Origin of the sequence: Mesorhizobium sp. CU3 (assembly GCF_006442965.1) — a bacterium.
Classification (GTDB): domain Bacteria; phylum Pseudomonadota; class Alphaproteobacteria; order Rhizobiales; family Rhizobiaceae; genus Mesorhizobium.
In genome coordinates this window covers 1-115,343 of record NZ_VFWX01000015.1, presented here as the reverse complement: position 1 = coordinate 115,343, position 115,343 = coordinate 1, and the positions used below count along the sequence as shown (strand labels likewise).

88 protein-coding genes, 1 tRNA gene and 1 pseudogene (1 of these 90 running past the window's edge) are annotated in these 115,343 nt (G+C 64.2%); 36 read left to right on the top strand and 54 right to left on the bottom strand.

What is annotated here, in order from left to right; translation table 11 throughout:
* The 4 genes from FJ988_RS22275 to FJ988_RS22260 all read left to right on the top strand — a co-directional run.
* Window positions 1-665 carry the 3' portion of a polyamine ABC transporter substrate-binding protein gene (locus FJ988_RS22275; protein WP_140820502.1) on the top strand. 433 nt of this gene lie to the left of the window's left edge, so 665 of the gene's 1,098 nt are visible here — the last part of the coding sequence; its start codon lies off the left edge, out of view; its stop codon occupies window positions 663-665.
* Window positions 666-746: 81 nt separating this feature from the next.
* On the top strand, window positions 747-1,886 hold the full coding sequence (locus FJ988_RS22270; protein WP_140820501.1) for an ABC transporter ATP-binding protein: 1,140 nt from the start codon (window positions 747-749) through the stop codon (window positions 1,884-1,886).
* A 9-nt stretch (window positions 1,887-1,895) separates the two neighbouring features.
* Entirely contained in the window at window positions 1,896-2,858 is a 963-nt protein-coding gene (locus tag FJ988_RS22265; RefSeq protein ID WP_140820500.1) for an ABC transporter permease subunit, read from the top strand.
* On the top strand, window positions 2,855-3,673 hold the full coding sequence (locus FJ988_RS22260) for an ABC transporter permease (RefSeq protein WP_140820499.1): 819 nt from the start codon (window positions 2,855-2,857) through the stop codon (window positions 3,671-3,673). Before FJ988_RS22265 ends, FJ988_RS22260 begins: the two co-directional genes overlap by 4 nt.
* Before the next feature lie 58 nt (window positions 3,674-3,731).
* Here FJ988_RS22260 and FJ988_RS22255 read toward each other — a convergent pair whose 3' ends face one another.
* Entirely contained in the window at window positions 3,732-5,624 is a 1,893-nt protein-coding gene (locus tag FJ988_RS22255) for an AsmA family protein (protein WP_140820498.1), read from the bottom strand.
* Between the two features lie 266 nt (window positions 5,625-5,890).
* Here FJ988_RS22255 and FJ988_RS22250 point away from each other — a divergent pair, with 266 nt between their 5' ends.
* Entirely contained in the window at window positions 5,891-7,849 is a 1,959-nt protein-coding gene (locus FJ988_RS22250; RefSeq protein WP_140820497.1) for an acetoacetate--CoA ligase, read from the top strand.
* Window positions 7,850-8,110: 261 nt separating this feature from the next.
* Here FJ988_RS22250 and FJ988_RS22245 read toward each other — a convergent pair whose 3' ends face one another.
* The gene (locus tag FJ988_RS22245; protein WP_140820496.1) at window positions 8,111-12,025 is read right to left on the bottom strand and encodes a PAS domain S-box protein; all 3,915 of its coding nucleotides are present in this window, start codon (window positions 12,023-12,025) and stop codon (window positions 8,111-8,113) included.
* Window positions 12,026-12,270: 245 nt separating this feature from the next.
* Between FJ988_RS22245 and FJ988_RS22240 the strand changes: the two genes are divergently transcribed.
* Together FJ988_RS22240 and FJ988_RS22235 are read left to right on the top strand one after the other, a co-directional pair.
* Window positions 12,271-12,735 (top strand): phasin, encoded by a 465-nt coding sequence (locus FJ988_RS22240; protein ID WP_140820495.1) that lies wholly within the window; start codon window positions 12,271-12,273, stop codon window positions 12,733-12,735.
* Window positions 12,736-13,078: 343 nt separating this feature from the next.
* Window positions 13,079-13,155: transfer RNA gene (locus tag FJ988_RS22235), tRNA-His, on the top strand.
* 319 nt (window positions 13,156-13,474) lie between these two features.
* Here the strand turns inward: FJ988_RS22235 and FJ988_RS22230 are convergent.
* From FJ988_RS22230 to FJ988_RS22100, 27 genes are all read right to left on the bottom strand, one after another.
* Window positions 13,475-14,521: an LLM class flavin-dependent oxidoreductase gene (locus FJ988_RS22230; RefSeq protein WP_140820494.1), complete on the bottom strand. Its 1,047-nt coding sequence runs from the start codon at window positions 14,519-14,521 to the stop codon at window positions 13,475-13,477.
* 84 nt (window positions 14,522-14,605) lie between these two features.
* Window positions 14,606-15,547, bottom strand: a complete 942-nt coding sequence (locus FJ988_RS22225) for an ABC transporter substrate-binding protein (RefSeq protein ID WP_140820493.1) — start codon at window positions 15,545-15,547, stop codon at window positions 14,606-14,608.
* 111 nt (window positions 15,548-15,658) lie between these two features.
* A complete protein-coding gene (locus FJ988_RS31430) occupies window positions 15,659-17,461 on the bottom strand; it encodes an amino acid ABC transporter permease/ATP-binding protein (RefSeq protein WP_140820492.1) in 1,803 nt (600 codons plus the stop codon).
* Between the two features lie 188 nt (window positions 17,462-17,649).
* Window positions 17,650-18,174: a GNAT family N-acetyltransferase gene (locus FJ988_RS22215; RefSeq protein ID WP_140820491.1), complete on the bottom strand. Its 525-nt coding sequence runs from the start codon at window positions 18,172-18,174 to the stop codon at window positions 17,650-17,652.
* Window positions 18,171-19,400 (bottom strand): M20 aminoacylase family protein, encoded by a 1,230-nt coding sequence (locus FJ988_RS22210; protein WP_140820490.1) that lies wholly within the window; start codon window positions 19,398-19,400, stop codon window positions 18,171-18,173. Before FJ988_RS22210 ends, FJ988_RS22215 begins: the two co-directional genes overlap by 4 nt.
* Complete coding sequence (locus FJ988_RS22205; protein WP_140820489.1) at window positions 19,400-20,749, bottom strand: LLM class flavin-dependent oxidoreductase; 1,350 nt, start codon at window positions 20,747-20,749, stop codon at window positions 19,400-19,402. The genes FJ988_RS22210 and FJ988_RS22205 overlap by 1 nt, the downstream gene beginning before the upstream one ends.
* A gap of 24 nt (window positions 20,750-20,773) precedes the next feature.
* Window positions 20,774-21,760 (bottom strand): MsnO8 family LLM class oxidoreductase, encoded by a 987-nt coding sequence (locus FJ988_RS22200; RefSeq protein ID WP_140820488.1) that lies wholly within the window; start codon window positions 21,758-21,760, stop codon window positions 20,774-20,776.
* Between the two features lie 178 nt (window positions 21,761-21,938).
* Window positions 21,939-22,295 carry a DUF3088 domain-containing protein gene (locus tag FJ988_RS22195; RefSeq protein WP_140820487.1) on the bottom strand — a complete coding sequence of 119 codons (357 nt, stop codon included), beginning with the start codon at window positions 22,293-22,295 and terminating at the stop codon, window positions 21,939-21,941.
* A gap of 29 nt (window positions 22,296-22,324) precedes the next feature.
* Window positions 22,325-23,104 (bottom strand): carbon-nitrogen hydrolase family protein, encoded by a 780-nt coding sequence (locus FJ988_RS22190; RefSeq protein WP_140820486.1) that lies wholly within the window; start codon window positions 23,102-23,104, stop codon window positions 22,325-22,327.
* Between the two features lie 436 nt (window positions 23,105-23,540).
* A complete protein-coding gene (locus FJ988_RS22185; RefSeq protein WP_140820485.1) occupies window positions 23,541-24,353 on the bottom strand; it encodes an NAD(P)-dependent oxidoreductase in 813 nt (270 codons plus the stop codon).
* A 3-nt stretch (window positions 24,354-24,356) separates the two neighbouring features.
* On the bottom strand, window positions 24,357-25,559 hold the full coding sequence (locus FJ988_RS22180) for a pyridoxal phosphate-dependent aminotransferase (RefSeq protein WP_140820484.1): 1,203 nt from the start codon (window positions 25,557-25,559) through the stop codon (window positions 24,357-24,359).
* On the bottom strand, window positions 25,559-27,175 hold the full coding sequence (locus FJ988_RS22175; RefSeq protein ID WP_140820483.1) for a hydantoinase B/oxoprolinase family protein: 1,617 nt from the start codon (window positions 27,173-27,175) through the stop codon (window positions 25,559-25,561). Before FJ988_RS22175 ends, FJ988_RS22180 begins: the two co-directional genes overlap by 1 nt.
* Window positions 27,172-29,268 (bottom strand): hydantoinase/oxoprolinase family protein, encoded by a 2,097-nt coding sequence (locus FJ988_RS22170; RefSeq protein ID WP_140820482.1) that lies wholly within the window; start codon window positions 29,266-29,268, stop codon window positions 27,172-27,174. Before FJ988_RS22170 ends, FJ988_RS22175 begins: the two co-directional genes overlap by 4 nt.
* Window positions 29,265-30,935 (bottom strand): thiamine pyrophosphate-binding protein, encoded by a 1,671-nt coding sequence (locus FJ988_RS22165; RefSeq protein WP_140820481.1) that lies wholly within the window; start codon window positions 30,933-30,935, stop codon window positions 29,265-29,267. Before FJ988_RS22165 ends, FJ988_RS22170 begins: the two co-directional genes overlap by 4 nt.
* A gap of 118 nt (window positions 30,936-31,053) precedes the next feature.
* On the bottom strand, window positions 31,054-32,460 hold the full coding sequence (locus tag FJ988_RS22160; RefSeq protein ID WP_140820480.1) for an FAD-binding oxidoreductase: 1,407 nt from the start codon (window positions 32,458-32,460) through the stop codon (window positions 31,054-31,056).
* Between the two features lie 53 nt (window positions 32,461-32,513).
* On the bottom strand, window positions 32,514-33,275 hold the full coding sequence (locus FJ988_RS22155; RefSeq protein ID WP_140820479.1) for an amino acid ABC transporter ATP-binding protein: 762 nt from the start codon (window positions 33,273-33,275) through the stop codon (window positions 32,514-32,516).
* A gap of 9 nt (window positions 33,276-33,284) precedes the next feature.
* A complete protein-coding gene (locus FJ988_RS22150; RefSeq protein WP_246688636.1) occupies window positions 33,285-34,358 on the bottom strand; it encodes an amino acid ABC transporter permease in 1,074 nt (357 codons plus the stop codon).
* 9 nt (window positions 34,359-34,367) lie between these two features.
* On the bottom strand, window positions 34,368-35,531 hold the full coding sequence (locus tag FJ988_RS22145) for an ABC transporter permease subunit (protein WP_140820477.1): 1,164 nt from the start codon (window positions 35,529-35,531) through the stop codon (window positions 34,368-34,370).
* A gap of 118 nt (window positions 35,532-35,649) precedes the next feature.
* Entirely contained in the window at window positions 35,650-36,684 is a 1,035-nt protein-coding gene (locus FJ988_RS22140) for an amino acid ABC transporter substrate-binding protein (RefSeq protein WP_140820476.1), read from the bottom strand.
* An 89-nt stretch (window positions 36,685-36,773) separates the two neighbouring features.
* A complete protein-coding gene (locus FJ988_RS22135) occupies window positions 36,774-37,721 on the bottom strand; it encodes a LysR substrate-binding domain-containing protein (RefSeq protein WP_140820475.1) in 948 nt (315 codons plus the stop codon).
* Window positions 37,722-37,805: 84 nt separating this feature from the next.
* Window positions 37,806-38,555 carry an SDR family NAD(P)-dependent oxidoreductase gene (locus FJ988_RS22130; RefSeq protein WP_140820474.1) on the bottom strand — a complete coding sequence of 250 codons (750 nt, stop codon included), beginning with the start codon at window positions 38,553-38,555 and terminating at the stop codon, window positions 37,806-37,808.
* Between the two features lies 1 nt (window position 38,556).
* The gene (locus FJ988_RS22125) at window positions 38,557-39,276 is read right to left on the bottom strand and encodes an SDR family oxidoreductase (RefSeq protein ID WP_140820473.1); all 720 of its coding nucleotides are present in this window, start codon (window positions 39,274-39,276) and stop codon (window positions 38,557-38,559) included.
* A 280-nt stretch (window positions 39,277-39,556) separates the two neighbouring features.
* Window positions 39,557-40,345 carry a FadR/GntR family transcriptional regulator gene (locus FJ988_RS22120; protein ID WP_140820472.1) on the bottom strand — a complete coding sequence of 263 codons (789 nt, stop codon included), beginning with the start codon at window positions 40,343-40,345 and terminating at the stop codon, window positions 39,557-39,559.
* Window positions 40,346-40,401: 56 nt separating this feature from the next.
* Window positions 40,402-40,749 (bottom strand): RidA family protein, encoded by a 348-nt coding sequence (locus tag FJ988_RS22115; RefSeq protein ID WP_140820471.1) that lies wholly within the window; start codon window positions 40,747-40,749, stop codon window positions 40,402-40,404.
* A 12-nt stretch (window positions 40,750-40,761) separates the two neighbouring features.
* Complete coding sequence (locus FJ988_RS22110; RefSeq protein ID WP_140820470.1) at window positions 40,762-41,568, bottom strand: SDR family NAD(P)-dependent oxidoreductase; 807 nt, start codon at window positions 41,566-41,568, stop codon at window positions 40,762-40,764.
* Window positions 41,561-42,373: a shikimate dehydrogenase gene (locus FJ988_RS22105; RefSeq protein ID WP_140820469.1), complete on the bottom strand. Its 813-nt coding sequence runs from the start codon at window positions 42,371-42,373 to the stop codon at window positions 41,561-41,563. The genes FJ988_RS22110 and FJ988_RS22105 overlap by 8 nt, the downstream gene beginning before the upstream one ends.
* 4 nt (window positions 42,374-42,377) lie before the next feature.
* On the bottom strand, window positions 42,378-43,268 hold the full coding sequence (locus FJ988_RS22100; protein ID WP_140820468.1) for a 2-hydroxy-3-oxopropionate reductase: 891 nt from the start codon (window positions 43,266-43,268) through the stop codon (window positions 42,378-42,380).
* 101 nt (window positions 43,269-43,369) lie between these two features.
* Here FJ988_RS22100 and FJ988_RS22095 point away from each other — a divergent pair, with 101 nt between their 5' ends.
* Window positions 43,370-44,134: an HpcH/HpaI aldolase/citrate lyase family protein gene (locus FJ988_RS22095; protein WP_140820467.1), complete on the top strand. Its 765-nt coding sequence runs from the start codon at window positions 43,370-43,372 to the stop codon at window positions 44,132-44,134.
* A 9-nt stretch (window positions 44,135-44,143) separates the two neighbouring features.
* Complete coding sequence (locus FJ988_RS22090; RefSeq protein WP_140820466.1) at window positions 44,144-45,361, top strand: FAD-binding oxidoreductase; 1,218 nt, start codon at window positions 44,144-44,146, stop codon at window positions 45,359-45,361.
* A gap of 46 nt (window positions 45,362-45,407) precedes the next feature.
* Here FJ988_RS22090 and FJ988_RS22085 read toward each other — a convergent pair whose 3' ends face one another.
* On the bottom strand, window positions 45,408-47,300 hold the full coding sequence (locus FJ988_RS22085; RefSeq protein ID WP_140820465.1) for an ABC transporter ATP-binding protein: 1,893 nt from the start codon (window positions 47,298-47,300) through the stop codon (window positions 45,408-45,410).
* Window positions 47,300-49,060, bottom strand: a complete 1,761-nt coding sequence (locus FJ988_RS22080) for an ABC transporter ATP-binding protein (protein ID WP_407067730.1) — start codon at window positions 49,058-49,060, stop codon at window positions 47,300-47,302. The genes FJ988_RS22085 and FJ988_RS22080 overlap by 1 nt, the downstream gene beginning before the upstream one ends.
* 664 nt (window positions 49,061-49,724) lie before the next feature.
* Here FJ988_RS22080 and FJ988_RS22075 point away from each other — a divergent pair.
* Window positions 49,725-49,979, top strand: coding sequence for a DUF768 domain-containing protein (locus tag FJ988_RS22075; protein ID WP_140820463.1), 255 nt, complete (start codon window positions 49,725-49,727; stop codon window positions 49,977-49,979).
* 51 nt (window positions 49,980-50,030) lie between these two features.
* Here the strand turns inward: FJ988_RS22075 and FJ988_RS22070 are convergent, their stop codons facing one another.
* Both FJ988_RS22070 and xseA read right to left on the bottom strand, forming a co-directional pair.
* The gene (locus tag FJ988_RS22070; RefSeq protein ID WP_140820462.1) at window positions 50,031-51,149 is read right to left on the bottom strand and encodes a P1 family peptidase; all 1,119 of its coding nucleotides are present in this window, start codon (window positions 51,147-51,149) and stop codon (window positions 50,031-50,033) included.
* Window position 51,150: 1 nt separating this feature from the next.
* A complete protein-coding gene (gene xseA, locus FJ988_RS22065) occupies window positions 51,151-52,716 on the bottom strand; it encodes an exodeoxyribonuclease VII large subunit (RefSeq protein ID WP_140820461.1) in 1,566 nt (521 codons plus the stop codon).
* Between the two features lie 119 nt (window positions 52,717-52,835).
* Between xseA and FJ988_RS22060 the strand changes: the two genes are divergently transcribed.
* Window positions 52,836-55,046: an EAL domain-containing protein gene (locus tag FJ988_RS22060; protein ID WP_140820460.1), complete on the top strand. Its 2,211-nt coding sequence runs from the start codon at window positions 52,836-52,838 to the stop codon at window positions 55,044-55,046.
* 3 nt (window positions 55,047-55,049) lie between these two features.
* On the opposite strand, the gene FJ988_RS22055 is transcribed toward FJ988_RS22060, so the two are convergent.
* Entirely contained in the window at window positions 55,050-56,006 is a 957-nt protein-coding gene (locus FJ988_RS22055) for a LysR substrate-binding domain-containing protein (protein WP_140820459.1), read from the bottom strand.
* A 180-nt stretch (window positions 56,007-56,186) separates the two neighbouring features.
* Between FJ988_RS22055 and FJ988_RS22050 the strand changes: the two genes are divergently transcribed.
* Window positions 56,187-56,474, top strand: coding sequence for a DUF1127 domain-containing protein (locus FJ988_RS22050; RefSeq protein ID WP_140820458.1), 288 nt, complete (start codon window positions 56,187-56,189; stop codon window positions 56,472-56,474).
* 354 nt (window positions 56,475-56,828) lie between these two features.
* Here FJ988_RS22050 and FJ988_RS22045 read toward each other — a convergent pair whose 3' ends face one another.
* From FJ988_RS22045 to FJ988_RS22030, 4 genes are all read right to left on the bottom strand, one after another.
* Window positions 56,829-57,842: a DUF937 domain-containing protein gene (locus FJ988_RS22045; protein ID WP_140820457.1), complete on the bottom strand. Its 1,014-nt coding sequence runs from the start codon at window positions 57,840-57,842 to the stop codon at window positions 56,829-56,831.
* 99 nt (window positions 57,843-57,941) lie between these two features.
* Window positions 57,942-59,315 carry a glutamate--cysteine ligase gene (locus FJ988_RS22040; RefSeq protein ID WP_140820456.1) on the bottom strand — a complete coding sequence of 458 codons (1,374 nt, stop codon included), beginning with the start codon at window positions 59,313-59,315 and terminating at the stop codon, window positions 57,942-57,944.
* 203 nt (window positions 59,316-59,518) lie between these two features.
* Entirely contained in the window at window positions 59,519-60,253 is a 735-nt protein-coding gene (locus FJ988_RS22035) for a 16S rRNA (uracil(1498)-N(3))-methyltransferase (protein WP_140820455.1), read from the bottom strand.
* Between the two features lie 132 nt (window positions 60,254-60,385).
* Complete coding sequence (locus FJ988_RS22030) at window positions 60,386-61,033, bottom strand: hypothetical protein (protein WP_140820534.1); 648 nt, start codon at window positions 61,031-61,033, stop codon at window positions 60,386-60,388.
* A 75-nt stretch (window positions 61,034-61,108) separates the two neighbouring features.
* On the opposite strand from FJ988_RS22030, the gene FJ988_RS22025 reads away from it, so the two are divergent.
* Together FJ988_RS22025 and FJ988_RS31425 are read left to right on the top strand one after the other, a co-directional pair.
* Window positions 61,109-61,807: a type 1 glutamine amidotransferase gene (locus FJ988_RS22025; RefSeq protein ID WP_140820454.1), complete on the top strand. Its 699-nt coding sequence runs from the start codon at window positions 61,109-61,111 to the stop codon at window positions 61,805-61,807.
* Window positions 61,808-62,101: 294 nt separating this feature from the next.
* Window positions 62,102-62,233, top strand: a complete 132-nt coding sequence (locus tag FJ988_RS31425; RefSeq protein ID WP_281407755.1) for a hypothetical protein — start codon at window positions 62,102-62,104, stop codon at window positions 62,231-62,233.
* Window positions 62,234-62,413: 180 nt separating this feature from the next.
* Here FJ988_RS31425 and FJ988_RS22015 read toward each other — a convergent pair whose 3' ends face one another.
* From FJ988_RS22015 to FJ988_RS22005, 3 genes are all read right to left on the bottom strand, one after another.
* Window positions 62,414-63,184: a metallophosphoesterase family protein gene (locus FJ988_RS22015; RefSeq protein ID WP_140820533.1), complete on the bottom strand. Its 771-nt coding sequence runs from the start codon at window positions 63,182-63,184 to the stop codon at window positions 62,414-62,416.
* A gap of 128 nt (window positions 63,185-63,312) precedes the next feature.
* Window positions 63,313-64,449: an alpha-hydroxy acid oxidase gene (locus FJ988_RS22010; RefSeq protein WP_140820452.1), complete on the bottom strand. Its 1,137-nt coding sequence runs from the start codon at window positions 64,447-64,449 to the stop codon at window positions 63,313-63,315.
* A 23-nt stretch (window positions 64,450-64,472) separates the two neighbouring features.
* Complete coding sequence (locus FJ988_RS22005; protein WP_140820451.1) at window positions 64,473-65,276, bottom strand: FCD domain-containing protein; 804 nt, start codon at window positions 65,274-65,276, stop codon at window positions 64,473-64,475.
* Between the two features lie 207 nt (window positions 65,277-65,483).
* Here FJ988_RS22005 and FJ988_RS22000 point away from each other — a divergent pair, with 207 nt between their 5' ends.
* The 4 genes from FJ988_RS22000 to glcF all read left to right on the top strand — a co-directional run bounded on the left by FJ988_RS22000 (window position 65,484) and on the right by glcF (window position 71,240).
* Window positions 65,484-66,806 carry a DUF3422 family protein gene (locus FJ988_RS22000; RefSeq protein ID WP_140820450.1) on the top strand — a complete coding sequence of 441 codons (1,323 nt, stop codon included), beginning with the start codon at window positions 65,484-65,486 and terminating at the stop codon, window positions 66,804-66,806.
* A gap of 161 nt (window positions 66,807-66,967) precedes the next feature.
* Window positions 66,968-68,464 carry an FAD-linked oxidase C-terminal domain-containing protein gene (locus FJ988_RS21995; protein ID WP_140820449.1) on the top strand — a complete coding sequence of 499 codons (1,497 nt, stop codon included), beginning with the start codon at window positions 66,968-66,970 and terminating at the stop codon, window positions 68,462-68,464.
* A gap of 235 nt (window positions 68,465-68,699) precedes the next feature.
* Complete coding sequence (locus FJ988_RS21985; RefSeq protein ID WP_140820448.1) at window positions 68,700-69,905, top strand: FAD-binding protein; 1,206 nt, start codon at window positions 68,700-68,702, stop codon at window positions 69,903-69,905.
* Window positions 69,906-69,914: 9 nt separating this feature from the next.
* The gene (gene glcF / locus FJ988_RS21980) at window positions 69,915-71,240 is read left to right on the top strand and encodes a glycolate oxidase subunit GlcF (protein WP_140820447.1); all 1,326 of its coding nucleotides are present in this window, start codon (window positions 69,915-69,917) and stop codon (window positions 71,238-71,240) included.
* Window positions 71,241-71,247: 7 nt separating this feature from the next.
* Here glcF and FJ988_RS21975 read toward each other — a convergent pair whose 3' ends face one another.
* Together FJ988_RS21975 and FJ988_RS21970 are read right to left on the bottom strand one after the other, a co-directional pair.
* The gene (locus tag FJ988_RS21975) at window positions 71,248-72,168 is read right to left on the bottom strand and encodes a bifunctional 5,10-methylenetetrahydrofolate dehydrogenase/5,10-methenyltetrahydrofolate cyclohydrolase (RefSeq protein WP_140820446.1); all 921 of its coding nucleotides are present in this window, start codon (window positions 72,166-72,168) and stop codon (window positions 71,248-71,250) included.
* Window positions 72,169-72,515: 347 nt separating this feature from the next.
* Window positions 72,516-73,256 (bottom strand): L,D-transpeptidase, encoded by a 741-nt coding sequence (locus tag FJ988_RS21970; RefSeq protein WP_140820445.1) that lies wholly within the window; start codon window positions 73,254-73,256, stop codon window positions 72,516-72,518.
* Between the two features lie 215 nt (window positions 73,257-73,471).
* On the opposite strand from FJ988_RS21970, the gene FJ988_RS21965 reads away from it, so the two are divergent.
* Window positions 73,472-74,110 (top strand): DNA-3-methyladenine glycosylase I, encoded by a 639-nt coding sequence (locus FJ988_RS21965; RefSeq protein ID WP_140820444.1) that lies wholly within the window; start codon window positions 73,472-73,474, stop codon window positions 74,108-74,110.
* A 343-nt stretch (window positions 74,111-74,453) separates the two neighbouring features.
* On the opposite strand, the gene FJ988_RS21960 is transcribed toward FJ988_RS21965, so the two are convergent.
* Entirely contained in the window at window positions 74,454-74,684 is a 231-nt protein-coding gene (locus FJ988_RS21960; RefSeq protein ID WP_140820443.1) for a hypothetical protein, read from the bottom strand.
* A gap of 175 nt (window positions 74,685-74,859) precedes the next feature.
* On the opposite strand from FJ988_RS21960, the gene hisS reads away from it, so the two are divergent.
* The 5 genes from hisS to FJ988_RS21935 all read left to right on the top strand — a co-directional run bounded on the left by hisS (window position 74,860) and on the right by FJ988_RS21935 (window position 81,049).
* Complete coding sequence (gene hisS, locus FJ988_RS21955) at window positions 74,860-76,362, top strand: histidine--tRNA ligase (protein ID WP_140820442.1); 1,503 nt, start codon at window positions 74,860-74,862, stop codon at window positions 76,360-76,362.
* Window positions 76,363-76,536: 174 nt separating this feature from the next.
* Window positions 76,537-77,652, top strand: a complete 1,116-nt coding sequence (locus FJ988_RS21950; RefSeq protein WP_140820441.1) for an ATP phosphoribosyltransferase regulatory subunit — start codon at window positions 76,537-76,539, stop codon at window positions 77,650-77,652.
* Window positions 77,652-78,350 (top strand): ATP phosphoribosyltransferase, encoded by a 699-nt coding sequence (gene hisG, locus FJ988_RS21945; protein WP_140820440.1) that lies wholly within the window; start codon window positions 77,652-77,654, stop codon window positions 78,348-78,350. Before FJ988_RS21950 ends, hisG begins: the two co-directional genes overlap by 1 nt.
* A 132-nt stretch (window positions 78,351-78,482) precedes the next feature.
* The gene (locus tag FJ988_RS21940; protein WP_140820439.1) at window positions 78,483-80,243 is read left to right on the top strand and encodes an AMP-binding protein; all 1,761 of its coding nucleotides are present in this window, start codon (window positions 78,483-78,485) and stop codon (window positions 80,241-80,243) included.
* A gap of 182 nt (window positions 80,244-80,425) precedes the next feature.
* On the top strand, window positions 80,426-81,049 hold the full coding sequence (locus tag FJ988_RS21935; RefSeq protein ID WP_181183630.1) for a poly-gamma-glutamate hydrolase family protein: 624 nt from the start codon (window positions 80,426-80,428) through the stop codon (window positions 81,047-81,049).
* 33 nt (window positions 81,050-81,082) lie between these two features.
* Here FJ988_RS21935 and FJ988_RS21930 read toward each other — a convergent pair whose 3' ends face one another.
* Both FJ988_RS21930 and FJ988_RS21925 read right to left on the bottom strand, forming a co-directional pair.
* Window positions 81,083-84,223, bottom strand: a complete 3,141-nt coding sequence (locus tag FJ988_RS21930; RefSeq protein WP_140820438.1) for an efflux RND transporter permease subunit — start codon at window positions 84,221-84,223, stop codon at window positions 81,083-81,085.
* Complete coding sequence (locus FJ988_RS21925; protein ID WP_140820437.1) at window positions 84,220-85,389, bottom strand: efflux RND transporter periplasmic adaptor subunit; 1,170 nt, start codon at window positions 85,387-85,389, stop codon at window positions 84,220-84,222. The genes FJ988_RS21930 and FJ988_RS21925 overlap by 4 nt, the downstream gene beginning before the upstream one ends.
* Window positions 85,390-85,469: 80 nt before the next feature.
* On the opposite strand from FJ988_RS21925, the gene FJ988_RS21920 reads away from it, so the two are divergent.
* From FJ988_RS21920 to FJ988_RS21910, 3 genes are all read left to right on the top strand, one after another.
* Window positions 85,470-85,691, top strand: a complete 222-nt coding sequence (locus FJ988_RS21920) for a cysteine rich repeat-containing protein (RefSeq protein WP_140820436.1) — start codon at window positions 85,470-85,472, stop codon at window positions 85,689-85,691.
* Window positions 85,692-85,930: 239 nt separating this feature from the next.
* Window positions 85,931-86,995: a calcium:proton antiporter gene (locus FJ988_RS21915; RefSeq protein WP_246688635.1), complete on the top strand. Its 1,065-nt coding sequence runs from the start codon at window positions 85,931-85,933 to the stop codon at window positions 86,993-86,995.
* Window positions 86,996-87,150: 155 nt separating this feature from the next.
* Window positions 87,151-87,414 carry a hypothetical protein gene (locus FJ988_RS21910; protein ID WP_140820434.1) on the top strand — a complete coding sequence of 88 codons (264 nt, stop codon included), beginning with the start codon at window positions 87,151-87,153 and terminating at the stop codon, window positions 87,412-87,414.
* Between the two features lie 101 nt (window positions 87,415-87,515).
* On the opposite strand, the gene FJ988_RS21905 is transcribed toward FJ988_RS21910, so the two are convergent.
* Window positions 87,516-88,421, bottom strand: a complete 906-nt coding sequence (locus FJ988_RS21905; protein WP_140820433.1) for a hydrogen peroxide-inducible genes activator — start codon at window positions 88,419-88,421, stop codon at window positions 87,516-87,518.
* Window positions 88,422-88,583: 162 nt separating this feature from the next.
* On the opposite strand from FJ988_RS21905, the gene katG reads away from it, so the two are divergent.
* Window positions 88,584-90,794 carry a catalase/peroxidase HPI gene (katG, locus tag FJ988_RS21900; RefSeq protein ID WP_140820432.1) on the top strand — a complete coding sequence of 737 codons (2,211 nt, stop codon included), beginning with the start codon at window positions 88,584-88,586 and terminating at the stop codon, window positions 90,792-90,794.
* Window positions 90,795-90,866: 72 nt separating this feature from the next.
* On the opposite strand, the gene FJ988_RS21895 is transcribed toward katG, so the two are convergent.
* Window positions 90,867-91,544 (bottom strand): MIP family channel protein, encoded by a 678-nt coding sequence (locus tag FJ988_RS21895; protein ID WP_140820431.1) that lies wholly within the window; start codon window positions 91,542-91,544, stop codon window positions 90,867-90,869.
* A gap of 340 nt (window positions 91,545-91,884) precedes the next feature.
* On the opposite strand from FJ988_RS21895, the gene FJ988_RS21890 reads away from it, so the two are divergent.
* The 5 genes from FJ988_RS21890 to guaA all read left to right on the top strand — a co-directional run bounded on the left by FJ988_RS21890 (window position 91,885) and on the right by guaA (window position 96,522).
* A complete protein-coding gene (locus FJ988_RS21890; RefSeq protein WP_140820430.1) occupies window positions 91,885-93,174 on the top strand; it encodes an RsmB/NOP family class I SAM-dependent RNA methyltransferase in 1,290 nt (429 codons plus the stop codon).
* Window positions 93,175-93,238: 64 nt separating this feature from the next.
* Window positions 93,239-93,691: a TspO/MBR family protein gene (locus FJ988_RS21885; protein ID WP_140820429.1), complete on the top strand. Its 453-nt coding sequence runs from the start codon at window positions 93,239-93,241 to the stop codon at window positions 93,689-93,691.
* A gap of 88 nt (window positions 93,692-93,779) precedes the next feature.
* On the top strand, window positions 93,780-94,241 hold the full coding sequence (locus FJ988_RS21880; protein ID WP_140820428.1) for a PaaI family thioesterase: 462 nt from the start codon (window positions 93,780-93,782) through the stop codon (window positions 94,239-94,241).
* A gap of 3 nt (window positions 94,242-94,244) precedes the next feature.
* The gene (locus tag FJ988_RS21875) at window positions 94,245-94,883 is read left to right on the top strand and encodes a 5'-methylthioadenosine/S-adenosylhomocysteine nucleosidase (protein ID WP_140820427.1); all 639 of its coding nucleotides are present in this window, start codon (window positions 94,245-94,247) and stop codon (window positions 94,881-94,883) included.
* 73 nt (window positions 94,884-94,956) lie between these two features.
* Window positions 94,957-96,522: a glutamine-hydrolyzing GMP synthase gene (guaA, locus tag FJ988_RS21870; RefSeq protein WP_140820426.1), complete on the top strand. Its 1,566-nt coding sequence runs from the start codon at window positions 94,957-94,959 to the stop codon at window positions 96,520-96,522.
* Window positions 96,523-96,717: 195 nt separating this feature from the next.
* On the opposite strand, the gene FJ988_RS21865 is transcribed toward guaA, so the two are convergent.
* Entirely contained in the window at window positions 96,718-97,641 is a 924-nt protein-coding gene (locus FJ988_RS21865; protein ID WP_246688634.1) for a hypothetical protein, read from the bottom strand.
* 329 nt (window positions 97,642-97,970) lie between these two features.
* On the opposite strand from FJ988_RS21865, the gene FJ988_RS21860 reads away from it, so the two are divergent.
* Entirely contained in the window at window positions 97,971-99,074 is a 1,104-nt protein-coding gene (locus FJ988_RS21860) for an FkbM family methyltransferase (RefSeq protein WP_140820425.1), read from the top strand.
* A 209-nt stretch (window positions 99,075-99,283) separates the two neighbouring features.
* Here FJ988_RS21860 and FJ988_RS21855 read toward each other — a convergent pair whose 3' ends face one another.
* The 3 genes from FJ988_RS21855 to FJ988_RS21845 are packed head-to-tail and all read right to left on the bottom strand — an operon-like array spanning window position 99,284 to window position 106,602.
* On the bottom strand, window positions 99,284-101,791 hold the full coding sequence (locus FJ988_RS21855) for a glycosyltransferase (RefSeq protein WP_140820424.1): 2,508 nt from the start codon (window positions 101,789-101,791) through the stop codon (window positions 99,284-99,286).
* Window positions 101,788-102,870 (bottom strand): glycosyl transferase family 2, encoded by a 1,083-nt coding sequence (locus FJ988_RS21850; RefSeq protein WP_140820423.1) that lies wholly within the window; start codon window positions 102,868-102,870, stop codon window positions 101,788-101,790. The genes FJ988_RS21855 and FJ988_RS21850 overlap by 4 nt, the downstream gene beginning before the upstream one ends.
* 27 nt (window positions 102,871-102,897) lie before the next feature.
* Window positions 102,898-106,602, bottom strand: a complete 3,705-nt coding sequence (locus tag FJ988_RS21845) for a glycosyltransferase (protein ID WP_407067848.1) — start codon at window positions 106,600-106,602, stop codon at window positions 102,898-102,900.
* An 854-nt stretch (window positions 106,603-107,456) separates the two neighbouring features.
* On the opposite strand from FJ988_RS21845, the gene FJ988_RS21840 reads away from it, so the two are divergent.
* Entirely contained in the window at window positions 107,457-108,368 is a 912-nt protein-coding gene (locus FJ988_RS21840; RefSeq protein WP_140820421.1) for a DUF4347 domain-containing protein, read from the top strand.
* A gap of 94 nt (window positions 108,369-108,462) precedes the next feature.
* Window positions 108,463-108,939 (top strand): annotated as a pseudogene (locus FJ988_RS31255) (DUF4347 domain-containing protein); the annotation flags it as partial.
* A gap of 335 nt (window positions 108,940-109,274) precedes the next feature.
* Here the strand turns inward: FJ988_RS31255 and FJ988_RS31250 are convergent.
* On the bottom strand, window positions 109,275-109,604 hold the full coding sequence (locus tag FJ988_RS31250) for a hypothetical protein (RefSeq protein WP_246688640.1): 330 nt from the start codon (window positions 109,602-109,604) through the stop codon (window positions 109,275-109,277).
* A gap of 4,629 nt (window positions 109,605-114,233) precedes the next feature.
* Window positions 114,234-115,343 (bottom strand): hypothetical protein (locus tag FJ988_RS31040; protein WP_210242783.1); only part of this gene is annotated, 1,110 nt, incomplete at its 5' end.

The window sequence follows — 115,343 nt, the reverse complement described above, 5'->3', positions numbered from 1 at the left end:
AGGCTGCCCTTGGCACCGACAGGATCGACAGCTGGGACACGTTCTTCAATCCGGACAAGCTGGCCAAGCTGAAGGACTGCGGCGTCTATGTGCTGGATTCTCCCGCCGACATCATTCCGGCGGCGCTCAAATATCTCGGCCTCGATCCGAACAGCACTTCGCCTGACGACATCGCCAAGGCCCAGGACGCCTTGCTCAAGGTCCGGCCCTATATCCGCAAGTTCCATTCGTCGGAATACATCAACGCTCTGGCCAATGGCGATATCTGCCTGGCGGTCGGCTGGTCGGGTGACGTCTTCCAGGCGCGCAACCGCGCCGAGGAAGCCAAGCAGGGCGTCGAGATCGGCTATTCGGTGCCGAAGGAAGGCGCCCAGATGTGGTTCGATCAGATGGCGATCCCGGCGGATGCGCCGCATGTCGCCGACGCGCTCGAATTCATCAACTACATGATGACGCCCGAAGTCATCGCCAAGTCGTCGAACTACGTGCTCTACGCCAACGGCAACAAGGCTTCGCAGCAATTCATCGATAAGGCGATCCTGAACGATCCTTCGGTCTATCCGGACGAGGAGACGACCAAGAAGCTCTATACCGTCGCGCCCTACGATCCGAAGACCCAGCGCGTCATCACGCGCACCTGGACAAAGATCGTCACTGGCCAATAAGCATTGCGAGACGACCCCGGCAGCCAACTGCCGGGGTCGCTCTCTTTTCCGGGGAATTTCCAAAAGAACGGAGTGGGGATCATGAAATCGCTTGGCAGCATCCGCAGGGATTTCGCGCCATGGAACGACCCGAATGCCAAGCCATACATCCAGTTCGACAAGGTCACCAAGAAGTTCGGCGAGTTCACCGCGGTCAACAATCTGTCGCTGACCATCTTCGAGCGCGAGTTCTTCGCCCTACTTGGCGCCTCGGGTTGCGGCAAGTCGACCCTGCTCAGGATGCTCGCCGGCTTCGAGGAGCCGACGGCGGGCCGCATCCTGCTCGACGGGCAGGACCTGCGCGGCATTCCGCCCTACAAGCGGCCGGTCAACATGATGTTCCAGTCCTATGCGCTGTTCCCGCATATGACGGTGGAGAAGAACATCGCCTTCGGCTTGAAGCAGGAGGGCATGCCGGCGCCCGACATCGCAAAGCGCGTCGCCGAGATGCTGAAGCTGGTCAAGCTCGAGCAGTTCGCCAAGCGCAAGCCGCATCAGCTTTCCGGCGGCCAGCGCCAGCGCGTGGCGCTTGCCCGCTCGGTCGCCAAGCGCCCGAAGGTTCTCCTTCTCGACGAGCCGCTCGGCGCGCTCGACAAGAAGCTGCGCGAGGAGACGCAGTTCGAGCTGATGGACCTGCAGCAGGAGCTTGGCCTCACCTTCGTTGTCGTCACCCACGACCAGGAAGAGGCCATGACCATGGCCGACCGCATCGCCATCATGGACAAAGGCGAGGTCATGCAGGTGGCCACACCCGCCGAGATCTACGAGGCGCCGACCTCGCGCTTCGTCGCGCATTTCGTCGGCAATGTGAACATGTTCGAGGGCAAGGTCGCCGAGCGAGGTGCGGAAACGACGCGCATCACCGGCGCCACCGGCGCACAGATCGTCGTCGACAATGGCGGCAACGCCGCTGCCGGCTCGGACATCGTCTTCGCCATCCGGCCGGAGAAGATCAAGGTGTCGTCGAAGAAGCCCGCCGATGCCGTCAACGCGCTCGAAGGCGAGGTCTACGACGTCGCCTATCTCGGCGACATGACCGTCTATCATATCAAGCTCGATGACGGGCAGATCGTGCGGGCAAGCGCGCTGAACGCCTCGCGCGTCACCGAGGACCCGCTCACCTGGAACGACCGCGCCTGGGTCTCCTTCCGGCCTGACGCCGGCGTCGTGCTGACGCGGTAGGAGGCGAAGATGACAAACATCGCAGCGACCGCCGCCGCGCCGGCCGAAACCGCCGCCTTGCCGACAAGGCTGGCGAAAGGCTTCGTCGACCGCCTGGTCATCATCGTTCCCTATCTCTGGCTGCTGTTCTTTTTCCTCGTTCCCTTCATCATCGTCTTCAAGATTTCGCTGTCACAGACGGCGATCTCGATGCCGCCCTATACGCCCGTGCTTGACTTCAGCGACGGCATTTCGGGATTCTTCGCCGGCTTCCGCGAGCTCAACTTCGACAACTACGCCTGGCTCACCCAGGACGCGCTCTACTTCAATGCCTATGTGACGAGCCTGATCATCGCGGGCATCTCGACCATCCTGACGCTGATCGTCGGCTATCCGATCGCCTATGGCATGGCGCGCGCGCCGGCGACGATCCGCCCGACCTTGCTGATGCTGGTGATCCTGCCGTTCTGGACGTCGTTCCTGATCCGCGTCTACGCCTGGATCGGCATCCTGAAGCCGGAAGGCCTGCTCAACCAACTGCTCTTGTCGCTGCACATCATCAGCGAGCCGCTGGTGATCCTCAACACCTACACCGCCATCTTCATCGGCATCGTCTACTCCTACCTGCCTTTCATGGTGCTGCCGCTATATTCCTCGCTGGAGAAGATGGACCATTCGCTGATCGAGGCGGCGCAGGACCTTGGCTGCCCGCAGATCAGCGCCTTCTGGAAGATCACCTTCCCGCTGTCGCTGCCCGGCGTCGTCGCCGGTTGCCTCCTGGTGTTCATCCCGGCCGTCGGCGAGTTCGTCATTCCCGACCTGCTCGGCGGCTCGCAGACGCTGATGATCGGCAAGACCCTGTGGAACGAGTTCTTCTCCAACCGCGACTGGCCGGTCTCGTCGGCGGTGGCGGTCATCCTGCTCCTGGTGCTGACCATCCCGATCATGTTCTTTCAGCAGGCGCAGGCCAAGGCACAGGAGCAGGGCAAATGAACGCGACCTGGAGCCGCTTCAACGTCACCTCGATCGTGCTGGGCTTCGCCTTTCTCTATCTGCCGATCGTGCTGTTGATCGTCTTTTCCTTCAACGAATCGAAGCTCGTCACCGTCTGGGGCGGCTTCTCGACCAAATGGTACGTGTCGCTGTTCCACAATCAGGGCCTGATGGACGCCACCTGGGTGACGGCGCGTGTCGGCGTCATCTCGGCGACGGTGGCGACGGTGCTCGGCACGCTGGCAGCGCTGACCCTGACGCGCTACACGCGCTTCCGCGGCAGGGTGCTGTTTTCCGGCATGGTGTTCGCGCCGCTGGTCATGCCGGAAGTCATCACCGGCCTGTCGCTGCTGCTGCTCTTCGTTGCCGTAGGGCTCGACCGTGGCTTCCTCACCGTCACGCTCGCCCATATCACGCTCACGATGTGCTTCGTGGCCGTCGTCGTGCAGTCGCGGCTGGTTTCCTTCGACCGCTCGCTGGAGGAAGCGGCGATGGATCTCGGCGCGCCGCCGGTGAGGACCTTCTTCCAGATCACCTTGCCGGTGATCCTGCCCGCGATCATCTCGGGCTGGATGCTTGCTTTCACGCTGTCACTCGACGATCTGGTCATCGCCAGCTTCACCTCGGGTCCGGGCGCCACCACGTTGCCGATGAAAATCTACAGCCAGGTGCGCCTCGGCGTGACGCCGGAGATCAACGCCGCTTGCACGATCCTGATCGCGGTGGTGGCGATCGGCGTCATCATCGCCTCGATCGCCAACAAGCGCCGCGAGGTTCAGCGCCAACTCGACGAGCAGGCCGCGCAGCGCGGATGAGTGAGCGAGGCGGCGGCTCGAACCACCGCCTTCTCGCGATTTCAGCGAACTGGTGCGTCTACTGCCCCGAGACGCCAGGGGCGATCGGCGAGATGAACGGCGTGCTCCAATTGCCGCCGACGAAGAACAGCGACTGGTTCGGAGGCTGCGGCGCCTGCACGGCGGCCTGACCGCCGGCGGCCGGTTGCTTTGCCTGCGGCTGCGGCGCAGGCTGTCCGTTCGGCACGACGCCGCCCGAAAGCGCCAGCCCGCGCCCGGCATAGGAGGCGATGCCGGACAGCCAGATCTTGTATTTCTGCGCATTGATCTCGGCCTTGTCCAGCCGCGCCACGCCCTTCGAGATGCTGGCCTTGATCTCGGCGCCGTCGATCGGGAAAGAGCCCTTGTCAACGTCGTCGAGGGCGAAGAAGCCGCCTTGCTGGTTGCGCTTCAGGAAGGCCGCCAGGTCGAGCCCATTGAGCGTGCCGGGCCCAAACGTCGCCGAGAACGATCCATCCGCATTTTCGAAGATCGAGTTCCACGCCTTGCCCGGGCCCTTGAGGATGACAGACACGGTTCCCGTGCCGGCCGGCACAAGCCGCGTCATGCCGGCCGCCTTAGCGAAGGCGCCGGTATCGACGTCCGACGCCAGAAGCCGCATCTCGACCTGCGTGCCGTCGGGTTTGCGGTCCAAGCGCAGGCTGCTCTGGATCGTGCCGCCGAAGGCCGAGGCGTCGGAGATGTCGAAGACTGCAAGCCCGTCCTTGACCTGCGCGGTCGCGGCGACCTCGGCAAGCTGGACCGGCCCGACCGTGGCATGCGCCGCCGACAGCCTGAGGTCGAGATTTATCCGGTCGGCGAAGCTGGTGTCGATGTCGCCGGGGCCGGCCTCGCCGACGGGCACGACCGGCGTGAAGGCCGACAGGAAGGACCTCAGATCGAGCGTGTCGAAGGCGAGCGTGCCGGCAATCACAGGTCGCGCGTCGGCGAAGGAGAAGTCCAGCGCGCCCATCCCGGGGTTGTTGTCGAGCGAGACCGTGGTGTTTTCGAACTTCGCCCGCCCCGCCGAGGCATTCACTTTGCTGGCGACCGAGACCGAACCGATCGCCGCCCCCGGCGCGATGCCGGCCTGTGACCATTCCAGCACGCGCCGCAGCGAAGGCGCGGCGAACTTGGCCTGGCCGTCGAAAAAGCCATTCTCCGACATCGAGGCGGTGCCGTCGAAGGAAAACGTTGCCGGCGCCGCCTTGAAGGAGAGGGTGACGGGAGAGGCACCGCCGGCAAACAGCACCAGCGGCTTGGCGGAGGAGCAATCGAGCTGCACGCTTTCGCCGCGCCAGATCCCGGTCGCGGTCAGCGATGCCTCGCTGTTCATTGCTTGCCAATTGACCTGGCCGTTCAGGCCGCTGAGGATTTCCGTGTCCTTGCCGTCCGCCGAGGTCACGACGCGGCCGTCGCGGAACTCGACGATGCCGAACGGATCGGCGGGCAGTTTGCCGAGGTCGGGTTTCTGCGGATTGGCGGTGACCAAGCCGCGCGCCGTGTCGATCGAGCGTGTGATGCGCCCGCCGGTCGGCAACGGCGGCAGATAGAAGCCGCTCGTGGTGCGTTCGACCCTGATGGTTGGCCGCACCAGCCGCGCCGTCGAGAAGGCAACGTCGCCCTGCAGCGCGGCCATGGCGGAGAGGTCGACCTCGACGCGGTCGGCCTCCACCACCGGCGGCGCATCGGTCTCGGTCCATTGCGACAGCGTCACGTCGCTCAGGATCGCCCGGAACTTCGGCCACACTTCGATGCGCGGCGATCCGTCGATCGTCACCCGAAAACCGCTCCAGGCGCTCAACTCCCAGGCGATGCGGTCGCGCACGATCCTGGTCGAGGCGATCAGCGGCAGCGCCGCGACGGCGAGCGCGATGACCAGCACGGCAACGCCGATCACCCACACGCCGCGCCGGATCAAAGATGATGGCATTTCGCCCCGTATGCTTCCATTGCCGACAAACTTCGCCCGACGGGTGTAACCGAGCGCCGACGCTTTTCAAGTCTTTATGGCCTTGCGATGGCATTTGCCGGCCGCCCGGCATTGGCGGTTCTAACAAAATCTTGCTCTGCTGCGCTGCAATAGGCATAAGCGGTCTGCCCGATCCCGGTCCGCACTCGCGCGCCGTTTTTGGGATGATGACAGAAGCGATGTTGGGCTTAACTGCCCCGAACGCGACGCGCTTGGGAGGAGCGACCATGGCCGGCGATACACCGTTGTGGACTCCGACGCAGGACCGGATCGACACCGCCCCCGTGACGGCTTTCCTGAAGGCCGCGGCGTCGAGCGCGGACACATCCTTCTCCAGCTACGTGGAGCTCCATCGCTGGTCGATCGACGACCGCGAGGCGTTTTGGAGCCTGGTCTGGGATTTCTGCGAGCTTGTCGGCGACAAGGGTGAGCGGGTTCTGATCGATGGCGACAGGATGCCGGGCGCCGCCTTCTTCCCCGACGCGAAGCTCAATTTCGCGGAGAACCTTTTGAAGAAGAGCGGCAGCGGGCCGGCAATCGTCTTTCGCGGCGAGGACAAGGTCGAGCGCCGGCTGTCCTGGAACGAGTTGCGCGCGTTGACCTCGCGGCTGCAGCAGCTCTTCCTGTCGCTCGGCGTCAAACCCGGCGACCGCATCGCCGCCATGATGCCCAACATGCCCGAGGCCGTGGCCGCCATGCTGGCGGCAAGCTCGATCGGTGCGGTCTGGTCGTCGTGCTCGCCCGACTTCGGCGAGCAGGGCGTGCTCGACCGGTTCGGCCAGATCGAGCCGGTCGTCTTTATCGCGCCGGACGGCTACTGGTACAACGGCAAGGCCATCGAGGTCGCCGACAAGGTGCGCGCGGTGTCGGAAAAGCTGACGAGCCTGCGCAAGGTGCTGGTCGTCGACTATCTCGGCACCTCAGCCGATGTCGCCGCCACCATCGACAAGGCAGCGGCGCTGGAGGAGGCGCTGGCGCCCTTCGCCGCCAAGGCCTTGAGTTTCGAGCGGTTGCCTTTCGCGCATCCGCTCTACATCCTGTTCTCGTCGGGCACCACCGGCATCCCGAAATGCATCGTGCATTCGGCCGGCGGCACGCTGATCCAGCACGTCAAGGAGCACCGGCTGCATGCCGGCCTTCTCGACGGCGACCGTCTGTTCTACTTCACCACCTGCGGCTGGATGATGTGGAACTGGCTGGTCTCCGGCCTTGCCACGGGCGCGACGCTGTTGCTTTACGACGGTTCGCCTTTCTATCCCTCCGGCAATGCGCTGTTCGACTTCGCCGATGCCGAGCAGATGACCTATTTCGGCACCTCGGCCAAGTTCATCGATTCCGTCCGCAAGGCCGGGCTGAAGCCGATCGCGAGCCACGACCTGTCTTCGGTGCGCACCATTTCCTCCACCGGCTCGCCGCTGTCGCCGGAGGACTTCCGCTTCGTCTATGACGGCATCAAGAAGGATGTGCATCTGGCCTCGATCTCCGGCGGCACCGACATCGTCTCCTGCTTCGTGCTCGGCGTGCCGACCGAGCCGGTATGGACCGGCGAGATCCAGGGGCCCGGCCTCGGCCTTGCCGTCGATGTCTGGAACGACGACGGCAAGCCGGTGCGCCAGGAGAAGGGCGAACTCGTCTGCACGAAGGCCTTCCCGGCGATGCCGATCGGCTTCTGGAACGATCCCGAAGGCAAGAGATATCACGCCGCCTATTTCGAGCGCTTCGACAATGTCTGGTGTCATGGCGACTTTGCCGAATGGACGGCCCATGGCGGTATGATCATCCATGGCCGTTCGGACGCCACGCTCAATCCGGGCGGGGTCCGGATCGGCACGGCCGAGATCTACAACCAGGTCGAGCAGATGCCGGAAATCCTCGAGGCGCTGTGCATCGGCCAGGATTTCGACAATGACGTGCGCGTGGTGCTGTTCGTGCGGCTGGCCGCCGGTGTGAGCCTCGACGAAGATTTGGAAAAACGCATCCGCGCAAAAATCCGCACCGGCGCAAGCCCGCGCCACGTGCCGGCCAAGATCGTCGCTGTCTGCGACATCCCGCGCACCAAGTCCGGCAAGATTACCGAACTCGCCGTGCGCGACATGGTCCACGGCCGCACTGTGAAGAACAAGGAAGCGCTCGCCAATCCCGACGCGCTGGAGCTGTTCCGCGACCTGCCGCAGCTGGCGAGCTGACCCTGGCGTAGTTAACAAAATCTATCGAGTGAATTTACCTAGATTTCATGGGTGGTACACATTCGTAAATTTCTTTGGGCCCCGGTAAGGAGTTGTTAAGGGACGACCCCGATAGTCGCGTGTAACTTGAGGGAGAAATCCCGTTCCTCGTCCCCTGAGGTTCAGCTCAAGCCCCCGTTGTGACAGCATCCCATTTCTCAAGGCGTCCTCCAGGGCGCCTTTTTCTTTGGATGCGGTCAGTCGGCAGGCTACTCGGGCAGGCTACTCCGCGAGCACCCGGGTCGACGGGAAGGCGACCTCGACAAGCGTTCCCTCGCCGGGCGTCGAGGTGATGGCGAAGCGGGCACGGTTGGCCTCCACCATCGCCTTGGTCAGCGGCAGGCCCAGCCCCGTGCCGTCGCCGCGCCCGCGCTTCAGCGCATTGATCTGCTTGAACGGCTTCAGCGCCTGCTCGATCTCGGCCTGGGTCATGCCGATGCCGGTGTCGCGCACGCGCATGACCACATCGCCCGAGGCCTCGTAAGCCGTCGAGACGATCACCTGGCCGCCGGCCTGGGTGTACCGGATGGCGTTGGACAGGATGTTGAGCGCGATCTGGCGCACGCTGCGCAGATCCGCCACCACCTCCGGCAGCCGCGAGGCGAAGCTGGAGCGGATGATGACGCGCTCGCGATTGGCCTGCGGCTGCATCATCGCCACCGTCTCGGCCAGCGTGTCGTTGAGCGACACCGCCTCATAGTCCATTTCCTGTTGGCCGGCCTCGATCTTGGAGATGTCGAGCAGGTCGTTGACGAGATCGAGCACGTGATTACCGGAACGATTGATGTCGCGCAGATAGTCTCGGTAGCGGTCGTTGGCGACCGGCCCGAATTTCTCGTCCACCATCAATTCGGAAAAGCCGATGATGGCGTTGAGCGGCGTGCGGATCTCATGGCTGATGCGGGCGAGGAAATCCGTCTTCTGCGAAGACGCGCGTTCGGCCACCGCGCGCGCCTGGGTGAGATCTTCCTCCGCCCGCTTCCACTGCGTGATGTCGCGCACCACGGCGCAGAAGCCGCTGTCGTTGGGAAGGCTGCCGATGGTCATGAACAGCGGGATGAAGCGTCCCTGCGCCTCGCGGCCGATGACCTCGCGCCCGTCATTCATGACGCTCGCCACGCCGGGTTCGGAAAGGCCGGCCAGGTAGTCGCGCGCCGCGCGCTGGCTCTCGATGGCGAACAGCGAGGCGAAGGGCTTGCCGGCGACCTCGTCGCTGTCGAAGCCGAACAGCGCTTCCGCCGGCCGGCTGATCGAGCGGATGTTGCCGTCGCGGCCGATCAGCACCACGCCATCGGTGGCGGTGTCGATGATGGTGCGCATCTCGGCGATGCGCGATTTCAGTTCCGGCACGTCCGGCTGCAGCGCCGGCTCGTCGTTGGCGGCGGTGAAATGGGCCGCGTCGTCCTCGCCGGAACGCCGCACCACCAGCATCAGCGCCTTGCCGGCGCGCCACGGCACCGAGCGCAGCAGCGCGTCGATCGGAAACTCCTGGCCCTGGCGGGTGGTGAGCTTCAGCGCGTGGTCGCTCTCGTCGGTGGCGCCGTCGTCGTCATAGGGGGCGGCGAACAGCGCGCCCAGTCCACCGGCATAGGCGAGGTCGTCCAGCGCGTCATAGCCGGTGAGGTCGAGGAAGGCGTCGTTGGCGTAGTGCAGCACGTCACCCGAATGGATGAGCAGCGGCACCGGCAGCCTGGCGAGGATGCTGGTATCCGGCGCGTTGGCTTCCTCGCCGGTCGAGAAGGCGGAGGGCACGAAACCTTCGAGCTTGAGCGGCGGCACTTGCAGGCGCGGCCGCTCCGGCGAAGCCGTCTTGACCTCGTCCGGCTGTTCTGCCGCCGGCCCGGCGTTATCCGCGTCCGAGCCCGCCCAATCCTCATTGTCCTGCGCGTCGCGGAAGTCGTCGGCGGTCATGCTGTCGTCGTCGGCCGTATCGGGCTCGGCATGCCGTGCCACGACGGGTTGCGGCTCAGGCTGCTCGGAGGGCTCCTTGGTCTCTTCTGCATAGTTTAGCAGCGAGCGGGAAACAGCCGGCGCCAGGCCTCGCTCGGTGGCGCTGGTCTGCGTGATGTCGTCGGCGCCGTCGAGCCGCGCCAGATCCTTCTGATCCTCGGCCTCGGTCTGTGCTTCAGCGGTTTCCGTCTCGGGCTCAGCTTCGGCAGTTTCTGGTTCGGCCCCGGCTTTTGCCTCGGCCGGCGCTTCCGAGGCGTCGGCAATCCCAGACGCTGGTTGCGTGGGCAGGGGCGGCGCGTCGAGGCTGGCCGACGGGGCCTTTGTGACCGGCTTGGCGTCGTCAGCCGCGGCGGTGCCGGTTGGCTGTTGCTGCGTATCGGCCTTATCGGCGGTGGCGGGCTTCTCGGCTTCGGACGGACGAATTTCCGCCGGAGCCGAACTGTCCTTGCGCAGCCGCTCGCCGATCTCGCGAAAGGCGCTGCGCTCGAGGACGGACAGCCCCTTGTCACTTCCTGACGGCTTGTCGTTGGCGGGCTGCCGGTGCTCGGCGAGCCGGATCACCTTGTCGGCGAAACGCCGTTCGGGCTGCGGCGCGATGGTCAGCGCCGGCACCTCGCCCTGGAAGGGATCGTCGGCCCTAGGCGCCTCCGCTGACAACGGCTCGGGAGCAGGCTGTCCGGCTGCCGGCGCTCCGGCGTTGGGGACCAGCGCCATGCCGAGCGCCTCCGGATCGACAACGGCGTCGGCGCTGCGCGCGACGCCGAACCCGCGAAACCCTTCGAAGGCGCGGCTGCGGCCATAGACTGGCAACGCCGCAAGATCGACCGGGATCTTCAGATCGGTGCCGGCCACCGGCCACAGCACCGAGCGGCCCGACCAGGTATCGCGCCGCTCGAGCAGGCCGGCGATCTCGCCGGAAGCGTCGAGGCCGAATGTCGTGGCGACATCCTTGAAACGGCGGCCGATCACATCGGCGGCCGGCTGGCCGACGATGTCGGCGAATTCCGGCGACAGCGCGCTGAATTTGCCCTCGCTATCCGTGCGCCAGACGAAACGCAGCGGCGGCGCCGAGCGATCGACGTCGCGCGGCGGAGCCGGTTGTGCCGGCGTCCATGGTGTCTCGGTCGCGGCGGATTCAGCCGGTTCGGTCGCGGTGGTCGGCGACGGTTGGGCGTGACCGGCGGCGTCGTCGCCGGCGTGGAAGTACCAGTGGTCGTGCTGAGCCGGCTCGGTATTCGTGCCCTGCCGACCGGATTCGGCGGCATTGGTTTCGACCGGAGCCGGCAGCTGTTCGACCGCGTTTTGCCCATCCTCGATCGGCCCTGCAGTGCTTTTGGGAGCTATCGAGACGGCCTTGACCTGTTCACTGGCCGGTGCCGGCGGCGGACTGTTGTCCTGCAGCGGTTCGGGCTCCATATTCGGCGGAACGGGCGCGACGGCCTCATTTTCCGAAGCTGCTTGTACCTGATCGACAGTTTGATCGCGATCGGCCGGCCCCTCGCCCTCAGGACTTTCGGCGCCTTCAAGCTGGTCCTCGTCGATCACCACCAAAAGGTGCCGCGCGTCCGTGAGCCGCGCGAAGCCGGCCGGGTAGGAACCGCCGGCGCCGGGAACGAGGCGCTTGACGATCCGGTCGCCGCTGCTTGCCACATCCTGAACCAGCGCGGCCAGGGTTTCCGGCTTGATGCCGAGCGCCGCAAAGCCGTCCGACGCCGCCTCGATATGGCCCTGCGCGTCGACGAAGGCGATGAAATGCCCGGCCTCGGTAAAGCCGCCTATGGCGCGGCTGGCGATTTCGGCCGGGCTGCGCGAACTGGTCTGCGCCGCCGGCACCGCCAGCATGATCGCCTTCTCGCCGTCCGGCATCGTCACAGCATTAGCCAGGAAGCTGACGGCGCGGCTCACCATGCCGGTGGCCAACCGCACCATGATGGCGCGGTCGCTGCCGATCTGAGGAAAGCCGCTGGTCGCCATGATCTGCCGCCGCGCAATCAGCGGCAGCCGCGCCGAGGCGCCGATGATGGCTTCGATGTCCGGATAGCCGAACACCGCGGCACCCGGGCCGTTGGCCCAGATCACCTGTTCGAGGTCGCCCGAAAGGATAGCCAGAGCGTCGCCGGCCGCAAAGCGCTGGCGCACCGCATCGAGCACGGCAACGTCGAGGAAGGAGTAGTTCTCAGACGCCATGCACCGGCCAATCCCTCAAAGCAGGCATTTCAATTAACGCTTTGTTAATAAAAGCCTGCGGCCGCGAGGTCCACAAGCCAGGCAGTCCGACGGTCGAAATCTCTGGGGTCGTGGTTAACGCCAGAAACGACTTTATGGTGCGCTGCAACAAAGATGTTGCAATGCACAAAAAATGCCTTTATATTGCCATCATACATGAACGAGACGGCTTTCTGTCAAAGCCGCCGCCCCTGAAAGGTTGGAAAATGACCAAGACCACCACCAAGACCGCCGAGACCATCGAAAACGTTGAATTCCCGAGCTTTGACGCTTCCAAAGCCACCGACCAGATCCGCGCCTTCGCCGAGAAGGGCGTCGAGCAGTCGAAGGAAGCCTATACGAAGCTGAAGAACGGCGCCGAGGAGACCCAGAAGGTTCTGGAATCGACCTACGAGACCGCCAAGACCGTTTCCGGCGACGTCTCGCTGAAGGCCATCGCGGCGCTGCGCGCCAATGCCGAGGCGAGTTTCTCGCACCTCGAGGCCCTAGTCGGCGCCAAGACCCTTTCGGAAGTCGTAGAGTTGCAGACCGCCTTCCTGCGCAAGCGCGTCGAACTGGCCGTCGAGCAGGCCAAGGAATTCCAGGCCGTCGCCACCAAGGCGGTCGAGGACGTCTCCAAGCCGGTCAAGACCGCCTTCGAAAAGGCGATCAAGGACGTCAAGGCTGCCTAATTTCGGCGCACATTTTTGCGCTGCATCAAAACGTCGCATTTCGTCAGACAAATAGAAATGCGATAGTTTGAACAACCAGATACCCGGAAATGGAACCTCCTCCCTCCGTTTCCGGGGTGACCAGCCAGCACCTCCTCCCGCTGGCTCGTAACAGGAAAAGGCCGGCACCTCCTCCCGCCGGCCTTTTCTTTTGCCTTCTGCAAGGTGCGACGAGGAGAACCCGTCCTTTGCCTTATTAAGGGCCTTGAATTAGTCACCGATAGACCGTATTGGACGCATCGCCGAACGACAGAGCGGATCTGGGGGAATAAAGTTCTCGCCGTGATCTGGCTCAGGCAAGCGTGCCGTTGTAGCTCAGCTGGTTAGAGCGCCGGATTGTGGATCCGGAGGTCGCTGGTTCGATCCCAGCCAACGGTACCATCAGCTTTTCTATAGCACATTGAATCTGCTAAGAAATTCTCGCCAGCGGATCGAAGCTTCCGAATTTATTCCCTCGCTTGCGTTATCTATTGTGATACCTGCCGGATAGACCCGGCCGTCACTCAACCTAGCCAAAGTCCGCCGGCGCTGAAGGATCTCGCAGTGATCGGTGCGGCAATCGGCGGCAACGACGTGCAATCGCGCCGATTCCGGGCCCGACCACTCCCTGATATACTCCAACGCACAGCCATCCGGTGACTGATGCCGATTGATGGTGCGCGAAAGCGATCTTCCAGGGCCCAGGCCCGGCAGACGCCGATTACTCAGCCGCCGATGCGGTCGGCTTTGGGTGTGGCCGCCAGCCAAGCGCAGGCGCGATGCGGTCGATGAAGTCGGTGACGATCTGCTCGTATTCTTCCTGCTCGAAGTCGTAAGGCAGCTCCAGCCGCAGCTCCGTTACCTTGGCCAGGATCGGATCCTCGGTCAATTGCTCCAGAATCTGTTCCGAGGTGCCGACGACATCGCCGGCGAAAAGCGTGCGGCGCTCGCCATGGGCCCTGAGAGTGCGATCATGACGTCCGGCCGCATACTCGGCGTAGCGCTTCCTGGTCCTTGCATCCGCGCTGTCGAATGGAACGATGACCCGTCCCAAGGCCACGCGTCCGGGCTTGCCGTCGCGTTGCGCGGCGAAGGTCTCTAGCTGGTGCAACTGGGCTTCGAAGAAGTTGTCTGTGCCTTCGCCGGAAGTGACGTTGCCGAGCAGCAGATTGAGACCGTTGCGGCCCGCCCACTCGGCCGATTTCAGGGAACCGCCGCCGTACCAGATACGGTCGGGCAGGCCAGGAGCATGTGGCTGCAGCCGCGGACGCACGCGACCGCCGGGAAATTCAATGATGGCGCCGGGTTCGCCAAGCAGCCCGCCGCGCAAATTGTCGACGAGGCGAAGCACGCGTGCGTGCGAGAAGTCGAAATTCCGCCAGTCGCCATCGAAGACAAGCGGCCCGAGAATAGCGGCATGCAATGGGAAGCCGGCGCTGACGCCGACGTTCAACCGACCGCGCGAGAGCACGTCCACCGTCGAGAGGTCCTCGGCCAGCCGGTAGGGGCTTTCGTACCCGATCGGGATGACGGCCGTGCCGAGCTCGATGCGGCTTGTGCGCTGCGTGGCGGCGGCGAGAAAGGCGGCTGCCGATGAGATGCCCGGTTCGAGGTGGCGCTGCCGCACCCAGGCGCCGTCGTAACCCAGGCGCTCGCCAAGCTCGAACAGCTCCAGCGTCTTCTGCAGGCCGGAATATGGATCGTCGTGCGGATAGTTGCCCGGCGTCAGAAAGGCCAGGCGATCTATTGAAATCGAGGTCGGCGCCATCGCGGTTCCTCCTCTTCGGGGTGCTGACAACCGAAATGAGGGGACCGGCACCCCGTAGGCGCCGGTCCAAAGAGCCACGCTCACTCAGCTGTTGGGCTTCGGCAGGCCGGGCGGGTTGGTGCGCGACTGGTCGATCGCTTCGGCGGTCAGGCTCCACTTCTTCAGCACCTCGCCATATTTGCCGCTGGCGATCAGTTCGTTGATGGCGAGCGTGACGGCGTTGGCCAGACCGCTGTCCTTTCTCGTCGCGACGGCGATCTCGGCGGTCAGCGGCCAGCCGCCGCTGACGATGCCGACCAGCTTGGTCTTGCCGCTGACGGCGGCGGCATAGGCAAGCGTCGCATTCGGGTTGAACTCGGCGTCGGCGCGGCCAGACTGGATGGCGAGCTGGCTTGCGGCCGAGTCGTCGTAATACTGGACCTCGACGGGCTTCAGCCCTGCCGCGACATTCCTACGGTCCCACTCCAGCAGGATCTTTTCCTGGTTGGTGCCCGCGCCGGTGATGACCTTGAGACCGGCGACGTCCTTCGGTTCCTTGATCGAGGTGATCTTGCTGTCGGCTTTCACGTAGAAGCCGAGCACATCCTGTCGGTAGGTCGAGAAGTCGAACTTCTCCTTGCGCTCCTCCGTCACCGTCACGTTGCTGATGACGGCGTCATATTTTCCGGAGGCGAGACCGAGCGGCCAGTCGGCCCAGGCGACCGGCACGAGATCGAGCTTTAGTCCAAGCGTCTCGGCAATCAACACGGTGATGTCCGGGTCGGTGCCGACCACGGTCTTGGCGTCGGTCGCGTAGGTGCCAAGCGGCGGATCCGAGGGGTTGGTGGCGACGGTGAGATAGCCTTCCTTGGCGAACTTGAAATTCGAAGAAATCGCAGCAGCGGCCTTTTCGCTCTTTTCGGTGTGGATGCGGCCCGGCTGTTCGGGGCTGAGATCGAATTCGGCCGCTTGCGCGACGGAGCCGAAGGCGATGGCCGACAGCACCGCGCCGAAGATTAGCGACAGGGGTTTTCGTGACAATGTCATTGGGTATTTCCTTGCATGACGGATGTGCGTTGAGATTGTCCCCGGCAGGGGGCCTGGAAGACCGGCGGTTCGCACATGCCGCCAGCCTGGTTCGCTGAAGAATTCGGAGCGCTAGAGAACCTTGGCGAGGAACTCGCGCGTGCGCTGGTGGGCCGGGGCCGCGAACACCCTCGCAGGCGCTCCGACCTCGAGCACCTTGCCGGCCTCCATGAAGACGATGGTATCGGCAACCTCGCGGGCAAATCCGATCTCGTGCGTGACGATCACCATCGTCGTGCCGGAGGTGGCGAGTTCCTTGATGACGTCGAGCACTTCGCCGACCAACTCGGGATCGAGCGCCGAAGTCGGCTCGTCGAAGAGCAGGACCTTCGGCTTCAGCGCCAGCGCCCTGGCAATGGCGACGCGTTGCTGCTGGCCGCCGGAGAGGTGGCGCGGATAGGCATCGGCCTTTTCCGGAAGGCCGATACGGGCGAGCAAGTCCCTGGCCAGTTCTACCGCCTCGGGGCGCGCGATGCCCTGTACGGACAGCGGCGCTTCGATGATGTTCTCCAGCACCGTCAGGTGCGGGAACAGGTTGAAATTCTGGAACACCATGCCGATCGCCGCGCGGCGTCGGCGGATCGCCGCTTCCTTGAGTTCGTAAAGCGTGTGTCCGTCGCGGTGATAGCCGACAAGCTCGTCGTCGATGGTGACGAGGCCGGTGTCGGTTCGCTCGAGATGGTTGATGGTGCGCAGCAATGTCGACTTGCCGGCGCCGGATGGGCCGATGATTGCTGTCACCGAACCGGGCGCGAGATCGAGATCGACATCATCGAGTACCTTCAGCGCGCCGAAGCGTTTGGAGACGCCACGGATTTCGATGCGCCCCACGCCGCGTCGGGCAAGCCTTTCGCCGGCAGTCACCAGTGGCTTGCGAACCGCGACGACCGGCGCCGGGGCGGGAGGCTGGGATTTGGTTTCGGGCGCTGCGCTACGCCCGGACAGGAAGGCAAGCGCCGCGGGCAGGAGGGGCGCGGGCACCGTGCGTGAGGCACCGCGCGAAAAGCGCCGCTCGATGCCGAACTGGATAACCGACAGCACGCTCATGATGATGAGGTACCAGATCGTCGCCACCATCAAGAGCGGGATGACTTCCAGATTGCGCTTGTAGATGACCTGTACAGTGTAGAAGAGCTCGGGCAGGGCAAGCACGTAAACCATCGAGGTCGACTTGGCCAAGCCGATCATCTCGTTGAAACCGCTGGGCAAGATGGCGCGCATGGCCTGCGGCAGCACGATGCTCAGCGCCTGCCGGCGTCGAGACAGGCCGAGCGCGGCGGCGGCCTCGTGCTGACCCTGGTCGACCGAAAGAATGCCGCCGCGGATGATCTCAGCCGAGAAGGCGGCCTGGTTGAGGCTCAACCCGACCACCGCAACCCAGAATGGGCTGAACACTTCGACGGTGTTGTATTGCGCGAACAGCAGGCCGGTGAACGGCACGCCGACATCGATCGTCGGATAGAGGTAGCCGAGATTGTTGAGGACGAGCAGAAGCACGATCAGCGGGATGGAGCGTAGCAGCCAGATATAGGCCCACGACACGCCAGACAGCAGCGGCGAGGGGGAGACGCGGGCGAAAGCGAGCAGCGTCCCCAGGAGAAAGCCGAGCGCCGAGGCAAGGACGGTCAGAAGCAGCGTCCGTCCGAGACCAACCAGCACGGGCTCGGAGAAGAAGAAGCGGGCGAAAACATCCCAGCCCCATCTGGGATTGGTCAGGATCGATTGCAGCGTGAAGAAGATGATCAGGACGGCGACGACGGTTCCGACAACGCGCCACGGGTGTCTGGCCGGCACCACCCTGTATCCCTGACGATCTGCGGCGACAGGTACGGTCCTAGGGGACACCACGTCGCTTATGTCGGCCGTCACTGTCATGGATCGCCATCGCTCCAGTAGAGTAATTTTTCATGTATTTACTTAATACTTAGAAAGTAAACACGGAATACATTAGTGAATATCAAGGCAGTATCACGACACCTGGTTTTATATTTTGAGTGCTCCGGAGTTAAATCGTCTATATATTTCTGCTTGCATGGATGTATTGCGGTGGCCGGCTCGGTCGATCAACTGGCCTTGCGGTCGAGCGCGTTCGGCCCGAATTCCAGCGCCAGTGCGCTGATGTCCTTTTCGAAAGGCAGCGTGCCGTGGACTTCCGGATCGACGCTCGTGTCGAACAGCGCGGTGTAGCCGTTGTTGAGGTAAAGGCCTGCGGCTTCCGGTTGGCGAAACCCCGTGGTCAGATAGAGCCTAGTATAGCCTTGGCGTGCCGCCTGCAGCTCGAGTTCAACGAGCAGCTTGCGGGCAAGACCCTGGCGGCGCAGGTCGACATGCGTCCATACCCGCTTCAGCTCGGCGGTGCGTTCGTCGTAACGCTTGAAGGCGCCTCCGGCGATCGCCCTGCCGTCTCGCGTGAGGAGCAGGAAGTTTCCATGCGGCGGCGCGAAGAGCTCGGCGGGATAGCGGCGCATCTCCTCTCCCGGCTCGCCGAAATAGTCGCCGTAGCGGGTCGTGTATTCCCAGGTCAGCGCTTCGATGAGCGGGGCTGCGCGCGGATCGACCGGCGTGGTGTAGAGAAAGCTGTCTGTCATGGCGTGAGCCCCGTTGCCGGCTCGTCGGTCCGCGGAGCCTCGTTCGCGGCGAGATAGTCCTGCACCAGCGCCACCCAGTAGCGGGCGGCGTCGGGCAAGATGTCGTCGTTGAAGTCGTAGTTGGGACTGTGCAGGTCGGCGCTGTCGCCATTGCCGACGAAGAGATAGCTGCCCGGGCGCGCTTCGAGCATGAAAGCGAAGTCTTCGCTGGCGGTGATCAGGCGGAAATCCGACTGGATCCGTTCGGCGCCGAAATGCCGCAGCGCGACCTGCCTTGCGAAGTCGGTTTCCCGGCGGTGATTGATAAGCGCCGGATAGCCGCGCGGATAGGCGACCTCCGCAGTTGCGCCATAGCTTTGCGCGTGCGTCTCGGCCAGCGCGATGACGCGCGTGCGGATCTGTTCGCGGATAGCCTCGCTGAACGTCCGGATGGTGACTTTCAGCTCGACGCTGTCGGGGATGACATTGGCGGCGATGCCGCCATGGATGGTGCCGACGGTGACGACCGCGGTTTCGAGCGGATCGACATTGCGCGAGACGATCGTCTGCAGCGCCATGACAAGCGAGGCGGCGGCGACGATGGGATCCACCGCATGGCTCGGCCGAGCGCCATGGCCGCCCTTGCCGATAATCTTGATGACGGCGAGGTCGACGGACGCCATGGCAGGGCCGCTCAGGAAAGCGAACTGCCCCGCCGGCACGCCCGGCCAATTGTGCAGCCCGAAGACCGCGTCGACGGGAAAGCGCTCGAACAGCCCGTCGGCGATCATCGCCTTGGCGCCGGCGCCGCCTTCCTCGGCGGGCTGGAAGATGAGCCGGACCGTTCCTGAAAAATCTCGTGTCACGGCGAGATGCCTGGCGGCGGCGAGCAGGATCGCGGTGTGCCCATCATGCCCGCAGGCATGCATTACGCCCGGCCTGGCGCTGGCATAGGGCAAGCCTGTCGCCTCGACGATCGGCAGGGCGTCCATGTCGGCGCGGATGCCGATGGTCCTCTCGCCGTTGCCGTTGCGAAGCGAGCCGACGACACCGGTACCACCTATGTTTTGAGCGACCTCATAGCCCCAGGATTGCAGGCGCTCGGCGACCAGTGCGCTGGTCTTCTTCTCCTGGTAGGCCAGCTCCGGCTCGCTGTGCAGCTTGCGGCGCAGCGCGACGAACTCGTCGGCGCTGTCCAGGATCGCTTCGGCGATCGAGGCCGAAGGCGGGCCGGGCCGGACCGTCATCAGGCTGCTTCCTCGGTGGTCGTCGTGGAAGCTGCGTCCTGCGCGTAACGGCTCTCCTTGAACGGCAGCCCGAGATGATCGCGCAGCGTCGTGCCGATCTGGCTGCGCGTGTGGCGGCCGCGCTTTTCCAGAATCGGCAGCACATGCTTTTCGAAATCGTCGAGCCCGGACGGGATGACCTGGAAGCCCAGCACGAAACCGTCAGCTGCGCCGCCGTCTACCCAGCGGATCAGCTCATCGGCGATCTTCTCGGGCGTGCCGATGAAGGCACTGCGGGACGTGGCGGCGTCCAGCGCGACTTCGCGTAGCGTGAGGTTCTTTTCCCTGGCGACACGCTTGATGCGGTCGGTGGTGGAACGGAAATTGTTCTTGCCGATGTCGCCGAGTTCCGGGAACGGATCGTCGACCGGGTAGGCGGTGAAGTCATGGTGGTCGAAGAATCGTCCGAGATAGAGCAGCGCCTCGTGAACGCTGACGAGATCGCGTATCTCGCGATATTTGCGCTCGGCCTCCTCCTCCGTCGAACCGATGATCGGGGCGATGCCGGGAAATATCTTGATGTGCTCGGCGAGGCGGCCGTGCGCCACCGCGCTCTCCTTCAGCCGGCGCGACAGCTCGCGGTTCTCCTCGAATGAGGCGGCATTGGCGAAGACCGCATCGGCATGCCGGCCGCCGAGCGAGATACCGTCGTCCGAGCCGCCGGCCTGGAACAGCACTGGCTGCCCTTGCGGCGAGCGACCGAGGTTGAGCGGTCCTTCCGCCGAATGGAAGCGGCCGTTGAAATCCAGCCGGTGCATCTTCGAGAAATCGGCATAGCGGCCGCTCTGCCGGTCGCGCACGAAAGCGTCGTCGTCCCAGGAATCCCAGAGGCCCTTGACGATCTCGATATGCTCGGCGGCGATCTGGTAGCGCAGCGCGTGCTCGGGATGCTTGTCGCGGCCATAGTTCTTGGCCGAGCCTTCGAGCGGCGAAGTCACCGCATTCCAGCCGGCGCGGCCGCAGCTGATGGTGTCGATCGAACCGAACTGCCGGGCGACGGTGAACGGGTCGCTGTAGGAGGTCGATAGCGTACCGACGAGACCGATGCTCTTGGTCGCCGCCGCTAGCGCCGAAAGCAGCACGATCGGCTCGAAGCGGTTGAGGAAATGCGGAATCGACTGTTCGTTGATGTAGAGGCCGTCGGCGACGAAGGCGAAGGCTATGCCAGCTGCTTCGGCCTGGCGGGCAATGCCGACATAATAGTCGAAATTGGTGCTTGCATCGGCAGGCACGCTCGGATGCTTCCAGGCGTTCATGTGTCCGCCGGGGCCTTGCAGCATGATGCCGAAGGGAATTCGCTGGCTGCTCATGGGCAAGCTCCTTGGTCTGGTCATTCACGCGGCAGCGGCGGGCTGTTGCCGCACCAGCGCCTCCACGGTTGCAAGTCGCCATGACCCGCTGACGGCTGGCTCGACGATGAACTCGACCGCTCCCGAGCGGGCATGCAGACGGTCGAGTTCGGCACGAACCTGGTCCGGCGTCCCGGCAATCACGCTCGGTTGCTTGGGTTCGATGCGGTATTCGCTCGACCCCAACTGGCGCGCGTAATCCTTGGCCTGCTCCTCGTTGCCCACAGTGACGCTTTGCGCGCCTGGCACGTGGACCTTGAACAGCTTGATCTTGGCCGCTTCGGCCTCGGCTTCGCCGACATAATCGGAGACGATCACCGAGACCGCGATGATCGGCGCGCGCCCGGTTGCTGCGCGGTAAGCCGCGACGGCGTCGTCAAGGAGAGCGTCGTCGCCGTTGAGGTGGCGGGCGAAGACGAAATCCCATCCATGGGCCGCGGCAAGCTCAGCACTTTCGACGCTGGCGCCCAGCAGGAAGCGCTGCGGTGCGGTGGAGGGACGAGGCGTCGCGCTCAAGCCGGCGACCGGTCCGGCGCCATCGAGATAGGCGCCGAGCTCGGCGACCTGCCGGCCGAAATCCGGCTTGCGGGCGGGATCGCGATCACCCTGCAGCGCTTTTGTCGAGAGCGGCAGGCCGCCTGGCGCCTTGCCGATGCCGAGATCGACACGATCGGGCGCCAATGAGGCCAGCAAGTTGAAATTCTCAGCCACCTTGTAGGCGCTGTAGTGCTGCAGCATGACGCCGCCCGAGCCGACGCGGATCCGGCTGGTGAGCGCCAGCAGATGCGCGATCACTATCTCGGGCGACGAGCTTGCCAGCTCGGCGACGTTGTGATGCTCGGCTACCCAGAACCGGCGATAGCCAAGTCTTTCGGCAAGTTGCGCCAACGCTACGGTGCGTTTGAGCGCGTCAGTAGCGCTTTCGCCTTTGGAAAGGGGACTCTTGTCGAGAAGGCTGAGCGCATAAGCCATGGAATCTCCGCATCGCGATCGCAGGAAGGCCGATTGCCATCGCCTGCGGAGATTAATCTATTTAGTCTATAAGCTTTATAGACATTATCCCGAACTTAGGTCGTCAGGAGAAAAACCCTTGCTCGGGATTTCCCGGCTTTGAAACGTTTGGTCATGCCGAGGCCCATCAGTTGAAGCATCACGGATGCGCCGGAGGAATGAGCCCGCGCTCGACCAGGGCATCGATGATCCGCTCAGCCCCGGAGACGAAAGCGCGTCCATTGGCTTCACCGCTGGCATAGGCCGAAGGCTGGCCGGCCGGCAGCACCAGGACCGGAAGCGCCTGGTTGGCTTCGCCGACAAGCTCGATCACCTCGGCGCGGGGTCGCGGGAAGGCGATGCGGCGAACGTCGACCGTACCGAGAAGTGCCGGAAACGAAGTCAGCACGCCTTCCACCAACGCCGAGTGCCGACAGAAGAAGCGCTGGCCTGGAAATTTGGCATCCTCGAAATCAGGAGCGAGCAGGAACAGCGTGGCTTTGTTGTCTGAGGTCAATGTGGCTTCCACTTCGGATGTTTGTCAGTTCAGATGAATCTGCGTTCTACGACGTTGCAGGGATACAGTGTCTTCTGACGCAGGGCGGCGGCGGGGTCGATGTCGATGACGGCAAGCGTCCTCGATGGCGACGTCTGCGCCACCAGCGTTCCGTCAGGAGCGAAGGCGAATCCGCGTCCGCCGAAGCTGGGGTTGCCGGCAGAGCTGCCGACGCGGTTGGAGCTTACGATGAAGCTGCCCGACACGATCGCGCCCATCGCGCCGGCCGCGAACCATTTATCCTGCGAGATGGACGTCGCGCGCGGAACCACGATCAGGCTCGCGCCGGCACGCCCGTAGTGGCGGGCATGCTCGTTGAACATCAATTCTGTGCATAGAAGCACACCGACCTCGAGATCCCCGATGTCGGAGACGATGAAACCGCTTGCGTCGCCTTTGAACCAGGTCTCTTCGTGCCAGCCTTCTTCTTCGGGGAAAAGCTGCTTGCGGTGCAGCGGGCGGGGCTTGCCGTTCGCTAGGACGAACGCCTCATTCGCCAGCCTGTCTCCTGCCCACACGGGGCGGGACGAAATGACGGTCGGGACGCCAAGCGCGTTCAGCGCCTCCAGTCCTTGCTCGTGTAGCGCTACGCTGCCGGCAGCTACATCCCGATCGAACAAGCTCGCGCCGGCTATCCAGGCGCCGAAAGGCAGTTCGTTGGTCACCAGAATGTTCGGACGGGCGCTCTCAACCTGGCGGCGGATTTCGTCCCACTCCCGACCCCGCGGGGCGAGACCTTCCGGCCATTCGACAAAGGCGCAAGTCGTCATCTGCCGTCTCCCCCTAAGCCTTTGATGGCCATCCGCCGCCCTGGGTGCTCGCCGGTAGCCACCTTTCCGACTCCGGGCGCTATGGCATGGTCGTCAAAAGCGACGGTGTGCGGCAACGTCGGAAATTGCGTTGTTGCGGCGATTGGTAGGAGAACTTTGCGTAGAGCGAACGACGCACCCGTGGACGTATCGGCTGGGTCGGCGTTTCGTCCGGATGGCTCATCAATGCCTGCCGAGACCCGTTCTCAGGGGCTCCGGCGGAAGCAGCCGCCGAACCGGCTATCGAATAGCGCTGCCGGCGCGCAATTTGTCAACGCGCGGCGAGCGGAGAATGAGAGCGGCATCGGCGTAAGTGGGCGGCCTGTCGCCGCTGGAGATCGACGCGTTGCCGGCGATCCACCGAGGGGGCGAAAATGAATCACCTGCCCTCACTGCCTCACGCCGGTTTGTCGTCTGGGTGTCCAAGCTCGCAGAACCAGCCGCCGAGATATTTCACCGACGGCTTCTTCGGATCGGGCACCGGGGTCTTCGCTTCTACGGCCTCGCGGAACGGCTCGGCGCTGTCCTGCGGGATGAAGCCCAGATGGTCGGCGCCGCTGTTGTCGACCATCTTCAGCTTGTTGTCGGAGATGCCGAAGGAGATCGTGTGGCCGACCCGCGGTGCCGTGAGCGAAGCCTCGACCAGGCGCACGCAGTCGGCGAAGGAGAGGTACGACCACAGCATGCGCCGGTCGGCGGGTTCCGGGAATGACGAGAAGATGCGCAGGCATGCCGTCTCGATGCCGAACTTGTCCCAATAGAGCCGGCTGAGACTCTCGACGAAATTCTTCGACACGCCATAGAGGCTGTCGGGGCGCACCGGCGCATCGACGCCGATATGCGCCTCGATCTCGTGATAGCCGATCGCATGCACCGACGAGGCGTAGATGACGCGCTTGACGCCATGTTTCCGCGCGCCTTCATAGATGTGGTAGGAGCCGCGGATGCTGGAATCGAGGATGGTCTGCCACTCGCATTCGAGCGGCGCACCGCCGAAATGCACGATCGCGTCGCAATCCTTGGTGGCCGCGATCGTCGCTTCCATGTCCGCGAGGTCGAAGACGGTTTCCTCCTCGTGCGGCGCGAGGTCGCCGAACGGCTCGCGCCCCGCCAGGCGGATGGTCTTGGCCAGCGGCGCAAGCCCCTTGCGCAGCACCGAGCCGAGCCGGCCGGCAGCGCCCGTGATCAGGATACGTTCGTAATGCGGCATCATTTACTCCACTTGCGCGACGGCGGCATTGATCCGCGCGATCGCCTCGGTCAGCACCTCTTCGCTGGTCGCGGTCGAGATGCGGAAATAGGGTGACAGTCCATAGGCGACGCCGGGCACCGACGCCACCCGCCCTTCATTGAGAAGATAATTCGACACGGCCGCGTCATCCTCCAGCACGACACCTCCGGGCGTTTTGCGGCCGATCAGGCTGGCGCAGCCGATATAGGCGTAGAAAGCGCCATCCGGCGGCGATAGCGTCAGGCCATTGATCTTGCGGATGCCGTTCACGACCAGGTCGCGGCGCCTCTCGAAAGCCTCGCGGAAACGCCCCACTTCGTCCTGCGGGCCGTTGAGCGCGGCGACCGTCGCCGCCTGCGCGATCGAGCACACCGACGTGCAGGACTGGCTCTGGATCGTCGACATCGCCTTGAGCAACGGCGCCGGCCCGGCCGCATAGCCGACGCGCCAGCCGGTCATGGCGTAGGATTTCGAGACGCCATTGACGATCAGCGTGCGGTCCTTGAGCTCCGGGCAGGCCTTGCCGAAGGAGACGAACTCGCGCCCGTCGAAGAGGATGTGCTCATAGATCTCGTCGGACAGGATCAGCACCTGCGGATGCTTCGCCAGCACCGCGCCCAGCGCCTTAAGATCTGCCTCGGAATAGACCGCGCCTGACGGGTTGCCCGGCATGTTGAGGAACAGCCATTTCGTCCGCGGCCTGATCGCCTGTTCCAGCAGCGCCGGCGTCAGCCGGAAACCGGTGGTCTCCGGACATTCGACGACGACCGGCGTGCCGCCGAGCAGCTTCACCATTTCCGGATAGGAGACGAAATAGGGCGCCGGCAGGATCGCCTCGTCCCCGCTCTCGAGCGTCGCCATTAACGCGTTGAAGATGATCTGCTTGGCGCCGTTGGCGACCACGATGTCGTCGGCCGTGTAGTCGAGCCCGTTCTCGCGCCGGAATTTTCCCGCGATGGCTTCGCGCACTTCCGGCGTGCCGGCAGCACCCGTATAGAGCGTCTGGCCGGCCTTCGCGGCGAAATGAGCGGCGTCGATGATGTGCAGCGGCGTCGGGAAATCCGGCTCGCCGAGGCCGAGATCGATCACGTCGACGCCCTTGGCGCGCAGCGCCTTGGCGGCCTGTGAAGCCGCCATCGAAGCCGAGGGCTTCACCACCGACAGGCGCGAGGCAACATAGCTCATCAGTCGTTCTCCGTGATGTAACCCTTGGATCGATCGTTGGCCCGCGCGGCCGCACTGCGCCTGGCAGGATCGCCATAGCCGCCGCCGCCCGGCAATTCGAGGATCAGCCGGCGTCCGGCCGGAACATGCTGCCAGCCCTTCGGCCGCATCTTGGTGCCGTCATCCAGCTTCACCGCGCCGGCGACGCCGGGCTTGCCGCCATTGCGTCCATGGGCCGGATGGTTGACGCGGTCGAACATGGCCGAGAAATCGAACTCGTGGCCTTCTGTCGCCTCGATCTCGATGACCTGCCCGAGGCCACCGCGGAATTCGCCGTCGCCGCCGGAGTCCGGGCGAAGCTCCTTGCGCCAGATGACGATCGGACCGGTATGCTCGGTCGCCTCGATCGGCATCGTGTGCACGCCCGACGGGAAGGCCGTCGCCGACAGGCCGTCGAGCTCGGGCCGCGAGCCCATGCCGCCGGAGTTGAACATCAGCACTTCGGCGCGACGGCCGGATGCGCCTGCGACAGGCCGCGCTGAGATGTGGATGTTCCACAGCGCGCCGGCGCCCTCGGCGAGGATCTTTCCCGGCAGCGCCTTGGCGAATGCGCCCAGCACCAGGTCGGGCACCATGTGGCCGAAGATATGCCTGAGCGCCACCGGCGCCGGCCGCACGGCATTGAGGATGTTGATGGGCGACGTCACGGTGAAGAAAGCGAGCGAGGCGGCATTGTTCGGGATGTCGGGCGCCACCATGCATTTCAGCGCATAGCAGGCATAGGCCTTGCTGTAGATGATCGGGCAGTTGATGCCCCAGCGGCTCATCGGGTCGGTGCCGGTGAAGTCGACCTCGACATGGTCGTCGCGCACCGAGACCGTCGCGGCAAGCTTGATCGGCTCGTCATAGCCGTCGGTGACCAGCTCGTTCGACCAACTGCCCTTGGGCAGCGCCTCGATGCGTTCAAGCATAGCGTCGCGGGTGCGCGAGAAGATGAAGTCGCCGAGACCGTCGAGCGAGGCAAGCCCGATCTCCTTCATCATGTCGACGAGGCGCCGGTGGCCGACCTCGTTGCAGGCGGCGAGCGAATAGAAGTCGCCGACGACCTGGTTGGGCTCGCGGACATTGGCGCGCAGGATGCGCACCAGGTCGAGATTGACCTTGCCCTTTTCCGCGAACTTCATGATCGGGATCTGGATGCCTTCCTCATAGACCGACTTGCCGTCGGCGCCAAAGCCGCGTCCGCCGACATCGACGACATGCGCCGTGCAGGCGAAGAAGGCGACCAACTCGCCGTTCAGGAAGGACGGCGACACCATGGTGATGTCGTGCAGATGGCCCGTGCCGAGCCACGGATCGTTGGTGACGTAGGTGTCGCCCTCGAACATCTCCTCGCGCGGGATCGCGTTCATGAAATGCAGCACTGCCTCGGCCATGGTGTTGACGTGGCCAGGTGTGCCCGTCACCGCCTGCGCCAGCATCTGGCCGCGCGGATCGAACACACCGGCCGACAGGTCGCCGGATTCGCGCACCGAGGTCGAGAAAGCGGTGCGCAGCAAGGTCAGCGCCTGCTCCTCGACCACCGAGATCAACCGGTTCCACATCACCTGCATGCGGATTTCGCCAATGTCGCTCATGCCTGGCTGCCTTTGCGGATCAGAAGGATGGCGCCGTCGCTCTGGATGACGGCGTCGAAGCTTGTGGTGATAACGGTGGAGGTCTCGCGCTCGACGATGACCGCCGGCCCGACGACACGGTCGCCGGCGCAAAGCGTGTCGCGCTCGACGATGCCATAGGTCTGCGGCGCGCCTGTCGCCGGATCGAAGACCGCACGGGTGGTGGCCGGCTGGCTGGTCTTCTTGCCCTTGGTGAGTTCGTGCCGCGCAACGGCAGGCCGGACATCCGTCGCCTTCACCGACCAGGTGACGATCTCGATCTCCAGCCCGTCGAGACCTTCAATGGCGCGGCCGAAGAAGCGCTGGTAGTTCTCCTCGAACAAATCCTTGAGCCTGGCCACCGCATCGTCGCCAAACGGCTCGTCGGCCAGTGGCACGGGGATTTCCCAGCCCTGGCCGGCATAGCGCATGAAAGCGGTGATTTCGCACACGATCCTGCCGCTGGCGCCGGTGCGCACGAAACCCTCGGCGGAAGCCTTGAGGTCGGCGAGCAGCGCATTGACCTCGGCCGGCTTGAACCGTGACAGTCGCGTCAGCTTCGAGGCCAGCGCTTCATAGCCGAACGGAGCTTTCAGGAAGCCGATTGCCGATCCGACGCCGGCGCCGCGCGGCACGATGCACTGGTCGATGCCGAGCTTTTCGCACAGCCTTGCCGCGTGCAGGGGTGCCGCGCCGCCGAAGGCGATCATCAGATTGTCGGAAATGTTCTTGCCGTTCTCGACGGCGTGGACGCGGGCGGCGTTGGCCATGTTCTCGTCCACGACCTCGCAGATGCCGAAGGCGGTCGACATGGCATTCAGCGACAGGCGTTCGCCGACATCGCGCAGGATCGCCTGCTCGGAGGCGGATGTGTCGAGCTTGATCGCGCCGCCGGCGAAATTGTCGGGGTCGAGCTTGCCGAGCACCAGATCGGCGTCGGTGATCGCCGGGCGCTTGCCGCCGCGGCCGTAGCAGGCCGGGCCAGGCTCCGAGCCGGCGCTCTCGGGTCCGGTCTGGATGCGGCCCATGGCGTCGACCCAGGCGATGGAGCCGCCGCCGGCGCCGATCTCGATCATCTCGATCACCGGAATGGAGATCGGCATGCCCGAACCCTTGGAAAAGCGATAGGTGCGCGCCACTTCGAATGTTCTAGCCGTGCGCGGCGCAAAATCCTCGATCAGGCATATTTTCGCGGTGGTGCCGCCCATGTCGTAGGAGACGACTTTCTCCAGGCCGAAGCGCCGGGCGATGTCGGCGGCAAAGATGGCGCCGCCGGCCGGGCCGGATTCGACCAAACGTACCGGAAATTCCGAGGCGGTCTCCACCGAGATCAGGCCGCCGCCGGAATGGATCATGAAGACCGGGCATTCGGCGCCCATGTCCTTCAGCCGCGTCTGCAAACGGGCGAGATAGTCGGCCATTTGCGGTCGAACATAGGCGTTGGCGCAGACCGTGTTGAAGCGCTCGAACTCGCGCATCTGCGGCGAGACCTCGGCGCTGATCGAAATCGGGATAGTCAGTTTCCTGGAGAGGATTTCGCGTGCGCGGCGCTCGTGATCCGGGTTGGCATAGGCATGGATGAAGCCGATCGCCACCGAGCCGAAATTGCCCGCCGCGATCCGGCCGGCAATATCTTCGAGGGCGGCTTCGTCGAGCGGCTGCAGTTCCTGGCCCTCGGCGCCGATGCGGCCCCTGACGGTAAAACGATCCTCGCGCGGAATCAGCGGCGTAGGCAGCTGCAGGTTCAAGTCATACTGTTCGAAGCGGTTCTCCGTCCGCATCTCGATCACATCGCGAAAACCTTCGGTCGTGATCAGCGCGGTCCTGGCGCCACGTCGCTCGATCAGCGCGTTGGTGGCAAGCGTCGTGCCGTGGATGATGATGCCGATCTCCGAGGCCGAGATGCCGGCGTCGCGGATGACCACGTCGATGCCATCGAGGATCGCCTGCTCGGGTGCGGAATAGTTGGTCAGCACCTTGGTCGAGAACATCGTTCCCCTGACATCGAGCGCAATGTCGGTGAAGGTGCCGCCGATGTCCGCGCCGAGGCGGATGTCGTCTGTTTGGGAGGTCATGCCTTGGCCTTCTGGGAAGCGAGCGCGGCGTCGCGCATCTGGGAGAGGGTCTGTCGCGGCGTGAGCGCTTCCGGCGAGATGGCGATGTCGAGGACCGCGCCGGTCGTGGATGCGAGCGCTCGCCCGAACGCCGCGGCGAAATCCGCCGTCGCTTCCACCCGCTCGGCATGGAAGCCATAGGCCTTCGCCAGCGTCACGAAGTCGGGGTTCTCGAGCGACGTGCCGGAGACGCGGGCCGGATAGTTGCGCTCCTGGTGCGCGCGGATCGTGCCGTAAATGCCATTGTTGATGATCAGCACGATCGGCTGCGCGCCCGCCTGCATGGCTGTGCCAAGCTCCTGGCAGTTCATCTGGAAATCGCCGTCGCCGGCGAAGCAGACGACCGTGCGCTGAGGATACGCAACCTTGGCGGCGATAGCCGCCGGCAGGCCATAGCCCATGGCGCCCGATTGCGGCGCGAGCAGTCGCGCCTCAGGCCCGAACTTGAAGAACTTGTTCGGCCACACGGTGAAATTGCCGGCGCCGTTGGTGAGGATGACATCGGCCGGCAGGGTCTCGCGCAGCCAGGCGCTGACCGCGACCATGTCGACCGGGCCGGGCTGCACGGGGGCGGCAAAGGTGCCTTCATAGGCCTTGCGCGCGGCGGCGCGCCAGTCGGCCCAAGAGCCCTTGACCGGCGTCAGCGCCCTGGCGAAGGCGTTCGGGCCGGCATGGATGCCGATCGTCGGCACATAGATCTTGCCGATCTCGCGGTCGGAGCCGTGCACATGGATCAGCTTCTGCCGCGGCACGGGGACGTTGAGCAGCGTATAGCCGTCGGTGGTCATTTCGCCGAAGCGGACATTTACGGCGAGGATCACGTCCGCGTCGCCGAACAGCTTCTTGACATGCGCCACCATGCCGACGCCGGCCTCGCCGACGAACACCGGCGAATGATTGTCGAACTGATCCTGGTAACGGAAGGCGGCGACGACCGGAATGTCGGAAGCCTCGGCGAAAGCCTGGAGCGCAGCGCGTCCGTCCGCCGTCCAGTTGGCGCCGCCGAAAAGCAGAACGGGCTTCTCGGCTCCCGCCAGAAGCTTGAGCGCCGAGGCAAGCGCATCCGGTGCCGGCGCAGCTTCGAAGATCGTTGCCGGGCCGCTGAGCGGGGCGGCCTCGGTCAGGGTGGTCAGCATGTCTTCAGGCAGCGCGACGACGACCGGGCCGGGCCGTCCGGTCAAAGCCGTCGTCCAGGCCCGCGCCACGATTTCGGGAAGCCGTGCGACATCGTCGATCTCGACCGCCCATTTGGCGACGGTCCCGTACACAGCCCGGTAGTCGATCTCCTGGAACGCTTCGCGGCCCTTCATGTCGGTGCCGACCTGGCCGACGAACAGGATCATCGGCGAACTGTCCTGCATCGCCGTATGCACGCCGATGCTGGCATTGGTCACGCCCGGGCCACGGGTGACGAAGCAGATGCCCGGCGATCCCGTCAGCTTGCCATAGGCCGAGGCCATGAAGGCCGCGCCGCCTTCGTTGCGGCAAAGCACATAGTCGAGCTTGCCGTGAGTGTCATGCAGCGCATCGAGCACGGCGAGATAGCTTTCGCCAGGAACGCCGAAGCTCTTGGTCGCGCCTAAGGCGATCAGGCATTCGACAAGAAGGTGACCGCCATTGCGGGCCATGCTTCGACATCCTCTTGGAATTGCGGCAAGCGGACCGAGCCTGCCTTTTCGGATTCATACCTGCACGCTGGCGGGGCCGGGCGAAATCAAGAAATGCGATCCATACGAAAGTTTTTCTTTACAGTGGCGAGCGAACCAGAATGCCGGGGTTCATAACACCCTTCGGATCGAGCGCATCCTTCAGCCGCGCCATGAGTTCGCGCTCCACCGTACCGCGATTGCGGTCGGCCATGGCGATCTTGGCGCGACCCAATCCATGCTCGGCCGCGAAGCTGCCGCCCATTTGCGTGGCAAGCGCCGACAGCGCGTCGGCGAATTGCCCCGCCTTGCCGTCGAAATCGGCGCTTCCCCGCGGCGGCGACAGATTGTAGTGGATGTTGCCATCGCCGAGATGCCCGAACGGGTTGATGCGCACACCGGGAAGAATGTCGTCGCAGATTTTCGCGCCGGCCTCGATGAAACGGGCGATCGCGCCCGGCGGCACCGAAATGTCGTGCTTGAGCTGCTCGCCTTCCAGCCGCTGGCCCTCCGGCTGCTCCTCGCGCAGCCGCCAGAACTGCGACCGCTGCGCGCCCGACGAGGCCAGCGCGCCGTCGAGCACAAGGCCTTTTTCCATGCCCCATTCCAGCGCCGAATTCAGGATCTCGTCCAGCGGAACCCGCGGCGAGCCGGAAGCCAGCTCGACCAGCAGATAGACGTCGCCCCGCGTCTCCAACTGGTAGGTGAGATCGGGCACGTGCCTGAGGGCGAGCTCAAGGCCGAGATCTGGGAAGAATTCGAGACCGGTGAGGAACTCGCCGGCCTCGCCGCGCAGATAGGCGCCGAACGAAACGGCGGCGGCGAAGTCGGACATGACGAGCAGCGCGCTCGCCTGCTGCCTGGGCGTCGGATAGAGCCTGAGCACCGCGCGCGTGACGATGCCCAGCGTGCCTTCCGCGCCGCAGAACAGCTTGCGTAGCTGATAGCCGGCATTGTCCTTCTGCACCGCGCGCATCCCGTCCCACACCGTGCCGTCCGGCATCACGACTTCGAGGCCGAGCACCAGATCCTGCATCATGCCATAGCGGAACGCATGGCTGCCGCCGGCATTGGTGCCGATCAGGCCGCCGATCCTGGCGCTGCCTTCGGCGCCGAGATGCATCGGGAACATCAGCCCGTGCGGCTCCAGCGCCTCATGCAGCGCGGCAAGCACGACGCCCGCCTCGACGGCGATCGAGCCACTGTCGAGATCCGGCTCGCCGATCACCGCCATGCGCGACAGCGAGACGATCACCGCATCCGGCCGCTCGGCGACGGCGCCGCCGCAGAGCCCGGTATTGCCGCCTTGCGGCACGACAGCCAGCCCAGCCTCCCGGCATGCCTTCACGACCGCGGCCACTTCGGCCGTGTTGGCGGGCCTGGCGACACCCAGCGGCGCGACGCCATAGCGGTTGAGCCAGTCGCGCCGGTAAGGCTCGGCGTCGGTACCTGACAGCCAGCCTTTCGGTCCGAGGATTGTCTGCAATGCACTGACGGGATCGGTCATCGAAATACCTGAGCGCTGCGATGCGCCGCCTATAATCGGTTGGTTAGCAAGGCTCAATGACCCAGCACCTGCGACAGGAACTGCCGCGTGCGCTCGTTGCGGGAGGCGGTGAAGAATTCCTCCGGCGGCGCTTCTTCGACGATCTCGCCGCCATCCATGAAGATGACCCGGTCGGCGACGCGGCGCGCGAACCCCATCTCATGCGTGACGCAGATCATCGTCATGCCTTCGGAGGCGAGCGTGACCATGACGTCCAGCACCTCCGATATCATCTCGGGATCGAGCGCCGAGGTCGGCTCGTCGAACAACATGATTTGCGGCTGCATGCACAGCGCCCGCGCGATGGCGACACGCTGCTGCTGGCCGCCGGAGAGCTGTCCGGGAAATTTCATCGCCTGTTCGGGAATGCGCACCTTCTCCAGATAGCGCCGCGCGGTCGCCTCGGCTTCCGCGCGCGCCACCTTGCGCACGATCACCGGCGCGATCGTCAAATTCTCCAGCACTGTCATGTGCGGGAACAGGTTGAAGTGCTGGAACACCATGCCGACCTCGCGCCTGATCCCGTCGATGTTGGCGACATCGTCGTTGAGCTCGGTGCCGAGCACGGTGATCTTCCCGCCATTGTGCTGCTCGAGCCGGTTGATGCAGCGGATCATGGTCGATTTGCCCGAGCCGGAGGGACCGCAGACGACGATCCTCTCGCTGCGCTCGACGGACAGGCTCACCTTCCGCAGCGCGTGGAATGTCCCGTAATATTTGTCGAGGTTTTCGATGTGGACGGCAGGCCCGCCGGGCTTGGAACTGGTTGAAGTCATGTCCGTCTCCTATCGTTCGCCGACTGCCATGCGGCGTTCCAGGAAAGCGCCGTAGCGGGACAGGCTGAAGACGAAGACGAAATAGATGAAGGCGATGAAGGCGTAGACTTCGACATAGGCGAAGCGCCATTCTCCGGTGCCATAGGCCGCGTTGCCTGAGGCAAGGATCTCGAAGAAGCCGACGATGACCACCAGCGAGGTCTCCTTGAAGGATATGACGAACTGGTTGATCGTCGCCGGCAGCGCATTGCGCATAGCCTGCGGCAACAGGATGCGGCCGATGCGCTGCCAGTAGCTCATGCCGAGCGCCATGGCGGCTTCTTCCTGACCCGCCGACACGCCCTGCATGCCGCCCCTGACGATCTCGGCCTGATAGGCGGAGAAGAACAGCGCCGATCCCAGGATCACCCGGTAGAGCTTGTCGCCCACCAGCCACTGCGGCAGCGCGAAGGGCAGGACGATGGCGAAGGTGAACAGGATCGAGATCAGCGGCAGCGACCGCACCCCGTCGATGATGATGCCAGTGGTCCGCGATATCCAGGGCAGTTCCGAGCGGCGCATCAGCGCCAGGCAGATCGCCAGCGGGAAGCCGATCAGGCAGGTGGTGACGAAGATGAAAAGGGTCAGCGCCAGTCCTCCCCAGGCTTCTTCGCCGACATAGGGCAGGCCGAGCACGCCGCCCTTCATCAGCAGGTAGTAGAGGGCGGTTCCGGTTCCCCAGACAAGGGCGATGCGGCGTCCGGTCCAGAAGGCGGGGATGCAGCTCAGCACCGTCATCACCACCACGCTGACGCAGGCCAGCGCAGAGCGCCATTGCTCCTCGAAGGGGTAGAGGCCGAACAGGATGATGCGCCACCTGGCGGCGATGACCGACCAGCAGGCGCCCGCCGCCGCCTCGCAGGCTTCCGGCCCGCCGCTCGCGGTGAAGACGGCCGAGAAGATCGCCCAGTTGAGCAGCTTCCAGGCGAGAAAAACCATGATCGCCAGCGAGATCAGCGACAGCAGCGCCTGAAGCGGCGTCGCGAAGAAACGCCGCTTCAGGTCCTCGAGTTTTCCAGGGGCAGGCGGGGCGACGACGACCATCTCCATCTCTCAACCCCTCAGTTGATTGCCCTTGAGGGCAATGGCTTTGTTGATGCGGTTGAAGATGGCGGCGAGGCTGAGGTTGATGGCCAGGAACCCCGCCATCAGGATGCCGATCGCTTCCAGCGTCTGGCCGGAATGGTTGATGGTCAGCGCCACGATCATGAAGAAGTCGGTGAAGCCGACGGCGATGCCCATGGTCGTCGCCTTCATCAGCCAGACATACTGGTTGGCGAGGATCGGCAGCATGGCGCGCAGCGCCAGCGGCAGCCGCACTAGCGTGAACACACGCCAGGGGCTCAAGCCCAGCGAAAGCGCCGCTTCCATCTGGCCCTTGCCGACGGCTTTGAAACCGCCGCGCACGATCTCTGCAATGTAGGAGCCTCCATAGATGGCGATGGCGATGGCGAGAGCCGAAAACTCCGGCGGAATGCGCAGGCCGCCCCTCAGGTTCAAGCCCTGCAGCGCCGGAAAGTCGATGAACGGCTCATCGGGCAAACGGCCGATTATCAGGATGAGAACCGCGCAGGCGAGCGCCGCCGCCGCGCCGATAAGCTGGATCGCCGACCGTTCGCCGAAAGGTTGGCTGAGGCGTGATGTCCGGCCGAGCCAGACTGGCAGCGCGATGGCCGCGATCACGGCCAAAATGGCCAGCGCCAGTGCCACGCCGCCGACATTGGGGAACGGGATATAGAGGCCGCGGCTGGTCAAGAGCATGCCGAAGGCCTCATGTGCGGCGCGCGGCGTCGGCAGGTGCGTGATCAAGGCGTACCAGAAGAAGACCTGGAGGATCAGCGGGATGTTGCGGAAGATGTCGACATAGGTGCGGCCGAGAAGTTGCGCCAATTCGTTCGACGAAGTCCGCGCCAGGCCGACGATCGTCCCGACAAGTGTGGCCAGCATCAGCCCGATGGTGCCGAGAAACAGCGTGTTGATGATGCCGATGAGGAAGAACCACCAATAGGGATCGTTGGCCGTGGCGGGCAGCAGCGAGAAGTTCACGTCCCAGCCCGTCGACTTATAGAGGAAGTCGAAGCCGGAGGTGATCCCCTGGTCGGCGAGATTGCGCCGGGCGATGACGATGCCGGCAAGCACGAGTGCCGCGAGCGAACCGACATAGAGGACCTGCAATAGCGCATTGCGGACCTTCTGATTTCTCAGCAGGCTGACCATCAGGATCTTCCCGAATTGGCGCCAGCTCCGCCCGGCAGCAGCCAGGCGGAGCTAAAAGCGCGATGCGTCAAGAACGGATCAGTCGATCACCAAGGGGATCACTTGATCACCAAGGTGATCAGTCGATCACCAGCGGGAACAGGACGCCGCCATTGTTCCAGAGGTTGGTCAGCTCGCGATCCATCTTGTAGGGCGAGTCCTTGCCGAGATCGCGGTCGAAGATCTCGCCGTAATTGCCGACCTTCTTGATCACATTGTAAGCCCAGTCGTCGGGCAGCCCGAGACCCTTGCCCATGCCGGGCGTCACGCCGAGGAACTTCGCCACCTGCGGAGAGGTCGGCTTGGCCTTGATCTCGTCGACATTCTTGGAGGTGATGCCTTCCTGCTCGGCGAAGATCAGCGTGCTCAGCGTCCAATTGGCGATATCGACCCAGTTGTCGTCGCCCTGGCGCATGATCATCACTTCAGGTTCGACGGCGAGAACGTCGGGCAGAATCACATGGTCATCGACCTTGCCTTTCGCGGCGCGGGCGATGGCGAGCACCGGTCCCCACTGCGCATAGAGGTCGCAGCGGCCGGAGAAATAGGCTTGCTCGAGCTCTTCCGTCTTTTCGATCAGCACCGGCTCCAGCTTGATACCGATCTTCTGCGCGTAGGCTGCGACCTGCTGCTCCTGCGAGGTGCCGGCGGGAATGCAGATCGTGCCGCCATTGGCGTCCTTGAGCGACTTCAGGTTCAGCTCCTTATGCGCCATCACCTTGGTCGTGCCGAGATAATAGGACATGGAGAATTGCAGGCCGAGCTCGGTGTCGCGGCTGAGCGTGCCACCGGAAGCCTTGATGATGATGTCGACATCGCCCGACTGCAGCGACGGCCAGCGCTGCGCCCAACTGATCGGCACGATCTTGAGCTTCGCCGGATCGCCGAACACGGCCGTCGCCACCGCCCTGCAGAGGTCGATGTCCATGCCCTTCCAGTTGCCCTTGTCGTCCACCTCGGCAAAGCCGAGATAGGAACCGTCATGTCCGGTGCAGTTGAGTACGCCGCGCGCCTTCACGGCTTCCAGCGTCTTGCCGCCGGCCGCCTGCGCCGGCGCCGCGAGATGCATCAGGCTCAGGGCCATGGCGGCGGCCCCCCATTGGATCATTTTCATGTTGGTAGTCTCCACTGTTGAGGTTGTTCCGTTTCTTGTTGTTGGGGCTCCCGAAAATGCCTTTGGGGGCCCGGTCTCGCAGCCGCTTCTCAGTCGGAAAGCGGGGTCGGTTTCGGCAAGGAGAGCTTGAGCTCGCTGCGCCAATCCTCCTGCGCCAGCCATCGGTGCAGGGCAGCCACCGCCTTCACGCGCAGATGTCCGCGCGGGACGACGAGGTAGAAGCCGGGGACTTCCTCCGGCAGCATGTCGGCGATGGCGTCGCGGCCGATCGGCGCCACCAGCGCGCCGGAGCGAAAATCCTCCTCGGCATCGATGACGGAGACGAGGCCGACGCCGATGCCTTGCAAGGTCGCCCGCCGCATGGTCGCGGCGTCGTCGAAACTGACGCTGCGGTCGCCATCTGTCAGCTCGACGCCGAGATGCCGCAAGATGTCCGGCCACAGGCGCTTCGACTTGACGGTGTCGAGCAGCGTAAACTTCGGCAGGTCATGCGCCGACTTGATCTTCTCGCCGATCGTCGGCGTGCAGCAGATGATCTTCGGGTCAGGCACCAGCAGGGTGACCTCATATTCCGGCCAGTTGCCGTAGCCCCATTGGACAGTCATATCGATGTCGTCGCGGCCGAAGTCGGGCAGGTCGACCATCGTCGTCAGGCGCAGATCCGCACCCGGCAGGATTTCGCGGAACAGCGAGAGCCTGGGCAGCAGATAGTGCGTGGCGAAATACGGGCTCGCATTGAGGTTGATACGGTCGCGGTAGTTCGACTTGGTGACGCGGCGCACACCTTCCGAGAACTCGTCGAACCCCGCCTTGACGTAGTGCGACAGAAGGATCGCCGACTCTGTCAGTTCGATCGAGCGGCCCTTGCGCTCGAACAGCGTCACCTGGAGCGTGTCTTCCAGGAGCTTGATCTGCTGGCCGACGGCCTGCGGCGTCACCAGCAATTCGTCCGCCGCCTGCCGGAAACTCTTGTGTTGCGCGACGGCATGGAAGACGCGCAGCGCATTGAGCGGAGGAAGGCGAAGCTTGCTGGTCATCGTGAATTGCGCCTCCCTCTTGCTCGAGACCCCGTTGATGATGCACTGCCGTATTCCAGCCGCCTTTGGCTGCGGGACGTCGCCTCAGGCGTAGATGTAACCACCTGAGACGATTACGTTTTCACCGGTCATGTAGGTGTTCTTCGGGCCACCGGTCATCAGCACCCACTCGGCGATCTCGGTGGGCTCGGCGCCGCGTCCGAGCGGGCTTGCCTTGGCCAGTTCCTCGAGGAAGCCGAGGGCCTTTGCCTTCTCCGTGGCCATGCCAGCCGGCGCCACCGAATTCACCAGGATGCCGTCCTTGGCGACGTAGTGGGCGAAGGAACGCGTCAGGCTGACCACGGCGGCCTTGGTCGCCGCATAATGGGCGTTCTGCGGATGCGCCTTGAAGGCATCGACGGAGGTCAGGTTGACGATGCGGCCGCGCACATGGTCCTTCGGTTCCTGCGCCTGCATGTGGCCAACCGCCGCCACCATCATGTGGTACGTACCCTTGATGTTGATGCCGTTGGACGCGTCCCAGTCGGCGTCGCTGATTTCGAGCAGCGGGCGGCGCGGATAGATCGCGGCGCAGTTGATCAGCGTGTCGACGCGGCCGAGCTTGGCGACGATGGCCTCGAAGGCGGCGTGACACTGCGGACCGACCTGGATGTCGCAGGTTGCGGCCGCGGTCGGCAGGCCTTTTGCCTTGGCCGGGGCGAGCGCGCTCTCGGCGGCTTCCTGGTTGATGTCGATGATGCCGATCTTGGCCGCCCCGGCTTCCACCGCCATGCGGGCCAGAAGCGCGCCGAGGCCGGCGCCGCCACCGACGATGAGAACGGAAAGATCCTTCATCCTATTTTCCTTGCTTGCTGCCGCTCGGCAGGGGCCGGGTTGGCATGATGTCGAAGCGGGTGACGTCGGCCCATGCCGGCAGGCCGAGCAGGGCGACGACCATTTTGGCCACGTCGTCCGGCTGCACGGCGACGTTGCCGGCGTACATGGCCGCCCGGGTCTCGGCGTCGAGAATGTCCTTGTAGAGCTGCGTCTCGACGCGGCCGGGCACGATTTCGGTGACGCGTATGCCGAAAGGCGAAAGATCCGCCCGCAGCGCAGCGGCAAAGCCCGCAATCGCCGCCTTGGTCGCCGAGTAGACGGCGACATTGGGAAACGCCGCATGGGCGGCGGAGGAGCCGGTGAACAGAATATGCCCTGACTGCCGCTCGCGCATCTGCGGCACGACGAGGCGGGTGAGCAGGATCGCCGCGCTGACATTCACCTCCAGCGCGGTGTCGATGTCGGAGATCTTCATGTCGGCGAAATTGCCGAGCGGCGGCATGATGCCGGCATTGTTGATCAGGACGTCGACGGTGAGATCGGCCAGCACCGCTTCCAGCGCCTCGCGGTCGGTGACGTCGACGGCGATCGGCACGATGCCCGGACGCTCGGCCTGCAGCTCCTTCAGCGCGGCCTGGCTGCGGCCGACAGCGTAGACCTCGTAGCCGGCGTCGCTCAACGCGATCGCGATGGCTCGCCCTATGCCGCTTGTCGCTCCGGTGATGAAGGCTGTCGTCACGTCGGCTTTCCCATTTGCCTGGCTTTCAGTGTGCGGCGCTGGCCGGCGCCGCGAAAACAAGAAAACCAGCAAAAAGGAAAGATAAACTTTCAGAAGCTCATCCGGCGGCTGGAATGTTTCGACGTCTCGGTCCGGCGGCGAAAGGCGTTAGCCCGAGAAAAGCAGGGCTTCCAGCGCGCCGGAGTGGTTTTGCGGCCGCAACCTCAGAAAAAACTTGGCTTTCGCAAACTGCCGGCAGGGGCGCGCATCGGTGGCGGTAGATGAGACCGAAACCGGCGAGCTATCCGGCCGCTGGAAGAGGCTTTTTCAGGTCCTTGAAAAGCGAGGCCGCGGCAGCTTTCTGCTCCGCTTCGGTAGCCTCGATGCCCGAGGCTTTCGCCAGCGCGCGCACGCGTCCCAGACTGTTCTGCAGATGCTTGCGCATCGCCTGGCGGGCTTTGCCGCCGTCCTGTCTTTCAATGGCGTCGACGATCGCTTTGTGCTCGCTGTGGATGCGCGCGTAATAGCTGTCCTTCAGCGCCGGCTCGACGACGTAGCCGAGTTGGAAACGCGGCACGATCATCGGCCCGAGATAGGTAAGGAAGCCGTGGATGAATTCGTTGCGCGCCGCCTTGGCGATCGCCAGGTGGAAATCATAGTCGTAGTGGATCTGGACGGCCGCCGGGTCCGCGTGCCTGGCGTCGATCTCATCCATCATGGCGCGGATGGCGAGAGCTTCCTTGTCGGTCCGCCGTTCCGCGCAAAGCCCGGCGGATTCGACTTCGACGCTTAGCCTCAGTTCGAGCAAGGCGATGGTTTCCGGCAAGGTCCTGAGCGCCTCGTCCGGTATCGAGAAATTGCGCGGCGTCGGCGTCTCGCTGACGAACATGCCGCGCCCCTGCTGCGGCACCACCATGCCTTCCGAGCGCAGCCGCGCCACCGCTTCGCGCACCACCGTGCGGCTGACGTCGTATTCGGCGCAAAGCTCCGCTTCCGTCGGCAGCTGCGCGCCGGGCGGCAGCGATCCGGAACGGATCTTTTCGGACAGGCTCTCCGCCACGACAGTGGAAAGCGGCTTGCGCTTCGTCATTCAGATCCTTCCGTTCAAGCTCAGATTCGGGATGATGCCCGAAGCTTCAGGACCATTCAAACCGCCGCGGTGACGATCAGCTCGACCAGCATGCCGGGCTTGGCCATGCGGCCTTCACCGGAAGAGCGCGCCGGCGCGTGCTCCTTCGGCATCCAGGCGTCCCAGACGATGTTGACCTCGTCGAAGTCGCGGATGTCGTCCAGCCACATCTGCACATGCAGGATGCGCGTCTTGTCGGTGCCGGCTTTGGCAAGCAGCGCATCGATCTTGCCCAGCACCTCGCGCATCTGGTCGGCCGCGGACTGGCCCGGCTTCGCGACCTGGCCGGTGAGGTAAAGCGTGCCATTGTGGATGACGCCGTGATGGATGCGGGTGTCGAAGTCGAAACGCCGGATATCGCTCACTGGATTTCCTTCTCAGATTGCCGGCGTCTGCCGGATGGGATTGCCTTGCAGATACTGCGCGTAAGGCGCCTGGACGAGCCAGCCGGCATCGACCGGCAAGGTGACGCCGGTGATCGACGCGGCGCGGTCGGAGCACAGGAACAGGGCGGCCTCGGCGACATCGCGCGGCTCGACGAAACGGCGCAGCGCCGTGGTGGCCTGGATCGCTTCCGGGTTGCGCTCGCCCTTGGCAATCCGGGCCTTCAGCCCGTCCGACAGCGTGTAGCCGGGCGCCACCGCGTTGACACGGACGCCATGCGGACCGAGCTCCGCGGCCAGCATTTGCGTCAGCGCCAACACCGCATGCTTGCCAGGCGTATAGGCCGGCAGCGAGAGCGGCGCGAAGGAAGCAAGCGAGCCGACATTGAGGATGGCGCCGCGCCCGGCCGCCGACATCAGCCGGCCGAACACCTGGCATCCCAGCAGCGTGCCGCGATAGTTGATGCGCCACATCTTTTCGTCCTCGTCGAGATCCTGGTCGAGCACATGCTTGCCGCTCTGCAGGATGCCGGCGCAGTTGACGACGACATGCGGCGTGCCGAACGCATCCGCGACGGCTTGCGCCAGCGCTTCGACGGAGGCCGGATCGGCGACGTCGGTCTGGACGAACAGCGCGCGCGGCGCCCCTTGGCTCTCGCAGGCGGCGGCCGCTTCCTTGCCCCGCAGGGCGTCCCGGCCGGCGACGACCACCTGATAGCCTTCCTTGGCAAAGCGCTCGGCGATCGCGCGGCCGATGCCGGACGTGCCGCCGATGACGACGGCGGTCGACTGGTCAGCCATGGCTGCGATCCTTACGCTCGATGTCGAAGAATTCGGACATCGCCTCGACCTGGAAATCCATCATCGGGCGTCCGGGCTGGATGCGGCAGCCGATTTCCTTCGCGGCCTTGAGCAGCGCCGTCTCGGCCGGCTCCATGATGATGTCGACCACTGTCATCTCGGGCGTCAGCTTGCTCACATCCATCGGCAGCGGATCGCTGGCCTTCAGGCCGGCGGGCGTGGCGTTGATCGCCATATCCATGCCGGTGGGATCGGGCTCCCCGACCTCGATGCGGCAGTTGGGGAATGTCTTGTTGACTAGCGCAGCGAGGTTTCGCGCGCGGTCCTTGTCCACATCGGTGAGACGGATTTCGGCCGCAGCCTCCTCGGCCAGGCAATAGGTCAGCGAGGAGCCGGCGCCGCCGGCGCCGACCTGGAGGATGCGCTTGCCGGCGATCTGGTGACCGCCGGCCTTCAGCCCGTCGATGAAGCCGACGCCGTCGAAATTGTCGGCGTACCAGCTTCCATCGGGCAGCCGGCGCACCGAATTGGCGCTCTGCACGCGCGCCGCGCGGTCGTGGGCGGCACTGCATTTGTGGTAGACCGCGACCTTGTAGGGCACCGAGATGATCACGCCGCGGATGTTTTCCGCCGCGGTAATGCCGGCCCAGAACGTGTCGAAATCCTCCGGACGGCAGCTCAACGGCACCATCAGGCTGTCGAGGCCCTTCTGCTCGAAAATCTCGTTGAACATGCCGGGGCTCTTCGCATGGCCCACGGGATGGGCGAGCATGACGAAGACCTCGGCCTTGCCGGTTCCGCGCATCGGTTCATTCCTTTCCGTTTGACAGTTCGTGAGCGCTGAGAGCTTCGAGCGCCTTGACGAGGGACGAGTGGTCGGCGTCCGCGCCGCCTTCGCGCGCCGCGCAAGCGTTCATTAACTGCTGCGCCGTAGCGGTGCTGGGCAGCGCGACGCCGAGCGCGCGCGCGCTTTCCAGCGCCAGGTTGAGATCCTTCTGGTGCAGCCTGACGCGGAAGCCCGGCGCGAAGGTGCGCTGGATCATGCGCTCGCCATGCACTTCGAGCACGCGCGACGAGGCAAAGCCGCCCATCAACGCGCTGCGCACCTTCGCCGGATCGCAACCGGCCTTGCTGGCGAACACCAGTGCCTCCGCAACCGCTTCGATGTTGAGCGCCACGATGATTTGGTTGGCGATCTTGCAGGTCTGGCCGGCGCCGTTGTTTTCGCCGATCAGGGTGGTGTTCTTGCCGAGCTTTTCGAAGATCGGCAACGCCTGCTCGAACTCGGCGGCCGGTCCGCCGACCATGATGGTGAGGCTTGCCGCCTTGGCGCCGACCTCGCCGCCGGAAACCGGCGCGTCGAGATAGCCGGCTCCGGCCTTGCGGAATTTCGCCGCGAACTCCGCCGTCGCGATCGGGCTGATCGAGCTCATGTCGATCACCAGCTTGCCGGCGGAAATTCCTTCGAGCACGCCGCTTGGGCCGATCAGGACGCGCTCGACGTCGGGTGTGTCGGGCAGCATGGTGATGGTGATCTCGGACGCCCGCGCCACGTCCGCGGGCGAGGCGACGACCGATGCTTTCAGATCTTTCGGAAGAGGGGAGCGGTTGAGGACCGTGACGATCTCATGCCCCGCATCGGCGAGATGGCGCGCCATTGGCGCACCCATGACGCCAAGCCCGATGAAGCCGATTTTCATGCGAAACTCCCGCAAAGCGCTCAACCATCTTGCAGCGTAATCAAGCCATATGATATAGGACATCATACAAATTTCAATCCATCTTGAGGGGCGATCGCAAAATGCAGGAGCGCATCAATTCGCTGAAGGCCGCCGTCCAGGCCGGCCGGCCGCATATCGGCATCTGGTGCTCGCTGGCCTCGGGGCTCACCACCGAGATCGTCGCCGGCTCCGGAGCGGGCTGGCTGCTGATCGACAGCGAACACAGCCCGAACGACCTGCGCAGCATCATGGCGCAGTTGCAGGTCGCGGCGGCGTTTGCCTGCGAGGCGGCGGTGCGCCTGCCGTCGGACGATCCAAACCTGATCAAGCAAGCCCTGGATGTCGGCGCGCGCAGCCTGATGATCCCGAACGTGCGGTCGGCGGAACAGGCGCGCGCCATCGTCGCCGCCATGACCTATGCTCCGGGTGGCTTCCGCGGCTTCTCGGTCGGCCACCGCGCCAACGCTTTCGGCCGCATCGATGGCTATCATGCCAAGGCGCGCGAGCAGCAGCTTCTAGCCGTCCAGATCGAGGACGAGGCGGGCATGGCCAACGCCGCCGAGATCGCGGCGGTGGACGGTGTCGACGTTCTCTTCGTCGGGCCAGGCGACCTCTCGACCAATATGGGCGCCATGGGCAATCCGGGCGCCCCGCATGTGCAGGCGGCGATCGCCTCTGTGCGCAAGGCCGCGGCGGCAGCAGGCAAGGCCAGCGGCATCCTGGCGCCGGTCAAGGCCGATGCCGACCGCTATCTCGCCGACGGCTTCACCATGGTCGCCGTCGGTTCCGACCTCGGGTTGCTGGCGCGGGGCTCGGATGCCCTGATCGCTTCGTTCAAGCAGTAGGAAAACGTAATGCCGATCCCTCCCTACAAAGCCCCGTCGCGCAACGCCTATGACATCGTCATCGTCGGCGGCGCCGTCGTCGGTTCCTCGACGGCCTACTGGCTGAGCCAGGCGCTTGGCGACAAGGTCTCGATCCTCGTCGTCGAACGCGACTCGAGCTACACCTTCTCGTCCACCGCGCTCTCGACCAGCGCCATCCGCCAGCAATATTCCAATCCGATCAATGTGAAGATCAGCCAGTTCGGCATCGAGATCATCCGTGGTTTTGCGGAGCGGATGGCGCCCTTCTACAAGGACGAGCCGGCGCCCGATCTCGGCTTCAAGGAACACGGCTATCTCTATTGCTGCTCGCCCGAAGGCGTGGAAGCGGCGCGCGAACGCGTCGAGCTGCAGCGCAGCCTCGGCGCCCACACCGTCTTCCTCGAGCCGGGTCCGTTGAAGGAGCGTTTCCCCTGGCTCAATGTCGAGGATCTCGGCGGCGGCTCCTGGGGTTCACGCGAAGAAGGCTGGTTCGATTCCATGGGCTTGCTGAACGGCTTCCGCCGCGCCGCCCGTGCCAGCGGCGTCGAATATATCGACAATGCCGTGACGGCGCTGGACCTCGCCGACGGCCGGGTCGTCTCGGTCCGCCTCGCGACGGGCGAGACGGTTGCCTGCGGCACGCTGGTCAACGCGGCGGGTCCGCGCGCGCAGCAGGTCGCCGCCATGGCCGGGCTGTCCATTCCGGTCGCGCCCTACAAACGCTACAGCTTCGTCTTCGCCAGCGCTAATCCGATCCCGGGCCGCATGCCCAACGTCATCGATCTCTCCGGCACCTTCGTGCGTCCGGAAGGCGAGCTGTTCCTCACCGGCAACACGCCGCAGGGCGACGGGCCGGCCGACTATGACGACTTCGAAATGCATTTCGAGGAGTTCGACGACTATATCTGGCCGGCGCTCTGGCACCGCATTCCGGCCTTCGACGCGCTAAAAGTCCAGACGAGTTGGACCGGTCACTACGAATACAACATGCTCGACCACAACGGCATCGTCGGCTTCCACCCCGAGGTGACGAACTTCATGTTCGCCAACGGCTTCTCGGGCCACGGGCTGCAGCAGTCGCCGGCCGTCGGCCGTGCGGTGTCGGAGCTGATCATTCACGGCGCCTTCCAGACGCTCGACCTGTCGCCCTTCTGCTACGAGCGCGTCCCGCGCAACGAGCCGTTCCTCGAAGAGGCAGTGATCTGAGGCGTATCGGATACCAAGACCGGCCGATAATGCCCACCCGTATCCCTCAGGTCGCCTTGCCGACCGCTGCATCCTTTTCGATCTCGTCAGCCGCAATGTCGTCGAACGAGGAGTAGTTCATATTGTAGAGGCGCGCGTAAAGGCCTTTGCGCTGCATCAACTGCGCGTGGTTGCCGCTTTCGACGATCTCGCCATTCTGCAGCACGATGATGCGGTCGGCGCCGCGGATGGTGGCGAGCCGATGGGCAATGACCAGCCCGGTCCGCCCCTCCAGGAGCTTGATCAGCGCCTTCTGGATCAGCATCTCGGTGTAGGAATCGATGCTCGCCGTTGCCTCGTCGAGCACCAGGATCTTGGCGTCGGCCACCAGCGCGCGTGCAAAACTGATCAGCTGGCGCTGTCCGAGCGAGAGATTGCCGCCGCGCTGCTCGAGCTCGGTGCCGTAGCCGTCCGGCAGTTCCATGATGAAGTCATGCGCGCCGACGGCCTGCGCGGCCCGTACCACCTCTTCACGGCTAGCGCCGGTCTTGTGGTAACGGATGTTCTCCAACACCGTTCCGGAGAACAGGAACGGCTCCTGCAACACCATCGCCACTTGTTCGCCGAGCGAATCCTGCGTCAGGTCGCGCACGTCGTGCCCGCCGACCAGCACCTGCCCCGACCAGACATCGTAGAAGCGGTGCACCAGCGCCATCGAACTCGATTTGCCTGAACCGGTCGGGCCGACAAGCGCGACTGTCTCGCCCGGATTGACGCGGAAAGAGACGTTCTTCAGCACCGGCAGGTTCTGCCGGTAGCCGAAGGTGACGTTCCTGAATTCGACCGAGCCGTCGGTGTCGCTGGACAGCGCCACCGCGCCTTCCCGGTCGTTGACCTCGATCGGCACGTCGAGCACTTCGGAGATGCGCTGGCCCGAAGCCATGGCGCGCTGCATGACGCTATACTGCATGGTGAGCGAGCGGATCGGGTCGAAGAAACGCTGGATGTAGAACAGGAACGCCACCATCACGCCGACATCGAGCCGGTGCGACAGCACCATCGAGCCGCCGACCACGATGACCGTCGCCATGGCGATGCCGGTCAGCGTGTCGACGATCGGCACCATCACCTGCGCATACCTGGCTGATCGGAGATGCGCGCGTAGATTGGCCAGCACCTTCTCGTCATAGAGATCGAAATTGACGTGCTGGCGCTCCAGGCTCTGCACGGTGCGCACGCCGTGGATGCCTTCGGCCAGCGCTCCGTTGGCGATCGAGTTGGTCTCATGCGCGGCCATGAAGGCGACCTTGGCGCGCGGCAGCCAGAACAGGCGCACGACAAAAAGCGCCGGCATGGTCGAGAGCGTCAGCAGTCCGAGCCGGAAATCGAGCCAAAGCAGCACGGTGACGATGCCGAACAACAGCACGATATCGCCGACCGACATCACCGAAGTCTCGAGGAACTCCTGCATCGAATTGACGTCGCCCTGCAGGCGCGACATCAGCCGACCTACCTCGGTCTTGTCCATGAAGCTCAGCGAGACGCGCTGCAAGTGGCTGAACATGGCGCGGCGCAGGTCGGAGAGGACGTTTTCGGCGACCTTGCCGACAACGCTTTCCTGCACATAGCTGGCACCGTAGTTGACTAGGATGATCGCGGCGAAGATTGCGGTCGTCCATGCCATGATAGAGCGATCTATCCTGCCCGGAGCCATGCCATGGTCGATGGCGTAGCGGATGACCAGCGGGATCGCCAGCTGCGTCAGCGTGAACACCAGCACGGCCGCGACCGAGAGGAAGATCCTGGCCCGATAAGGTGCGACGAAGCTCCAGATGCGCCGCACGATGCGCGGGTCGTAGACCTTGCCAAAAACCTCTTCCTCGTCGCGATGCGAGCCGACCACGGCCTTGGTCGGGCGGCCGCTGGTGTCTTCGTCCTCGTCGTCGTTAGTCGTCGACATCAGGCGGCTCCTTGCGCGGCGGCCCGCTCGTCTTCCGGCCGGAGCTGCAAATCGTGCAGCGCATGATAGCGCCCGCCCAGAGCAAGCAGTTCCTCATGCGTGCCGCGCTCGACGATGCGGCCGCTTTCGATGAACAGGATCTGGTCGGCATGCATCAAAGAGCTCAGCCGGTGCGAGATGATGAGCGTGACGCGGTCCCTGGCGAAGCGCTTCATCGCTGCGCGGATGCGCTGTTCGGTGCCGGCGTCGACCGCCGCCGTGGAATCGTCGAAGATCAGCACGGATGGCCTGAGCATCAGGCTGCGGGCAATGGTCAGGCGCTGCCGCTGGCCACCGGACAGCGAGGCGCCGCGCTCGCCGACGATGGTCGTGTAGCCGGTCGGCAGCCCGATGATATAGTTGTGCAACTGCGCGTATTCGGCGGCGCGCTCGATGCGGGTTTCGCGCGCCCAGGGATTGCCGTAGGCGATGTTGTTCTCGATCGAGGTGGTGAACAGGAACGCATCCTGCTGCACGATGCCCACCGCCTTGCGCAGCGAGCGCAGCGTGACCTTGCTTATATCCTGCCCATCGATGGTGATCGCACCCGAGGTCGCATCGTAGAAGCGCGGGATCAGATGCGCGATCGTCGACTTGCCGCTGCCCGGCGGGCCGACGATGCCGATGGTTTCGCCGGGCTTCGCCTCGAAGGAAATGCCGGACAGCGCCGGCCGCCCGCCCGCGCCGTCGTAACGAAAGCCGACATCGTCGAAGCGCAGCACGCCGTCGTTAACCACGAGGTCTTTCGCGTCCGGCGCGTCCTCGATGTCGAGCTCGGTGTCGAGCAGCTCGAACAGCCGCGTGCCGCAAGTCGAGGCGCGGGCGAAGGAATTGACCATCAGGCCGAGCTGTCGCACCGGCATCTGCAGGATGGTCATGAAGGTGAGGAACTGCGCCAGCGTGCCGACGCTGATCTCACCCGCGATCACCTTCTGGCCGCCGAACCACAGCACCAGCCCCATGGCGGCGAGGAAGGAGAAGTTCATCGCGCTGGTGTTGGCGACGCGGATGTCGACGCGCTCATTGGCAAGCTCCAGCGCCGAGCGCTTGGCACGGTCGAATTTCGCCAGCTCATGGCGCTGCGCCGCGAAGGCGCGCACGACGCGGATACCGCCGAGATTCTCGTCCATCACCCGGCTCAGCACCGACAGCCGCTCCTGCAGCGTCAGCCAGGTGCTGCGCAACCTGAGCTGCGTGACCGAGGATCGCCAGGCGACGAAGGGCACGAAACTCAGGCTTAGCAGCCCGAGCACCAGATCGGTGCTGATCAACAGATACGCGCCGACACCGATCAGCACGCTGAGCAGCACCACGCGCAGCACACCTGTGGCAAAGAACATGCGCACGCCGTCGAGATCGAGCAGGCCGAGCGTGATCAGATCGCCGGTATGGACCTTGTCGTGGAAGGAAAAGCTCAGCCGCTGGATCTTTTCGTAGAAGGCGAGCCTGAGCTCATAGCCGGTGTGGTGGCCGACCGCCTCGCCATAATAATTCTGCGCCATGGTGAAGAGGCCGCGCAGGATGCTGACCACCAACAGGGTCAGCGCCGTGGTCCACAGCGCCTGCTCCGCCACCGCGCCGCCGCCGGCAGCCATCACGCCCTGCGCCTGGTCGATGGCGCGACCGAGAAGGCGCGGGATGAAAAGCTGCAGCGTAGCGGCAATGAAGGTCGAGACGATGGTGATAGTGACCTGCCAGGGATGGCGCAGCGTCATGCGCATGATGCGGATGAGCGTGCTGACGCCCTTGCCCCAGGAGGCTTCCGCCACGTGGGCAAACGACCCGCCACGCTCCGGCGCGTTGCCTTTTGCATCCTTATGCACAGGAAAATATCCAACTCGATCCGTGCATTAGCCCGGACGAATGAAACGAGACTCAGTTGAGACAGCGCGATGTTAAGCGCCACAAACTTGGCGGTTCAAGGGCCAATATCGTCGTTGCGCCTAGGCCTGGTGAAACGCCGGTTCAACACTGCTTGATAGGTCTAATCGGCTTGGTCGGCGCGGCGGAAAGAAGCAGCCTGCCGCACGGAGTCGACATTGGATGAGGATATCACTATATAGCGGCGGCCTTGCGCATCTCACGCTTGCGTGTGGCGGCTAATTCGCCGTAGATATGCTTCGCGTGTCATGACGGGAATCGGCCTGAAAAACCGGAAAAAAGCGAATAGAAACAATGACGCTGGGTTCTGAACGATCCAGCATAGGTACATCTTCGACAAACGGAACGTGCCCCTCATTTTTTCCCATTTCCCTGGCGCTGCGGACATTCGGCAAGATGACTTGCCGGGTGAGGCCGACTCGGTTCGAATGGAAGCATGCATCCTGTGCGGGGCTCAGGCGTTTATGATTACCAATCGGCGTTGCCGTTAGGGAAAAGACCAGCATGAGTGAACACGCGATCGAGTTCTTGCGCGGTTGGATCGGCGAAAAGGTCCAGTGCCAGCACGCGCCCATCAAGATCGACGAGCAGGCCGAGAATCTGGCCAAGGAATGCTGCGCCAAGGCCGCGGAAGCGGGTATCCTTTTGGAAGACATCCAGGAAGAGGTCGGCGACATCCAGGAACTGATCGCATCGCGCCTTGAGGAAGCCGCCGAGGAAAACGGCCGCGAAGCCAAGTCGGACAGGCCTTCAGAGTAGCATCCCGACCCGGCAAAAAGCCTGGGTGCCGGGTATGTCGTCCAGAACGATTTAGCCGAATTTCTCTTTCAGCCACGACTTTGGCAGCGCCGGCACGAAATTGCCGTCGCGTCCCGTCATGTCCTCATTGGCTGTGAGCGCGTTGAGGATGGCTTCCTCCACGCCTTGCACCACCGCGTCGAAGAACCGATCGATATCGACATCCGGGATGAATTCCGCGCGCCCGAGATGGCCCGAAGGCGCCAGAGCCGCCTCCGGATTGGCGGTCGAGAAAGCGAGAAAGATGTCGCCCGAGCTGTGATAGCCGTAGCCGCCGGTCGCAGCGACGCCGAGCGGCACGCGCCGGGCGAGCCGCTTCATCTGATGCGGCAGGAACGGCGCGTCGGTGGCAACCGCCGCGATGATCGAGCCCTTTTCGGCGCGCGCCGTGGCCTCGCGGATCGCCGGCTCGGTGAAATCCTTTTCGACGCGCCGGCCGCGGACGCTGAAATTGCGCCTTTGGCCGAAATTCGCCTGCACGAACACGCCGAGTGTGTAGCGCCTGTCCTGCCACGCGACGATGCGCGAAGCGGTACCGGATCCGGCCTTGAAGCCGAAGGTGATCATGCCTGTGCCGCCGCCGACGCTGCCTTCCTCGATGGCGCCGCCGACAGCTCCGTCGAGGGCCGCCGCGACGTGCTCGGCGCTCACATGATGGCCGTTGATGTCGTTGAGGAAGCCGTCATAGGTCTCGGCCGCCACCGGCAAACCCCAGCCTGTGTCGAGCGCGGCCGGCAGCACCTTGTGCATCCAGCGCAGCGTGGCGTCGCGGGTGACGCCGCAGGAATGCGTGTTGGTGATGGTGACCGGAAAGTTGAAGGCGCCGGTCTCCTCGATGATGTGCGTTCCCGTCAGCTCGCCATTGCCGTTCTGGCTGAAGACGCCGGCGAAGACCGGCGCCGCAAGCTCGTGAACCGGCCTCGGCAGGATTGCGGTCACGCCGGTGCGCACTGGGCCGGCGCCGACCCGCAGCTGCCCGTCGCCGGAAATCAGCGTCGTATAGCCGACCGAAACGCCCGGAACGTCGGTGATAGCGTTGAAGCGGCCGGGCGTGCCGTCAAGCGCGATGCCGAAGGAGCGCAGGCGCAGCTTGCCGGACGGCGTACGAAGATGCGGGTCGTGGCTGCTCATCTCAGAACAACGAGCCTTGCTTGCCGGGTTCCTTGGCCTTTGCCGACGGCTTGGCGGCCAGCCTCGGCCGCGCGCCGCCGCCTGTGGCGATGGCCTCCGCCGTTCCGTCGGCGAATTCGAGCTGCAAGGCGGCGCCCGGCGCCACATCTTCGACCCGCTTGATCACCGCGCCGTCGGCATCCTTGACCAGCACGAAGCCGCGCGCCAGCACGGCCTTGTGCGACAGCGTGGAGAGGAGCCGGTCGGCCTGGGTCAGTGCCGCGCGCATCCGGTCGAGCCGCCGCGCCAGCGCCTGGTCCTGCCGTCGCGACAGTCCGCCCAGCGCATCGGCCTGCAGCTTCTGCCGCCGGGCGATCGGCGCCGGCGACAATCGCGTCGAATTGCGCTGGAAGCGGGCGCGGCGCTCGCGCACGATGGCGAAGAACGCCGCGCGCGCCCGCGCTATGTCGCGCCCGGTCAGCGTGCGCGCCTCGTTGAGGCGCCGCGACAAGGTCGCCGGCGTCAGCCTTTGCCGCTGCAGCGCCGCTCGCTTGCGCTCGATGTTCACCGTCAGCCCGCGGCCGAGACGGCTGGTCGCGTCATCGAAGCGGCGGCGCGGCAGCGCCAGCAACTGGTCGGGCGAGGGCAGGGCCCGCGCCGCGGCGCGCACCGCCTGGCTCTTGCGCTCGAGCTTGCGCGAGATAGCGGCCCTCAGCCTTGCGCCTAGGCTCGCCAAAGTCGCTTCCAGATCGGCCCGGACCGGCACGGCGATTTCGGCCGCACCGGTCGGCGTCGGTGCACGCATGTCTGAAACGAAGTCGATCAGCGTCCAGTCGGTCTCGTGGCCGACGGCGGAGATCACCGGGATGCCCGAGGCCGCTACCGCGCGCGCCAGCCCTTCGTCGTTGAAGCCCCACAGATCCTCGAGGCTGCCGCCGCCGCGCGCCACGATCAGCACGTCGGGCTGGCGGATCGGGCCGTCCCAGGGCAGGGCGTTGAAGCCGTTTACCGCGGCCGTCACCTCTCTGGCGGTCGTGTCGCCCTGCACCCTGACCGGCCAGACCAGGACGGTGAGCGGAAAGCGGTCCTTGATGCGGTGGATGATGTCGCGGATCACCGAGCCCGTTGGCGAGGTGACGACGCCGATTACCTTGGGCATGAAGGGCAGCCGGCGCTTGCGGCCGGCATCGAACAGGCCTTCGGCCTGCAACCGGCGCTTGCGCTCTTCGAGCAGCGCCATCAGCGCGCCGGCGCCGGCCGGCTCCAGATTGTCGATGACGATCTGATAGTTGGATTTGCCGGGATAGGTCGTCAGCTTGCCGCTGGCGATCACCTCCATGCCCTCCTCGGGCCGGAATTTCAGGCGTGCCATCGTGGTTTTCCAAACCACGGCGTCGATACGCGCGCGATCGTCCTTCAGCGCGAAATAGGCGTGGCCGGAGGAGTGCGGTCCGCGATAGCCCGAGATTTCGCCGCGCACCCGCACATTGCCGAAGGCATCCTCGACAGTGCGCTTCAGGGCGCCGGAAATCTCGCTCACCGTGTATTCGGTGGCGTTGCTGCGTGATTCGCTGGCAGTTTCGTTCATTGGACGATTGGGGAGCGCTTCTCGGTCCGCGTCAAGCCGCGACAAACCTCGCTAATATTATAACGCGATCTTAAGCCCGATTTGCTTTGACTGGTGGCAGGTAAACCGGCCGGGAACGTATGAGCGCACGCCAGAACAGCAGCCCGTTGACGCATCAGGTCACGCTGACCGTGCTGACGCTTGCCGCTTTCGCGCTTGCGATCGTCGTCGGTTTCGGCTTTTACGCCGCTGCCCAGTCTGACGAGACTTCGCTCGAACGACAGAAGATTTTCATCGCCGATGGTCTGAAGGACCAGATTGCCGCAGTCCAGCGCGAGCAGGAAAGCGTGACCGTCTGGGATGATTCCGTAACCAATGTGAGGGCGGGCAATCAGGCCTGGATCGAGGAAAACCTCAGCACCTGGATGTATACCTACTACGGCCACAACCGGGTCTACATTCTCGACGCCGCCAACCATGCGATCCACGCCATGCGGGAAGGCAAGGTCGTTGATGCGTCGACCTTCGGCGAGGATGCGCCCGGACTGCAGCCGACCATCGAGAAGCTGCGCCACATGTTGGCCGAGCCGCCGAAGGCTGACGCAACAGGCCAATCGCCCAAGATGGTTGCGCAGGACCTTGTTTCGCTGCAGGGGAAACCCGCGATCCTGAGCGTGATGCCACTCGTGCCGAGCTCGGATCGCGTTACCCAGGCGCCGGGCACTGAATATCTTCATGTGTCGGCCGAGTTCATCAACGATACCGTGATTGGCAAGATCGCGGCAAAATATCTGGTTAAGGGCGCACGGCTTGTACCGCTATCACAGCCGGTTGGCGGGGCGGCGGTACCGCTTGTCGATTCCCGCGGCGTCATCCTTGGCTATATCGGCTGGGACGAGGAGCGGCCTGGCATTACCCTGGTACGCAAGATGGCGCCCGCGCTGGCCGTCGCCCTGCTGGTGGCTGGCGGCGTTCTGTTGTTCCTGTTGCGCCGGCTGCGCCGCGCCTCGGCCGAGTTGCAGACCAGCCAGGACGAGGCGCAATATCTTGCCTTCCACGACACGCTCACCGGCCTGCCCAATCGGGCACTGTTCGAGGACCGCCTGCGGCGCACCTTGCTCTTCGCCGCCCAGGACGAGACGCGGGTGGCGCTGCTTTACCTCGACCTCGACCGCTTCAAGCATGTCAACGATACGCTGGGACATCCGGCCGGCGACGAGCTGGTAAGGCAGACGGCTGCGCGGCTCAGGCACACGATCCGCGAGATCGATACCGTAGCGCGGCTCGGCGGCGACGAGTTCGCCATCATCCTGCTCGACGTGCGCGACATCAGGAGCGCGGAAGATATCGCCGACCGATTGCAGCAGAAGCTGTGCGAGCCGTTCAAGCTGATCGACGACCAGGTCTTTGTCAGCGCCAGCATCGGCATCGCGCTGTCGTGGGGATCGGAAACCGACGCGGATGACCTGCTGCGCAAGGCCGACATCGCGCTTTACGAGGCCAAGAAGAACGGCCGCGGCCGCTACCAGGTGTTCGCCGGCGACATGGACGACCTCCTCTTGCGCAAGCGCAAGGTCGAGGCCGAGCTGCGCAAGGCGCTCGACGGCGGCGGCGGCATAAAGCTCGCCTATCAGCCGGTCTTTGCCGCCGACGGCCGCCGGATCCTCGGCGCCGAGGCGCTGATCCGCTGGGGACACGAGGTGCACGGCGCGCTGCCCGCCGCGCAATTCATCGCCATTGCCGAGGAGCGCGGCCTGATCGGCGAGCTCGGCAAATGGGCGCTGACCGAGGCCTGCGCCTTCGCCGCCAGGACGCACTTGCCGTGGATCGCGGTGAACATTTCGCCCCTTCAACTGCGTGACACCGGCTTTGCCGAACAGGTTGCCTCGATCCTCGCCGAAACCGGGCTGGATCCCGCTCGCTTGCAGCTCGAGACCACCGAAGGCGTCCTGCTCGAGCACGACGAAACCATCGGCACGGTGATTGAGGCGCTGCGGGAAACCGGCGTGCGCATGGTGCTTGACGATTTCGGCACCGGCTATTCGTCGCTGAGCTATCTGCGCCGCCAGGCGATCGACAAGTTGAAGATCGACCGTTCCTTCGTGCGCCTGCTCGACGAGGACGACAGCGCCTGCGCCATCGTCCGGGCATTGATCGAGTTGGCCCTGGCGCTGAAGGTGGAAGTCACCGCCGAAGGCGTCGAGACCGACGGACAGAAGGCTTTGCTGGTCGGCATGGGCTGCCATCAGTTCCAGGGCTATCTGATGTCGCCGCCGCTGGAGCCTGGTCAGTTGCTCGCACTGCCCGGACTTTCTACCGGCACACCCGCGCGTTCCGTCGCCAACGCGTGAGTCCTACCAGCCAGGCATGATCTGGTTCGCCTTGGTCCGCTTCATCTTGGCGAAGGCAAGCGCGGCAAAATCGAAGCTCCCGGCTTCCTCGCTGACCGGCACCGAAATGTTGTCGAGGCTTTCGGCGATGTGACGCGCCAGCGCGTCGACGATCTCCGGCTGCGAGGTCTGGCCGCGCATGATGCCGATGCGGCAGTCTGGCAATTGGCCGAAGCCATCAGCCTCGCCGAGCACGCGCATGCCGGGCCTCAGCGCGCATTCCGGCAGCACCGAGATGGCAAGGCCGGAAAGCACGGCGGCGGTGATGACGGTCGCCGAGAAGCTGGAGAACAGGACCCGGTACTCGCGGTTCTGCCGGTCGAGCACGTCGACGGCGGCGCGCCGCCAGATGCAGTTCGGTCGGCCGAACGCCATCGGCAGTATTTCCTGTTCATGCGTGGCGTGGTTGGCCGAGGTAACCCATAGAAGCGGCTCGCGTCGCACCACTTCGGACTGGCCGCGCGTGTCGTTGTGCGTCACCAGCGCGAGATCGAGATTGCCGCGCTTGATGTGCTCGACCAGGCCCGGCGTCGGCTCGCAGACCACGGTCAGCTCGACGCGCGGGTTGGAGCGCGAGAAGCGCGCCATGATTTCGGGCAGGAAACGGTCGGCATAGTCGTCCGGCGTGCCGATGCGGATGGTGCCTTCCAGCCGCTGGTCGTCGAAAGCGGCAAGCGTTTCGCGGTTGAGGTAGATCAGCCGCCTTGCATAGGAAAGCAGCCGATCGCCTTCCTCGGTCAGCTTGTTGGTGCGGCCGTCCTTTTCGAACAGCGGCTTGCCGATCCGTTCCTCGAGCCGCCGCATCTGCATCGACACCGCAGACTGCGTGCGGTGCACTTCCTCGGCCGCTCGGGTGAAGCTGCCGGTGTCGGCGATCGAGATGAAGGTCTGCAACTGATCGAGGTCGAGCGGCGCTTTCATCGGTCCAACCTATCATTGATGTTGATGCTACAGATTAAAAACATTCGTTGGATTAATCAATCGCGCGATGGCAGATTGGCATCGTCCACATGAAGGCATGTGTATCGAGACCGGAACGGCGCTTCTCCCAGGGTGCCGATTGCCCGGTTTCGTCCGCTCGACTCCGAAGGAGAGATTGACATGACCACGATCGAATTCGCCACCGAGACCTCGCGCATCACCACGCGTCCGGCCGTCGCGACGCGCGTGCTCAATGCTCTCGCCAGCGCCTATGTCGCCTGGAAAAATCGCCGCGCCTTCTATCGCCTGGGCGAGATGTCGGACGCCGAGCTTGCCGATATCGGCCTTACCCGCGCCGACCTTCATGTCGCCGCCGTACCCTTCGGCCGCGACCCGACGGTGAAGCTGCGCGCCATCGCCAGCGAGCGCGCCGATACGATCGAGGATCTTGCCCGCCAGGTCGCCTGAACGGCGGCGCTGGATGATTTTCCGGTCGCGTTGAACCTTTTCCAGGCTCGGCGCGACCAAGCTTCATGCAGGCTACCACACTCCCTGCCGGTTCCCCGCCGGCCAGCCTGCACATTGCCCGGTTCTCCTCCAGGACCGGGCTTTTTCTTTTCAATTTGTCATCCTTGGGCGTAGCGACGCGAAGCGGAGCGAAGACCCAGGGATCCATGCCGTGACCGTTGACGTAGAGCGCGACGGAGCAGAATTCTGCACCGTCGCACCGCTTAGATGTCACGGCATGGATCCTCGGGTCTGCGCGCGTCGCTTCGCTCCTTGCTCCGCCCGTGGATGACGATCTCGCCGTCGGAGCGAGAACTAAAGCCGGCCCATGTCGCGCTTGAACTGATCGAAGATCGTCCCGACGTTCTTTTCATATTCGTCGCGCTGCTGCGCCCCGGTCTCGAACATCTTGCCGAAGATGTCGTCGAACGGGTTCCTGGGGCGGCCGCTCGGATTGGTCTGCGGCTGCGGCGCGCTTTGCGGAGTCTGGCGCTGCTGCGGCGCCGGCTGTCCGCCGGGCAGGCCGAACCCGCCGCCGCCCTGCCGCAGCATCTCCTCGAAGATTTTGCCGAGCGGGTTGTCGCCATAGGGGCTCTGCGTCTGTTGCGGTTGCGCCCCGCCCCGCGGCTGTTGCGCCGCGCCGCCGCCGAACATGTCCTGCAGCACCTTGCCCAGCGGGTTCTCGCCATAGGGGTTTTGCGTCTGTTGCGGTTGCGGCTGCTGCGGCGCGCCGCCGCCGAACATGTCCTGCAGCACCTTGCCGAGCGGATTCTCGCCGTAAGGGTTGGGCGCCGGCTGCGGCGCCTGGCGCTGCTGCGGCGCCGTGATGCCGCCCTGCCGCATCATCTCCTCGATGATTTCGCCGAGCGGGTTGTTGCCGCCGCCGAAAGCGCCGGCGGCGCGCATCTGGTTGTTGGTCTGGTTGAACAGCCCGCCCATCATCATCGAGGCCATGGCCGGCAGCATCTGCTGCAGCACCTGCTGGCTGAGACCGGTCGCCTGCGCGGCCTGCGCGGCCACCGCGCGCGACAGGTCCTTCGAGCCGAACAGATGGCCGAGGATGCCGTTGCCTTCGTCGATGCCTTGCGGCGAGAAGGCCCGGGTCGCGTCCTCGAAATATTTGGCGTGCTGGCCGCTTGCCATCGCCGTCATGAAGGCGCCCATCCCATAAGGATCGGCCGTGTTGCGCTGCAGCCCTTGCGAGAAAGCCGGCAGAAGCGCCTGGACCGCGGCTTGCGCCTGCTGCATCGAAAGCCCGTATTGCTGCGCCAGCGCTTGCATGGCGTTGCCGTTCTGGGCCTGGGCGAAAATGTCGAACAGGGAAGGCATTGGGTTCTCCTCCGGAACATCCTTCCCGGAGAAGTTAGTTCGTTTCCATCCCTGATTGAAGCGGCTTTCTCCAAGCCGGTTCAAACGGATGGCGAAGGCTTAATACGCATACTCCATGAACACCGGCTCGATCGAGCCGCCCCAGCGCGTGTGGTAGGCCGACAGCATCTCCTCGGCGCTGGTCGTGCCGCGCGCCACCACCTCGTCCAGCGTGTTGAGGAAAGAGGTCTCGTCATAGCCGTCGCGGTTCTTCCTGGCCCGGTTCTTCAGCCCGATGCGCGAGATGCCCAGCACCTCGCGGGCAACATCGCGCAAGGTGGTGTTGCGGAAGGGCGCCGCAATCCCGAGCTCCGGCACCGCGTTGCGCATGGCCAGCGTTTCCGCATAGGTCCAGCTCGCGGTCAGCGTCTCGATGGCATCGAGCGCCTGCTCATCGTAGAGCAGGCCGACCCAGAACGCCGGCAGCGCACATATGCGCCGCCACGGCCCGCCATCGGCGCCGCGCATTTCGAGGAAGCGCTTCAGCCGCACGTCGGGGAACAGGGTCGACAGGTGGTTCGCCCAGTCGCCCATCTCCGGCAGCCCGTCGGGAATCTCGTTGCGCGCGGCGCCGGCCATGAACTGGCGGAACGTATGGCGCGTCATGTCGTGATACTGGCCGTCGCGGATGACGAAATACATCGGTACGTCGAGCGCCCATTCGACATAGTCGGCGAAGCCGAAATCGGGCGCGAAGCAGAATTCGAGCATGCCGGAGCGCTGGTTGTCGGTGTCGCGCCAGATGTCGCCGCGCCAGCTCTGCAGCCCGTTCGGCCGGCTCTCGGTGAAGGGCGAGTTGGCGAACAGCGCCGTCGACAGCGGCTGCAGCTTCAGCGACACCTGCATCTTGCGGCGCATGTCGGCCTCGCTCTCGAAGTCGAGGTTCACCTGGATCGTGCAGGTGCGGTACATCATGTCGAGGCCCTTGGTGCCGACCTTGGGCATGTAGCGCGTCATGATCTCATAGCGCGACTTCGGCATTTTCGGCGTCTCGGCCAGCGACCATTTCGGGCTGCCGCCGAGGCCGAGGAAGCGGATGCCGAGCGGCTCGGCGATCTCGCGCACCTGCGCCAGATGGGCGTTGCCCTCGCGGCAGGTCTGGTGGATCGATTCCAGCGGCGCGCCGGAGAGCTCGAACTGGCCGCCGGGCTCCAGCGAGATGGCGCCCTGACCGGTCGGCTCGACCAGGCCGATGATGCGGCCGTCATCGATGATCGGATCCCAGCCGAGCTTGTGTTGCATGCCTTCCAGGATGGCGCGGATGCCGCGCTCGCCGCCGTAAGGCACCGGCGCATTGCCGTCGACATAGAACGGGAATTTCTCGTGCTCGGTGCCGATGCGCCATTTCTCGCGCGGCTTGTTGCCGGCGGCCAGATAGCCGACCAGTTCGTCGATGCCTTCAATCGGCCGGGAATCGGTCGTGTCGCGCGCCATCAAGCCCCTCCCTGCGCTTCGCCCGCTAACCCGGATCGGTTTTTGCCGGACAAATTGCGCAAGCCTTAGATTTTACAGCGCCCTTCGCGCGTCGAAAAGCATGCGCGGTGCTGCAGGGGCCGGACGGCCGCCGGCGCTAGATGGACGAAATGCCGGCGGCCGATCAAGCAAAAAATCCTGAGCCAGGGCTCAACAGGATTTGATCACCAGTCGCCGATCGCTGCCTGGATCACAGCCAACGCCGCCACCGCGGCCGTGTCGGCGCGCAGGATGCGGGGTCCAAGCGGGATGGCGGTGACGAAAGGCAGCGCCCTCAGCATCCTGCGCTCGTCATCGGAAAATCCGCCTTCGGGACCGACCAGCAGCGCCAGTTTCTTCTCCGTGATCGCCTGCAAGGCGGGCAGCGGATTGTTGGTCGAGGCGTCTTCGTCGCAGAAGATCAGCCGCCGCTCCTTGTCCCAGTTGGCAAGCAGGCGCTCCAGTTTCTCGGCCTCACGCACCTGCGGCACCGCGAGAATGCCGCACTGCTCGGCGGCTTCCACGACATTGGCGCGCAGCCGGTCGATGCCGGGTTTCGCCACCTGCGTATGTTGGGTGATGACCGGCTGTAGCACGCCGGCGCCCATCTCGACCGCCTTCTGCACCAGATAGTCGAGCCGGCCCTGCTTGAGCGGCGCGAAGCAATAGACAAGATCGGGCAGCAGCGGCTGCGGCCGCTGCAAATCCACCACTTTCAGCCGGACGGCCTTCTTGGACTTGGCGGCAATATTTGCCGACCATTCGCCGTCGCGACCATTGAAGACAAGGATTTCGGCGCCTTCCCCGAGCCGCAGCACATGGGCGAGATAATGGCTCTGCTGCTGGCCGGCATCGAATTCGAGGCCTGGCCCGAGATCGTCCGGCACGAACAGCCGTTGCATCTTGTAGTTGGCGCGCATGGCCCAAGCAGGTTCCGCAAAAGTGTCTCGCGGTTTTGCGATCAGAACCTGCGAAAACAAGATAATCTAAGCGGATATTCGTGGGGCATCCCACGAATATCCGCTTAGCAATGGGCGAGGCGGGTCTTGGCGTCAAGTCTCGGTGGTCGGATGCCAGACTGGTGAAAAGCCCTGCCGCAGGACGGCAATGGTGGTCACCGGTGTCAGTAGCCGGAGCGGCAAACCGGCGAGGCGATCGAAGGCAATTGCGCCGGCGTAACCGGCGAACGACCATCGAAGCGCTTTGCCGGCACGCAGCGCGTAGGCAGTGCCGCCCTCCGCGATCATCGTTCCATCGGGTAGGCCGCCAAGCTCCGGCACGGTCACTACGGGTGCCCGGCCGCCAGCCGCCAGCCGCTCCTTGTGCAGCCGCTTGTCGACCATCGGCGCGCGCGGTTGATCAATGCCGAAGGCCTGGCCGAACCGGGCGACGAAATCGCTCGCCCGCTCGCGCCGGCAGAAGAAGCAGGGCCGGTGGCCGGCGGCCAGACCCGTTACCTCGTCGAGGAAGAACAGTTCCGTCCAACCGGCTTTCCCTCCGGGACGATTGCGGCCCATCGGCTGGCGTCGCACATTGCGGAATTCGCACACGCAGATGATCCAGGCCGGCAAGGCCCAGCGCTTCTTCAGAAGCGTCTTCGTTTCCGGGTCGTGGATGATGCCGCGATTACCGGTGAACAGGCCGCGCTCGGGCACGGCATGGATGGCGCCGAAGGGATCGACCCGGTTCTGCAGTGGCATAGGCGTTCCTTCTTGGCTGCGATATCGGCCGCATGATATCGCTCGCACGGTCAAATTCATGTCAGCAGGGTTTCGATGCGGGTTTTGGTGGTCCAGAATTTCGACAATGAGGGCCTCGGCCAGATCGGCGCGGCGTTGGTCGAGGCCGGCGCCGACATCGACCTGCGCAAACCCTATGACGGCGAAGCGCTGCCGCCGGACAGCAGCGAGCATGACGCGATCGTTCTGCTCGGCGGCGCGCAGAATGCGCTCGACGACGAAAAATGCCCGTATTTCCCTGACCTGCTCGACCTGACGCGCGACTTCGCCGACAAGAACCGCTCGGTGCTCGGCATCTGTCTCGGCAGCCAGCTTCTGGCGCGCGCCTTCGGCGGCACCAACCAGATCGGCGGCGCCACCGAGTTCGGCTGGCAGCAGGTGTCGCTGACGCCGGCCGCCAAGTCGGACCCGGTGCTGGCCGCATTACCCGATAGCTTCCCGATCTTCGAATGGCATGACGATACGTTCGGCTTGCCGCAAAACGCCGTACGGCTGGCCGGCAGCGCCGTTGCCGAAAACCAGGCCTTCCGCCTCGGCCGCGCCGCCTACGGCTTCCAGTTCCATTTCGAGGTGGACAGCGCCATGGCGCGCGACTGGAGCACTTGCTTCGCGTCGCTGATCGCCGAACGCCATCCCGACTGGGCCGACAAGGTCGACGACGAGATAGCGCGCAATGGCCCCGGCGCCGATGCCGCCGGCCTGGCCATTGCCCGCGCCTGGGTGGCGACCATCTGATCATCAACCCCCGATCGGCCGAAGCGTGGCATAATTGGCACGCCTCACGGCTTCCGCATGGGGACAACATCGTTCTTTGTTGGTCTGTGTCCGGCCGCTCGCCTAAGAGGGCCGCGCTTTGTATCGCTTGTGCAACCGGCATGAACCTTTTGTGTGATCCAGCCGACACACCGGCGATACAGAATCTGCTTAGAAGCGCGAAATCGTCGAAACATTGAGACGCATTTTATCGTTTCAACGCATTGGTAACCGCCTCGTGCCCAGATGCAGAAAGCTTAACCAGAGATGACGTCCGTGAAAGCAGCAATCCTGTCTTTTGTCATGCTGTCTGCAATCGTGGTCTGCGGCCTCGGCATCTATGCCGCCGACGCAGCCACCAACCACAGGGCCGTCGACGGGTACGGCGTCACCGCCTCACTCGACTAAGCTGTCTTGATATTCAGCCGGCCTGCAAATGCCGGTTTCCTGCGCTTCCGGTAGTCACGTACGAAAAGTACGCTCCGCTCCGGTTTTCGGAAACCAGCATTTTCGACTCGGCCTGACCTGAATCTCAAACACCCTAGGTCAAGTTTCTTCAAAAGCAGCACGACCGCGCCGGCAAAGCGCTCAAAACGCTTTGCCTTGCACGGTGATGATCCGCTTGTCGCCGCCATTGACGGCGAGTGCGCTCAGCGTTCCCGATTTCCAGGCCAGTGTGTCGACATTGACGCGGTTGGCCATCACCTCGGCTTCCGGGACGGGCGTGTGCCCATGCACGATCACCTTCGCATAAAGCCCGGGATGGTCGTGGAAGGCGTCACGGATCCAGATCAGGTCCTGCTGGTTTTGCCGATCGAGCGGCACGCTCGGCCTGATCCCTGCATGGCAGAAGAAGAAGTCGCCGAAGCTGGCCGAGAACGTCAGCGACTGCAGGAAATCGACATGGCTGCGTGGCACCGCCTTCAGCAAGGCGGCGTGCCCGCGCGCAATGGCTTCCGCCTTGCCGAATCGCTGGACGTCCCTTGAGAGATCGACACCGTAAGATTGGGCCGTCTGGACGCCGCCATAACTCATGAACAGGCCGTCCGGCTCGCCATCGGCGAGAAATTCCAGCATGCCGATGTCGTGGTTGCCGGCGAGCATGATGTTGCGCGGATCGCGCTTCTTAGCCTCGATGAGGAAATCGATGACGCTTCTGGAATCCGGCCCGCGATCGACATAGTCGCCGAGATGGATGATGCGCCAGTCGGCCGCCGGCGCCTTGTATTCGAGCTCGCTCTCGATGCGGCGATGCATGGCGGCGAGCAGGTCGTGGCGGCCATGCACGTCGCCGATGGCGTAGAGCCGCATGCCATCCGGCCCGCGCGCGTCGAGATAATGGATGCCCTGTTCCGCCAATGCTGTCGTCGCTTCATGATCAATCATCGGCGCAGGCTAGGGCCAATCGGTGAACAAGGCCCTAGCGCGTGTCGTGCAAATGCGCACGGCGGCTTTGGGAGAAACAGAAAATCGAACCGGGCCGCGGTTCACCGATACAGTTGATCCTTGCCCATGTCGGTCACCAGCCGCTTGCCGCACAGCGCCAGCGTGACGTCCATCTCCTTGCGGATGATCTCCAGTGCCTTGGTGACGCCCTCCTTGCCCATGGCGCCGAGGCCGTAGAGGAACGGCCGGCCGATATAGGTGCCCTTGGCGCCGAGGCAGAGCGCCTTGAGCACGTCCTGGCCTGACCGGATGCCGCCATCCATATGCACTTCGATCTTGTCGCCGACCGCATCGGCGATTTCTTCCAGAACCGAGATCGACGACGGCGCGCCGTCGAGCTGCCGCCCGCCATGGTTGGAGACGATGATCGCGTCCGCCCCGGTCTTGGCGGCCATCAGCGCGTCTTCCTTGTCGAGGATGCCTTTCAGGATCAGCTTGCCGCCCCAGCGTTCCTTGATCCAGGCGACGTCCTTCCACGACAGCTGCGGATCGAACTGCTCCGTCGTCCAGGACGACAGCGAGGAGACGTCGCCGACGCCCTTGGCGTGGCCGACGATGTTGCGGAAGGTGCGGCGTTTCGTGCCGGCAATGCCGAGGCACCAGCGCGGCTTGAGCGCCAGATCGACGATGTTGGCGAGCGTCATCTTGGGCGGCGCCGAAAGCCCGTTGCGGATATCCTTGTGGCGCTGGCCCAGGATCTGCAGGTCGAGCGTCAGCACCAGCGCCGAGCATTTCGCCGCCTTGGCGCGATCGATCAGGTTGAGCACGAAATCCTTGTCGCGCAGCACATAGAGCTGGAACCAGAACGGCTTGCTGGTCGCCGAGGCGACATCCTCGATCGAGCAGATGCTCATCGTCGACAGCGTGAACGGCACGCCGAACTCATGCGCCGCCTGCGCCGCCAGCATCTCGCCGTCGGCATGCTGCATGCCGGTCAGACCGGTCGGCGCCAAGGCCACCGGCATCGCCACCTTCTCGCCGATCATGGTCGTTTCCAGCGAGCGGTTGCTCATGTCGACCAGCACGCGCTGGCGGAATTTGATCTTGCCGAAATCCTCTTCGTTGGCCCGGTAGGTGCTTTCCGTCCAGGCGCCGGAATCGGCATAGTCGAAGAACATTTTCGGCACCTTGCGGCGCGCCAGGTCCTTGAGGTCGGCGATGGTGAGGATGTCGCTCATGATTGTCCCTGCCTGATCGATATTTAGGAGCGTTTGCGTGTGGGTTCGGTGTCGCCGGCTTCGGCGCGCTGCTTCAGCCTCAGCCGCGAGACGCGCTGCCAGTCGCCGCTGCGCTCGGCTTCCGCCATCGAGCGCTCGACATAGGTGATGTGGTCCATGGCCGCCTTGCGCGCCGCGGCCGGGTCGGCGGCCTTGATGGCGTCATGGATGGCCCGGTGCTGCTCGAGCAGCGCCTCGCGCGCGCCGGGCACGCCGAACACCAGCAGCCGGTTCTGGAATACGCCCTCGGACAAGAGCCGGTAGCAGGAGCGCAGCGTGTGCAAGAGGATCATGTTGTGCGCGCATTCGCAGACCGCATGGTGGAATTCGACATCGATCTCGGCCTCGTCGTCGAAGTCGCCGGTGCGATGCGCCTCGTCCATGCGCGCCATGATGCCGTCGAGCAGTGCCAGATCCTCCGGCGTCGCGCGCCTGGCCGCATATTCGGCCGCCACCGCCTCGATCTCGCGCCTGTATTCGAGATAGTCCGTCACTGCCTTGCGGTGGGTCGAGATGAGGTCCGTCACCGGCTTGGTGAAGAGCTGGCCGATGACATCGGCGACATGGGTGCCGCCGCCGGGCCGCGTCGTCAGTAGACCGCGCCCTTCGAGCGCCTTCAGCGCATCGCGCAGGATCGGCCGCGATACGTCGAACTGGCGCGCCAGCTCGCGCTCGCCGGGCAGCCGGTCGCCGGTGCGCAGCACGCCTTCGAGGATCAGGCTCTCGATCTGCTGCACCACCTCGTCGGCGGTGCGCGAATGCTCGATCCTGGAGAAAATGTCGCTCAAAGGGGGCGCCTGGAGAAGGAAACCGATGCTGGCCAGATTAAAGCCTCTGTCGCCAACTGGTCAAATTATTTATCCAATTCGTCGAGGCCGGTCGGGCAGGGCGCCGCGCCGCCGCATCGGCCGCTGTTGGAATTTGCTGTTTACCTGCCCTGCCAATTGCCGCAAGACGGCAGGGTTCGCACGAAGGTCGAAACAGGGGGACCAGCCGTGTCCGACGAGATGTCCAGTCTCGAATTCCAGCCGCGCGCGCAAGGCGCCGTGATGGGCTTTCCGGCGCATGAGGGACGCCCCGGCGCGCTGGGCGAGGTCCATGCCCGCCCGCATCCGCTGATCGACAAACCGCGCGTGCTCGTCCAGCTTTCCTTCATGACCGAGGGCGGTGCGGGCGTCGATCACGCCGTGCTGTCCGAGCTGTCGCGGCGGCTCGGCATCGCCGCGCCCGAGCGCAATGCCCGCCATCATGCGATGAAATGGGGCAAGGGCACGCTGCGCTGGGAGCGGCATACGGAATTCTCGACCTATCTCTGGGAAGGACCGCTGGCCGAGAACGGCCGCGGCCAGGAGGATTCGCCCTTCGGCAATGGTTTTTCGCCGCCGGGCACGGTGATTTCCGGCATCCGCCTCGAAATCCGCAAATGGACGCAGGCGAGCGAAAAGCCGATCGCCGGCTTCGACCCGACCAGCCTGTGCTATTCGCTGGTCGAGCGGGGTGCTGCCGCCATCATCACCGATTTCCGCCAGGACGGCGATGGTCTCACCCGCATGCTGGTGCTCGATCGCGGCCTGACGCCGGCGAGCACCGGCGCGCTGTCGCAGCGCCTGATCGACATCGAGACCTACCGCACGCTCGCCATGCTCGGCCTGCCGCTGGCGCTGACCTTGTCCGGCCGTGCGCGGCGCATCGAGGATCGTCTGGCGCAGACGACGCTGGAAATGAAGGCGGCCGAGACCCGCGACAGCCAGACCCTGCTTGCCGATCTCACCGAGCTTGCCGCCGAGCTGGAGGCCGACGCCGCGTCGAGCCTCTACCGCTTCGGCGCCAGCCGCGCCTATGACGGCATCGTCACCGAAAGGTTGGAAGCGTTGGATGAAGAGCCGGTGCAGGGCTACGACACCTGGGCGGGCTTTTTGCTGCGGCGCATGGCGCCTGCCATGCGCACCTGCCGCTCGGTCGAGGAGCGCCAGGCCAACCTCTCGCGAAAACTCACCCGCGCCACCACGCTTCTGCGCACCTGGGTCGATGTCGAGGTCGAGAAGCAGAACCGCGACCTGCTGGCCTCGATGAACAACCGCGCCCGCCTGCAATTGCGCCTGCAGCAGACCGTTGAAGGCCTGTCCGTTGCCGCTGTCTCCTACTACGTCGTCGGCCTCATCGGCTATGTCGCCAAGGGCGCCTCGGTCTTCGGCCATGCCTTCGCGCCGGAAGTGGTCACCGCGGCTTCCGTGCCGGTCGCCATCCTGCTTGTATGGTGGGGGGTCCGCCGCGTGCGCAGGATGCATTCCGAGCCGGCGAAACATCCGGGCGAGTAGCAAGCGAACCCTCTTTGGCAGTCATCGGAGCGTAGCGGCAGATTGCCGCTGCGGAAGCTTGGGCTTACGCTCTTTGCCATGCGCGGCCAAAGCAGCATTTGCAACAGCCTTGCATCACTGGTAAAAGATTTTGACCAGTCAAAGCCAGATGGGGCTGCCCGATGTCCGGCCTAGCCATGCCCAAGCCAGATGCGGATACGATGCGCCGGCGCGCCGAGATCGTCGCCGACATGCGCATCATCGTGCCGGGCGAGGGCGTGGTGGACGCCGCCAACGAAATGCGCGCTTTCGAGAGCGACGGCCTGACCGCCTACAGGCAATTGCCGCTGGTCGTGGTGCTGCCGGAAACGGTGGCGCAGGTCGCTCGCGTGTTGAAATACTGCAACGACCGCAACATCCGCGTCGTGCCGCGCGGCTCGGGCACCTCGCTGTCCGGCGGCGCGCTGCCGCTCGAGGACGCGGTGCTGCTGGTGATGAGCCGCTTCAACCGCATCCTGGCCACAGACTATCCCAACCGCACCGTCGTCGCCCAGCCCGGCGTCACCAATCTCGGCATCACCACCGCCGTCGAGCAGGAGGGCTTTTACTACGCCCCCGATCCATCCTCCCAGATCGCCTGCTCGATCGGCGGCAATGTCGCGGAGAATTCCGGCGGCGTGCACTGCCTGAAATACGGCCTCACCGCCAACAATGTGCTGGGCATCGAGATGGTGCTGATGAACGGCGAGGTCGTCCGCCTCGGCGGCAGCCATCTCGACCAGGAAGGCTACGACCTGCTCGGCGTCATGACCGGCTCCGAAGGCCTGCTCGGCGTCGTCACCGAGGTCACCGTGCGCATCCTGAAGAAGCCCGAGACGGCGCGCGCGCTGCTGATCGGCTTCCCGACCAGCGAGCAGGGCGGCCAGTGCGTCGCCGACATCATCGGCGCCGGCATCATTCCGGGCGGCATGGAGATGATGGACCGCCCGGCGATCCACGCGGCGGAGGATTTCGTCCATGCCGGCTATCCGCTCGATGTCGAGGCGCTGCTTATCGTCGAGCTCGACGGGCCGGGCGTCGAGGTCGATCATCTGATCGGCCTGGTCGAAGCGATCGCCTATCGCAACGGTTCGACCACCTGCCGCATCTCGCAGTCGGAGCAGGAGCGGCTGAGTTTCTGGGCCGGCCGCAAGGCAGCCTTCCCCGCAGTCGGCCGCATCTCGCCCGACTATTACTGCATGGACGGCACCATCCCGCGCAAGGAACTACCGAGGGTGCTCGCCGGCATGCGCGAGCTGTCGGAGAAATACGGGCTCGGCGTCGCCAACGTCTTCCACGCCGGCGACGGCAACCTCCACCCGCTGATCCTCTACGACGCCAACGTGCCCGGTGAGCTCGACAAGGCAGAGAATTTCGGCGCCGACATATTGCGGCTCTGCGTCGAGGTTGGCGGCGTCTTGACCGGCGAGCACGGCGTCGGCGTCGAAAAGCGCGACCTGATGCCGGAAATGTTCAACCAGATCGATCTCGACCAGCAGATGCGAGTCAAATGCGCCTTCGACCCCAACCATCTGCTCAACCCGGGAAAGGTCTTTCCGCAGTTGCGGCGCTGCGCGGAGTTGGGAAGGATGCATGTGCATCGCGGGCAGGTTGCGTTTCCGGATATTCCGAGGTTTTGATGGGGGCGCAACTTCGCACGTCGGCGTTCTGTCGCGCCCCCCTCTGTCCTGCCGGACATCTCCCCCACAAGGGGGGAGATCAGCTGTCACCGCGGCCTTCGCCAATCTTCAACGCCGCAAGTGAGGCGCGGCCGCAGAAACTGCCAATCTCCCCCCTTGTGGGGGAGATGTCCGGCAGGACAGAGGGGGGCGCGAAGGAACTCGACGTAGCCTCTTTTGGGGGTGTCGCGTCGCCATGACTACCTTCACCCCATCCTCTTCCGCCGAAACCCTCTCCACCGTCCAATGGGCGGCGGCGGAAGAAACGCCGCTCGAGCTCCTCGGCCATGGCTCCAAGCGCGGCATCGGCCGCCCATTGCAGACCGAGCACACGCTCGACCTGTCGAAGCTGACCGGCGTGACCCTCTACGAACCCGCCGAACTGGTGCTCTCCGCCAAGGCCGGTACGCCGCTCGCCGAGATCGAAACGCTGCTCACTGAAAACGGCCAGCAATTCGCCTTCGAGCCGATGGATTACGGCCCGCTGCTTGGAGGCGAGCCGGGCAAAGGCACCATCGGCGGCGTGCTGGCCGCGAACCTCTCCGGCCCGCGCCGGCTCAAGGCCGGCGCCGCGCGCGACCACGTCCTCGGCGTCGCCGCCGTTTCAGGGCGCGGCGAGGCCTTCAAGTCGGGCGGCCGTGTGGTGAAGAACGTCACCGGCTACGACCTGTCAAAACTGATGGCGAACAGCTGGGGCACGCTCGCCGTGCTGACCGACGTCACCTTCAAGGTCCTGCCGGCGGCCGAGACGGAAGTGACCCTGGCCATCCGCGGCCTGCTCGACGATGCCGCTGTCGCCGCCATGGCGCTGGCGCTCGGCTCCAGCGCCGAAGTCTCGAGCGCAGCGCATCTGCCGGAACGCATTGCCGCCCGCGTCGCGGGCGGCAAGCATGGCAGCGATGCCGCGACGCTGCTGCGCGTTGAGGGATTTGGCCCCTCGGTCGTCTACCGCATCGATGCGCTCAAGCAACTGCTCGGCAAGGCCGGTCCGCTGGAAGAGATCGCCGGCGAAGCGTCGAAGGCGATCTGGCGCGACATCCGCGACTGCCGGCCGTTCGCCGATGGCGGCGCGCTGCCGGTCTGGCGCGTCTCGATGGCGCCGTCTGCGGCGCATCACATGGTGATGGCGCTGCGCATGCAGGCGGCGGTCGACGCCTTTTATGACTGGCAGGGCGGCCTTGTGTGGCTGTCGATGCGCGAGGACGATCCGGAGGCCGAGCTGCTGCGTGGCCTTATCCGTAAGCATGGCGGCGGCCACGCGACACTGGTGCGGGCGTCGGCTCCGCATCGAGCGGCCTTGCCGGTGTTCGAACCGCAGCCGCCGCATCTGGCAGGATTGTCGGCGCGGCTCAAGGCCGAGTTCGACCCTAAGCAGATTCTCAACCCCGGCCGGATGGCCTAGGACCGAAATATGCAGACCAATTTCTCACTTGCCCAGCTTGCCGATCCGCATGTCGCGGAATCGGAGAAGATCCTGCGCAAATGCGTGCATTGCGGTTTCTGCACCGCCACTTGCCCGACCTATGTGACATTGGGCAACGAGCTCGATTCCCCGCGCGGCCGCATCTACCTCATCAAGGACATGCTGGAGAACGGCCGGCCGGCCGACAAGGAAATCGTCACCCATATCGACCGTTGCCTGTCCTGCCTCGCCTGCATGACGACTTGCCCGTCCGGCGTGAACTACATGCATCTGGTCGACCACGCCCGCGCCCATATCCAGGAGACCTACAAACGGCCGCTGCTCGACCGGCTGACGCGCGCCATGCTGGCTTTCGTGCTGCCTTACCCAAGCCGTTTTCGCGCTGCGCTGAAATTGGCCGGCCTTGGCCGGCCGTTCATCGGCCTGTTCGACAAGCTGCCGGCGCTGAAGCCGGTCGCCGCCATGCTGAAGCTCGCGCCGTCGTCGCTCCCACCGGCATCGCCGAAAGCTTCGCCGGGCACGCATCCCGGGCAGGGTGCAAAGCGCGGTCGCGTCGCGATCCTCACCGGCTGCGCGCAATCGGTGCTCGATCCAGCGATCAACGACACCACCATCTCGCTGCTGACCAGGCTCGGCGTCGAGGTCGTGGTGCCGGAAGGCGAGGGCTGCTGCGGCGCGCTGGTCCACCATATGGGCCGCGAAGAGGCAGCACTCGCCTCGGCAAGACAGAATGTCGATGCCTGGACGCGCGCCATCGGCCAGGGCGGCCTCGACGCCATCGTCATCACCGCATCGGGCTGCGGCACCACGATCAAGGATTACGGCTTCATGCTGCGCCTCGATCCGGCCTATGCCGAAAAGGCCGCGCTCGTTTCGGCGCTGGCCAAGGACGTCACCGAATATCTCGCCGCGCTCGACTTGCCGGAGCCCGTGCGCAAGCCGGGCACCATCGTCGCCTACCACTCCGCCTGCTCGATGCAGCATGGCCAGAATATCACGCGTCAGCCGAAGGAGCTTCTCGCCAAGGCGGGCTTTGTCGTGCGCGAGCCGCGCGAGGGGCATCTGTGCTGCGGCTCGGCCGGCACCTACAACATCCTGCAGCCTGAGATCTCGGCGAAACTGCGCGACCGCAAGGTACGGAACATCGAGGCGACGGGCGCCGAGATCGTGGCCACCGGCAATATCGGCTGCATCACGCAGATCGCGTCCGCGGCGAAGCTGCCGGTGGTTCATACGATCAAGCTGCTCGACTGGGCCTATGGCGGTCCGAAGCCGGACGGCGTTTCCGACGCGACGCTGGCCGCGGCCGAATAGTCCGAGCCTACTCCGCCGCCAACTGATCCGGCACGCCATAAGTCGCGCGGTAAAGCGCGCGCTGGCGGTTGAGCGCCACCATCGTGTTGCGCAGCAGGATCGCCACGGTAAGCGGGCCGACGCCGCCCGGCACCGGCGTGATCCAGGAGGCCACTTCCTTGACGCTTTCGGTGTCGACATCGCCGACGATGCGGCCGGTCCCGTCCGGCCCGATTTCCGAATTGATGCCGATGTCGATGACGCACGCCCCCGGCTTAACCATATCGGCCTTGATCAGCCTGGGCTTGCCGACGGCGACGAACAGCGCGTCGGCGCGCCGCGCATGCGCCGCCACCGAACGCGTCATGTGGTGGCAGACGGTCACCGTCGCGCCCTCGCTCATCAGCAGGAAGGCGATCGGCTTGCCGACGATCTCGGAATGGCCGACGACGACCACTTCGAGCCCTTTGAGATCGAGCCCGGTTTCCTTCAGCAGCTCGACCGAGGCGGCCGCGGTGCAGGGCGCCAGATCGAGCTGGTTGTAGACGATGTTGCCGATCGAGGCCGGATGCATGCCCTCGACGTCCTTCAGCGGATGCACCGCCGCCTGCAGCGTCTTGATCGGGATATGCGCCGGCACCGGCCGCTGGATGATGATGCCGGTGACGCGCGGATCGGCGTTGAGGCCGTGGATCGCGGCTTCCAACTCGCCGGCGGTGATGTCGGCGGCAAAGCGCCGCTCCTCGAAACCGATACCGGCAAGGGCTGCCTTGGCGCGCTGGTTGCGCACATAGACGTCGACCGCGTCGGTATCGCCGACGGTGATCGAGACCAATTTCGGCGGAAAGCCTTCGGCGGTGGCGATCGTGGCATCCTCGCGCACGGAAGCGATGATGCGCTGGGCGACCGGGCCGCCTTTCAGGTATCGGCTGTCGTCGGTCAGGGACATGCTGGCACCTCTGCCTTCTCGGGCAATTCGAGAACGGGCGCTGAAGCGGTTTTCCGTCCAAAATTGCGTAACAACTGAGATTTTGTGCACTGCAATAGCAGAGGCGCGCCGGGAAATCAGCCCGGAAAGCGAAACCGCCTGCTTCGAAGGCGACCCATCTCAAAACGAAAAAGGCAGCGCGGTTTCCCTGCGCTGCCTCTTCGTGACCGGCCGTATCCCCACACGGCCCGTCCCCCGTAAACCCTTCACCAGTTAAAGCACATCCCGCGGGACCGCACTATGACTTCACGGCAACAGCAGGGGACTAAAAGTGCTGCGCCGCCTAACCGGTTGATTCGTTACGATTATTATATCACTTCGACCGTGGTTCCGACATTAACGCGTTCGTAAAGGTCGACCACGTCCTCGTTGCGCATGCGGATGCAGCCGGAAGACACCGCACCGCCGATCGTCCAGGGCTGGTTGGTGCCGTGGATGCGGTACTCGGTGGTGCCGAGATAGAGCGCGCGCGCGCCGAGCGGGTTCTCGATGCCGCCTGCCAGATAAGTCGGGAGGTAACGGCCCTTAGCCGCCTCGCGCTTGATCATCTCCGCCGGCGGCCGCCAGTCCGGCCACACTTTCTTGTCGGTGATCTTGTGCGTGCCCGACCATTCGAAGCCCGGCTTGCCGGTGCCGACGCCGTAGCGCCGCGCCTTGCCGTTCTTCTCGACCAGATAGAGGAAGTTCTGGTGGGTATCGATGACGATCGTGCCGGGCTTCGCCGGGCCGTCATAGGCCACTTCCTGCGGCAGGTAGACCGGGTTGATCTGCGGCCGCATCACCATGCGCTTGGCCGGCTGCTGCACGGCCGCCGTGCGCTGCCGGTCGGGCCGCGCCTGGAACAGACGCTGCAGCGGCGGCTGCGTCGCTTGCCGGGTAGGCCGCACGATGCCCGGCGCATGGCCAAGCTGCAGCACCCAGGGCGCCGAAAGGTCGGGGCTCACCATCACCGGCGGCATGTCGGCGTAGCGGTCATCGGCAAGAGAGGTCGTGGCTCCGGCGGCAAGAATCGCTACCGCGCCAAGCAGGGAGTAAAACGCTGTCTTCATCGGAACGCACCTTGATCGTCGAACTCGTCCCCGGAGCGGGAGGACTCCCGGGGCTTCACGATCCTTGGCGTGGAGCGGCAAGCAAAACATGAATCGGAATGCGTAAAATGCCGCTTTGTCAGTAAAGCTTTTGGTGTGGTTACCGGCCGGTTCAGGAATCTGGTAAAGCCACGGTAAAAGCGCGCCGAGGCGCATTAACGAATGGATTTGCTTGAATGGGACAGGAAACTTCCGGCGTCATCGAAGGCCCGGACGGCAAGACGCGCTGCTTCTGGCACGGCAATTTGCCGGACTATCTTCACTATCACGACCATGAATGGGGCCGGCCTGTCACCAATGATCAGCGGCTGTTCGAGAAGATATGCCTCGAAGGCTTCCAGTCGGGCCTGTCCTGGCTGACCATCCTGCGCAAGCGCGAGAATTTCCGCGAGGCTTTCGCCGGATTCGACTTCGACAAGGTGGCTGAGTTCACCGACAAGGATATTGAGCGCCTGCTCGGCTATGCCGGCATCATCCGCCATCGCGGCAAGATCGTCTCGACCATCAACAACGCCAAACGCGCCCGTGAGATGGTCGACGAGTTCGGCTCTTTGGCCGCCTGGTTCTGGAAGTTCGAACCGGGTCCGGCCGAGCGGCCCGAGATCGTCGACCTTGCGCATCTGCGCGCCAACCCGACCACGGCGGTCTCGGTCAGGATCTCCAAGGAATTGAAGAAACGCGGCTGGACTTTTGTCGGCCCGACGACGGTCTACGCCTTCATGCAGGCCATGGGCCTCGTCAACGACCACCTCGAAGGCTGCTATTGCAGGGCGGAGGTGGAGGCCGAGAGGAAGAAGTTGAAGCGGCCGAAATGAGCGCTCTTTCATGCATTGTCTAATGCAGCGCTGGTCGACCCCCACTCCGTCTCGGCTTCGCCGAGCCACCTCTCCCCCGATCGACGGGGTAGAGGAACGGCGCCAGGCTTCTTGCCGTCAACGCTCGTCCAGCAAGGCTCCCTTCCTTTCCCTCCGGAGGGGGAAAGGTGGCGCTGCGAAGCAGCGACGGATTGGGGGAACCACCTGGCAATCGAGCTTCGGCCGATCAGTCACGCCAGCCACGGAAGATGTGTGCATCGGGTAGCGTAACCGGGGGAGAAGGTGCCCGAAGGGCGGATGAGGGGCAGCGCCAGCCTTCGAGATTTCGCAGAAAGACCTAAAATCAAATCCTGCTCGCGCCGGACAGAAACAGCCCCGCCAGGATCGCCGCCACGGCCGCGAAAGCCGGGTAAATCACCAGCAGACCGGTCACCAGCGCGTCGCGTGCGCTCGGCTTGGCCGCCGCAACCTCGAACGGCCCGGCCGGCTGCTCCGCCGGCTTGGGCGTGCTTGCGGCGGGCCGCAGCCTGATGGCGGGCGCGTCGCCCTCGATGATGTTTTCAGCCGTGGTCATGGCCCCGAACCCTTTGTTTCGGCGCGCTTTATGCTCGCCGATTGTGTCGGCACCATGCCGCGCCGATGGCGGAATTGTTTCGTTTTTGGGCATTTTGTTTCGAGGGCGCCGCCCTTGCCGCCCCAAGCCGCATCGTTTAGGAAACGCGCGCCCATTGACCAGAGAAGATCATCCCATGGCCGACAAATCGGAAAAGACGAAAGCGCGGCTGCCGCGCGGTTTTGCCGACCGCAGCGCCGAAGACATTCGCGCCGTCGAGAAGATGATGGCGACCATTCGCTCGGTCTATGAGCTTTACGGCTTCGAACCGGTCGACCAGCCGCTGATTGAATACACCGATGCTCTCGGCAAATTCCTGCCCGACCAGGACCGGCCGAACGAAGGCGTGTTCTCATTCCAGGACGATGACGACCAGTGGCTGTCGCTGCGCTACGATTTGACCGCGCCTACCGCGCGTTTCGTGGCGGAGAATTTCGACAAGCTGCCGAAGCCCTACCGCAGCTATCGCTCCGGCTGGGTGTTCCGCAACGAGAAGCCCGGCCCCGGCCGCTTCCGCCAGTTCATGCAGTTCGACGCCGACACCATCGGCACGCCGGGCGTCGCCGCCGACGCCGAGATGGCGATGATGATGGCCGACGTCATGGAAGCGCTCGGCATCAAGCGCGGCGACTACGTCATCCGCGTCAACAACAGAAAAGTGCTCGACGGCGTGCTGGAGGCGATCGGCCTTGGCGGCGAGGGCAACGGCGGCCGCCGGCTGACCGTACTGCGCGCCATCGACAAGCTGGACAAGCTCGGGCCGGAAGGCGTGCGGCTGCTGCTCGGTCCGGGCAGGTGGGATGGCGGCAAGGAAGGCGAGGGCGATTTTGCCAAGGGCGCCGGATTGAATGACACGCAGGCCGAGGCGGTGCTGCTTGCAACCGCAAGGAACGCGCAGGCCGCCCAGGATGCAAGCGTCAACGCCAACGCCGTCTATCAGGAAGGCGTCGGCGAGCTCGCGACGATCGAGGCGCTGGTCAGGGCCGCAGGCTATGGCGAAGACCGTATCGTGATGGACCGCTCCGTCGTGCGCGGCCTCGAATACTACACCGGCCCCGTCTTCGAAGCCGAGCTTCTGGCCGAAATCCCCAACGACGAAGGCCAGATCGTGCGCTTCGGCTCGGTCGGCGGCGGCGGGCGTTATGATGGGCTGGTGTCGCGCTTCCGCGGCGAGCCGGTGCCGGCGACCGGCTTCTCCATCGGCGTCTCGCGCCTGATGACCGCGCTGAAGAACCTCGGCAAGCTCGACATCTCCGATGTCATTGCCCCGGTCGTCGTGCTGGTGATGGACAAGGACACCGAAAGCCTCGGCCGTTACCAGAAGATGGTCGCCGATCTGCGCGCCGCCGGCATCCGCTCCGAAATGTATCTCGGCGGCGCCGGCATGAAGGCGCAGCTCAAATATGCCGACCGCCGCGGCAGCCCCGTCGCCATCATTCAGGGCGGCGACGAGCGCGCCAAGGGCGAGGTGCAGATCAAGGACCTGATCGAAGGCGCAAGGATGTCGGCCGAGATCACCGACAACGCCGAATGGCGCGCGGCAAGGCCGGCGCAGGTTACGGTGGCGGAAGGTGAGCTGGTGGCGGAGGTGAGGAAGATACTCGCGGCGCAGGCCGAGGAGCGGGCACGTGGCCGATAGGGCGCCGACCTCCCCTTCCCCCCTTGTGGGGGAAGGTGGCCTCGCGAAGCGAGGTCGGATGAGGGGTGTTCCAGGGAACGCCAGCGTCTCACTTCGTCACCCACCCCTCATCCGTCTCGGCGCTGCGCGCCGATCCACCTTCTCCCACAAGGGGAGAAGGGAAGGGCGTGCCGCATGACCACCCGCCCCGCCATCGCCGCCGACATCACCAGTCTTTTCGCCACCCGCGACACCCACGCCGTCGAAGTCGCTGTGCTCCAACCCGCCGATCCGTTCCTCGATATGGCTGGCGAAGACCTGCGCCGCCGCATCTTCCTGACCGAAAGCGAGACCGGCAAGACGCTGTGCCTGCGTCCGGAATTCACCATCCCCGTCTGCCTCGACCACATCGCCAGCCAGGCCGGTACGCCGCGCCGCTATTCCTATCTCGGCGAAGTCTTCCGCCAGCGCCGCGAGGGCGGCAACGAGTTCTTCCAGGCCGGCATCGAGGATCTCGGCGACCGCGACATCGCCGCCGCCGATGCCCGTTCGCTGGCCGACGCGCATGCGCTGCTGTCTTTGGCACTGCCCGGAAAGGCGCTGGCGATCACGCTCGGCGACCAGACCTTGTTCGAGGCGGTGCTGGCCGCGCTTGGCCTGCCGCGAGGCTGGCGCATGCGGCTTGCGCGCGCCTTCGGCTCGGCGCCGATGCTGGAAGCGGCCCTGGCCGATCTCGCCAACCCGCCGCGCAACAGCCAGCTTGCCGGTCCGGTCGCTTTGCTGGTGCTCGACGGCGATGCAGAAGGTTTGGCCGCGCATATCGCCGAAGGCATGGAGCAGGCCGGGTTGTCGGCTTCAGGCGGCCGGGCGCCTGCCGACATTGCGCGCCGGCTGATCGAGAAGGCGCAATTGCGCAGCGTCAGGCTGTCCGACGACGCTTTCTCGGCGCTGAAGGGTTTCCTCGAGATCGACGTCGCGCTGGGCGACGCGACCACGGCGCTCGAAAAATTCGCCGCCGACGCCGGCCTGTCATTGGGTCCGGCGCTGGAGAATTTCGCCGCCCGCGCCAAGGCGATCGAGGCGCATGGCCTGCCGTCATCAAGCATACGCTACGATGCCGCCTTCGGCCGGCCGCTGGATTACTACACCGGCCTCGTCTTCGAGATCGCGGCGCAAGGCGGCGACCGTCCGCTGGCCGGCGGCGGCCGCTACGATCGCCTGCTGACGCTGCTCGGCGCCAAGAAGCCGATCCCGGGCGTCGGCTTCTCGGTCTGGCTGGACCGCATCGAAGCCTTGCGGGGGAATGCCTGATGATTACGCTGGCGATCCCCTCGAAGGGCCGTCTCAAGGAACAGTCGCTGGAAGTGCTGGCCAAGGCCGGGCTGGCCGTCACGCTGCCCGAGGACGACCGCAAATACCGCGCCCGCATCGACGGCCTCGACGCCGTCGAGGTGGCGTTCCTGTCTGCATCGGAGATCGCCGGCGAGATCGGCCAGGGCGCCGTCGATCTCGGCATCACCGGCGAGGATCTGGTGCGCGAGAACCTCGCCGACTGGGAAGCGCGGGCCGAAATCGTCGCGCGCCTTGGCTTCGGCCATGCCGATGTCGTGGTCGCCGTGCCCGACATCTGGCTCGATGTCGACAACATGGCCGACCTCGACGACGTGGCCGCCGATTTCCGCCAGCGCCATGGCCGGCGCCTCAGGATCGCGACCAAATACTGGCGGCTGACGCAGCAGTTCTTTTCGCTCAAGCACGGCATCCAGGTCTACCGCATCGTCGAAAGCCTCGGCGCCACCGAGGGCGCGCCAGCGGCGGGCCTGGCCGACGTCATCGTCGACATCACCACCACCGGCTCGACGCTGCGCGCCAATCATCTCAAGGTGCTGGGCGACGGCACGATCCTGAATTCGCAGGCCTGCCTGGTGGCTTCGAAGAAGGTTCGTGACGCGAAGGATGAAGCGCAATTGCGCGACATCGCCGCGAAGATGAGCGCGCTCGTCCGTTAGAGCAATTCCAGGAAAAGTGTGAAGCGGTTTTCCGTCCGGAATTGCGTCAAACCAAAGCAGTGTCTCTACCTTGGGCGGGTTTCCTCCGCCTTTGCGGGCTGATAGGTTCAATCATCCCGGGAGGAGACGGCGATGGCGATCAAACTCGACGAGCTGATGAACGCCAGCAATCTGCGCAAGACGCGCAACAGCTTCATTGTTCCGGTCGACGGCAGGGCACATGTCTCAGGCGGCCGCTCGGTGCCTTTGCTCGACATGACCATTCCGGAACTGTTTTCCGACACGGTGAGCAAATACGCCACGCTCGACGCCGCTATCTTCGTCGGCCAGGACAAGCGCTTCACCTGGAGCGAGCTGTCGGATGCGGTCGATGCCTTGGCCGCCGGCTTCCTGGCGCTTGGCCTGGAAAAGGGCGACCGCGTCGGCATCTGGTCGCCAAACCGCTGGGAATGGCTGGTGACGCAGTTCGCCACCGCGCGCATCGGGCTGATCCTGGTCAACATCAACCCGGCCTACCGGCTGACCGAACTCGAATATGCCCTCAACAAGGTTGGCTGCAAGGCGTTGGTCACCGCGGCAGCGTTCAAGACCTCCGACTATCTCGGCATGATCGAGACGCTGGCGCCCGAGCTCGCCACATCCCAGCCCGGCAAACTCAAGGCGAGAAAACTGCCGGCGTTGAAGATCGTCATCCGCATGGGCGACGACAATTCGCCGGGCATGTTCAATTTCGGCGATGTGCTGGCCATGGCCGGCCGCGACGAGCATGACAGTCTCGACCGCATCTCCGAGAGTCTGAAGCCGGGCGACGCCATCAACATCCAGTTCACGAGCGGCACGACGGGCGCGCCGAAGGGCGCGACGCTCACCCACGCCAACATCGTCAACAACGGCAATTTCGTCACCTCCGCGATAAAGCTCACCGTCGACGACCGCCTCTGCATCCCGGTGCCGCTCTACCACTGCTTCGGCATGTCGATGGGCACCATGGGCTGCGTCACCAAGGGCGCGACGATGGTCTTCCCGGGCGAAGGCTTCGACGCCGGCGCGACGCTGAAGGCTGTGGCGCAGGAACGCTGCACCGGGCTTTATGGCGTGCCGACAATGTTCGTCGCCATGCTCGACCACGCGGATTTTGCCGGCTTCGACCTCTCCAGCCTGCGCACCGGCATCATGGCCGGCTCGCCATGCCCGATCGAGGTGATGAAGAAGGTGGTGTCGCTGATGCATATGTCTGAGGTGACCATCGCCTACGGCATGACCGAGACCAGCCCGGTCTCCTTCCAGAGCAGCGTCGACGACCCGCTGGAAAAGCGCGTCTCCACCGTCGGCCGCATCCACCCGCATGTCGAGGTGAAAGCCATCGGCGCCGATGGCGCCATCGTCGCGGTCGGCGAGCCGGGCGAGCTCTGCACGCGCGGCTATTCGGTGATGAAGGGCTATTGGGACGACGTCGAAAAGACCCGCGAGGCGATCGACGCCGATGGCTGGATGCACACCGGCGACCTCGCCACCATCGATGCCGAGGGTTATTGCAACATTGTCGGCCGGGTGAAGGACATGGTCATCCGCGGCGGCGAGAACGTCTATCCGCGCGAGGTCGAGGAATTCCTCTACCGCCATCCCAAGGTCAAGGAAGTGCAGGTCTTCGGCATCCCGGACGACAAATATGGCGAGGAGCTCTGCGCCTGGATCGTCTTGAAACCCGGCCAAGTCGCGACCGCCGAGGAGATCAAGGCCTTCTGCGCCGGCCAGATCGCCCATTACAAGGTGCCGCGCTACATCCGTTTCCGCACCGAGCTGCCGATGACAGTGACCGGCAAGCCTCAAAAGTTCCTGATGCGCGAGGCGATGGTCGAGGAACTGGGGCTGGTGGCCCAGAAGACGGCTTGAAACCGGATTGATGCGAAAGTACCCAACCTTTGGAAAACGCGCTTAGAGCGGTCCAGCGTTTAACGGAATCGCCGAACCGCTCTGAGTCTATATTTTCACGCAATTCCGGGCGGAAAACCGCTACGCACTTTTCCTGGAATTGCTTAGAGCGCGGACTGCGAACTGTTTATTTGGACGGGATTGTGGATAACGAATTTCCGAATTTCGCGGCGCTGAAAGCCGCCAAAACCGAAAACGTGGACTATCGCATCGTCGTCCGGCGCGGCGCGCGAACCGGCGGCGCGATCGTCATGGCCCCGCATGGCGGGAAGATCGAGCCCCGCACGTCCCTGATCACCGAGACGATAGCAGGGCGCGATCTCGACATGTATTGCTTCGAAGGGCTCATGCCGGAGAGCAACCGGGAGCTGCACATAACGTCCAGGAACTTCGACGAGGGGACCGCGCTCGAACTGTTGCGGACGAAGTCGATCGTCGTCGCTATCCACGGTCGTCAGGATCGGGACGATCCCTCGACGGTCTATATGGGTGGCAAGGACGCGGCGCTGGTTTCGCAGATAGCCTGGCGTCTGCAGGAGGCCGGCTTCCAGACACAAAAGGACAACCATCCGTTTCCTGGCATCCAGGATTCGAACATCGTCAACCGAGGACTGACGGGCAAAGGGGCGCAACTGGAAGTGCCCTTCTCGCTGCGCCGTCGACTGGGGAATGAGCAGGAACTTCTGGAACGATTCTGCGGGGCGGTTCGCCAGGCAATCGAGATATTCGATGCGCAAAATGGCGCTCAATCCTGGGCTGTGTCCTAAAGCCTGCGCGGAAGACGGTGTGACGGCTTGAACCTAGCCGCCAACCGCAACCCGCTTCGCCTTACGCTCGGCGCGCCATTCTTCAAATCGCTGCAGGATCACGAAGAAGGCAGGCACGAAGAGAACGGCAAGGCAAGTCGAGGCGATCATGCCCGAAAACACGGTGATGCCGATCGATTTACGTGCGCTCGCCCCGGCGCCTGTCGCCAGCACCAGCGGCGCGACGCCGAGGATGAAAGCGAAGGACGTCATCAGGATGGGACGGAAGCGGGCGCGGGCTGCTTCGATCGCCGCCTCGACGATCGGTTTGCCGGCAGCGCGCAATTCGCGCGCGACCTCGACGATCAGGATGGCGTTCTTGGCCGACAGCGCAATCAGCAGGATCAGGCCGATCTGGACGTAGAGATTGTTGTCGATGTGGAGTCCATTGAGCACCAGCACCGGACCGACCAGCGACAGCGGCGCGGCGAGCAATATCGAGATCGGCGCCAGCCAGCTCTCATACTGGCCCGCCAGCACCAGATAGACCAACAGCAGTGCCATGCCGAATACCAGGTAGATCTGGCTGCCGACAAGCTTTTCCTGGAAGGAGAGCGCGGTCCAGTCGTAGCCGGTCCCGGGCGGTAGAGTGTCGGCCGCGGCCGCTTCCATCAGCTTGATTGCATCACCTGATGAGAAACCCTGCGCCTGCACGCCAAGCACCGATGCCGAGGGATAGAGGTTATAGAGGCTGATCAGCGAGGGGCCGACGCTTGGCTTGACCGTCAGCACCGTGCTGAGCGGGATCATGTCGCCGCTCTGGTTGCGCACGGTCAGCCGGCCGATGTCCTCGGGCGACAGACGGAACTGAGAATCGCCCTGTACATAGATCTGGAAGACCCGGCCGAACTTGTTGAACTGGCTGACATAGGTCGAGCCGAGATAGCCGGCGAGCGTCTGGAACACCTGGTCGGTGGTCAGCCCGAGCATCTGTACCTTCTCGCGGTCGAACTCGACCTGGTATTGCGGGACGTTGGATCGGAACGTTGCCGATACGCGCTGGATGCCGGACTGCGTGGCTGCTGCCCTGGTCAGCGCGCTGGTCGCGCCCTGCAGCTTCGCAAGGTCGAAACTGCCGTCACGCAACTCGACCTGCATGGTGAAGCCGGCGGCGTTGCCGATGCCCTGGATCGGCGGTGGCGGCAGCACCAGGACATTGCCGTCCGCCATGTCCGACAGCTTCTTGTTCAGCGTCGCGTAAAGCGAGGCGAGATCCTCGCCCTTGCCGCGCACGCTCCAGTCCTTGAGGATGATGTAGGCAACGCCGGCATTGGCCAAGGTCGAGTTGTTGTCGAGGGCCGAGAGGCCGGAGATCGTCACCACCTGGTCGACCCCCGGTGTTGCCTTGGCGATGGTCGAGATCTGTTGCAGCGTGTCCTGCGTACGGCCGAGCGACGCACCGTCGGCCAGTTGCACCGAAGCGAGCAGGTAGCCCTGGTCCTCGATCGGAATGAAACCGGTGGCCACGCGCGACATGCCGTAGCCCGCCGCGCCGATGATGAGCAGCGCGATGATGCCCATCACCGTGCTGTGGCGCACCATGGATCCGATCAGGCGGGTGTAGCCGTTTTCCGCGCGCTGATAGACGGCATTGAAACCGCGAAAGAAGGCGTTGCGCTTGTCCAGCGGCACCGGCTGCCTCAGCCAGGTCGCGCACTGCGTGGGCTTCAGCGTTGCCGCATTGACGGCGCTGATCAAGGCCGTTGCCGCGATGACCAGGGCGAACTGCGCATACATCTGCCCGGTAAGGCCGGGCAGGAAGGCGGCAGGCAGGAACACCGCCATCAACACAAGCGTGATGCCGATGATCGGCCCGAACAGCGCATTCATGGCCGCGACCGCCGCATCGTGGCCGGACATGCCGCGCTCCATGTTATGCGCGGCCCCCTCGACCACGACGATGGCGTCGTCGACGACGATGCCGATGGCAAGCACGATGGCAAACAAGGTCGACAGGTTGACGGTAAAGCCAAGCGCGAGCATCGCCGCGAAGGCCCCGATGATGGTCACCGGCACAGTCGTTGCCGGCACCAGCATCGCCCGCCAGTCCTGCAGGAAGAGCAGGATGACGATCAGCACCAGCACCGCGGCCTCGAGCAGCGTCTTATAGACTTCGTCGATCGCCTGGCTGACGAAAATCGTGGTGTTGAACGGGATCGAGTAGGCAAGCCCCTGCGGGAACTCGCCAGACAGTTCCTTCATCCTGGCCTCGACCTTGCCGGCTACGTCGAGCGCGTTGGCGCCCGGCGACAGAAAGATGGCGAGACCCGCCGCCTGCTGGCCGTCGAGGTTGAAGAATTGCCCATAGGTTTGGGCGCCTAGCTCGACCCGCCCGACATCGCGCACGCGGGTCAGGTCGCCATTGGCGCCGGTCTTGACGATCACCGCGGCGAACTGATCGGGGTCGTCAAGGCGGCTGGACACTTCGATCGTATATTGGAAGGACTGTCCGTCGGGCGCAGGCGGCGCGCCGACCTGGCCAGCGGTGACCTGCTCGCTTTGTTGCTGCAGGGCCTGGACGACGTCCTGCGTGGTAAGGCCGCGCACCTGCATCTTCTGCGGGTCGAGCCAGACGCGCATCGAATACTGCCCCGCGCCAAACACGTTCACGTTGCCGACGCCGGGTATGCGCGAGAGCTCGTCCTTCAGCCGGATGGTTGCGTAGTTGGCGAGATAAAGGCTGTCATATTGCTTGTCCGGCGAAGTCAGCGTGACGATCTCGAGGATGGAGGTCGATTTCTTCTGGACGTTGACGCCCTGCACCTGCACCGCCTGCGGCAGCGATGCCAGCGCAGTGGACACCCGGTTCTGGACACGCACCTGCGCCTGGTCCAGATCCGTGCCGATCTGGAAAGTGACGGTCAGATTGTAGCTGCCGTCCGACGCGGAGAAGGACTGCATGTAGAGCATGCCCTCGACGCCGTTGACCTGCTGCTCGATCGGCAGCGCCACCGTGTCGATCACCGAGCGCGCGCTGGCGCCAGGATAGCGGGTGGTCACCGAAACGGTCGGCGGCACAACGTCGGGATATTGCGCCACCGGCAGGCCGAAGAGCGAGACCAGGCCGATGACGACCATGAGGATGGCGATTGCATTGGCCAGGACCGGCCGCTCGATGAAGAATTTGGAGATCATTGCGCAGCGCCGCCGGCCGTAGCCGCGTCCAGCGTTTTCACCTGCGGCTCGATCTTCTGGCCAGGCACGGCGGTCAGCAGGCCGGAGACCAGAACGCGGTCTTCCGCGGTGATCCCCTTGCTGATCACGCGCAAGACGCCGACAAGCTGGCCGATCTCGACCGGACGCTCCTCGACGACGTCGTCTTTTCCGGCGACGAGCAGGTAGCGGCCCCTCTGGTCGCTCCCGATCGCTCGGTCGGGAACCAGCAGCGCGTCCGGTTCTTCTCCCAGCGGCACTCGCACGCGCACGAAATAGCCTGGAAGCAATGCCCGATCGTCGTTGGGCAGCACGGCGCGCACCGCGAGCGTGCCGGTGGTGGCCGTAACCTCAGGGGAGGCGTAGTCCAGCATTCCCTTGTGCGGATAGCCTGTCTCGTTCTGCAGGCCGACTTCGACCGGTATCTTCTTGAGGTCCTTGCCGGTGATGCCTCGTTTGGCCATGGCGGCGCGAATGCGCAGCACGTCCTGCTCCGATATGTTGAAGTTGACATAGATGGGCGCGAGCTGAACCAGGGTCGCGAGCGTGGTGGCGCTGCCGGCGCCGACCAGTTGCCCGATCGACACCTGGCGGGCGCCGACGATGCCGGAAAACGGCGCCTTGACCTCGGTGTAGCTCAAATTGAGCTGAGCCTGCTGGACGTCGACCGCGCTCTGCTTCTGCTTGGCGGCGTCGACATCCGCCGCGGCGGCGGACTGATCGAGGGTCGATTGCGAGATGATCTTCTGTGACAGCAGTTCCTGCTGCCGCTTCAGGTCGGCTCCGGACTGCTTGGCGGAGGCGTCGGCCGAACCCTGCCCGGCCTGCGCCTGTTCGAGTGCCAATTGGTAGGTATCCTGTTCGATTAGGAACAGCCTTGTACCGGCCTTGACCTCATCTCCGTCCTTATAGTCGATTTCCTGGATGAAGCCGGCGACACGTGCAACCAGCGGCGTCGTGTTCACCGCCGCGGCGCTGCCTGTGGCTTCGAGATAGGGCGTTACAGTCTGCTTGACCGGGAGCGCTACATCTATCTTGGGTGGCGGGGGCGGCTCGTAACTGTTTTCTTTGCTGCAAGAGCACAATAAAATTGCTGCAATTGCGAATAAACCCGCCGTCGGCGCGGCTCTCCTCCACGAGAAAACCATTTTGCCCCTCTGAATACTTCGGTATATAAATCGTATTGCTGTGAAATTGCGTGAACCTAGCTTTTTTTGAGGAGTTTGTCATGCGGATTGCGTTAAGCGTGCTTTTTCTGGCAACTCAGATGACGGCCAATGTCGCATTTGCGCAGACCGCGGCCGAGCGCGAAGCCTGCCAGTCTGACTACGAGAAATTCTGCAAGGGTGTGGAGCAGGGCGGAGGCCGCATCATCAAGTGCCTGAACGATCATCTGAGTGACCTGACGCCGCAATGCCAGAAGGTCGTCAAGGAGAATACGTCCCAATAGGGCCACCAAGGCAATTCCAGCAAAATTGCTCGGTGATTTTGCCTCCGGAGTTGGAATAGAGTGCTCTAGGGCTCGGCGTACCCTACGAGTTAGCGGGACCAGCGGACGCTGGTCGGCAAGGGCCGCCGATCTCGTGGAATGTTGGCTGGATGCTCCAAGACAGGCCTAAGCAAATACCCAGGGTTGCAACGTCCAAGGCCGCATCGGGCGGTTACGGGCGAGCGGTGGTGTCTTGGGTGATGCCTTTGGCTGCCTTGGCAATGGCTCTTGGCGTGAGGGCCAGCGGCCTTTCGGTCGACGAAGGGTCGCTGAACGTTAGGATTGTCGTTGGCGCGCTGTCGAGCGCGATCATGTTCACCACGATTTTCGTGGTGCTCGACCACGCCGAGGCGCTCGCCCGGCGCGTGGGGGAGCCCTATGGAACCTTGGTGCTGACTTTTGCGGTGACGGCAATCGAAGTGTCGATCATCGTCTCCATGATGTTGCATGGAGAAAACAACCCGACGCTGGCGCGCGAGTCCGTTTTCTCGACGGTGATGATAACCTCGACCGGCGTCGTCGGCATATGCCTCACGCTTGGCGGCTGGCGCCATCGCAAGCAGGCGATCGTCCGGCAAGGGACCAGCGCCTATCTGTCGGTTCTGATAGCGCTGACCGTGATGACGCTTATTCTGCCGACCTATACCAAAGCCACGGATCCCGGCACATTTTCGGCGGCCCAGCTTGGTTTTGTCAGCGTCCTTTCAGTGCTGCTCTATGCAAGTTTCGTGTTCGCCCAGACCGTTCGGCACCGGGAGGACTTCGTGCAGGGAGAGGCGCACATTGCGACTAAACCTGCCCTTCACGAAAGCATTGCCGCCAGCGCGCTGCTGCTGTTCGGTGGCTTGATCGGAATTGTCATGCTCGCCGAGCAGGTCGCCGCAAGTGTCGAAGACACGCTCGTTGCCTACCAGGTGACGCAGTCCGACAGCATTGTCGGGGCAATGATCGCAGGGCTGGTGTTAATGCCGGAGGCCATTTCGGCAATTCGCGCTTCGCTCAACAATGAGTTGCAGCGTGGGTTGAATGTCGCGATGGGTTCCGCCTGCGCCACGATCGGTCTGACGATACCGGGAGTGGCAGCCGCCAGCCTGCTGACGGGCAGAGGATTGACCCTGGGACTACCTGCGGCTGACGCGGTGCTTTTGGTCCTGGCGCTTTTCACATGCGCCGTAAGCTTCAGCACGGAAAGAACGACGTTCCTGACCGGCATGGTCCATGTCGTGGTGTTTTTTACCTATGTGTTTCTGATCTTTGTGCCGTGAAATTGTTGCCGGTCACTGATTTAGGGTCCGGCTGTGACGGGGGCCGCATCGACGATCTGGCCTAGTCTCGATGGAACGGAATCAATCGATCCGTTGAGGCTTTCGCTCGCTGGTGTTATATTAGAAATTCTGCAGATTAAGGAGAGGGGAAACCTATGATCAGACGCGGTTTGTTTGCGCGCACATTTGCCGTTGGAGTTTTGCTCGCGATTTCGTCGATGGCGGGCGACTCCGGATTCGGTTTCATCGCATCAGTGGAAGCAAAGACGGTCGTCATCCAGAGGACCACCATCTACATCACCACACTTCCAAAGGGCTGCGTGAAGACCACCTATAGCGGTGGGATCGTGGTTTGGCAGTGCGGCACGAAATACTACCAGCCCTACAAAAACAGGTACGTGCTCGTCTACATCAAATAGTGTGGACAAGTGTGGTGTGAGACATAAAGCCTGTCACGGCCCTGCGAGGCCAGCCAGGCTACGAGAAATTCAGCGAAGAACAGGGTCGCCTCGAAGGCGCTTCACGCCAGCACCGCCGCATCCAACCCGCGTATAATCCGCGCCAGTTCCACGCATTCGTCCTGCCGGACCTTGTTGCGCCGCCAGGCCATGCAGATCATGCGTTGCGGCATCGGCTCCTGGAACGGCACGATCCTCAAATCCGGCATGACGCCGGCGGCACTTGCCGCCATTTCCGGCACCAGCGTCACGCCCAGCCCGTGCGCCACCATCTGGAGAAGCGTGGTCAGGCTGGTGGCGCCGTAGCTGGCCATCGCCACCGGCCGCACACTGCCGCAGACGGCCAGGGCTTGCTCGCGCAGGCAGTGGCCCTCTTCCAAAAGCATCAGCCGTTCCAGCGCCGGGCTCTCCGGCGGCACCGGCGGCGAGGCGAAGGCGGGGTCGCCGGCCGGCACGGCGAGGAAGAAACGGTCGGGAAAGAGCGCTTCGCTGACGAGGCCCGGATGGTCGAGCGGCAAAGCGGCGATGAAGGCGTCGAGCCGGCCCGAGGCCGCGTCGTCGATCAGCGAGGCGGTCACCGCCTCGCGCAGTTCGAGCTGCAGCGTCGGGTATTGCCGCCGCAATTCGGGCAGCGCATGCGGCAACAGATAGGGCGCCACCGTCGGGATGATGCCGAGGCGGAACCGGCCTTCCATCGCCGGGCGGCCGCGCCGCGCCGTCGTCTCGACGTCACGAATGTCGGCAAGGATGCGCTCTATGCGGGGCTGCAGCGCAGTTGCCTCGTTGGTCAGGCGCACCGTCTTGCCGCCGCGCTCGAACAACAGGCAGTTGAGCCGCTCCTCCATTTCCGCGATCTGCGCGGAGAGTGCCGGCTGGCTGACGCCTGCGAGCTTGGCGGCACGGCCGAAATGCAGCGTCTGCGCCAACGCATCGAAGTAGAGCATCTGACGTATGGTGATACCGATCATAAGAAAATCTTATTGAAAAAAACAGGAAAGGCAATTTGTCTTTATCGACTGGCCGGCCTAGTCTGGAATCATTCCAGATTGGCGCAGCCTGCTGGCCGCCCCGGAATTCCCGGCAGAAATCAACCCGGCAAGAATCAAACCTCGGCAGATTTGGAGACTAGGATGGACGCGAAAACCGACGACAACAGCGCTGGCAAATGCCCCGTCGCGCATGGACATGGCGGCAGGACCAATAAGGATTGGTGGCCGAACCAACTCGATATTTCCGTTCTGCACCAGCAGTCGAACCTCTCGGACCCGATGGGCGAGGATTTCGACTACGCCAAGGAATTCGCCAGCCTCGACCTCGATGCGGTGGTCAAGGACCTGCATAAGGTCATGACGGATTCGCAGGACTGGTGGCCGGCCGACTTCGGCCACTACGGCCCGCTCTTCATCCGCATGGCCTGGCACAGCGCCGGCACCTATCGCATCGGCGACGGCCGTGGGGGCGCGGGTGCTGGACAGCAGCGTTTCGCGCCGCTGAACAGCTGGCCGGACAACGCCAATCTCGACAAGGCCCGCCGCCTGCTGTGGCCGGTCAAGCAGAAATACGGCCGCAAGATCTCCTGGGCCGACCTTCTGATCCTCACCGGCAACGTCGCGCTGGAATCGATGGGCTTCAAGACGTTCGGCTTTGCCGGCGGCCGCGCCGACGTCTGGGAGCCGGAGCAGGACGTGAACTGGGGTTCGGAAGCCAAGTGGCTCGGCGACGAGCGCTATTCGGGCGACCGTGAGCTCAAGGGTCACCTCGGCGCCGTCCAGATGGGTCTGATCTACGTCAACCCGGAAGGCCCGAACGGCAAGCCGGACCCGATCGCTGCCGCGCGCGACATCCGCGAGACCTTCGGCCGCATGGCTATGAACGATGAAGAGACGGTGGCGCTGATCGCCGGCGGCCACACTTTCGGCAAGACGCATGGCGCCGGTGACGCCGCCCTTGTCGGCGCCGAGCCGGAAGGGGCCGGCATCGAGGCGCAAGGCCTCGGCTGGTCGAGCAAGCATGCCTCCGGCATCGCCGGCGACGCCATCACCTCCGGTCTCGAGGTGATCTGGACGACGACGCCGACCAAATGGAGCAACAACTTCTTCGACAATCTCTTCAATTACGAATGGGAGCTGACGAAGAGCCCGGCCGGAGCCAATCAATGGACGCCGAAGGGCGGCGCCGGCGCCGGCACCGTGCCGGACGCGCACAATTCCTCCAAGCGCCATGCGCCGGCGATGCTCACCACCGACCTCGCGCTGCGCTTCGACCCGGCCTATGAGAAGATCTCGCGCCGGTTCCACCAGCATCCCGAGCAATTCGCCGACGCCTTCGCCCGCGCCTGGTTCAAGCTCACCCACCGCGACATGGGTCCGGTGGTGCGCTATCTCGGCCCGCTCGTGCCCAAGGAAGAGCTGATCTGGCAGGATCCGATCCCGGCCGTCGACCATGAGCTGGTTAGCGACGCCGACATCGCTTCGCTGAAGGCCAAGATCCTCGCCTCCGGCCTCTCGGTATCGGAACTGGTATCGACCGCCTGGGCTTCTGCCTCCACCTTCCGCGGCTCCGACAAGCGCGGCGGCGCCAATGGCGGCCGTATCCGTCTCAGCCCGCAGAAGGACTGGGCGGTCAACGAACCTGCGCAACTCTCCAAGGTTCTGGCCAAGCTCGAAGCCATCCAGAAGGAGTTCAACGATGCGCAGGCCGGCGAGAAGAAAGTCTCGCTCGCCGACCTCATCGTGCTCGGCGGCGTCGCCGCGGTCGAGAAGGCCGCGAAGGACGGCGGCACGGATGTGAAGGTGCCATTCACGCCCGGCCGCATGGACGCTTCGCAGGAACAGACCGATGCGCACTCCTTCGCCGCGCTCGAGCCGACTGCCGACGGCTTCCGCAACTACAGCCGGGGCAAGCTGCCGATGTCGGTCGAGGCGATGCTGGTCGATCGCGCCCAGCTCCTGACGTTGACCGCGCCCGAACTGACCGTGCTGGTTGGTGGCCTGCGGGTGCTCGGCGCCAATGCCGGTGGCTCAAAGCACGGCGTCTTCACCGACAAGCCGGGCACGCTGACCAACGACTTCTTCGTCAACCTGCTGTCGATGGCGACGGTCTGGGATCCGGCCGCCGGCTCCGAGCCGGGTTCGGACGAGGTCTACGAAGCGCGCGACCGCAAGACGAAGCAAGTCAAGTGGACCGGCACCCGCGCCGACCTGATCTTCGGCTCGCACGCGCAACTGCGCGCGCTTTCCGAGGTCTATGGTTCGGGCGACGCCAAGGCGAAGTTCGTCAAGGATTTCGTCAAGGCCTGGACCAAGGTGATGAACGCCGACCGCTTCGACATCGCGAAGTAAGGTCGTATCCTCCCAAGGAAAAAGGCGCGTGGCCATGCCGCGCGCCTTTTTGCTTCTTTGGTCGAGCTGTATTCAGTCCTTCTCGAAGATGCCCGCCTTGGCGACGACGCCGGCAATTGCCCCGCCGATCAGCGGCGCGACGATGAACAGCCAGAGCTGGCCGAGCGCGGCGCTGCCTGAAAACAGCGCCGGGCCGATCGAACGGGCCGGATTGACCGAGGTGCCGGTCACCGGGATCATGGCGAAGTGGATGCCGGCCAGCGTCAGGCCGATGACCAAGCCGGCAAAGGCCGTGGTGTGCTTGGCGTTGGTGACGCCGAGGATGACGGTGACGAAGGTGAAGGTGCCGATCAGCTCCCACAGGAAGGCCGAGCTCATGCCCCATTTCTCCACGTCCCAGCCATTGGCGCCGAAGTTGGTGATGGGCTCGCCGGCCTTGCCGGAGACGATGATCCACAGCGCCAGCGAAGCGATGATGGCGCCGATGACCTGCGCGATCCAGTAGGGGACGACATCCTTGGCCGGCATGCGCCCTGCCAGGAACACGCCGAGCGTCACCGCCGGGTTGAGATGCGCGCCCGAGATCGGGCCGATCGCATAGGCCGCGGCGATCAGGCCGATGCCGAAGGCCAGGCCGATGCCTTCCTGACCGAGCGGCAGCGCGCCGCCGAAGCCGCCCGTGACCACGGAGGCCGTGCCGATGAACACCAACAAGAACGTGCCGAGAATTTCTGCAATATACGTTTTCATTGCCCTCTCCTCATAGGATCCGCCTGAACCGCATTGTGCGCGTCGCGAATCGCTGGTGGAAGAGTATTCCTGCCGGCGAATCTTGGAAAGCATGGCCGTTAAGCCACGATGCTTGCTTGTCTTCGCCAGTTTATGCATTAGAGGCTGATCATGTATTGCAGGAAAAGCTCTAACCTTCTTGCGGATCGGGTTTTTGATATTGCCGGCCAAGGTTTTCGGTGTCGGCCATCTCGACCGCTCGGCATGGGCAACGTATGAGCGCCGGAACAGAACTGTTTCAATCCTGGCCGGAAACGCTTTAAGAGCGGCCGGAACGATATGCGAAACGACGGAAGACAAAATGCGATTGGGCGGAAGGCTGGCGGCGGCCATCGAGGTTCTGGAAGACATTGGCCGGCGTCACCGGCCGGTGGCCGACGCCTTGCGCGACTGGGGCCTGTCGCATCGCTTTGCCGGCGGCGGCGACCGCGCGGCGATCGGCAACATCGTCTATGACGCGCTGCGTCGCAAACGCTCGGCCGGCTGGCTGTTCGGCGAGGACACGCCGCGCGCCACCGGCTTCGGCGCGCTGCTGCTCGAGTGGGGGCAGACGGCACGCTCGCTCAACGATGCGCTGGATGGCGACAAATTCGCGCCGCCGCTGCTCAGCGCCGGCGAATTGAAGGCGGTTGCCGAGCGCCGTCCGGCCGATGCGCCGGACGCCGTGCGGGCCGATGTCCCGGACTGGTGCGCACCGCTGCTTGAACAGGCGTATGGCGAAGCATGGGTCGGGGAGGGGGCGGCGCTGGCGATGCGCCCGCCGCTCGATCTCAGGGTCAACACGCTGCAGGCCGATCGCGTCAAGGTGCTGGCCGAACTGCAGGGCACCGGCGCCGCGCCGGCGGCGATCGCGGCGTATGGCATCCGCATTCCGCCCATCGACGGCGACGGCCGGCACCCCAACGTGCAGGCCGAACCGGCCTTCCAGAAAGGCTGGTTCGAGGTGCAGGACGAGGGCTCGCAGCTTGCCGCCGCCCTTGCCGGCGCCGAACCCGGCATGCAGGTGCTCGACTATTGCGCCGGCGCCGGCGGCAAGACGCTGGCGCTGTCGGCCGAGATGGACAATCGCGGCCAGCTCTTTGCCCACGATGCCGAAAAGGTGCGGCTGGCGCCGATCTTCGAGCGCATCCGCCGCTCGCACAACCGCAACATCCAGATCGTCAGCAAGCCGGTCGAGCTGGCGCCGCTCAACAGCCATATGGACATCGTGCTGATCGACGCGCCCTGCACCGGCAGCGGCACCTGGCGGCGCCGGCCCGATGCCAAATGGCGGCTGACCGAGCGGCAGCTCGATGCCCGCAGGGCCGAGCAGCAGGCGATCCTCGATACCGCGCAAGCCTTCGTCAAACCCGGCGGCCTGCTGGTCTACATCACCTGTTCGGTGTTCGACGCCGAGAATGGCGAGCAGGTCGCCGCCTTCCGCGAACGTCACAAGGGCTTTTCCCCGGTCGACCATCGAGCGCTCTGGAACGGGCGCTTCCCCGGTCACGAGCAGGCCGCGCGTGTGGCGGACGCCGGCGGCATCTCGCTGTCGCCGGCGCTCAGCGGCACCGACGGCTTCTATTTCCACGCCTTGCGCCGGGCCGGTTGAACCGCTTCTTGACGGGCAACCGCGCTGCTCCAGTTTTGTACCGGGTCAACCGGATGGGGCGCGCTTGCAGAAATACCTGTCGCTTGTCGTCTTTGTGCTGCTGGTTCTCGGCGGCGGTCTGCTGATCGGCTATGCTACCTTGCCCGGCGAATGGTATGCGTCGCTGGTCAAGCCGCCTTTCAATCCGCCGAACTGGGTCTTCGGCCCGACCTGGTCCGTACTTTACATTCTGATTGCGATTGCCGGCTGGCGGACCTGGCGGCAGCCACCAGGCGGCGCGGCGATGAGGCTCTGGGCGGCCCAACTGGTCCTCAATTTCCTTTGGTCGCCGACATTCTTCGGCGCCAAGATGATGGGGCTTGCGCTGGTCGTCATCCTGTTGCTGTTGGCCAGCATCCTGATGTTCATTGCCCGCACTTGGAGCGGCGACAGGGTTTCCGCCTGGCTGTTCGTCCCCTACGGCGCCTGGGTCGCGTTCGCCACTTTGCTCAATGCCTCGTTGCTCTGGCTGAATTGATGCCCTTGCTGCAGTGCAGCAATTGAGATTGCGCGTCGCTCCCGGCTCTGCAATAAGCTTCGCCAGCAAAACGAGAAGGCGACAGGCCATGGCAGCAGCCAAGATCGTACCCGCTCCCGATTTCGAGGAACGCGTCAGGGCCTCCTTTGCCCGGCAAGAGGCGATGGCGACCATCGGCGCCGAACTGACCCTGGTGACGCCCGGCATCATCGAAATCGAGATGCCTTATTCGGCGGCACTCACCCAGCAGCACGGCTTCCTGCATGCCGGCGTCATCTCGACCGCATTGGACTCGGCCTGCGGCTACGCCGCCTTCTCCCTGATGCCGCAGAATTCCAGCGTTCTGACCATCGAGTTCAAGGTCAATCTCCTGGCGCCGGGCAAGGGCGAGCGCTTCCTGTTCCGCGGTTCGGTGACCAAACCCGGCCGCACCATCATCGTCGCCGACGGCCAGGCCTACGCTTTCGCCGCCGACGGCGAGGCGAAGCTGATCGCCACCATGACAGGCACGATGATGACAGTCGTCGGCCGCGACGGCATAGAAGGCTGATCCATGGCCAGCGCTGTCAAGATCGCAGGCAAGTCCGTTCTCTTCGTCATGGCGGTCGAGGCCGAATACGGCCCGCATCTGAAAAAGCTCTTCACGCCGATGATGACCGGCGTCGGCCCGGTCGAGGCCGCGGTGCGGCTGGGCGCGGAACTTGCAGCGCTCAAGGCCAAGGATGCGCTGCCGGACCTCATCGTCTCGCTGGGGTCCGCCGGCAGCCGCAGGCTCGAGCAGGCGGAAATTTATCAGGCGGTGTCGGTGAGCTACCGCGACATGGATGCTTCGCCGCTCGGCTTCGAGAAGGGCGCAACGCCCTTCCTCGACCTGCCGGTGTCGGTGCCGCTGCCCTTCGTCATCCCCGGCATCAGGACTGCGACGCTGTCGACCGGCGGCGCCATCGTCTCCGGCATCGCCTATGACGCGATCGACGCCGATATGGTCGACATGGAAACCTTCGCCTGCCTGCGCGCCTGCCAGTTGTTCGGCGTGCCGCTGATCGGGCTGCGCGGCATTTCCGACGGCGCGGCCGATCTCAAGCATGTCGGCGACTGGACCGAATATCTGCATGTCATCGACGAGAAGCTCGCGGCTGCCATCGGCTTGCTCGAGCAGGCGATCGCATCCGGCGCGGTCCATCTGGCATAAGGCCGAGAAGGAGACGGAAAGCCGCAGCGCGCAACCCATTGCGCCGAATCGGTTCTTTCTCTAAAGGCTCGCCATGACGACGACAGCCAATCATCCCGACACCGTCCTGATTGTCGATTTCGGCAGCCAGTTCACGCAGCTAATCGCCCGCCGCATCCGCGAGGCCGGCGTCTTTTCCGAGATCGTGCCGTTCCAATCGGCCGAAGCTGCCTTCAAGCGCATCAACCCGAAAGCCGTGATCCTGTCCGGCGGCCCGGCCTCGACCGGCGACATCGGCAGCCCGCGCGCCCCGCAGATCGTCTTCGACGCCGGCGTGCCGGTGCTCGGCATCTGCTATGGCCAGATGGCGATGTGCGTGCAGATGGGCGGCGTCGCCGAAAGCTCCAACCACCGCGAGTTCGGCCGCGCCTTCGTCGAGATCGAGAAGGAAAGCCCGCTGTTCGACGGCCTGTGGGCGCCCGGCCAGCGCCACCAGGTGTGGATGAGCCACGGCGACCGCGTCATCGAGCTGCCACCGGGCTTCAAGGTGCTCGGCAAGTCGGAAAGCTCGCCCTTCGCCATCTTCGGCAATATCGAGCGCAGGATGTACGGCATCATGTTCCACCCGGAAGTGGTGCACACGCCGGACGGCGCGAGGCTGCTCAGGAATTTCGTCCACAACATCGCCGGCATCGAGGGCGACTGGACGATGCGCGCCTATCGCGAGCATGCGGTCGAGACGATCCGCCAACAGGTCGGCAAGGGCAAGGTCATCTGCGCCCTGTCGGGCGGCGTCGATTCTTCCGTCGCGGCGTTGCTAATCCACGAAGCGGTCGGCGATCAGCTGACCTGCATCCTCGTCGACCATGGCCTGATGCGCAAGAACGAGGCGCAAGGCGTGGTGGACATGTTCCGCCAGCATTATAATTTGCCGCTGATCCTGGTCGATGCTTCCGACAAGTTCATCTCGGCGCTGGAAGGCGAGAGCGATCCGGAAAAGAAGCGCAAGACGATCGGCCGCCTGTTCATCGAGGTCTTCGAAGAAGAGGCGAAGAAACTCGGCGGTGCAGATTTCCTGGCGCAGGGCACGCTCTATCCCGACGTCATCGAGAGCGTCTCCTTCTCCGGCGGCCCGTCGGTGACGATCAAGTCGCACCACAATGTCGGCGGCTTGCCCGAGCGCATGAACATGAAGCTGGTCGAGCCGCTGCGCGAATTGTTCAAGGACGAGGTGAGGGCGCTGGGCAAGGAGCTCGGCCTGCCCGAGAGCTTCATCGGCCGCCATCCGTTCCCCGGCCCCGGCCTCGCCATCCGCTGCCCGGGCGGCATCACCCGCGAGAAGCTCGAGATCCTGCGCGAGGCGGACGCCATCTATCTCGACGAGATCCGCAAGGCCGGCCTCTACGACGCCATCTGGCAGGCCTTCGCCGTGCTGTTGCCGGTGCAGACCGTCGGCGTCATGGGCGACGGCCGCACCTACGAGTTCGTCTGCGCCCTGCGCGCCGTGACCTCCGTCGACGGCATGACGGCTGACTTCTACCACTACGACATGAACTTCCTCGCCGCCGCCGCCACCCGCATCATCAACGAGGTGAAGGGCATCAACCGGGTGGTCTACGACGTGACGTCGAAGCCGCCGGGCACGATCGAGTGGGAGTAGGGGGAAAACGGCGGAAGTTTAAGACTGAGCTGCAGCGAAGTCGTCTGTGCCCAACATGTCGACCCGTTGGTTTGCTCAAGGACGATTATCATGCCCTGGAGCGGTTCGCCGTCTCACGGAAACGGCGAACCGCCCTGTCTCTTTGTTTTACGCAATTTCGGATGGAAGACCGCCCACATTTTTCCTGGAATTGCTTTAATAGGCCGAAATTCGCAGCAGGTCGCTCAAGTGGCTTGGAAGCTGTGGCGAGGCCTGCAACTCGGCGCAACTCTCTTTCCAGCGCTGGAAATATTGGCTGGCTGGAACAGCCGCGCGCCCTGGCCAGCGGTTTAGCGCGCCAAGCGCCTCGACGCTCTCCGGCGCCTGCTCGTATTGGGCAAGGATGGTCACAGACATCGCTTGTGCGAACGGATTGAGCCCCGGGATTTCGATTTCGTTTCGGTGGTCGGCGAACCAAGTTGCGGCATCGCGGGTGAGCCCTTGGCTGTCGGCGAGCGCGCGATAGCGCGTGATGATGTTCTCGCGGTAGTCGGCAATGGCATCGCCGAAAGCGTTGTCTCCGGCAAAGGGTGGGTCAGCTTTCCAGCTCTTTGCCAAAAGTCCCAGACCACGCAACGAGAAGGCCTCCACCACCGCCTCCTCGAGCCACTGGCAAGGAGGCGCCGGCTTGGCGTCCGCCTGCCAACTGTTGGCTGTCACATGGCCTAGCTCATGACCGAACTGGTAGGCGAGCTTCGACCAGTCCCGCTCGCCGATATCGACGATGATCCACGCCATGTCGCTGCTGTCCGGGTGCAGCCAAATCGCGGGCTGCCCCGAAGTGTGCTCGTCAACGCGAAGCCGCGCCGGCTGACGGTCGGAGACGAGGCGGACACCATCCAGACACGCGTGCCGCATGCGCTCGAGGACCAGATCTACCGAGCGCGGAAGCATACGGCCCCAGTCGCCCGCGAGTTCGATGGGAGCGGAGAGGAGCGTGATATGAGAAGAAACCAAGGAGGCGCGTACCTGTAACGCTGAAAGGATCTTATCCGAACCAAACCAACATAAGGACGCGGAAAGGGTCCTGTGTGAAGCTCCCAAACCAGTCACCAACACAACGAAGTCGCGCCGTTTCATTCCAGTTCACTTCTAACAAGTTGCGGAAAACCAGAGCCGTTGGGCTCTCTCCCGATGCAAAAGTCAGTTGTCCTGAGGGCCATTGTGGCGGCCTGCTTCGGCCGGTCCGCTGCAACCAACCGGTTTGCGTCATCTGTGCCGCGCATCTGATCCTCCGATCATTCATGTGGAATCGAAGCATGGACAGACCTTTGATGAAAGAGTTTTCCATAGCCTGCTAAGCCGCTAAGTGGGCCGGTCGTTGGCTAAGGGTCCGACACCGCCAGTTACCCCAGACTTTTGCAAAACTGGCTATATCAGCTACCTTACGCTCGCGATTTCAGGGAGTCATGGAGGCCGATGTTATGGGAGCGATGCCAAATCCAACTGGCTCGTCCAGCGTTTTCACTAGTCACGGCACGATGGTGTTCGTCGAAAAGTATTCAGGTCAACTCCAGCATGGAAAGATGGAAAATAATCCACAGAATGCTGTCTTCATAAAAGAAGGAGATAGAGGCCAGTTCTTCTGTCTTGAGGGAGGCGCTCGATATGATGCTCTCTCCTTGCCTGATCATTCCCGCTTTAATTCTGGAAGTAATTTGATTGAGCTGAACAGCGCCGTTGGAGGTCAATTTACCATAGTAGGGACTACTGATACCGAATTTGGTCTTAAAATGAACGGTCTTTTCCTGTGCGCCGAGCCGGATGGGCGAATCACCCTGTCCAGAACCGAATGCAAGAGTTGGGAATTATTTCATTTCAGGAACGATGCTTCCGAAATAACAGGAACGGTAGTTTCGCACAGGATCGATGGTCGCATAATACGTTTCTTCATATCAAATAGGTCAGACTATATTCAATCGTGTTTGCTGCGTGGGGATTTCTATGACAGAGATGCATTAAATATAATTAAGAATGAAATTCGCAATGACAATATATTTCTAGATGTAGGCGCCAACATTGGCAATCATTGCATATTCTTATCAAAATTTTGTGACATTAAAGAAATAATTGCCATAGAGCCAAATCCTGATGCTTTTAGTATTCTAAAAATAAATATCCTCCTCAACGAATGCAGGAACGTAAACACAGATCATCTAGGTGTCGCCCTCGCCTCGCGGCCCGGGAAGATGAGAGTATCGTATCCGTCAAGCGGTAATATCGGTGGAGCGCAGCTGATTCCCGACGAATTTGGTACCGTCGATTGTGTCACCGGGGACGAAATTATTCGTGAAAGGTCAATTGGTTTTATAAAGATTGACGTAGAAGGTTCGGAGTTTGATGTGTTAGAAGGTTTGCGGCAGACAATCTCCGTATGCAGACCTTCGATTCTCATCGAAGTATGGAAAAGCGGGCAGTCGAACCTTGAGTCATGGTGCAGAAATAATAACTATATCATTCGCCACCGCCTGCTGATGGATGATAATTTCCTCTTGGTCCCTAAGGAGGATTGACCTGCCTAGAGCAATTCCAGGAAAAGTGTGAGCGGTTTTCCGTCCGGAATAGCGTAGAAACAAAGAGATAGAGCGGTTCGCCGTTTTCATGAAACGGTGAAACGCTCTAGGACTCGGTGAACTCACGTCGCTTGCTCGTTAGGCGTGAGATTGGGTCAAGACAGGTTTATGGCAGGGGCGAGGGGATAAGATTGGGCCGCTTTCGAAAACTAAGCGGAAGCCGACCCTGGCTGACGAAGTTCTGGAGGTCCCTTCGATTCCCTGACTGACGGATCAGAAATTATTGAATCGACCAACCTGTCAATCTGTTCCGCACGATGTTTTGTCATGTGCCTTGTCCTGACCAGATCCATGCCGGCGCGCCTGATTCTGTCCACCTCCGGACGATTATTTGGGTCAAGGATCCATGAGACCCGATCCAGAAAGCTGGGTTTGTCACACAGAACGCATGTTTCGCCGTCTATGAACCCGAGCTCTTTGAGTTCCTTCTCGATTATTTTGTCTGCCAGCAAGAGGGAGCCGACTGAGGCAATTTCAAAATTCTTTAGATGGACGTATCTGTAATGATGGCCATCACAAAAGCAGCATAAATATTTTGAAAGAGTTTCATAGTATTTAATTCCTACGGTTTCTGGACTATTTTCGTCGTATTTGTTATGATATCCGGGGTGATTGAGAATCTCTATTCTGTTGTCAGCTAAGCTGCTGGCGTAGGCTCTCAACGGTCTATCGGCGGCGATACTTCCGGAAACGAGGATCTTTCCTATTGGGTCATTGTTGAACGTCACATGATCGTAATTCCTGAAACCTTCAAGTCCAGAAGAGTAGGGAATCCAGGTGACAGCATTATGTTCGAAATGCTCAGAAAAAACATAAGCATATGGGCTTATTATGAAGTCAGACCCTGAAACAAGTTTATTCAAGAGTTCATCATAATTTGAATCATAACTGACAAGATCGTCAATCTTTAATATTTTTATTGCTGATATCTTATGCATCGGGATATGAAGTCGTCCCTGATACGCAATTAGGAGAACCGAGAAGGCGTTCAGCCTTGCGATTGTTGATTCGTCGGAAAGGTCGATCGCCATGGAGTCAATGATCTCGAAGCCATAACGCTCGCTTAGAATGCGGATCAGGTAGTAGTGCTCATTTGCCAGATAGGACGACAACCAATTTATGTCGCATATAACGGCTTTCGTTATTTCGGATTCGCTTTTCACGCCTCGGCTTGAGCGGTGTGGTTGGGAGTTGGTGCCTGTCGACACCTCGAACAGGTCGATCCAGTCATCGAGGACGTGCGCCCAAGCGAACTTGCGCGCGGCCTCTTGGGTGGATTTGCACTTGTCCACAAATGCAGACGGATTTTCTTTGTAGTACCGCAGGGTGGCCGCGGTGAAAGCCATGAACTTCTCGGCTTCGATCGGCGCTATGATGCCGCCGCCTTGGTAGGCCTTTAGGGGAAAATGGCCTACGGGTGTTCCTATCACCAACCTTCCCGCGGCCGCTCCTTCAAGCACTGACAACGGACCGGACTCGTTAAGGGAGGACGTCAGGACAGCGTCAACGCTTCGATAGAAATCAGGCATGTCGTGGAACGAAATCTGATTGCCTGTCGAGCCTGCAACTTTGAATGCCAGGCCCGCATCTCGCGCGGCGGCTTCGGCCAAATGTCCGCGCTTCCATTCAACGTCATATGTTAGCGCCGACATCGAAGTGGCGTAGCCGACCTTTGTCAGGCTGGTCGGCAAATCTGAGAAGAAGCTCTCGTAGTCGACGCCGAGTGATACTACTCTCGGCAACCTCGAAATGCCGCGCATCGCTGAAGCCGAGTAGAGAGACTCACTAACGACGCCATAGTTGGCGAATTTTTCGAAGACTTGGACGCCCTTCTGCTCGATCAGCATCCGTATGTCGAATTCGGAATGCGAGATGGCGATGATTTTTTCAAAGGGGACACTATAAATGTCCACCAGTGTGGATATCCCATCGAGGGCCGACATGACAAAGTCGTAACCTAGAATAAGTTCTCGAGCGTATTCAGCGTGATCCTGCTGCCAATCGAGAATGTCAACCAGGTAGCCACGATCATGTAGATGCCGGCACAGGTCGTAGTAGACCCGGCCATGCGACCATCTGGTGTAACCGTAGATCAAAATCTTTTTGGCCTGTGGTTGCCGGTTTGACTTCATTCGGATCAAGGGGTGGACGATGTAGCCTTCAACGTGACCTTGGTTAAAGCCAACTCTGTCGCGGCGCCAAGTTCCGTTCGGCGCGGACCCGGGACTGTCGGTGCACCAGTTCTCGGAGGCGATGAACAATTCCCATGTGCTGCAAACCGAGGCGCGGTGCATCATCCGTCCGTCCGGTATGGCCGATAGAAAATGGCCGCCGGATCTCAGCGCAAGCAAGCCGCGCTCGAGAGGGATCAGTTCGAATGTATCCACACCATCCGATTGATGGTGACGCTGCGACTGCGAGGCCGTCAGGCAACGGTCGCGGTAACAATCTATCGGCTCGCGTAGATCGCCGGCAACGAAGACGAGTTGCCCCCGCCTGTAGCTGCCGACCGAACTCATGCCGGACTCGAAATACGCGTTCGCCGGGCTGCTTTCGACGGCGCCGTGGCGCAGTTCACCGGTGGACGGGTCGACGAAGAGCACCGTGCCGAATGCCGTGAAGAGCCTTGCGCGCGAGGAATCAGAAGTCTCGCTCATCCTTGCAGCCGAACCTCCTCCCGTCGCCGAACGAAGAAATCCAGATTGCTTTTGAGGCGCTGGCTGTCTGGATCGAGCGCGAGCGCTTTTTGTCCCCACTCTACCGCCCGGTCCATGGCATTCAGGTGCCAAGACGCGATAGCCCCGAGATCATATAGTCGAAAACCCCAGCAGTTCGCGTCATCCAAGTAGCTTCCTGTGCGGTGGGTCTTCTCGATGCCGTTACTGCAAGCCCAAAAAAGATTGAGCCAGTCGGCCTTGCCGTGGAATTCCTCGGCGAGGTCAAGCCAGATCTCGCGGCGATGCGGCGCTTCCATCCGGGCTTTGTCCAGCCAAGCTGACCCTTGCTCGGGGCGCATGCGCGCGATGTAGCGCATGGCCTCGGATCGTTCTTCGCCCCATCTGCTTGTCGGCAAGGCTAGGTAGCGCTCCAGCAGTTCGACGGCCCGCTCTTGCTGGCTGGCCCACATCAGGTCCCGTCCGAGCCAGAAACAGATCTGCGCGTCGTCGGGATCTTCCTTGTGCGCCACTTCCATCAGCGGCAGGTAGTTGCTGCGCGTCGGCTTGGACAAATCCTGCACCTCATACATCATGATGTCGCTGCAGTTCGCAGCGACCTCCCTTTCCCCCGTAAACACCAGCGCTTCGTGAACGGGCCGCTTGAATCGGTATCCCCAGCGGTGATGAAAATTCTTCGCCGGCCAGCCGCGCAGCTCGACGGGGTCATCGGGGCTCGATCGATAAGATACTCGGCAAAATAGCGCGGTAGTCTCACCGGTCCATGCAGCCTCCAGTTTCGCTCGCCAGCCTGGTTCGAGGAATCGATCCATGTCCATCGTGCAGCAGACATCGACATCGGGTGGGATCAACGCCATGGCGGCATTACGAGCGGTGTCGAAGCGCCACGGACGAACCGCTATACTGTGCACTGAGACGCCCGCCGCGGCGAGCCTCTCCACTGTGCCGTCGGTGCTGCCGGTGTCGGCCACTATCCGATAATCGGCATCGGCGGCGGAATTGGCCCAGCGTTCCGCGTTGGCGACTTCGTTCAATGCGATGGTATAGACCGCGACCTTCACGACGCCTCCCCCGCCCCTGCGAAGTTCCTATGCTGACCAGCCCGACCTGCCGCGCTTGCGAATGGCCACGAGCCCGCCGAGCAATTTTGCCCGGTCGAGCTCGTAGTGGCTATCGAAGAACAAAACCTCGGCAAATTGCCCGGCAAGGGTGCTGATACCGAGCGGATCGATTGACCGCGCCAATCCGTATTCCTTGATTTCGCGCAACAATGTCTTGGTCAGCGTTATCTTGGCGGGGTTTTCACCAGCAGGCTGCCAGTCGAGGTCCTCGATGAAATACCATCCGCCATCGGCAAGCAGCGGAAAGAACTCGCGCAGTGTAAGCTGTTCGTCGAAGGACGCGTGGCTGCCGTCGTCGATGATCGCGTCGAACGAGGCAGGTTCGAGTTGCGCGGCCACCCGTTGAAGATCCTCCACTCTGGACTGGTCGCAGACGAAGGATTTGAACCTCTCGTTATTGAGTCGCGAAAAATCCGTCAGGTCGACGCCGATCACCTGACCGAAGGGAAAATAGCTCTGCCACAGCGAAACTGTGGGCGTCTCGTTCTGGCCGTCTGCCTGCACGCGACACGGCCCGATCTCCATAAGCCTTCGCAAGGAAAGCCGGCGGCTCGACAGCAGGCGATCGTAGATCCTGGCGTAAGCATGACGGTTGCCGGTATGCCGGTTCTTATCGGTGTTGAACTTGTCGGCGAGGCTCGTGAAAGTAGGAAAGCCCTCCAATGGGCTGACAAGCTGCGCGATGAACGGGGTGTTCTTTTCGGCAGGCCTCGCTTCGTTGCGCGCCGTCCAAAGGTGGACGCCGAAAACGCGCTCATCGTTCAGATAGTCAGCCAGTTCCGCGATCGGTTTTTCAAACCTGTCTATCTCCGTCCAGTCGATCGAGTTGAAGAACATCGGGCTGAATACCTGGTCGTGCAACGCGGATCCGGCATCCGAGGCGATGTAATCGGAGAGCAGCTTTGGCCCGATGTCACCGAATTCCTTGCCCCTTGCCGCGTGGAAGCGCTCGATGGACATCTCATAAAGCGCCCTGAGGTGCCGGCTGTAGGGCTTGGCATGGATAACATTGCCACAAATGAAGTGACCCTTGTGCGATCCACGCCATTGCAGATTGAAGAAATGATCGCCATTGAAGGGAAACGGCCGCAGCATGACGATGTCGGAATCCATCCATAGCCCGCCATGCTCGTAGAGCACGGCGTAGCGAAAGATGTCGCTGAAATACCTGATCTCGGACCCGGCGACGATGCGCTCGAACGTGGCCCGCGGCATGACGTCGTCGGCGGCGCTGACTTCGATTCCGTGCCACAGCAGAAATTCTAATCTGTTCGGTGAATAGCTCCATACGCGCACCGGGTGGCCGGCGGCCCTCATCGAGGTGGTGGCGGCGATCAGAGTGCGGTGCTCGGCCTTGTCGGAAAGCACCTCATAGAAGCAGTGGATCTGCGGCAGAGCCGCGCCGTCGCTGACGAACGGCACGATGCGCCGATCGAACTCACGTGAATGCCGGCGCCGTTCCGCCGGCGAGTCGACCGCTTCCAGGAATGGCGCGAATTTGCGAAAGAATTCCTCTGTTGTCTGGCCCGAACGGAACGCGAGAGACCTCGGCTCGCTGCGTGCGCCGGCGCTGTTGGGGCGGCCGCCGCTGCTGCCGGTCCGCTCGGCGTCTCCCACGCCCGGCAAAGTGAGAGGTAGCGTCGGCTTGATGCCGGTACCGGCAACCGCCCGGTCCGAAGCCAGGTCCGCAACGTCGTCGAGGAACGCAGCGACCTCCTCGGCCTGCACCGTCGCAATCCACGACTCGCTGTCGCCTGCCCCGTAGGAGATCATGAGCCGCTTGGTGTCGGGATGCCAGGCGAGCCCGGCGGCAAACTCCACACCTTTGGCGTTGAAGTAGAAGGGCCGCGAAACCTTGGTCAGCCGGTACGCGGCATCGAACCAGACGAAGCGGTGCTGGTAGTAACGCCTGCCCTCGTTTGGCCTGGCGCGCGCCTCGTGCACCAGCGCCAGCCAGCCGCCGTCGAACAAAATTGCCTGCGAGCTGCCGCTGAACTGCGGCGCCGCAACCATTGGCTCCTGCTCCGATACCGTCCGGCCGTTCTCGTCGAGTATCTTCGTGGGGTCGCAAAGATAGATGAAGCGGAGCCGGTCACTGCCGTCGGAAGTGCGCTCGACCAGCGGCATCCAGTTCTTTTCATGCTGCCGTTGACCGGCCGGGCGGACGACGCGCCAATCGGCGAGGATATGCGATCCGAGCTCAGTGTCTTCGATTCTTGCCAGTACCTGCTCGCACCATCCTTCCGGCGTCAGCTGTCGCACGCAGGATAGCCCCCAAAGCTCGTCGCGCCAGGCGAACAGCCGCATGTCTTCGAAGCCAAGCACCTGGTCGTAGGCGGGCGAGGGCAGATCGGCTGGTGGCAGCACTTCGCTCGCGCCCATCTTCACGAGGTCGCTGTCGAGGCGCAGCAGGAAGTTGCGAGTGCTGATCGGCATGTCACCTGGTGTGACGTATTGGCCGCCATCGGTCAGCGTGTAATTGACGGTTCGCTGCAACAGCACGATCGCGTCGCCGAGTCGCGCTACCGAAGGGTTGGTCGCCACATATCCCGCCGGCGCGGTAAAATCGATCCGCTGTGCCTTGAAGGACGGCATGATTTCGTGCGCCGGCCGCATGTAAAAATAGAGGTTGGACCACGCCAGGTCCCTCGGGCCGTCGCCGGTCTCGCGGTTCAGCGCCAGCCAGTTGCAGGCCGCGAAGCCGCGATCCTTGCGGATGGGGTCGTGGGCGTAGTTCGCGGCGATCGCATATTCTTCCCGCAGGCCGGTCGTGTAGACCGAGTCCTCGATGAACAGGATGTCCTGCTCGGGCCGTCCGATCGCCAGCCCCGCTTCGCTAAACAGCGCGCTGGCGTCGTTCATGCCCTTTTCGCGATAGTAGCGCGCCAGGTCGTAGAGCGGCTCGGCGCGCTGCGGCCGTTGGTTGAAGGCGGCGAGCGCATGGCGGATAAAGCCTTCGTCGTCGCCAAGCTGGCGCTGGCAGCGTGCCTGCTGAAGGCGAGCGTTCCAGGCCTCCTCGTCCCAACCGCCCATGCCGGCGCGCTTGGCATAGGCGACGGCGGCCTCCGTCGTTCGTCCCGCATCGCGATAGGACTGCGCCAGGTAGAACCAGTAGCGGTGGTTCTCGGGATCCTTCTCGAGCGCTTCCGACAGCAGTCTGGCGTCGCGCTCGAACTTGTCGACGCGGTTCGATCCGCTGGCGTGATCCTTGTACCAGGCGCTGCGCAGCTCCTCCACGCCTCCCGGAACATCGAGATACTCGTGAGTGACGCCGTGATAGCGCGCGCCGGCATCGCGCCTTACCAGGCGGGTGTTCCAATAGGCGAGGCCGGACCCCGATCGCTGTAGCAGCCTGTAGCCGGCGCCATCGAGCTTGCCGCGGAAGCCCACGTCCTCGACGACGAGCTCCATGTCGGCGTCGTCGAACAGGAGGTAGTCGTAGGACAGCGCCGAGGCGTAGGCGTGGTCGAGCGCTTCGTTGCGCGCCTGCTCGAAATTGCGGAAGGGGAATTCGTGCAGCTCGCCGGGCAGGTTGCGGGCTGCGAAGAACGATCTGATGAAATCCTGCGTCCCGTCGGTGGATCCCGTGTCGCCGATGACCCAGCAATCGATATGGTCGGCAACCGCGCCGAGGCAGCGCTCGAGGTTCGCCATCTCGTTCCTGACGATCATGTTGAGGCAAAGCCGCTTGCCGTTCGTCATCCGTCGCTCGATGAGATTGTCAGTTGCGGCGCCCGCATAGCCTTGCTCTGGCGTAACGCGCTTCGAAATCATCCCGGCTCTGTTAGTCTCATGGTTCATGCCGAGCCGTCCCGCGTCATTCTTTATTAACCTTAGCGATCATGGTTAGCAGTCTGCAAGAAAGATGCGATAGCCGGTGAAGAGGTGCCACGGGTGTCTACTTCGGGACAATCGGCGCCTCCGGATATGTCCAATTGGTTCTTGAACAGACTGCTGGTCGCTACTGGCCCGGACTTCGACGACAACGCCGCTCCTTGCGCTGCGAAACCATTGTGCCGACTTCATTTTTCGCCACCGCGTTGAAGCCTGTCGAACCTCCCGTTTCGCCGCGGCGGTAAGCGGCCGGCGCTTCGGATCTTAACCAAAGGTTGTAGAATCGTTAACAAATTGGCTACCAGTAATTTACAAAGCAACAATTTTCTAATTTACTAATATGCATGGTGTCCACCGCCGTTGCGGCCTGAAAGCCGTGACGATGTGGGATTGGGTTGAGAGAGCTGGGGGGTAGAATCCTTCGCAGATGAGGGGGGGAGGTGTGCGTCCGCACACCACCTATAGCTGCGTCTATGCTTGCCTCGCGTCAGAGGCAGGCAGTTCCCGTTCCGAGTTCCTCGCAAGTGTCGCCGGCAGACCGGCGGCATTGAGTGTGGGAGTGTGCGTTGTATCGGGTGAGATCTCGTGCGCAGCGGGGCAGTGTTACCTGCGACTGTGCCAGTATTGGTCAGCAGCGGGTCGCCGGAGGCAGACCTTCGGCTGCATCTGTTTATCGGCGTTGGCGGCGACCGATGGACGCCGGGCCGAGATGCGCCTCGACAGTGCCGGTGCTCGCGCCTCCAATCGTCGCCCGTACGTCCGGTGCCGGCGAAGAACGCGTCGACGACCTCCTAAACGCCGGCGGGGATTTCGCGAAGGCCAGCATCTTCGAAGTCGCTTTTGTCGACCCGTCGGTTTCGGATCCCGACACGATCTTGTGCAACCTGAGACCCGGGGTCGAAGCGATCATGCTCGACGGCGCTGCAGCGCCGGCTCGGCAGATGGTCGCCGCGCTCGAGGGCCGCGGCAGCCTCGATGCCGTGCACGTCATCGCACACGGCGCGCCCGGCCGCGTGAGCTTCTCGGGCGGCGAATGGACAGCTCGAACCATCGAAGACGATGAGGCCGACCTTGCCGCGATCGGACGGGCCCTTGGGCCTGATGGCGGCATCAACCTGTGGAGCTGCGAGGTCGGCGCCGGCGACGCGGGCGCGGATTTTCTCGGTGCGCTTGCGCGTGCCGCTGGGGTTCCCGCGGCGGCTGCGACCGACCGGGTCGGCTCTCAGGCACTAGGCGGAAATTGGCAATTGGACATGCGGTCGGGCGGCGTAGCCGCGCAACCGCCACTTACGGAGGTTGGAATGGGTATCTATGCGGCAGTTCTCGCGGTCGAAGTCAGCATTGTCGGCACCGTGCCGGCCGGCGCCGACCCCAGCCCTGTCACCTACACGATCGTCGACAACGACAAGAAGGCGATCGTCGGCCAGGTCGTGCTGCCCAACGCGCTGAAGCAGGCGACGCCGGTTGCCATGACGGTCAAGGTTCCGGATGCCAGCGGCGCCTTGGAGATCGGCACCTTCGATGCCGCCGGCGCCTTCCAGCCCGCCACGAACCTTACCGTGAAGGTCCCGGGCAAGCCGACCCGGGAGCCGCCGGCAAGATGATCGCGCGCCCCCTCGCCACCTTCGCATTCGCCCGCCGGCCAAGCCGGCTTTCGCTGTTTGAATGAGCTGAATTCGCGCCAAGAGAGAACTCGCCATGGCCCGCATTTCCGAAATCCTCTTCGTCGATCGCCACGCCCCCGATCTCGAGACCATCCTCGGCAACCTGCGACCGCAGGTTCGGGCGGTGGTGCTCGACGACCATCGGCCGGCCTCGCGCCAGATTGCGGAGACGCTGGAGGGCTGGCGCGACCTCGACGCGGTGCACGTCATCGCGCACGGCTCGCCGGGACGGGTGCATTTCACCTCGGGCGCCTGGTCGATCGACACGCTCGGCGATGCGGCGGACGACCTCGCGGCGATCGGCAGGGCGCTGAGCGCCGACGGCGATCTCAGGCTGTGGAGCTGCGAGACGGGCAAGGGCAGGGCGGGCGAGGCGTTTGTCGAGGCGCTGGAGGGGGTGACGGGAGTTTACGTCGGTGCGGCGAGCGTCCTGGTCGGCGCAGCTTTCCTGGGTGGACGATGGGAGCTCGCAAGCAGGCATATGGCCCCACTGACGACGAGTGGAGTCGAGAGCTATGAGGGAGTATTGGCCTTCGATGTCACTTTGACTGGTACTCTTGACGCCTCGTCGAGCAGCACTGGGCCGGCATTTTACTATATCACTGACACAACGACGAATGCCATCGTTGCCAGCTTTATGCTTCCAGTGTCCGGTAGCTCAACCGTATCAATAATTGTAACGTTACCTAATAACACCGATACTTATGCGATTACGGCAATTGTACAGAATATTACAAATAACTCAAGCCAAATTACTTCAACAACTAATAGTTTCCAAGGAACTAATATACTAACGAGCGATACTGCTGGAAACAATAACGGCGTATTCAAGCTGACGGGTGTTTCTTACGCAAGCAACGTCGGCAATACAGGTGCGACCGGTGCCACAGGTGCGACCGGCGCCACGGGTGCGACTGGCGCCACGGGCTCGACCGGCGCTACGGGTTCGACCGGCGCCACGGGTGCGACTGGCGCCACGGGCTCGACTGGCGCTACGGGTTCGACCGGCGCTACGGGTTCGACCGGCGCCACGGGTGCGACTGGCGCCACAGGTGCGACAGGCGCCACGGGTGCGACCGGCGCCTCGGGTTCGACCGGCGCTACGGGTTCGACCGGCGCTACGGGTGCGACCGGCGCCACGGGTGCGACTGGCGATACCGGTGCAACAGGTGCCACGGGTGCGACTGGCGCAACCGGCGCGACCGGCGATACGGGAGCCACGGGCGCGACTGGCGCAACCGGTGACACCGGAGCCACAGGTGCCACGGGCGCGACCGGTGCCACGGGCTCGACTGGAGCCACCGGAGCAACCGGTGCGACTGGCGCAACCGGCGCCACAGGTGCGACCGGCGATACTGGAGCCACCGGCGCAACGGGAGCGACGGGTGCGACCGGCGATACGGGCGCGACGGGCGCGACTGGCGATACCGGAGCGACCGGCGCCACAGGTGCGACCGGCGATACGGGAGCCACGGGCGCGACTGGCGCAACCGGCGCCACAGGTGCGACCGGTGACACCGGAGCCACTGGCTCGACGGGTGCAACAGGTGCCACCGGCGCTACGGGTGCAACTGGCGATACGGGCGCTACTGGCTCGACGGGTGCGACCGGCGCCACTGGCGCCACGGGCGATACCGGAGCGACAGGCTCTACAGGTGCGACCGGTGCCACAGGTGCGACGGGCGCCACGGGTGCGACCGGCGATACGGGCGCCACCGGCTCGACCGGAGCCACAGGCGCTACTGGCGATACCGGCGCCACGGGTGCCACGGGCGCGACCGGCGCCACGGGTGCCACAGGTGCAACGGGCGCCACAGGTGCAACGGGCGCCACAGGTGCGACTGGCGATACGGGCGCCACCGGCTCGACCGGAGCCACGGGCGCGACTGGCGATACCGGAGCCACGGGTGCCACCGGCGCAACGGGAGCGACTGGCGATACCGGAGCCACGGGTGCCACCGGCGCAACGGGAGCGACCGGTGCCACTGGAGCCACGGGCGCGACTGGCGATACCGGAGCCACAGGTGCCACCGGCGCCACGGGCGCGACCGGTGCTACGGGCTCGACTGGAGCCACCGGTGACACCGGCGCGACAGGGGCGACCGGCGCCACAGGTGCGACCGGCGATACGGGAGCCACGGGTGCGACTGGCGCAACAGGCGCCACGGGTGCGACTGGCGCAACCGGTGACACCGGAGCCACTGGCTCGACCGGTACGACGGGTGCGACCGGCGCCACTGGCGCCACGGGCGATACCGGCGCGACGGGCTCGACTGGTGCCACAGGTGCCACCGGCGCCACAGGTGCGACCGGCGCCACAGGTGCGACCGGCGATACGGGAGCCACTGGTTCGACGGGTGCAACAGGTGCCACGGGCGCGACCGGTGCCACCGGCGCCACAGGTGCGACTGGCGATACGGGCGCCACTGGCTCGACCGGTGCGACCGGTGCGACCGGCGCCACGGGCGATACCGGAGCGACCGGCGCCACAGGTGCGACCGGCGATACGGGAGCCACGGGTGCCACCGGTGCCACTGGCTCGACGGGTGCAACAGGTGCCACCGGCGCCACGGGTGCCACAGGCGCCACCGGCGCCACGGGTGCCACAGGCGCCACCGGTGCGACTGGCGATACGGGAGCCACGGGTGCGACTGGCGCAACAGGCGCCACGGGTGCGACCGGTGACACCGGAGCCACTGGCTCGACGGGTGCCACAGGCGCCACGGGTGCGACTGGCGCAACCGGTGACACCGGCGCCACGGGCGCAACCGGTGACACCGGCGCGACGGGCGCCACAGGTGCGACCGGCGATACGGGAGCCACGGGTGCCACCGGTGCCACGGGCGCGACCGGTGACACCGGAGCCACTGGCTCGACGGGTGCAACAGGTGCCACAGGCGCTACGGGCGCGACTGGCGCAACCGGCGCCACAGGTGCGACTGGCGATACGGGCGATACCGGAGCGACCGGCGCCACAGGTGCGACCGGCGATACGGGAGCCACGGGTGCCACCGGTGCCACGGGGGCGACCGGTGACACCGGAGCCACTGGCTCGACGGGTGCAACAGGTGCCACCGGCGCCACGGGTGCCACAGGCGCCACGGGTGCGACTGGCGATACGGGAGCCACGGGCGCGACTGGCGATACCGGAGCCACGGGTGCCACCGGCGCAACGGGAGCGACCGGTGCCACTGGAGCCACGGGCGCGACTGGCGATACCGGAGCCACAGGTGCCACCGGCGCCACTGGCTCGACGGGTGCCACAGGCGCCACAGGTGCGACCGGCGATACGGGCGCCACGGGTGCGACTGGCGATACGGGGGCCACCGGCTCGACCGGTGCAACGGGCGCGACCGGCGATACCGGCGCGACGGGTGCCACCGGCGCCACTGGCGATACCGGAGCGACCGGCGCTACAGGTGCGACCGGCGATACGGGAGCCACTGGCTCGACGGGTGCGACTGGCGCGACTGGCGCAACCGGCGCCACAGGTGCGACTGGCGATACGGGGGCCACCGGCTCGACCGGTGCAACGGGCGCGACCGGCGATACCGGCGCGACGGGTGCCACCGGCGCCACTGGCGATACCGGAGCGACCGGCGCCACAGGTGCGACCGGTGCAACGGGCGCCACGGGTGCGACTGGCGCAACAGGCGCCACGGGTGCGACCGGTGACACCGGAGCCACTGGCTCGACGGGTGCAACAGGTGCCACGGGCTCGACCGGTGCCACCGGCGCCACAGGTGCGACCGGCGATACGGGAGCCACTGGTTCGACGGGTGCAACAGGTGCCACAGGCGATACCGGCGCCACGGGTGCCACGGGTGCCACGGGCGCGACCGGCGACACCGGCTCGACGGGTGCTACCGGCGCCACGGGTGCCACAGGTGCGACGGGTGCCACAGGTGCGACTGGCGATACCGGAGCTACAGGCGCAACCGGTGCCACTGGCGCAACCGGCGCCACGGGTGCGACCGGCGCCACAGGTGCGACTGGCGATACCGGAGCAACCGGTGCAACGGGTGCCACCGGCTCGACAGGTGCGACGGGCGCCACCGGCGCCACAGGTGCCACGGGCGATACCGGCGCTACCGGCGCGACAGGTGCAACTGGCGCCACGGGTGCGACTGGCGCAACCGGCGATACGGGCGCTACCGGCGCGACGGGTGCGACTGGCGATACCGGAGCCACCGGCGCCACCGGCTCGACAGGCTCCACCGGCGCAACCGGCGCTACTGGCGCTACTGGCGCTACTGGTGCAACGGGCGCCACAGGTGCTACCGGCCACACCGGCGCGACCGGCTCAACTGGCGCCACGGGTGCTACCGGCCACACCGGCGCCACCGGCTCGACCGGCGCCACGGGTGCTACCGGCCACACCGGCGCGACCGGCTCGACTGGCGCCACGGGTGCTACCGGCCACACCGGCGCGACCGGCTCAACTGGAGCCACAGGTACGACCGGCGCCACAGGCGCGACGGGCTCGACTGGAGCCACAGGTGCAACTGGAGCCACCGGTGCGACCGGCGATACGGGTGCCACCGGCGCCACTGGTGCCACAGGTGCGACCGGGGACACCGGCTCGACTGGAGCCACCGGTGCCACGGGTGCGACTGGCTCAACGGGTGCCACTGGAGCTACAGGTGCGACCGGCGATACCGGGGCTACCGGCTCGACTGGAGCCACGGGCGCGACCGGCTCGACTGGAGCCACCGGTGCGACCGGCGCCACGGGTGCAACAGGGGCCACCGGCGCCACTGGCGATACCGGAGCGACGGGCTCGACTGGAGCCACCGGCGCAACCGGCGCAACCGGCGCCACGGGCGAGACCGGAGCAACCGGTGCAACGGGTGCCACAGGTGCGACCGGCGATACCGGAGCAACAGGTGCGACTGGCGATACGGGCGCGACAGGTGCCACGGGTGCAACCGGTGATACCGGATCCACAGGCGCAACCGGCGATACGGGCGCTACCGGGTCCACTGGTGCAACGGGTGCCACCGGTGCGACCGGCGCAACCGGAGCGGCTGGCTCAACAGGTGCCACCGGTGCCACGGGTGCGACCGGCGACCCTGGAGCGACTGGCTCGACGGGTGCCACTGGCGCAACGGGAGCCACGGGTGCGACCGGCCACACCGGTGCGACCGGCTCGACCGGCGCCACGGGTGCCACTGGCCATACCGGTGCTACCGGCTCGACCGGAGCCACAGGTGCGACCGGCCATACCGGAGCGACTGGCTCGACTGGCGCCACGGGTGCCACTGGCCACACCGGAGCGACAGGCTCGACCGGTGACACCGGCTCGACTGGTGCAACGGGTGCCACTGGAGCCACAGGTGCGACCGGCGGAACCGGAGCGACTGGCTCAACAGGTGCCACCGGTGCGACCGGCGACCCTGGAGCGACTGGCTCGACGGGTGCAACGGGTGCCACCGGTGCGACTGGCTCGACGGGTGCCACTGGAGCTACAGGTGCGACCGGCGATACCGGGGCTACCGGCTCGACTGGAGCCACAGGTGCGACTGGCGCAACCGGCGCCACGGGTGCGACCGGTGCCACGGGTGCAACAGGGGCCACCGGCGCCACTGGCGATACCGGAGCGACAGGCTCTACAGGTGCGACCGGCGATACAGGTGCAACAGGGGCCACCGGTGCAACGGGTGCCACGGGCGCTACTGGCACAACAGGCGCGACTGGTGCCACGGGCGCAACAGGTCATACCGGCGCGACTGGCTCGACTGGTGCAACGGGTGCGACTGGCCACACCGGAGCGACCGGCTCGACCGGAGCCACGGGTGCGACTGGTCATACCGGAGCGACAGGCTCGACTGGCGCCACGGGTGCCACTGGCCACACCGGGGCGACCGGTTCGACCGGCGCCACGGGTGCGACTGGCCATACCGGAGCGACCGGCTCGACCGGAGCCACAGGTGCGACTGGCCACACCGGCGCGACTGGCTCGACCGGCGCCACGGGTGCCACTGGCCATACCGGTGCTACCGGCTCGACTGGTGCAACGGGTGCCACTGGAGCCACAGGTGCGACCGGCCACACCGGAGCGACCGGTTCGACCGGCGCCACGGGTGCGACTGGCCACACCGGAGCGACCGGCTCGACCGGAGCCACGGGTGCGACCGGCCACACCGGCGCGACTGGCTCGACCGGCGCCACGGGTGCCACTGGCCACACCGGAGCGACCGGCTCGACCGGAGCCACGGGAGCGACCGGCCACACCGGCGCGACCGGCACGACCGGCGCCACGGGTGCAACTGGCCATACCGGTGCTACCGGCTCGACCGGAGCCACAGGTGCGACCGGCCACACCGGAGCGACCGGCTCGACCGGAGCCACAGGTGCGACCGGCCACACCGGCGCGACTGGCTCGACCGGCGCCACGGGTGCCACTGGCCACACCGGAGCGACCGGCTCGACCGGAGCCACGGGAGCGACCGGCCACACCGGCGCGACCGGCACGACCGGCGCCACGGGTGCAACTGGCCATACCGGTGCTACCGGCTCGACCGGAGCCACAGGTGCGACCGGCCACACCGGAGCGACCGGCTCGACCGGAGCCACAGGTGCGACCGGCCACACCGGCGCGACTGGCTCGACCGGCGCCACGGGTGCGACTGGCCACACCGGAGCGACTGGCTCGACCGGTGCAACGGGTGCCACAGGTGCGACCGGCGCAACCGGAGCGACAGGCTCGACCGGAGCCACAGGTGCGACCGGCCACACCGGTGCTACCGGCTCGACTGGTGCAACGGGTGCCACTGGAGCCACAGGTGCGACCGGCGCAACCGGAGCTACTGGCGCAACGGGTGCCACCGGTGCCACGGGTGCCACCGGTGCCACGGGCGCGACCGGTGACACCGGCGCTACCGGCTCGACTGGTGCAACCGGTGCCACTGGAGC

Coding starts and splice junctions, on each gene's coding strand:
- FJ988_RS22270 (WP_140820501.1), top strand. CDS start 747: ATGAAATCGCTTGGCAGCATCCGCAGGGATTTCGCGCCATGGAACGAC.
- FJ988_RS22265 (WP_140820500.1), top strand. CDS start 1,896: ATGACAAACATCGCAGCGACCGCCGCCGCGCCGGCCGAAACCGCCGCC.
- FJ988_RS22260 (WP_140820499.1), top strand. CDS start 2,855: ATGAACGCGACCTGGAGCCGCTTCAACGTCACCTCGATCGTGCTGGGC.
- FJ988_RS22255 (WP_140820498.1), bottom strand. CDS start 5,624: ATGCCATCATCTTTGATCCGGCGCGGCGTGTGGGTGATCGGCGTTGCC.
- FJ988_RS22250 (WP_140820497.1), top strand. CDS start 5,891: ATGGCCGGCGATACACCGTTGTGGACTCCGACGCAGGACCGGATCGAC.
- FJ988_RS22245 (WP_140820496.1), bottom strand. CDS start 12,025: ATGGCGTCTGAGAACTACTCCTTCCTCGACGTTGCCGTGCTCGATGCG.
- FJ988_RS22240 (WP_140820495.1), top strand. CDS start 12,271: ATGACCAAGACCACCACCAAGACCGCCGAGACCATCGAAAACGTTGAA.
- FJ988_RS22230 (WP_140820494.1), bottom strand. CDS start 14,521: ATGGCGCCGACCTCGATTTCAATAGATCGCCTGGCCTTTCTGACGCCG.
- FJ988_RS22225 (WP_140820493.1), bottom strand. CDS start 15,547: ATGACATTGTCACGAAAACCCCTGTCGCTAATCTTCGGCGCGGTGCTG.
- FJ988_RS31430 (WP_140820492.1), bottom strand. CDS start 17,461: ATGACAGTGACGGCCGACATAAGCGACGTGGTGTCCCCTAGGACCGTA.
- FJ988_RS22215 (WP_140820491.1), bottom strand. CDS start 18,174: ATGACAGACAGCTTTCTCTACACCACGCCGGTCGATCCGCGCGCAGCC.
- FJ988_RS22210 (WP_140820490.1), bottom strand. CDS start 19,400: ATGACGGTCCGGCCCGGCCCGCCTTCGGCCTCGATCGCCGAAGCGATC.
- FJ988_RS22205 (WP_140820489.1), bottom strand. CDS start 20,749: ATGAGCAGCCAGCGAATTCCCTTCGGCATCATGCTGCAAGGCCCCGGC.
- FJ988_RS22200 (WP_140820488.1), bottom strand. CDS start 21,760: ATGGCTTATGCGCTCAGCCTTCTCGACAAGAGTCCCCTTTCCAAAGGC.
- FJ988_RS22190 (WP_140820486.1), bottom strand. CDS start 23,104: ATGACGACTTGCGCCTTTGTCGAATGGCCGGAAGGTCTCGCCCCGCGG.
- FJ988_RS22185 (WP_140820485.1), bottom strand. CDS start 24,353: ATGCCGCATTACGAACGTATCCTGATCACGGGCGCTGCCGGCCGGCTC.
- FJ988_RS22180 (WP_140820484.1), bottom strand. CDS start 25,559: ATGAGCTATGTTGCCTCGCGCCTGTCGGTGGTGAAGCCCTCGGCTTCG.
- FJ988_RS22175 (WP_140820483.1), bottom strand. CDS start 27,175: ATGAGCGACATTGGCGAAATCCGCATGCAGGTGATGTGGAACCGGTTG.
- FJ988_RS22170 (WP_140820482.1), bottom strand. CDS start 29,268: ATGACCTCCCAAACAGACGACATCCGCCTCGGCGCGGACATCGGCGGC.
- FJ988_RS22165 (WP_140820481.1), bottom strand. CDS start 30,935: ATGGCCCGCAATGGCGGTCACCTTCTTGTCGAATGCCTGATCGCCTTA.
- FJ988_RS22160 (WP_140820480.1), bottom strand. CDS start 32,460: ATGACCGATCCCGTCAGTGCATTGCAGACAATCCTCGGACCGAAAGGC.
- FJ988_RS22155 (WP_140820479.1), bottom strand. CDS start 33,275: ATGACTTCAACCAGTTCCAAGCCCGGCGGGCCTGCCGTCCACATCGAA.
- FJ988_RS22150 (WP_246688636.1), bottom strand. CDS start 34,358: ATGGTCGTCGTCGCCCCGCCTGCCCCTGGAAAACTCGAGGACCTGAAG.
- FJ988_RS22145 (WP_140820477.1), bottom strand. CDS start 35,531: ATGGTCAGCCTGCTGAGAAATCAGAAGGTCCGCAATGCGCTATTGCAG.
- FJ988_RS22140 (WP_140820476.1), bottom strand. CDS start 36,684: ATGAAAATGATCCAATGGGGGGCCGCCGCCATGGCCCTGAGCCTGATG.
- FJ988_RS22135 (WP_140820475.1), bottom strand. CDS start 37,721: ATGACCAGCAAGCTTCGCCTTCCTCCGCTCAATGCGCTGCGCGTCTTC.
- FJ988_RS22130 (WP_140820474.1), bottom strand. CDS start 38,555: ATGAAGGATCTTTCCGTTCTCATCGTCGGTGGCGGCGCCGGCCTCGGC.
- FJ988_RS22120 (WP_140820472.1), bottom strand. CDS start 40,345: ATGACGAAGCGCAAGCCGCTTTCCACTGTCGTGGCGGAGAGCCTGTCC.
- FJ988_RS22110 (WP_140820470.1), bottom strand. CDS start 41,568: ATGGCTGACCAGTCGACCGCCGTCGTCATCGGCGGCACGTCCGGCATC.
- FJ988_RS22105 (WP_140820469.1), bottom strand. CDS start 42,373: ATGCGCGGAACCGGCAAGGCCGAGGTCTTCGTCATGCTCGCCCATCCC.
- FJ988_RS22100 (WP_140820468.1), bottom strand. CDS start 43,268: ATGAAAATCGGCTTCATCGGGCTTGGCGTCATGGGTGCGCCAATGGCG.
- FJ988_RS22095 (WP_140820467.1), top strand. CDS start 43,370: ATGCAGGAGCGCATCAATTCGCTGAAGGCCGCCGTCCAGGCCGGCCGG.
- FJ988_RS22090 (WP_140820466.1), top strand. CDS start 44,144: ATGCCGATCCCTCCCTACAAAGCCCCGTCGCGCAACGCCTATGACATC.
- FJ988_RS22085 (WP_140820465.1), bottom strand. CDS start 47,300: ATGTCGACGACTAACGACGACGAGGACGAAGACACCAGCGGCCGCCCG.
- FJ988_RS22080 (WP_407067730.1), bottom strand. CDS start 49,060: ATGCGCATGACGCTGCGCCATCCCTGGCAGGTCACTATCACCATCGTC.
- FJ988_RS22075 (WP_140820463.1), top strand. CDS start 49,725: ATGAGTGAACACGCGATCGAGTTCTTGCGCGGTTGGATCGGCGAAAAG.
- FJ988_RS22070 (WP_140820462.1), bottom strand. CDS start 51,149: ATGAGCAGCCACGACCCGCATCTTCGTACGCCGTCCGGCAAGCTGCGC.
- xseA (WP_140820461.1), bottom strand. CDS start 52,716: ATGAACGAAACTGCCAGCGAATCACGCAGCAACGCCACCGAATACACG.
- FJ988_RS22060 (WP_140820460.1), top strand. CDS start 52,836: ATGAGCGCACGCCAGAACAGCAGCCCGTTGACGCATCAGGTCACGCTG.
- FJ988_RS22055 (WP_140820459.1), bottom strand. CDS start 56,006: ATGAAAGCGCCGCTCGACCTCGATCAGTTGCAGACCTTCATCTCGATC.
- FJ988_RS22050 (WP_140820458.1), top strand. CDS start 56,187: ATGACCACGATCGAATTCGCCACCGAGACCTCGCGCATCACCACGCGT.
- FJ988_RS22045 (WP_140820457.1), bottom strand. CDS start 57,842: ATGCCTTCCCTGTTCGACATTTTCGCCCAGGCCCAGAACGGCAACGCC.
- FJ988_RS22040 (WP_140820456.1), bottom strand. CDS start 59,315: ATGGCGCGCGACACGACCGATTCCCGGCCGATTGAAGGCATCGACGAA.
- FJ988_RS22035 (WP_140820455.1), bottom strand. CDS start 60,253: ATGCGCGCCAACTACAAGATGCAACGGCTGTTCGTGCCGGACGATCTC.
- FJ988_RS22030 (WP_140820534.1), bottom strand. CDS start 61,033: ATGCCACTGCAGAACCGGGTCGATCCCTTCGGCGCCATCCATGCCGTG.
- FJ988_RS22025 (WP_140820454.1), top strand. CDS start 61,109: ATGCGGGTTTTGGTGGTCCAGAATTTCGACAATGAGGGCCTCGGCCAG.
- FJ988_RS22010 (WP_140820452.1), bottom strand. CDS start 64,449: ATGAGCGACATCCTCACCATCGCCGACCTCAAGGACCTGGCGCGCCGC.
- FJ988_RS21995 (WP_140820449.1), top strand. CDS start 66,968: ATGTCCGGCCTAGCCATGCCCAAGCCAGATGCGGATACGATGCGCCGG.
- FJ988_RS21985 (WP_140820448.1), top strand. CDS start 68,700: ATGACTACCTTCACCCCATCCTCTTCCGCCGAAACCCTCTCCACCGTC.
- glcF (WP_140820447.1), top strand. CDS start 69,915: ATGCAGACCAATTTCTCACTTGCCCAGCTTGCCGATCCGCATGTCGCG.
- FJ988_RS21975 (WP_140820446.1), bottom strand. CDS start 72,168: ATGTCCCTGACCGACGACAGCCGATACCTGAAAGGCGGCCCGGTCGCC.
- FJ988_RS21970 (WP_140820445.1), bottom strand. CDS start 73,256: ATGAAGACAGCGTTTTACTCCCTGCTTGGCGCGGTAGCGATTCTTGCC.
- FJ988_RS21965 (WP_140820444.1), top strand. CDS start 73,472: ATGGGACAGGAAACTTCCGGCGTCATCGAAGGCCCGGACGGCAAGACG.
- FJ988_RS21960 (WP_140820443.1), bottom strand. CDS start 74,684: ATGACCACGGCTGAAAACATCATCGAGGGCGACGCGCCCGCCATCAGG.
- hisS (WP_140820442.1), top strand. CDS start 74,860: ATGGCCGACAAATCGGAAAAGACGAAAGCGCGGCTGCCGCGCGGTTTT.
- FJ988_RS21950 (WP_140820441.1), top strand. CDS start 76,537: ATGACCACCCGCCCCGCCATCGCCGCCGACATCACCAGTCTTTTCGCC.
- hisG (WP_140820440.1), top strand. CDS start 77,652: ATGATTACGCTGGCGATCCCCTCGAAGGGCCGTCTCAAGGAACAGTCG.
- FJ988_RS21940 (WP_140820439.1), top strand. CDS start 78,483: ATGGCGATCAAACTCGACGAGCTGATGAACGCCAGCAATCTGCGCAAG.
- FJ988_RS21930 (WP_140820438.1), bottom strand. CDS start 84,223: ATGATCTCCAAATTCTTCATCGAGCGGCCGGTCCTGGCCAATGCAATC.
- FJ988_RS21925 (WP_140820437.1), bottom strand. CDS start 85,389: ATGGTTTTCTCGTGGAGGAGAGCCGCGCCGACGGCGGGTTTATTCGCA.
- FJ988_RS21920 (WP_140820436.1), top strand. CDS start 85,470: ATGCGGATTGCGTTAAGCGTGCTTTTTCTGGCAACTCAGATGACGGCC.
- FJ988_RS21915 (WP_246688635.1), top strand. CDS start 85,931: ATGCCTTTGGCTGCCTTGGCAATGGCTCTTGGCGTGAGGGCCAGCGGC.
- FJ988_RS21910 (WP_140820434.1), top strand. CDS start 87,151: ATGATCAGACGCGGTTTGTTTGCGCGCACATTTGCCGTTGGAGTTTTG.
- FJ988_RS21905 (WP_140820433.1), bottom strand. CDS start 88,421: ATGATCGGTATCACCATACGTCAGATGCTCTACTTCGATGCGTTGGCG.
- katG (WP_140820432.1), top strand. CDS start 88,584: ATGGACGCGAAAACCGACGACAACAGCGCTGGCAAATGCCCCGTCGCG.
- FJ988_RS21895 (WP_140820431.1), bottom strand. CDS start 91,544: ATGAAAACGTATATTGCAGAAATTCTCGGCACGTTCTTGTTGGTGTTC.
- FJ988_RS21890 (WP_140820430.1), top strand. CDS start 91,885: ATGCGATTGGGCGGAAGGCTGGCGGCGGCCATCGAGGTTCTGGAAGAC.
- FJ988_RS21880 (WP_140820428.1), top strand. CDS start 93,780: ATGGCAGCAGCCAAGATCGTACCCGCTCCCGATTTCGAGGAACGCGTC.
- FJ988_RS21875 (WP_140820427.1), top strand. CDS start 94,245: ATGGCCAGCGCTGTCAAGATCGCAGGCAAGTCCGTTCTCTTCGTCATG.
- guaA (WP_140820426.1), top strand. CDS start 94,957: ATGACGACGACAGCCAATCATCCCGACACCGTCCTGATTGTCGATTTC.
- FJ988_RS21865 (WP_246688634.1), bottom strand. CDS start 97,641: ATGAAACGGCGCGACTTCGTTGTGTTGGTGACTGGTTTGGGAGCTTCA.
- FJ988_RS21860 (WP_140820425.1), top strand. CDS start 97,971: ATGGAGGCCGATGTTATGGGAGCGATGCCAAATCCAACTGGCTCGTCC.
- FJ988_RS21855 (WP_140820424.1), bottom strand. CDS start 101,791: ATGAGCGAGACTTCTGATTCCTCGCGCGCAAGGCTCTTCACGGCATTC.
- FJ988_RS21845 (WP_407067848.1), bottom strand. CDS start 106,602: ATGATCGTCAGGAACGAGATGGCGAACCTCGAGCGCTGCCTCGGCGCG.
- FJ988_RS21840 (WP_140820421.1), top strand. CDS start 107,457: ATGGACGCCGGGCCGAGATGCGCCTCGACAGTGCCGGTGCTCGCGCCT.